110 protein-coding genes, 2 tRNA genes, 1 other RNA gene and 1 pseudogene (1 of these 114 cut by a window edge) are annotated in these 111,425 nt (G+C 58.3%); 75 read left to right on the top strand and 39 right to left on the bottom strand.

Annotated elements, in window-relative coordinates; all coding sequences use genetic code 11:
- A protein-coding gene (hisP, locus tag C9411_RS18170; protein WP_107227604.1) for a histidine ABC transporter ATP-binding protein HisP crosses the window boundary here: on the top strand, positions 1-61 show its 3' portion. Its footprint begins 713 nt before the window's first position; only the last 61 of its 774 coding nucleotides appear in the window; its start codon lies beyond the left edge, outside the window; the stop codon is at positions 59-61.
- Positions 62-68: 7 nt separating this feature from the next.
- Here hisP and C9411_RS18175 read toward each other — a convergent pair whose 3' ends face one another.
- From C9411_RS18175 to yfcG, 3 genes are all read right to left on the bottom strand, one after another.
- Positions 69-983, bottom strand: coding sequence for a TIGR01777 family oxidoreductase (locus tag C9411_RS18175; RefSeq protein ID WP_107227605.1), 915 nt, complete (start codon positions 981-983; stop codon positions 69-71).
- Between the two features lie 16 nt (positions 984-999).
- Complete coding sequence (folX, locus tag C9411_RS18180) at positions 1,000-1,371, bottom strand: dihydroneopterin triphosphate 2'-epimerase (RefSeq protein ID WP_063988979.1); 372 nt, start codon at positions 1,369-1,371, stop codon at positions 1,000-1,002.
- A 110-nt stretch (positions 1,372-1,481) separates the two neighbouring features.
- On the bottom strand, positions 1,482-2,111 hold the full coding sequence (yfcG, locus tag C9411_RS18185) for a GSH-dependent disulfide bond oxidoreductase (RefSeq protein ID WP_063988980.1): 630 nt from the start codon (positions 2,109-2,111) through the stop codon (positions 1,482-1,484).
- Positions 2,112-2,344: 233 nt separating this feature from the next.
- Here yfcG and yfcE point away from each other — a divergent pair, with 233 nt between their 5' ends.
- Both yfcE and yfcD read left to right on the top strand, forming a co-directional pair.
- Positions 2,345-2,896 (top strand): phosphodiesterase, encoded by a 552-nt coding sequence (yfcE, locus tag C9411_RS18190; RefSeq protein WP_038876428.1) that lies wholly within the window; start codon positions 2,345-2,347, stop codon positions 2,894-2,896.
- A 99-nt stretch (positions 2,897-2,995) separates the two neighbouring features.
- Positions 2,996-3,541 carry an NUDIX hydrolase YfcD gene (gene yfcD, locus C9411_RS18195; protein ID WP_004936086.1) on the top strand — a complete coding sequence of 182 codons (546 nt, stop codon included), beginning with the start codon at positions 2,996-2,998 and terminating at the stop codon, positions 3,539-3,541.
- Between the two features lie 54 nt (positions 3,542-3,595).
- Here the strand turns inward: yfcD and C9411_RS18200 are convergent, their stop codons facing one another.
- Positions 3,596-4,615: a LacI family DNA-binding transcriptional regulator gene (locus tag C9411_RS18200; protein WP_038876425.1), complete on the bottom strand. Its 1,020-nt coding sequence runs from the start codon at positions 4,613-4,615 to the stop codon at positions 3,596-3,598.
- Positions 4,616-4,925: 310 nt separating this feature from the next.
- Here C9411_RS18200 and C9411_RS18205 point away from each other — a divergent pair, with 310 nt between their 5' ends.
- The 8 genes from C9411_RS18205 (at position 4,926) to C9411_RS18240 (ending at position 10,612) form a co-directional block, all read left to right on the top strand.
- On the top strand, positions 4,926-5,369 hold the full coding sequence (locus tag C9411_RS18205; RefSeq protein WP_038876423.1) for a PTS sugar transporter subunit IIA: 444 nt from the start codon (positions 4,926-4,928) through the stop codon (positions 5,367-5,369).
- A gap of 92 nt (positions 5,370-5,461) precedes the next feature.
- Entirely contained in the window at positions 5,462-5,743 is a 282-nt protein-coding gene (locus C9411_RS18210; protein WP_025303676.1) for a PTS sugar transporter subunit IIB, read from the top strand.
- 23 nt (positions 5,744-5,766) lie between these two features.
- Positions 5,767-7,146 carry a PTS ascorbate transporter subunit IIC gene (locus C9411_RS18215; protein WP_043140091.1) on the top strand — a complete coding sequence of 460 codons (1,380 nt, stop codon included), beginning with the start codon at positions 5,767-5,769 and terminating at the stop codon, positions 7,144-7,146.
- Between the two features lie 13 nt (positions 7,147-7,159).
- Positions 7,160-8,011 (top strand): transketolase, encoded by an 852-nt coding sequence (locus C9411_RS18220; RefSeq protein WP_063988982.1) that lies wholly within the window; start codon positions 7,160-7,162, stop codon positions 8,009-8,011.
- A complete protein-coding gene (locus tag C9411_RS18225; protein ID WP_063988983.1) occupies positions 8,004-8,963 on the top strand; it encodes a transketolase family protein in 960 nt (319 codons plus the stop codon). Before C9411_RS18220 ends, C9411_RS18225 begins: the two co-directional genes overlap by 8 nt.
- Before the next feature lie 223 nt (positions 8,964-9,186).
- Positions 9,187-9,663, top strand: coding sequence for a putative T6SS immunity periplasmic lipoprotein (locus C9411_RS18230; protein ID WP_233221924.1), 477 nt, complete (start codon positions 9,187-9,189; stop codon positions 9,661-9,663).
- Between the two features lie 132 nt (positions 9,664-9,795).
- Positions 9,796-10,188, top strand: coding sequence for a polymorphic toxin type 44 domain-containing protein (locus C9411_RS18235; protein WP_107227606.1), 393 nt, complete (start codon positions 9,796-9,798; stop codon positions 10,186-10,188).
- Positions 10,166-10,612 carry a hypothetical protein gene (locus tag C9411_RS18240; RefSeq protein WP_199200139.1) on the top strand — a complete coding sequence of 149 codons (447 nt, stop codon included), beginning with the start codon at positions 10,166-10,168 and terminating at the stop codon, positions 10,610-10,612. Before C9411_RS18235 ends, C9411_RS18240 begins: the two co-directional genes overlap by 23 nt.
- 111 nt (positions 10,613-10,723) lie before the next feature.
- Here the strand turns inward: C9411_RS18240 and pta are convergent, their stop codons facing one another.
- Both pta and ackA read right to left on the bottom strand, forming a co-directional pair.
- Complete coding sequence (pta, locus tag C9411_RS18245) at positions 10,724-12,880, bottom strand: phosphate acetyltransferase (RefSeq protein ID WP_033648050.1); 2,157 nt, start codon at positions 12,878-12,880, stop codon at positions 10,724-10,726.
- Between the two features lie 74 nt (positions 12,881-12,954).
- Entirely contained in the window at positions 12,955-14,157 is a 1,203-nt protein-coding gene (ackA, locus tag C9411_RS18250) for an acetate kinase (RefSeq protein ID WP_055312511.1), read from the bottom strand.
- A 358-nt stretch (positions 14,158-14,515) separates the two neighbouring features.
- Here ackA and yfbV point away from each other — a divergent pair, with 358 nt between their 5' ends.
- The 4 genes from yfbV to C9411_RS18270 all read left to right on the top strand — a co-directional run bounded on the left by yfbV (position 14,516) and on the right by C9411_RS18270 (position 18,212).
- Positions 14,516-14,971 carry a terminus macrodomain insulation protein YfbV gene (gene yfbV, locus C9411_RS18255; RefSeq protein ID WP_004936061.1) on the top strand — a complete coding sequence of 152 codons (456 nt, stop codon included), beginning with the start codon at positions 14,516-14,518 and terminating at the stop codon, positions 14,969-14,971.
- Between the two features lie 142 nt (positions 14,972-15,113).
- Complete coding sequence (locus C9411_RS18260) at positions 15,114-15,608, top strand: YfbU family protein (protein WP_016926898.1); 495 nt, start codon at positions 15,114-15,116, stop codon at positions 15,606-15,608.
- Positions 15,609-15,625: 17 nt separating this feature from the next.
- Positions 15,626-16,282, top strand: coding sequence for a sugar phosphatase (locus C9411_RS18265; protein WP_107227607.1), 657 nt, complete (start codon positions 15,626-15,628; stop codon positions 16,280-16,282).
- A gap of 97 nt (positions 16,283-16,379) precedes the next feature.
- Complete coding sequence (locus C9411_RS18270) at positions 16,380-18,212, top strand: SLC13 family permease (protein ID WP_063988985.1); 1,833 nt, start codon at positions 16,380-16,382, stop codon at positions 18,210-18,212.
- 27 nt (positions 18,213-18,239) lie between these two features.
- Here the strand turns inward: C9411_RS18270 and yfbR are convergent, their stop codons facing one another.
- Both yfbR and C9411_RS18280 read right to left on the bottom strand, forming a co-directional pair.
- Entirely contained in the window at positions 18,240-18,839 is a 600-nt protein-coding gene (gene yfbR, locus C9411_RS18275) for a 5'-deoxynucleotidase (RefSeq protein WP_025303666.1), read from the bottom strand.
- A 107-nt stretch (positions 18,840-18,946) separates the two neighbouring features.
- A complete protein-coding gene (locus tag C9411_RS18280) occupies positions 18,947-20,161 on the bottom strand; it encodes a pyridoxal phosphate-dependent aminotransferase (RefSeq protein WP_004936047.1) in 1,215 nt (404 codons plus the stop codon).
- An 855-nt stretch (positions 20,162-21,016) separates the two neighbouring features.
- Here C9411_RS18280 and lrhA point away from each other — a divergent pair.
- The 14 genes from lrhA (at position 21,017) to nuoN (ending at position 37,738) form a co-directional block, all read left to right on the top strand.
- Positions 21,017-21,961, top strand: coding sequence for a transcriptional regulator LrhA (gene lrhA / locus C9411_RS18285; protein ID WP_004936045.1), 945 nt, complete (start codon positions 21,017-21,019; stop codon positions 21,959-21,961).
- Between the two features lie 709 nt (positions 21,962-22,670).
- On the top strand, positions 22,671-23,108 hold the full coding sequence (nuoA, locus tag C9411_RS18290) for an NADH-quinone oxidoreductase subunit NuoA (RefSeq protein ID WP_025303663.1): 438 nt from the start codon (positions 22,671-22,673) through the stop codon (positions 23,106-23,108).
- A 15-nt stretch (positions 23,109-23,123) separates the two neighbouring features.
- Entirely contained in the window at positions 23,124-23,798 is a 675-nt protein-coding gene (locus C9411_RS18295) for an NADH-quinone oxidoreductase subunit B family protein (RefSeq protein WP_004936039.1), read from the top strand.
- 96 nt (positions 23,799-23,894) lie between these two features.
- Positions 23,895-25,691 (top strand): NADH-quinone oxidoreductase subunit C/D, encoded by a 1,797-nt coding sequence (gene nuoC / locus C9411_RS18300; protein ID WP_025303662.1) that lies wholly within the window; start codon positions 23,895-23,897, stop codon positions 25,689-25,691.
- Positions 25,692-25,693: 2 nt separating this feature from the next.
- Entirely contained in the window at positions 25,694-26,245 is a 552-nt protein-coding gene (gene nuoE, locus C9411_RS18305) for an NADH-quinone oxidoreductase subunit NuoE (RefSeq protein WP_033635327.1), read from the top strand.
- A complete protein-coding gene (nuoF, locus tag C9411_RS18310; RefSeq protein WP_015378579.1) occupies positions 26,242-27,588 on the top strand; it encodes an NADH-quinone oxidoreductase subunit NuoF in 1,347 nt (448 codons plus the stop codon). Before nuoE ends, nuoF begins: the two co-directional genes overlap by 4 nt.
- A 77-nt stretch (positions 27,589-27,665) precedes the next feature.
- The gene (gene nuoG, locus C9411_RS18315; RefSeq protein WP_107227656.1) at positions 27,666-30,404 is read left to right on the top strand and encodes an NADH-quinone oxidoreductase subunit NuoG; all 2,739 of its coding nucleotides are present in this window, start codon (positions 27,666-27,668) and stop codon (positions 30,402-30,404) included.
- Positions 30,401-31,378 (top strand): NADH-quinone oxidoreductase subunit NuoH, encoded by a 978-nt coding sequence (nuoH, locus tag C9411_RS18320; protein ID WP_004936022.1) that lies wholly within the window; start codon positions 30,401-30,403, stop codon positions 31,376-31,378. Before nuoG ends, nuoH begins: the two co-directional genes overlap by 4 nt.
- Positions 31,379-31,392: 14 nt before the next feature.
- Positions 31,393-31,935 (top strand): NADH-quinone oxidoreductase subunit NuoI, encoded by a 543-nt coding sequence (gene nuoI, locus C9411_RS18325; RefSeq protein ID WP_063988986.1) that lies wholly within the window; start codon positions 31,393-31,395, stop codon positions 31,933-31,935.
- Between the two features lie 13 nt (positions 31,936-31,948).
- Positions 31,949-32,506 (top strand): NADH-quinone oxidoreductase subunit J, encoded by a 558-nt coding sequence (gene nuoJ, locus C9411_RS18330; RefSeq protein ID WP_019453717.1) that lies wholly within the window; start codon positions 31,949-31,951, stop codon positions 32,504-32,506.
- Positions 32,503-32,805, top strand: a complete 303-nt coding sequence (nuoK, locus tag C9411_RS18335) for an NADH-quinone oxidoreductase subunit NuoK (protein ID WP_004936014.1) — start codon at positions 32,503-32,505, stop codon at positions 32,803-32,805. Before nuoJ ends, nuoK begins: the two co-directional genes overlap by 4 nt.
- Positions 32,802-34,649 (top strand): NADH-quinone oxidoreductase subunit L, encoded by a 1,848-nt coding sequence (nuoL, locus tag C9411_RS18340; protein WP_107227608.1) that lies wholly within the window; start codon positions 32,802-32,804, stop codon positions 34,647-34,649. Before nuoK ends, nuoL begins: the two co-directional genes overlap by 4 nt.
- Positions 34,650-34,744: 95 nt before the next feature.
- Positions 34,745-36,274 (top strand): NADH-quinone oxidoreductase subunit M, encoded by a 1,530-nt coding sequence (gene nuoM, locus C9411_RS18345; protein WP_025303660.1) that lies wholly within the window; start codon positions 34,745-34,747, stop codon positions 36,272-36,274.
- 6 nt (positions 36,275-36,280) lie between these two features.
- The gene (gene nuoN / locus C9411_RS18350) at positions 36,281-37,738 is read left to right on the top strand and encodes an NADH-quinone oxidoreductase subunit NuoN (RefSeq protein WP_033635324.1); all 1,458 of its coding nucleotides are present in this window, start codon (positions 36,281-36,283) and stop codon (positions 37,736-37,738) included.
- Between the two features lie 59 nt (positions 37,739-37,797).
- Here the strand turns inward: nuoN and C9411_RS18355 are convergent, their stop codons facing one another.
- On the bottom strand, positions 37,798-38,670 hold the full coding sequence (locus tag C9411_RS18355) for a LysR family transcriptional regulator (protein WP_063988988.1): 873 nt from the start codon (positions 38,668-38,670) through the stop codon (positions 37,798-37,800).
- A 347-nt stretch (positions 38,671-39,017) separates the two neighbouring features.
- On the opposite strand from C9411_RS18355, the gene C9411_RS18360 reads away from it, so the two are divergent.
- The 6 genes from C9411_RS18360 (at position 39,018) to C9411_RS18385 (ending at position 44,941) form a co-directional block, all read left to right on the top strand.
- On the top strand, positions 39,018-40,847 hold the full coding sequence (locus tag C9411_RS18360; protein WP_063988989.1) for a thiamine pyrophosphate-binding protein: 1,830 nt from the start codon (positions 39,018-39,020) through the stop codon (positions 40,845-40,847).
- An 82-nt stretch (positions 40,848-40,929) separates the two neighbouring features.
- Complete coding sequence (locus C9411_RS18365) at positions 40,930-41,355, top strand: cupin domain-containing protein (RefSeq protein WP_063988990.1); 426 nt, start codon at positions 40,930-40,932, stop codon at positions 41,353-41,355.
- Between the two features lie 43 nt (positions 41,356-41,398).
- Positions 41,399-42,259 carry a DMT family transporter gene (locus tag C9411_RS18370; protein ID WP_063988991.1) on the top strand — a complete coding sequence of 287 codons (861 nt, stop codon included), beginning with the start codon at positions 41,399-41,401 and terminating at the stop codon, positions 42,257-42,259.
- Between the two features lie 19 nt (positions 42,260-42,278).
- Complete coding sequence (locus C9411_RS18375) at positions 42,279-42,815, top strand: DUF2938 family protein (protein WP_107227609.1); 537 nt, start codon at positions 42,279-42,281, stop codon at positions 42,813-42,815.
- 137 nt (positions 42,816-42,952) lie between these two features.
- Complete coding sequence (locus C9411_RS18380; protein ID WP_107227610.1) at positions 42,953-44,197, top strand: MFS transporter; 1,245 nt, start codon at positions 42,953-42,955, stop codon at positions 44,195-44,197.
- A gap of 234 nt (positions 44,198-44,431) precedes the next feature.
- Positions 44,432-44,941 (top strand): DUF1097 domain-containing protein, encoded by a 510-nt coding sequence (locus C9411_RS18385; RefSeq protein ID WP_063988994.1) that lies wholly within the window; start codon positions 44,432-44,434, stop codon positions 44,939-44,941.
- On the opposite strand, the gene C9411_RS18390 is transcribed toward C9411_RS18385, so the two are convergent.
- Positions 44,921-45,904 carry a LacI family DNA-binding transcriptional regulator gene (locus C9411_RS18390; protein ID WP_107227611.1) on the bottom strand — a complete coding sequence of 328 codons (984 nt, stop codon included), beginning with the start codon at positions 45,902-45,904 and terminating at the stop codon, positions 44,921-44,923. The genes C9411_RS18385 and C9411_RS18390 overlap by 21 nt on opposite strands.
- Positions 45,905-46,172: 268 nt before the next feature.
- On the opposite strand from C9411_RS18390, the gene idnO reads away from it, so the two are divergent.
- The 8 genes from idnO (at position 46,173) to menE (ending at position 54,439) form a co-directional block, all read left to right on the top strand.
- Positions 46,173-46,937: a gluconate 5-dehydrogenase gene (gene idnO, locus C9411_RS18395; protein WP_107227612.1), complete on the top strand. Its 765-nt coding sequence runs from the start codon at positions 46,173-46,175 to the stop codon at positions 46,935-46,937.
- A 22-nt stretch (positions 46,938-46,959) separates the two neighbouring features.
- Complete coding sequence (gene idnD / locus C9411_RS18400) at positions 46,960-47,991, top strand: L-idonate 5-dehydrogenase (RefSeq protein WP_107227613.1); 1,032 nt, start codon at positions 46,960-46,962, stop codon at positions 47,989-47,991.
- A gap of 81 nt (positions 47,992-48,072) precedes the next feature.
- Entirely contained in the window at positions 48,073-48,384 is a 312-nt protein-coding gene (gene elaB / locus C9411_RS18405) for a stress response protein ElaB (protein ID WP_025160172.1), read from the top strand.
- A gap of 380 nt (positions 48,385-48,764) precedes the next feature.
- A complete protein-coding gene (menD, locus tag C9411_RS18410) occupies positions 48,765-50,447 on the top strand; it encodes a 2-succinyl-5-enolpyruvyl-6-hydroxy-3-cyclohexene-1-carboxylic-acid synthase (protein WP_107227614.1) in 1,683 nt (560 codons plus the stop codon).
- Positions 50,444-51,214: a 2-succinyl-6-hydroxy-2,4-cyclohexadiene-1-carboxylate synthase gene (menH, locus tag C9411_RS18415; RefSeq protein ID WP_107227615.1), complete on the top strand. Its 771-nt coding sequence runs from the start codon at positions 50,444-50,446 to the stop codon at positions 51,212-51,214. Before menD ends, menH begins: the two co-directional genes overlap by 4 nt.
- An 11-nt stretch (positions 51,215-51,225) precedes the next feature.
- Positions 51,226-52,083, top strand: a complete 858-nt coding sequence (gene menB, locus C9411_RS18420) for a 1,4-dihydroxy-2-naphthoyl-CoA synthase (protein WP_063989000.1) — start codon at positions 51,226-51,228, stop codon at positions 52,081-52,083.
- A complete protein-coding gene (gene menC / locus C9411_RS18425; protein WP_063989001.1) occupies positions 52,083-53,066 on the top strand; it encodes an o-succinylbenzoate synthase in 984 nt (327 codons plus the stop codon). Before menB ends, menC begins: the two co-directional genes overlap by 1 nt.
- Positions 53,054-54,439: an o-succinylbenzoate--CoA ligase gene (gene menE / locus C9411_RS18430; RefSeq protein WP_063989002.1), complete on the top strand. Its 1,386-nt coding sequence runs from the start codon at positions 53,054-53,056 to the stop codon at positions 54,437-54,439. Before menC ends, menE begins: the two co-directional genes overlap by 13 nt.
- A 42-nt stretch (positions 54,440-54,481) precedes the next feature.
- On the opposite strand, the gene katA is transcribed toward menE, so the two are convergent.
- Positions 54,482-55,918 (bottom strand): catalase KatA, encoded by a 1,437-nt coding sequence (gene katA, locus C9411_RS18435; RefSeq protein WP_063989003.1) that lies wholly within the window; start codon positions 55,916-55,918, stop codon positions 54,482-54,484.
- Positions 55,919-56,256: 338 nt separating this feature from the next.
- Here katA and C9411_RS18440 point away from each other — a divergent pair, with 338 nt between their 5' ends.
- Positions 56,257-56,796: a YfaZ family outer membrane protein gene (locus C9411_RS18440; protein WP_025303646.1), complete on the top strand. Its 540-nt coding sequence runs from the start codon at positions 56,257-56,259 to the stop codon at positions 56,794-56,796.
- Between the two features lie 48 nt (positions 56,797-56,844).
- Here C9411_RS18440 and tyrP read toward each other — a convergent pair whose 3' ends face one another.
- Complete coding sequence (tyrP, locus tag C9411_RS18445) at positions 56,845-58,053, bottom strand: tyrosine transporter TyrP (protein WP_063989004.1); 1,209 nt, start codon at positions 58,051-58,053, stop codon at positions 56,845-56,847.
- 245 nt (positions 58,054-58,298) lie between these two features.
- On the opposite strand from tyrP, the gene C9411_RS18450 reads away from it, so the two are divergent.
- A complete protein-coding gene (locus C9411_RS18450; RefSeq protein ID WP_063989005.1) occupies positions 58,299-59,495 on the top strand; it encodes a nicotinamide mononucleotide deamidase-related protein YfaY in 1,197 nt (398 codons plus the stop codon).
- A 3-nt stretch (positions 59,496-59,498) separates the two neighbouring features.
- Here C9411_RS18450 and C9411_RS18455 read toward each other — a convergent pair whose 3' ends face one another.
- Positions 59,499-60,707, bottom strand: coding sequence for an NAD(P)/FAD-dependent oxidoreductase (locus tag C9411_RS18455; RefSeq protein WP_233221925.1), 1,209 nt, complete (start codon positions 60,705-60,707; stop codon positions 59,499-59,501).
- Between the two features lie 116 nt (positions 60,708-60,823).
- Between C9411_RS18455 and C9411_RS18460 the strand changes: the two genes are divergently transcribed.
- Together C9411_RS18460 and C9411_RS26140 are read left to right on the top strand one after the other, a co-directional pair.
- Positions 60,824-61,645, top strand: a complete 822-nt coding sequence (locus C9411_RS18460; RefSeq protein ID WP_063989007.1) for a helix-turn-helix domain-containing protein — start codon at positions 60,824-60,826, stop codon at positions 61,643-61,645.
- 230 nt (positions 61,646-61,875) lie between these two features.
- Complete coding sequence (locus tag C9411_RS26140; protein ID WP_033635303.1) at positions 61,876-62,028, top strand: Hok/Gef family protein; 153 nt, start codon at positions 61,876-61,878, stop codon at positions 62,026-62,028.
- A 58-nt stretch (positions 62,029-62,086) separates the two neighbouring features.
- Here the strand turns inward: C9411_RS26140 and yfaE are convergent, their stop codons facing one another.
- The 4 genes from yfaE to ubiG form a co-directional block, all read right to left on the bottom strand.
- Complete coding sequence (gene yfaE / locus C9411_RS18470; RefSeq protein WP_033653779.1) at positions 62,087-62,347, bottom strand: class I ribonucleotide reductase maintenance protein YfaE; 261 nt, start codon at positions 62,345-62,347, stop codon at positions 62,087-62,089.
- A gap of 3 nt (positions 62,348-62,350) precedes the next feature.
- Positions 62,351-63,481, bottom strand: coding sequence for a class Ia ribonucleoside-diphosphate reductase subunit beta (gene nrdB, locus C9411_RS18475; protein ID WP_019453694.1), 1,131 nt, complete (start codon positions 63,479-63,481; stop codon positions 62,351-62,353).
- Between the two features lie 67 nt (positions 63,482-63,548).
- On the bottom strand, positions 63,549-65,837 hold the full coding sequence (gene nrdA / locus C9411_RS18480; RefSeq protein ID WP_063989008.1) for a class 1a ribonucleoside-diphosphate reductase subunit alpha: 2,289 nt from the start codon (positions 65,835-65,837) through the stop codon (positions 63,549-63,551).
- 438 nt (positions 65,838-66,275) lie between these two features.
- The gene (ubiG, locus tag C9411_RS18485; RefSeq protein ID WP_025303640.1) at positions 66,276-67,001 is read right to left on the bottom strand and encodes a bifunctional 2-polyprenyl-6-hydroxyphenol methylase/3-demethylubiquinol 3-O-methyltransferase UbiG; all 726 of its coding nucleotides are present in this window, start codon (positions 66,999-67,001) and stop codon (positions 66,276-66,278) included.
- Positions 67,002-67,213: 212 nt separating this feature from the next.
- On the opposite strand from ubiG, the gene gyrA reads away from it, so the two are divergent.
- Positions 67,214-69,856, top strand: a complete 2,643-nt coding sequence (gene gyrA, locus C9411_RS18490; protein ID WP_107227617.1) for a DNA topoisomerase (ATP-hydrolyzing) subunit A — start codon at positions 67,214-67,216, stop codon at positions 69,854-69,856.
- 167 nt (positions 69,857-70,023) lie between these two features.
- Entirely contained in the window at positions 70,024-72,885 is a 2,862-nt protein-coding gene (gene rcsC / locus C9411_RS18495) for a two-component system sensor histidine kinase RcsC (RefSeq protein WP_107227618.1), read from the top strand.
- 61 nt (positions 72,886-72,946) lie between these two features.
- On the opposite strand, the gene rcsB is transcribed toward rcsC, so the two are convergent.
- Genes rcsB through C9411_RS18515 form a run of 4 tightly spaced genes read right to left on the bottom strand, consistent with a single transcriptional unit; the run spans position 72,947 to position 77,926 of the window.
- Positions 72,947-73,597: a response regulator transcription factor RcsB gene (gene rcsB, locus C9411_RS18500; protein WP_004935900.1), complete on the bottom strand. Its 651-nt coding sequence runs from the start codon at positions 73,595-73,597 to the stop codon at positions 72,947-72,949.
- Positions 73,590-76,292 carry a phosphotransferase RcsD gene (rcsD, locus tag C9411_RS18505; RefSeq protein WP_107227619.1) on the bottom strand — a complete coding sequence of 901 codons (2,703 nt, stop codon included), beginning with the start codon at positions 76,290-76,292 and terminating at the stop codon, positions 73,590-73,592. Before rcsD ends, rcsB begins: the two co-directional genes overlap by 8 nt.
- Before the next feature lie 20 nt (positions 76,293-76,312).
- The gene (locus C9411_RS18510) at positions 76,313-77,467 is read right to left on the bottom strand and encodes an MFS transporter (RefSeq protein WP_063989011.1); all 1,155 of its coding nucleotides are present in this window, start codon (positions 77,465-77,467) and stop codon (positions 76,313-76,315) included.
- Positions 77,468-77,521: 54 nt separating this feature from the next.
- Complete coding sequence (locus C9411_RS18515; protein ID WP_074181157.1) at positions 77,522-77,926, bottom strand: DUF4186 domain-containing protein; 405 nt, start codon at positions 77,924-77,926, stop codon at positions 77,522-77,524.
- A 705-nt stretch (positions 77,927-78,631) separates the two neighbouring features.
- On the opposite strand from C9411_RS18515, the gene ompC reads away from it, so the two are divergent.
- Both ompC and C9411_RS18525 read left to right on the top strand, forming a co-directional pair.
- Positions 78,632-79,762: a porin OmpC gene (ompC, locus tag C9411_RS18520; RefSeq protein ID WP_025303634.1), complete on the top strand. Its 1,131-nt coding sequence runs from the start codon at positions 78,632-78,634 to the stop codon at positions 79,760-79,762.
- A 151-nt stretch (positions 79,763-79,913) separates the two neighbouring features.
- Complete coding sequence (locus C9411_RS18525; RefSeq protein ID WP_063989013.1) at positions 79,914-80,330, top strand: VOC family protein; 417 nt, start codon at positions 79,914-79,916, stop codon at positions 80,328-80,330.
- On the opposite strand, the gene C9411_RS18530 is transcribed toward C9411_RS18525, so the two are convergent.
- Positions 80,324-80,902 (bottom strand): TetR/AcrR family transcriptional regulator, encoded by a 579-nt coding sequence (locus C9411_RS18530; protein ID WP_107227620.1) that lies wholly within the window; start codon positions 80,900-80,902, stop codon positions 80,324-80,326. The genes C9411_RS18525 and C9411_RS18530 overlap by 7 nt on opposite strands.
- A 107-nt stretch (positions 80,903-81,009) precedes the next feature.
- On the opposite strand from C9411_RS18530, the gene C9411_RS18535 reads away from it, so the two are divergent.
- The 4 genes from C9411_RS18535 (at position 81,010) to C9411_RS18550 (ending at position 82,261) form a co-directional block, all read left to right on the top strand.
- Positions 81,010-81,477 (top strand): nuclear transport factor 2 family protein, encoded by a 468-nt coding sequence (locus tag C9411_RS18535; protein ID WP_063989015.1) that lies wholly within the window; start codon positions 81,010-81,012, stop codon positions 81,475-81,477.
- A gap of 127 nt (positions 81,478-81,604) precedes the next feature.
- The gene (gene osmE / locus C9411_RS18540; protein WP_025303630.1) at positions 81,605-81,934 is read left to right on the top strand and encodes an osmotically-inducible lipoprotein OsmE; all 330 of its coding nucleotides are present in this window, start codon (positions 81,605-81,607) and stop codon (positions 81,932-81,934) included.
- Positions 81,935-82,091: 157 nt separating this feature from the next.
- Positions 82,092-82,179, top strand: a tRNA-Ser gene (locus tag C9411_RS18545).
- Between the two features lie 6 nt (positions 82,180-82,185).
- Positions 82,186-82,261: transfer RNA gene (locus C9411_RS18550), tRNA-Thr, on the top strand.
- 193 nt (positions 82,262-82,454) lie between these two features.
- On the opposite strand, the gene C9411_RS18555 is transcribed toward C9411_RS18550, so the two are convergent.
- From C9411_RS18555 to ttrS, 3 genes are all read right to left on the bottom strand, one after another.
- Complete coding sequence (locus C9411_RS18555; protein ID WP_063989016.1) at positions 82,455-82,697, bottom strand: DinI family protein; 243 nt, start codon at positions 82,695-82,697, stop codon at positions 82,455-82,457.
- A 91-nt stretch (positions 82,698-82,788) separates the two neighbouring features.
- Positions 82,789-83,388 (bottom strand): tetrathionate respiration response regulator TtrR, encoded by a 600-nt coding sequence (gene ttrR, locus C9411_RS18560; protein ID WP_107227621.1) that lies wholly within the window; start codon positions 83,386-83,388, stop codon positions 82,789-82,791.
- Positions 83,363-85,081 (bottom strand): tetrathionate respiration histidine kinase TtrS, encoded by a 1,719-nt coding sequence (gene ttrS / locus C9411_RS18565; protein WP_107227658.1) that lies wholly within the window; start codon positions 85,079-85,081, stop codon positions 83,363-83,365. Before ttrS ends, ttrR begins: the two co-directional genes overlap by 26 nt.
- Before the next feature lie 226 nt (positions 85,082-85,307).
- Between ttrS and ttrB the strand changes: the two genes are divergently transcribed.
- From ttrB to ttrA, 3 genes are read left to right on the top strand one after another with little or no spacing between them, the layout of a single operon-like run.
- Complete coding sequence (gene ttrB / locus C9411_RS18570; RefSeq protein ID WP_107227622.1) at positions 85,308-86,057, top strand: tetrathionate reductase subunit TtrB; 750 nt, start codon at positions 85,308-85,310, stop codon at positions 86,055-86,057.
- Complete coding sequence (gene ttrC, locus C9411_RS18575) at positions 86,054-87,079, top strand: tetrathionate reductase subunit TtrC (protein ID WP_107227623.1); 1,026 nt, start codon at positions 86,054-86,056, stop codon at positions 87,077-87,079. The genes ttrB and ttrC overlap by 4 nt, the downstream gene beginning before the upstream one ends.
- Positions 87,072-90,143 (top strand): tetrathionate reductase subunit TtrA, encoded by a 3,072-nt coding sequence (ttrA, locus tag C9411_RS18580; RefSeq protein WP_107227624.1) that lies wholly within the window; start codon positions 87,072-87,074, stop codon positions 90,141-90,143. The genes ttrC and ttrA overlap by 8 nt, the downstream gene beginning before the upstream one ends.
- A 47-nt stretch (positions 90,144-90,190) precedes the next feature.
- On the opposite strand, the gene C9411_RS18585 is transcribed toward ttrA, so the two are convergent.
- The 14 genes from C9411_RS18585 to C9411_RS18665 form a co-directional block, all read right to left on the bottom strand.
- Positions 90,191-90,320: non-coding RNA, RtT sRNA (locus C9411_RS18585), on the bottom strand.
- A gap of 503 nt (positions 90,321-90,823) precedes the next feature.
- Complete coding sequence (locus C9411_RS18595; protein WP_107227626.1) at positions 90,824-92,002, bottom strand: phage integrase Arm DNA-binding domain-containing protein; 1,179 nt, start codon at positions 92,000-92,002, stop codon at positions 90,824-90,826.
- Positions 92,002-92,214, bottom strand: coding sequence for a hypothetical protein (locus C9411_RS18600; protein WP_072271236.1), 213 nt, complete (start codon positions 92,212-92,214; stop codon positions 92,002-92,004). The genes C9411_RS18595 and C9411_RS18600 overlap by 1 nt, the downstream gene beginning before the upstream one ends.
- Positions 92,215-92,259: 45 nt before the next feature.
- Positions 92,260-92,715, bottom strand: a complete 456-nt coding sequence (locus C9411_RS18605) for a hypothetical protein (protein WP_107227627.1) — start codon at positions 92,713-92,715, stop codon at positions 92,260-92,262.
- A complete protein-coding gene (locus C9411_RS18610; protein WP_107227628.1) occupies positions 92,709-93,050 on the bottom strand; it encodes a hypothetical protein in 342 nt (113 codons plus the stop codon). Before C9411_RS18610 ends, C9411_RS18605 begins: the two co-directional genes overlap by 7 nt.
- Positions 93,051-93,058: 8 nt before the next feature.
- On the bottom strand, positions 93,059-93,310 hold the full coding sequence (locus C9411_RS18615; protein WP_107227629.1) for a hypothetical protein: 252 nt from the start codon (positions 93,308-93,310) through the stop codon (positions 93,059-93,061).
- A complete protein-coding gene (locus tag C9411_RS18620; protein ID WP_107227630.1) occupies positions 93,310-93,828 on the bottom strand; it encodes a hypothetical protein in 519 nt (172 codons plus the stop codon). The genes C9411_RS18615 and C9411_RS18620 overlap by 1 nt, the downstream gene beginning before the upstream one ends.
- A 165-nt stretch (positions 93,829-93,993) precedes the next feature.
- Positions 93,994-94,506, bottom strand: coding sequence for a class I SAM-dependent methyltransferase (locus C9411_RS18625; protein WP_233221926.1), 513 nt, complete (start codon positions 94,504-94,506; stop codon positions 93,994-93,996).
- The gene (locus C9411_RS18630) at positions 94,503-95,132 is read right to left on the bottom strand and encodes an Eac protein (RefSeq protein WP_107227631.1); all 630 of its coding nucleotides are present in this window, start codon (positions 95,130-95,132) and stop codon (positions 94,503-94,505) included. Before C9411_RS18630 ends, C9411_RS18625 begins: the two co-directional genes overlap by 4 nt.
- A gap of 183 nt (positions 95,133-95,315) precedes the next feature.
- Complete coding sequence (locus C9411_RS18640; RefSeq protein ID WP_107227633.1) at positions 95,316-95,849, bottom strand: hypothetical protein; 534 nt, start codon at positions 95,847-95,849, stop codon at positions 95,316-95,318.
- A gap of 81 nt (positions 95,850-95,930) precedes the next feature.
- A complete protein-coding gene (locus C9411_RS18645; protein ID WP_107227634.1) occupies positions 95,931-96,752 on the bottom strand; it encodes a YfdQ family protein in 822 nt (273 codons plus the stop codon).
- A gap of 42 nt (positions 96,753-96,794) precedes the next feature.
- The gene (locus C9411_RS18650; protein ID WP_107227635.1) at positions 96,795-97,166 is read right to left on the bottom strand and encodes a hypothetical protein; all 372 of its coding nucleotides are present in this window, start codon (positions 97,164-97,166) and stop codon (positions 96,795-96,797) included.
- A gap of 955 nt (positions 97,167-98,121) precedes the next feature.
- Positions 98,122-98,571: a hypothetical protein gene (locus C9411_RS18660; protein ID WP_107227637.1), complete on the bottom strand. Its 450-nt coding sequence runs from the start codon at positions 98,569-98,571 to the stop codon at positions 98,122-98,124.
- 177 nt (positions 98,572-98,748) lie between these two features.
- Positions 98,749-99,468 carry a helix-turn-helix transcriptional regulator gene (locus C9411_RS18665; RefSeq protein WP_107227638.1) on the bottom strand — a complete coding sequence of 240 codons (720 nt, stop codon included), beginning with the start codon at positions 99,466-99,468 and terminating at the stop codon, positions 98,749-98,751.
- Between the two features lie 72 nt (positions 99,469-99,540).
- Between C9411_RS18665 and C9411_RS18670 the strand changes: the two genes are divergently transcribed.
- The 17 genes and pseudogenes from C9411_RS18670 to C9411_RS26070 form a co-directional block, all read left to right on the top strand.
- Positions 99,541-99,804 (top strand): YdaS family helix-turn-helix protein, encoded by a 264-nt coding sequence (locus tag C9411_RS18670; RefSeq protein WP_107227639.1) that lies wholly within the window; start codon positions 99,541-99,543, stop codon positions 99,802-99,804.
- Between the two features lie 19 nt (positions 99,805-99,823).
- The gene (locus tag C9411_RS18675) at positions 99,824-100,297 is read left to right on the top strand and encodes a YmfL family putative regulatory protein (protein WP_107227640.1); all 474 of its coding nucleotides are present in this window, start codon (positions 99,824-99,826) and stop codon (positions 100,295-100,297) included.
- Between the two features lie 62 nt (positions 100,298-100,359).
- Positions 100,360-100,650, top strand: coding sequence for a hypothetical protein (locus C9411_RS18680; RefSeq protein ID WP_107227641.1), 291 nt, complete (start codon positions 100,360-100,362; stop codon positions 100,648-100,650).
- On the top strand, positions 100,647-101,540 hold the full coding sequence (locus C9411_RS18685; protein ID WP_075335067.1) for a conserved phage C-terminal domain-containing protein: 894 nt from the start codon (positions 100,647-100,649) through the stop codon (positions 101,538-101,540). Before C9411_RS18680 ends, C9411_RS18685 begins: the two co-directional genes overlap by 4 nt.
- Positions 101,521-102,258 (top strand): ATP-binding protein, encoded by a 738-nt coding sequence (locus C9411_RS18690; protein ID WP_158263884.1) that lies wholly within the window; start codon positions 101,521-101,523, stop codon positions 102,256-102,258. The genes C9411_RS18685 and C9411_RS18690 overlap by 20 nt, the downstream gene beginning before the upstream one ends.
- The gene (locus C9411_RS18695; protein WP_070914817.1) at positions 102,255-102,608 is read left to right on the top strand and encodes a hypothetical protein; all 354 of its coding nucleotides are present in this window, start codon (positions 102,255-102,257) and stop codon (positions 102,606-102,608) included. Before C9411_RS18690 ends, C9411_RS18695 begins: the two co-directional genes overlap by 4 nt.
- Positions 102,605-103,459, top strand: coding sequence for a phage N-6-adenine-methyltransferase (locus C9411_RS18700; RefSeq protein WP_107227642.1), 855 nt, complete (start codon positions 102,605-102,607; stop codon positions 103,457-103,459). Before C9411_RS18695 ends, C9411_RS18700 begins: the two co-directional genes overlap by 4 nt.
- Positions 103,459-105,423 carry a DNA cytosine methyltransferase gene (locus C9411_RS18705; protein WP_107227660.1) on the top strand — a complete coding sequence of 655 codons (1,965 nt, stop codon included), beginning with the start codon at positions 103,459-103,461 and terminating at the stop codon, positions 105,421-105,423. The genes C9411_RS18700 and C9411_RS18705 overlap by 1 nt, the downstream gene beginning before the upstream one ends.
- On the top strand, positions 105,420-106,457 hold the full coding sequence (locus C9411_RS18710; RefSeq protein WP_107227643.1) for a DUF968 domain-containing protein: 1,038 nt from the start codon (positions 105,420-105,422) through the stop codon (positions 106,455-106,457). Before C9411_RS18705 ends, C9411_RS18710 begins: the two co-directional genes overlap by 4 nt.
- On the top strand, positions 106,454-107,128 hold the full coding sequence (locus C9411_RS18715) for a bacteriophage antitermination protein Q (protein ID WP_107227644.1): 675 nt from the start codon (positions 106,454-106,456) through the stop codon (positions 107,126-107,128). Before C9411_RS18710 ends, C9411_RS18715 begins: the two co-directional genes overlap by 4 nt.
- A 235-nt stretch (positions 107,129-107,363) precedes the next feature.
- Complete coding sequence (locus C9411_RS18720) at positions 107,364-108,386, top strand: site-specific DNA-methyltransferase (RefSeq protein ID WP_107227645.1); 1,023 nt, start codon at positions 107,364-107,366, stop codon at positions 108,384-108,386.
- Positions 108,387-108,542: 156 nt separating this feature from the next.
- Positions 108,543-108,788 carry a phage holin gene (locus C9411_RS18725; protein ID WP_033646506.1) on the top strand — a complete coding sequence of 82 codons (246 nt, stop codon included), beginning with the start codon at positions 108,543-108,545 and terminating at the stop codon, positions 108,786-108,788.
- A gap of 8 nt (positions 108,789-108,796) precedes the next feature.
- Positions 108,797-109,273, top strand: coding sequence for a lysozyme (locus tag C9411_RS18730; protein ID WP_107227661.1), 477 nt, complete (start codon positions 108,797-108,799; stop codon positions 109,271-109,273).
- Entirely contained in the window at positions 109,273-109,797 is a 525-nt protein-coding gene (locus C9411_RS18735; RefSeq protein WP_107227646.1) for a hypothetical protein, read from the top strand. The genes C9411_RS18730 and C9411_RS18735 overlap by 1 nt, the downstream gene beginning before the upstream one ends.
- A 95-nt stretch (positions 109,798-109,892) precedes the next feature.
- Positions 109,893-110,423 (top strand): hypothetical protein, encoded by a 531-nt coding sequence (locus C9411_RS18740; RefSeq protein ID WP_107227647.1) that lies wholly within the window; start codon positions 109,893-109,895, stop codon positions 110,421-110,423.
- 33 nt (positions 110,424-110,456) lie between these two features.
- Positions 110,457-111,101 carry a hypothetical protein gene (locus tag C9411_RS18745; RefSeq protein WP_107227648.1) on the top strand — a complete coding sequence of 215 codons (645 nt, stop codon included), beginning with the start codon at positions 110,457-110,459 and terminating at the stop codon, positions 111,099-111,101.
- Positions 111,102-111,243: 142 nt separating this feature from the next.
- Positions 111,244-111,425, top strand: a pseudogene (locus C9411_RS26070) (RNA polymerase subunit sigma-70); the annotation flags it as partial.

A 111,425-nucleotide genomic window follows, 5' to 3' on the forward strand; every position in this document is an offset into this window, starting at 1 on the left:
GCTGTTCGGCAACCCCAAAAGCCCGCGCCTGCAGCAGTTCCTGTCCGGCGCGTTGAAGTAACTTCAGGTCAGCGGGCTTCGGCCCGCTGATTAATCACGTCATCCAGTGCCTGTTCCAACTCCAGATAGCGGAAGTGGAAGCCTGCCTCCTCCAGCCGCTTCGGCACCGCCCGCTGGCCGCCGAGCACCAGTACCGCCGCTTCCCCCATCAACAAACGCATGACGAACGCCGGCACCCGCAGAAACGCCGGGCGATCGAGCACGTTGGCCAATTGGGCGGCGAACTGCTCGTTATGCACCGGGTAGGGAGCGACCATGTTGAACGGGCCGGTCAGAGTGGCGTGATCCAGCAGATAAAGAATGCCGTTGATCATGTCTTCGAGATGGATCCACGGCAGGTATTGGCGGCCGTCGCCGATCGGGCCGCCCAGCCCGAAGCGGAACGGCGGCAGCATTTTAGCCAGCGCGCCGCCCTGTGGCGCCAGCACTACGCCGGTGCGCAGCAGGCAGACGCGGGTGGCGTCGCTCTGCGCTTGCAGCGCCAGCGCTTCCCAGCGTTGGCACAGTTGGTGGGTGAATTCGTCGTGCGGCGGCTCCTCTTCGGTGACCACCGCCTGCCCCTGGTCGCCATAGTAGCCGACGGCGGAACCGGAAATCAGCACGCCGGGCGGCGTGCTGCCGGCCTTGATAAGCTGCGCCAACCGTTCGGTCAGATCCCAGCGGCTGCGGCACAGCCGCTCTTTCTGCTGCGCGCTCCAGCGCTTGTCGGCGATAGGTTCGCCGGCCAAATTGATCACCGCATCGAAGTCATCCAGCGACTGCCGGTCGTCCAGCGTTTGCCAATAGCTCGGCTGGTCGCCCAGCCGGGCCCGGGCTCGCCGTTCGTCTCGTGTCAGCACCGTAATGTGGTGAGAAAGCGCCAGCAGCCTGGCCGTCAGGCTGCTGCCTATCAATCCCGTTGCGCCGGTGATCAGGATCCGCATGGTCGACCTCCCTGAGTTAGTCCCGGCGGTAGCTCATGGTCATGGAGACCGAATCGGCGTAGCGCAGGGCCAGAAGTTTATCTATCTCCACTTCAGCATAGGTCACCCAGGCGTGTTCTTTTACGATATCGAGCACATCCTGCGTTAATTTTTCCAGCAGCGCGAAGCGGTTATCTTCCACATGACGGATGATCGCTTTGGTGATGGTGCGGTAGTTGAGCGCGTCGGCGATGTCTTCGCTGTTGCGCGCCTTGTCCGCCGGGTAGTGGATCGCCACGTTGATCAGGACGTCCTGTCGGTTGTTGATTTCCTCTTCCTTGATACCGATGAACGTGCGCAACCGCAGATTTTTAATGCGAATAACGGCGTCGGGTTGACTGAAAGACATCAGAGATTCTCCATAGATCTGATTATTGGCGTTCAGAATACACGGAAAGTAGGGAAATGATAACGCAGGGGCGATGTGACTCCCCGGCGGCGGGGAGTCGGGGAGCGGGGTTAGCCCTGTTCGGCCAGCTTATAGGCGCGCTCGGTCGCCGGGCGGTTGTTGATGCGTTCGAACCAGTTGCGCACCGCCGGGTAATCCGCCAGATCGATGCGCTGGCGCGGATGCGACACCACCCACGGGTAGGTGGCGATATCGGCGATGCTGTAGTTGTCGCCGCCCAGGTACGGATGCTTTTGCAGCTCGGCTTCCAGCACGCCATACAGCCGTTTGGTTTCCAGCTGGTAGCGCTCGATGGCGTAAGGCACCGGCTGCGGCGCGTAGTGGTTGAAGTGGTGATTCTGCCCGAGCATCGGCCCGAACCCGGCCACCTGCCAGAACAGCCACTGCAGGGTGGCGGCACGCTCGCGCAGGCCCTTGCTCAACAGCTTGCCGGTTTTCTCCGCCAGATACAGCAGGATTTCCCCGGACTCGAACAGGCTGATTGGCGCGCCGCCGTCCACCGGTTGCTGATCGACGATCGCCGGGATTTTGTTGTTGGGAGAAATGCTCAGAAAGTCCGGTTTGTACTGCTCGCCGGCGCTGATGTTTACGCGATGGATACGGTAGGGTAAGCCGACCTCTTCCAAAAACAAGGTGATCTTGTGACCATTGGGAGTAGGCGCGTAATACAGGTCAATCATGTTGCCTCCTGCGGTAAGGTGATCTGTAATTCATTACACGTTGCTGCGGTCTTCGCCGCGCACAAAGGTATATCAGAGATCCAACAATAGCAGCTAAGGATAGCAGGCTATGTGGGATTCGTCCGATGCTATCTGCGCGGTTGGATCACAATTCTCCACCGGGGCGGGCGGCGGTTTGCCGCACGGCGCCGTCGCGGTAAAATGGCGCTTATTTCCCTCTATAGGACAAGGTTATGAAGCTGATGTTCGCCTCGGATATCCACGGATCGCTGCCGGCCACCGAACGCGTGCTGGAATTGTTTGAACAAAACGGCGCCGACTGGCTGATTCTTCTGGGTGATTTGCTGAATCACGGCCCGCGCAACGCGCTGCCGGCCGGGTATCAGCCCGCTCAGGTTGCCGAACGATTGAATCGCTATAGCGACAAGATCATCGCCGTTCGCGGCAATTGCGACAGCGAGGTCGATCAGATGCTGCTGACGTTTCCCATCGAGGCGCCCTGGCAACAGGTTTTACTGCAAAAAAGACGATTGTTTTTGACCCACGGTCACCTTTATCATCCCTCGGCACTGCCGCCGTTATCCCGCGGTGACGTCCTGGCCTACGGCCATACGCATCTGCCGCAGGCGGAGCGGCAGGGTGAGATCTATTGCTTCAATCCGGGCTCGGTCAGCATTCCCAAAGGGGGCTTTCCGGCCAGCTACGGCATGTTGGATCGGGGCACTTTGCGCGTGCTGACGCTCGACGACGGCAAGGTCGTCGCGGAGGTGGCGTTAACACGCTAAACGCACTAATTTATACACACACAATAAAAATCTTTGAAAAACACTCATTGATTAACCAGCGCGCGGGATGCATCGCGCCAAAATAGAAGGTTTTAGAGGATGGCGGAACAGGGTCAGGCTGCAGATACCGAATGGGTTGATATCGTCGACGAGCAAAACGAGGTGATCGCGCAATCCAGTCGTCAACAGATGCGGGCGGAGCGGCTGCGTCATCGTGCTACCTATATTGTGGTGCATGATGGGATGGGAAAAATTCTGGTGCAGCGTCGCACCGAGATCAAGGACTTCTACCCGGGCTGGTTGGACGCGACGGCGGGTGGCGTAGTGCAAAGCGGTGAAAACGTGCTGGACTCGGCGCGCCGCGAGGCGGAAGAAGAGCTGGGTATCGCCGGCGTGCCTTTCGCCGAACACGGTCTGTTCTACTTCGAAGAAGAGCAGTGCCGGGTGTGGGGCGCGCTGTTCAGCTGCGTTTCGCACGGCCCGTTCGCGCTGCAGGAAGAAGAAGTGGCCGAGGTGTGCTGGCTGACGCCGGAAGAGATCACCGCGCGCTGCGACGAGTTTACCCCGGATTCGCTGAAGGCGCTGTCGCTGTGGCTGACGCGCAACAACGAGCAGGATTACGGTAAGCCGCTCGACAACCACTGAGACGCCAACGCGTGAGAAAGCCGGTCATCGACCGGCTTTTTTTATGGCGCGGATTCAGCAGCTGTCGCGGCGGCACAGCGTGGCGGGCAGGGAGCCTGCCGGCAGCCAGGGCTGCTCGTTCAGCCGCGCCAGCAGCGCCTGGCCGGCCTGAATGCCGATGTCGCGATGTGGAATGGTCATGGTGGTCAGCGGTGGCTGGCAGACCCGGCTGAACTCGCTGTTGCCGAACCCCACCACCGCCAGATTGTCCGGCACCTTGATGCGCCGCCGCTGGCATTCATACAGCGCGCCGCCGGCCAGTTCGTCCGAGGCGCACACCAGCGCGTCCAGCTCCGGCCAGGCCAGCAAGAATTCCGGCAGCTGCTGCGCGCCGGTGCTGAAGCTGGCGGGCTGCGCGGCGTTGATCACCCGATGCGGCGACATATGGTTGCGCAGCAGCGCCTTGTGCCAGCCCTGCAGGTGCTGCTGGAAAATCCACTGTTCCTGGTTGGCGCACAGCAGCCCGATGTTCTGATAGCCGCTGGCGATCACCGTTTGCGTCAGCTGATACATGGCCGCCACGTAGTCGATGCCGATGCTCATATCGATCGGATCGGCGCGCACGGCGCCGATCTCCACCACCGGAATGTTGGCGGCGATCAGCGCGTTGCGGGCGTTTTGCGAATGCTCGACGCTGAGCAGCACCGCCGCAGCCAGGTTGTAAGAGAGCAGGGTCTCCAGCAGCTTCTCTTCGCGCTCCAGATGGTGCTGCGATTCCGCCAGCATGATGTGATAACCGGCCGGCTGCAGCACTTTCTGCAGGCCGGCGAACATCTCGGCGCAGCCGGATTCGGACAGGCTGGGCACCACCATGGCGATGGTGTAGGACGAGGCCGACGCCAGCGAACTGGCGGCCAGGTTGGGCAGATACCCCAGTTCGCTTACCGCGGCTTCAATCTTCTCGCGCAGTTTGTCTGAAACCTGCTCCGGCGTGCGCAGCGCGCGCGACACCGTCATGGTGCCGACGCCTGCCAGCTGCGCTACGTCAGCCAACGTCACCCTGCCCGTGCTGCGTCGTTTTTTACCGATCGACATGCCTAATCCCGACTGAAATGCGCGCGCGGCGCATAAAAATGGTGAGGGCGGGAAGCCGACGGCGCGGCTTCGACGATCCCCGTATGCGGCACATTCTACCCCGTTACCCGAAAGAGCGAGAAAAAATTGTGGTTAACGCCATGCCGCGGCGCGGCGTTTTGATAGCGCTATCACAGATCTGCATGATAGCGCTTTGGTAGCGCTATCTTTGTGATATCCATCACTGTGTGGCCGGGAGGGGTTGATTAAAGTTTTAGCGTCGTCGGTGAATTAATCACCGGCCGAAACCATCAACCTTTAGGAGGGTAACGTGCTGAAAGAGTGGCTGACCGCCGATCATATACAGCTGTGCGAACGGGTGGAGGACTGGCGCCAGGCGGTAACGCTGAGCGCGCAGCCGCTGCTGCAAGACGGCGTGATTACGCCGAATTACCTGACGGCCATCTTTCATCAGCAGGAGAAGCTCGGCCCTTACTTTGTTCTGGCGCCGGGCATCGCCATGCCGCACGCCCGGCCCGAAGAGGGCGCCAACGCGCTGGGATTATCGCTGTTGAAGATCCATCAGGGGGTGAACTTTCATTCCGCAGATAACGATCCGGTTCAGGTGGTGGTGATGCTTTCGGCGCCCGACGGCGACAGCCACATCGAGTTGATTTCGCAACTGGCGGAATTATTTTCAGACAATCAGGCCATGGAGGCGTTATTTCACGCCAAAGATAAACGGCAAATCGAGGATATTATCGCCCGCTATTAACGCTTAATCACCAGGAACACTATTAATGCTAACAACGCCGGGAATATGACCGGCGGCGCTACCCTACACGCTAAATTCAACAGGTGGATATTATGAAAATCATGGCGATTTGCGGTTCCGGTCTCGGCAGCAGTTTTATGGTGGAAATGAACATTAAAAAGGTGCTGAAAAAGATGGGCGTGGAGGCCGAGGTCGAACATTCCGATCTGTCGTCCGCCACCCCCGGCGCCGCCGACGTGTTCGTGATGGCGAAAGACATCGCCGACAGCGCCAGCGTACCGGCCGAGCAGCTGGTGGTGATCAGCAACATCATCGACATTAATGAGCTGGAAGCCAAGCTGCGCGCTTACTTCGAAGCCCACTCAATCATCTGAATAAAACGATTGGCGAGGTGGATATGTTTATCCAGGAAACGCTTAAGTTTGTGGTGGATATATTAAAGGTGCCTTCGGTGCTGGTCGGGCTTATTGCGCTGATCGGTTTGCTGGCGCAAAAGAAATCGTTTTCCGATGTGGTGAAAGGCACGGTAAAAACCATTCTCGGCTTTATCGTTTTGGGCGGCGGCGCCACGGTATTGGTCGGGTCGCTCAATCCGCTGGGCGGCATGTTCGAACATGCGTTCAATATTCAGGGCATCATTCCGAATAACGAAGCGATCGTCTCCATCGCGCTGGAGAAATACGGCGCCTCCACCGCGCTGATCATGGCGTTCGGCATGGTGGCGAATATCGTGGTGGCGCGCTTCACCCGGCTGAAATACATCTTCCTGACCGGCCACCACACCTTCTACATGGCCTGCATGATCGGCATCATCCTGACGGTGGCGGGCTTCGAGGGCGTGCAGTTGGTGTTTACCGGCGCGCTGACCCTGGGGCTGGTGATGGCGTTCTTCCCGGCGATCGCCCAGCGCTATATGCGCCGCATCACCGGCAATGACGATATCGCCTTCGGCCACTTCGGCACCCTGGGCTACGTGCTGTCCGGCTGGATCGGCTCGAAGGTGGGTAAAAACTCGCGCTCGACCGAAGAGATGAACCTGCCGAAAAACCTCAGCTTCCTGCGCGACAGCTCCATTTCGATCTCGATGACCATGATCGTCATCTACCTGATCCTGGCGATCTGCGCCGGCCGGGCCTATGTGGAAAGCGAGCTCAGCGGCGGCCAGAACTACCTGGTGTATTCGATCATTCAGGCCATCACCTTCGCCGCCGGGGTGTTCATCATCCTGCAAGGCGTGCGCTTGATTCTGGCGGAGATCGTGCCGGCGTTCACCGGCTTCTCGGAAAAGCTGGTGCCTAACGCGCGGCCGGCGCTGGATTGCCCGGTGGTCTATCCCTATGCCCCTAACGCGGTGCTGATCGGCTTCCTGTTCAGCTTCCTTGGCGGATTGGCCGGGCTGTTCCTGCTGGGGCAGCTGAAGATGGTGCTGATCCTGCCCGGCGTGGTGCCGCACTTTTTCACCGGCGCTACCGCCGGGGTGTTCGGCAACGCGACCGGCGGGCGGCGCGGCGCGATGCTGGGCGCCTTCGCCAACGGGCTGCTGATCACCTTCCTGCCGGTATTGCTGCTGCCGGTGCTGGGGGCGTTGGGCTTTGCCAACACCACCTTCTCCGACGCCGACTTCGGCGTGATCGGCATCCTGCTGGGCAACATGGCGCGCTTTATGTCGAAGGAGATGATCATGCTGGCGATCGTCGCCGTGTTCGCGCTGTTGGTGGCGCATAACTTCCTGGGAAAACGCAAAGGCGCGCCGGCCGCTGACCGCGTCGAGAAATAACGAGGGCAGACTGATGAACTACACAACGAGCGAAACGGAAATTGAAGAGCTGCATACCCTGGCGCGGACGATCCGCCTGGAAACGCTGAAAGCGCTGACCGGGCTGGGCTTCGGCCACTACGGCGGCTGCATGTCGGTGGTGGAGACGCTGGCGGTGCTGTACGGCAGCGTGATGCGCATCGATCCGGCGGATCCGGACTGGCCGGAGCGCGATGATTTCGTGCTGTCGAAAGGGCACGCCGGCCCGGCGCTGTACAGCACGCTGGCGATCAAGGGCTACTTCCCGCTGGCGGAGCTGAAGACCCTCAACCAGAACGGCACGCGTCTGCCAAGCCACCCGGACCGACTGCGAACGCGCGGCGTGGACGCCACCACCGGTTCGCTGGGACAGGGCGTGTCGATCGCCGCCGGCATGGCGTTATCCCATCGGCTGGCGGGGCGCCGCAATCGGGTGTTCAGCATCCTCGGCGATGGGGAACTGAATGAAGGGCAGTGCTGGGAGGCGTTCCAGTTTATCGCCCACCACAATCTGAACAACCTGACGCTGTTCATCGATTACAACAAGCAACAGCTGGACGGCGCGCTGGACGAGGTGATCCAACCGTTCGATCTGGCCGCCAAGTTCCGCGCCTTCGGCTTTGAGGTGCAGACCATCAAGGGCGATGACATCGCGGCGCTGCTGGCGGCGGTAGCGCCGGCGCGCGGCGGCGAACAGCGGCCGCTGGCGATCGTGCTCGACAGCATCAAAGGGCAGGGCGTGACCTATCTGGAAAACTTGTCGAACTCTCACCACCTGCGCCTGACGCCGGACGTGCAGCAGGAAATCGAAAAAGCCATCGCCGAACTGGAGGCCGCCCATGTTTAACGTAGTGACGCAGTTGGAAAACGACGCCGTCGAAATGCGCAAAGTCTACGCCGGCGCGGTGCGTCGGCAGATTGAGGCGGGCGCGCCGATCATCGCGCTGGAAGCCGATTTGATGAGCTCGATGGCGATGGACGGCGTGCACAAGGATCACCCGCAGCACGTGATCAACTGCGGCATCATGGAGGCCAACGTGATCGGCGTCGCCGCCGGGCTGTCGCTCACCGGCCGGGTGCCGTTTGTGCATACCTTTACCGCCTTCGCCAGCCGCCGCTGTTTCGATCAGCTGTTCATGTCGCTGGATTATCAGCGCAACAACGTCAAGGTGATCGCCTCCGACGCAGGGGTGAGCGCCTGCCACAACGGTGGCACCCACATGTCGTTCGAGGATATGGGCATCGTGCGCGGGCTGGCGCATTCGGTGGTGCTGGAGGTGACCGACGCCACCATGTTCGCCGACATTCTGCGCCAGCTGATGGATCTGCGCGGCTTCTACTGGGTGCGCACCATTCGCAAGCAGGCGACGCGCATCTACCAGGAGGGCTCGCGCTTTACCATCGGCAAGGGCAACCTGCTGCGCGACGGCGACGACATTACGCTGATTGCCAATGGCATCATGGTGGCGGAGGCGCTGAAGGCGGCGCAGATGCTGGCGCAGCAGGGCGTCAGCGCGGCGGTGATCGATATGTTCACCCTCAAGCCTATCGACCGTGAACTGATCAAAACCTATGCGGCCAAAACCGGGCGCATCGTCACCTGTGAAAACCACAGCATTCATAACGGGCTGGGGTCGGCGGTGGCGGAGGTGCTGGCGGAAGAGTGCCCGACACCGATGCGGCGCGTGGGGGTGAAGGAGCGTTACGGCCAGGTGGGCACCCAGGCATTTCTACAGCAGGAGTACGGTCTGACCGCCGAGCATATTCTGGAGGCTGTTGGGCAGTTGCTGCAAAAATAGTTCTCGAGTCAATAACAACTGCTGTAACGAATGAGGTCTGGTGCTCTGGATAAAACACATACCTTCCTGCCCAGTATCTGAGTTATGACTCACACGTTATCAACTGAGAAGCCCCTTAGGGGGCTTTTTGTTTTTAATGGATAATAGATGGCCAATGCTTGGGTAAAAAGAGATAATAAAAACAATCTAATAAATACAATAAGTTATATTCATGGAGTGAATAATGATAACAACAAGAGGCTCGTTCAGAAGGCTGACGCTAGGCGAGATCACGTTATCCCGCTCTTTCTATACCCTCATCATGATGATGTTGCTCAGTGGCTGTATGCTTGAAAAGCAACGTTTTTACGCTGCGGACATTACGCTGCGGGGAAATGATCTCTGTTTCTCTTTACCGCAAGCCTACTCAACACAGAGTGGCAGGGCCAGTCTGGTCAGCATTGCTATTGAACAACGGTTGGATAGTCAAACGCATGAGCTCTGGCGCAGGACCACTCTACCACCGAAGCCCGTTGAGACGATAACGCCCGGCCAATGTATCCCATACTCGTTCAAGGCATTTGAGAGCGATGTGCCCTACACCGTGGCAATCAGCACCATAGATCCTCAGGATGCAGATTCCAAACGTTTCTGGCAGCGCAGTTTCTCGCTGAAAATCAGCGACGGCAAGATTTTGCAGGTTATTGCCAGCGCGGAGTAATAAAGCCAAAGAGGGATGAATGAAATGACAAGAACGGCAATGTGTGTGAAGCGAAGTGATAGGCATAACGCTTGAGAGAGTGCCGTTGGGTTTCTGCACCATAAATTACATTCGGCTCTCAAGGAGGAGATTATGGCCGTGATTCCATTACTGCCGCCAGGCGGTTTTACTATTCTTGCCAGAAAATTGCGTGAGGCGCGCAGGCAGGGGCAACCACGCAACATGGCGTTGCCTGGTACTTACTATTGGTTCTACCATCAGGTAAAAAATCGGGGCCCTTGGGATTACAAGCAGCAAAATCGCGCATTGGCTAACTTTGGTAATTTCAATTATGGTGCAACCGGTACCGCGGCTGGAATTCCCGCAGATATTTTGTTGATGGGCGCTGGATTTGCTCAGTCACGGGCAGGAACATCGCGGCCAGAATGGAGTCAGTGGTATCAACGCCCGCCGTATGGTGATGACCCTCAGGATCAATATTGGATCAAACAAGGAATTGATTATGCAACTCGGCATGGTTACTAAATGGGCTCATCGGCTATTGACGACGGTTTTGTTGGTTATTGTCGTTGGCTTTGCGGGGTATTGGTATGCCACCCGCGATACTTATGACGATAAGCTCTACAGCAAAAAGCAGTTGACCGACGAAATTTGGCTCTATGTCACCGAGTACCAGAATGCGGGGGCCACCGACACGGATGTGTATCGTTACTATTTGAACGGAAGCCTGGATGGGGACCCTATCAACGTACTGAGTCAAAGCACGCCAGTTTTGACGGCGGATCGGGCTGATGCAAGTATCCGTGGCGAGGGCAACCGCGTCACCATCAATTTTTCCGGCAAGGTGTATTCCTTTACGAATTCGGCATTTTTCTATGCCACGAAAAGCCAAACACCCATCATGCCTACCATTGATTTTTCTGCAAGAGGCATCAGTGCCTGGCGATGATGGTGGGTGCAGCGGACTTGGCGGGTATTGTCTAAGACAACCTCATCACCAAAAGTATCAGGCACAAAAAAGCCAGTCAGGATCACCTGACTGGCTTTTTTTAACGGTTTATTACGCCTTGGCGGCGGCGTCAGCCTGGGAAGACTGGATCGCCGTCAGCGCAACGGTGTAGACGATATCGTCAACCAGCGCGCCGCGCGACAGGTCGTTCACCGGCTTGCGCATGCCTTGCAGCATCGGCCCGATGGAGACCAGGTCAGCGGAACGCTGTACCGCTTTGTAGGTGGTGTTGCCGGTGTTCAGATCCGGGAAGATGAACACGGTCGCCTGGCCGGCTACCGGTGAGTTCGGCGCCTTGGACTTGGCAACGTCGGCCATGATGGCGGCGTCGTACTGCAGCGGGCCGTCGATGATCAGGTCCGGGCGTTTTTCCTGCGCCAGACGGGTCGCTTCGCGCACTTTCTCGACGTCGCTGCCCGCACCGGAGTTGCCGGTGGAGTAGGAGATCATCGCTACGCGCGGCTCGATGCCGAAGGCCGCGGCGGAATCCGCAGACTGGATGGCGATTTCAGACAGCTGCTCGGCGGTTGGATCCGGGTTGATCGCGCAGTCGCCGTAGACCAGTACCTGGTCAGGCAGCAGCATGAAGAACACGGAGGACACCAGCGAGCTGCCCGGCGCGGTTTTGATCAGCTGTAACGGCGGACGGATGGTGTTGGCGGTGGTGTGAACCGCGCCGGAGACCAGACCGTCGACTTCGCCTTGTTCCAGCATCAGGGTGCCGAGCACCACGTTGTCTTCCAGCTGCTCGCGCGCGACCACTTCGGTCATGCCCTTGCTCTTGCGCAGCTCAACCAGACGCGGCACGTAGTTTTCACGCACGGCGACCGGATCGACGATTTCGATGCCTTTGCCCAGCTCAACGCCTTGCGCTGCCGCGACGCGCTGGATCTCGTCCGGGTTGCCGAGCAGCACGCATTCCGCGATGCCGCGTTCGGCGCAGATGGCCGCCGCTTTCACGGTGCGCGGCTCGTCGCCTTCCGGCAGCACGATGCGTTTGCCGGCTTTACGCGCCAGCTCGGTCAGCTCGTAACGGAACGCCGGTGGAGACAGGCGGCGTGAACGCTCGGAGGTGGCGGTCAGCGAGTCGATCCACTCGGTGTTGATGTGGCTGGCCACGTAGTTCTGCACTTTCTCGATGCGCTGGTGGTCGTCCGCCGGCACTTCGAGGTTGAAGCTCTGCAGGCTCAGCGAGGTCTGCCAGGTGTTGGTGTCGACCATGAACACCGGCAGGCCGGTCTGGAAGGCGCGTTCGCACAGCTTCTTGATCGGCTCGTCGATGGCGTAGCCGCCGGTCAGCAGGATGGCGCCGATTTCTACGCCGTTCATCGCCGCCAGGCAGGCGGAGACCAGCACGTCAGGACGGTCCGCGGAGGTCACCAGCAGAGAGCCCGGGCGGAAGTGTTCCAGCATGTGCGGGATGCTGCGCGCACAGAAGGTCACGGACTTCACGCGGCGAGTCATGATGTCGCCTTCGTTGACCACGCGGGCCTTCAGGTGGCGAGCCATGTCGATGGCGCGGGTGGCGATCAGATCGAAGCTCCACGGCACGCAGCCCAGAACCGGCAGCGGGCTGTTGGCGAACAGCTGCGCAGGATCGACGTGGGCGATGCTGGCTTTGGTGGAGTCGTCGAAGATTTCGGACAGGTCAGGACGGGTGCGGCCCTGATCGTCGACCGGTGCGTTCAGCTTGTTGATGATCACGCCGGTGATGTTTTTGTTCTTGCTGCCGCCGAAGCTGGTGCGCGCCAGTTCGATGCGCTCTTTCAGCTGCGCCGGGGAGTCGTTGCCCAGCGCCAGCACGAAGACGATCTCGGCGTTCAGGGTTTTGGCGATCTCGTAGTTCAGCGCGTTGGCGAACTGATGCTTACGGGTTGGCACCAGGCCTTCGATCAGCACCACTTCCGCGTCTTTGGTGTTCTCGTGGTAACGCGCCACGATCTCTTCCATCAGCACGTCTTGCTGGTTGGAGCTCAGCAGGCCCTCAACGTAGTCCATGCGCAGCGGTTCGGCCGCCGGAATGGTGGAGTTGCTGCGGATGATGGTGGTGGTCTGGTCGAGTGCGTTGTCGCCGGTGCGCGGTTGAGCGATAGGCTTGAACACGCTCAGACGAACGCCTTTTTGCTCCATGGAGCGGATGACACCCAGGCTGACGCTGGTCAGGCCGACGCTGGTGCCGGTGGGGATCAACATAATAGTACGTGACACAGAATAGTCCTCTTCACGATTAACATGAGGCTAAAACAACACCGTCAGCCTGGGCTGACGGTGTTTTGAGAGCATTACGCGGTCAGGCGGGATGCGTCCTGCGCGATGACCAACTCTTCGTTGGTCGGGATCACCAGCGCCAGGCGGCTGCCGTCTTTGGTGATGGCGCCGGATTTGCCGAAGCGAGCGGCCATGTTGCGGTCGTGGTCGATTTCGAAGCCCAGCAGGCCCAGTTTGTTCAGGGTCAGCTCACGCACCATGCCGGCGTTCTCGCCGATGCCGCCGGTGAAGATCACCGCGTCCAGACGGCCTTCCATCAGCGCGCTGTATGCGCCGATGTATTTGGCCAGGCGGTGGCAGAACACGTCCATGGCGCGTTTGGCGTCGGCTTTGCTGTCGTAGTTGTCTTCAACATAACGGCAGTCGCTGGTGACTTCGGTCAGGCCCAGCAGGCCGGATTCTTTGGTCAGCATCTTGTTGATCTGGTCAACGCTCATGCCCAGAGAATCGTGCAGGTGGAAGATGATAGCCGGATCGATGTCACCGCTACGGGTGCCCATCACCAGGCCTTCCAGCGGGGTCAGGCCCATGGAGGTATCAACGCACTGGCCGTTGCGCACGGCGGTGACGGAGCCGCCGTTGCCCAGGTGGCAAGTGATCACGTTCACTTCTTCCACCGGCTTGTTCAGCATCTTCGCGGCTTCTTGAGTCACGTAGAAGTGGCTGGTGCCGTGCGCGCCGTAGCGGCGAACGCCGTGGTCGCGGTACAGGCTGTACGGCAGGGCGTACAGGTAAGATTCTTCCGGCATGGTCTGGTGGAACGCGGTATCGAACACGGCAACGTTCTTGTCGGCCAGGTTAGGGAAGGATTTCAGCGCTTCCGCGATGCCGATCAGGTGAGCCGGGTTGTGCAGTGGTGCAAACGGCACGGAATCTTTGATACCCTGCAGAACTTCGTCGTTGATCACGGCGGAAGCGGTGAACTTCTCGCCGCCGTGCACGATGCGGTGGCCGATGGCGGTCAGCTGCGCGGAAAGCTCTGGTTTTTGTGCCAGAATAGTATTAACAATGAAGTTCAGCGCTTCGCTGTGTGCAGCGCCGGCCCCCAGGGCAGCTTCGTGTTTGGCGCCGTCCATTTTCCACTTGATGCGAGCTTCAGGCAGGTGGAAACACTCGGCCAAACCGGAGAGGAATTCGTCGCCGTTAACGGCATCGATGATGGCGAATTTCAGAGAAGAACTGCCGCAGTTAAGAACCAGTACTAGCTTACTCGACATGGAAGTACCTACTTAAATAGTCGTGTTGTTAAAAGTAAATCGAAAACACGTGGTGAATTAATCGTCAATCAGACAACAAGCGTAGCGCATAGTGCCGATGACATTTATGATTAACATCATGTGAAGTGCACAAATCACAGGATGATGGAAAAACCGATGATTTCTCTGCGGTTTAAATAATCTTGATTTTTATAGGGCTAAAAGTTGACAAAAATTACGTCATCTTCTACCGGCCACAAGGCCGGCTTAGGATACCGATAGCCCGGTGTAAACACAAAATAAATTTAAAGCTTCAAATTTTTTAGTATGGTCTCTGGCAGCACGCTTTTAGTTTCTTTACGTGACGTTGAGGTACGCAATGACGAGCAAACCGTCCGGTTCCGTAAGCTGGTTTCAGGTCTTCCAGCGCGGGCAGCATTATATGAAAACCTGGCCGTCGGACAAACGTCTGGCACCGGTCTTTCCGGAGAACCGCGTTGCGCGTGCCACCCGTTTCGCTATCCGTTTCATGCCGCCGTTGGCGATTTTCACGCTGACCTGGCAGATCGCGCTCGGCGGTCAGCTCGGCCCGGCGATCGCCACCGCGCTGTTCGCCTGCAGCCTGCCGATGCAGGGGCTGTGGTGGCTGGGGCGCCGTTCGGTCACACCGCTGCCGCCGACGCTGCTGCAATGGTTCCATGAGGTGCGTAACAAGCTGACGGAAGCCGGGCAGGCGGTGGCCCCGCTGGAGGGCACGCCGACCTATCAGACGTTGGCCGATTTGCTCAAGCGCGCTTTCAAGCAGCTGGACAAAACCTTCCTCGACGATCTGTAAATGAAGACAGGCCGCGTTGTGCGGCCTTTCTCGTCAAAGCGCCAATAACCCCGGTTTAAATCAAAGAACGGTCGAGTTGTGATTTCCTGCGTTCTTGCGCTGTGCGATGCTCCCGCCATCACACAGAAATGAGGAAATCCTGATGGAAATGACCAATGCCCAGCGGCTGATTCTGTCGAACCAGTACAAGATGATGACCCTGCTCGATCCGGACAACGGCGACCGTTATCGCCGGTTGCAAACCATCGTCGAACGCGGCTTCGGTTTGCAAATGCGCGAACTGGATCGCGACTTCGGTGAACTGAGCGAAGAGGTGTGCCGCACCATCATCAACGTGATGGAGATGCACCATGCGCTGCAGGTTTCCTGGGGCAACCTGAAAGAGAAGCAGGATCTGGACGAGCGCCGCCTGGCGTTTCTCGGCTTCGACGCCGCCACCGAAGCGCGCTACCTGAGCTACGTGCGTTTCCTGGTCAGCACCGAGGGGCGTTATACTCACTTCGATTCCGGCAGCCACGGTTTCAACGCCCAGACCAAAATGTGGGAAAAATACCAGCGCATGCTGGCGATCTGGCTGGCCTGTCCGCGCCAGTATCACTTGAGCGCCGTTGAGATAGCGCAAATCATCAATGCTTGATTAAGAAGAGGTTTTCTGTGGAGTGTAAGGGTTTTCTGTTCGATCTTGATGGCACCCTGGTGGATTCATTGCCGGCGGTAGAGCGCGCCTGGACGCACTGGGCCGAGCGCCGCGGCGTTAACCCGCAAGCGGTGCTGGACTTCATTCACGGTAAACAGGCCATTACTTCTCTGCGCCACTTTATGCCGGGCGAAAGCGAAGCGGAAATTCAGCGCGAGTTCGAGTTGCTGGAGCAGGCCGAAGCGCAGGATACCGACGGCGTTCGCGCGCTGCCGGGTGCGATTGCGCTGCTGGAGCGCCTGAACGCGCTCGGCATCCCTTGGGCGATCGTCACCTCCGGTTCGGTGCCGGTGGCCGGCGCTCGCCGCCAGGCCGGCGATTTGCCGCAGCCGGAGGTGTTCATCACCGCCGAGCAGGTTAAACACGGTAAGCCACAGCCCGACGCCTACCTGCTGGGCGCCGAGCGCCTGGGGCTGGCACCGCACGAGTGCGTGGTGGTTGAAGACGCGCCGGCCGGTATTCTCTCCGGCCTGGCGGCGGGCTGTCAGGTGATCGCGGTCAACGCGCCGGCCGATGCGCCGAAGTTGGAGCAGGTCGACCTGCGGCTGGATTCGCTGGCGCAGATCGCCGTCGATAAAACGGCGCAGGGCGCGATCGTTCGCCGGCTGGCCTGAGCGGCATTATCTTCACCCTAATTGATTAGACCCCGCTTCGGCGGGGTTTTTTTATGCTATTTTTTAGACCCTTGGACATTTGTCGGATGAGGCCGTTTTGAACAGCGAATTACTGTGGGTGCTGAGTTTACTGCTGATTGCCATCGTGCTGTTTACCACCAATAAGCTGCGCATGGACGTGGTGGCGCTGTTGGTGATCATCGCCTTTGTGCTGAGCGGCACGCTCAGCCTGCAGGAGGCGACGGTCGGTTTCAGCGATCCCAACGTGATTTTGATTGCGGCGCTGTTCGTGATCGGTGAAGGGCTGGTACGCACCGGCGTGGCTTACCAGGTGGGTGACTGGCTGGTGAAAGTGGCCGGCAGCAGCGAAACCAAAATGTTGATGCTGCTGATGGTGACAGTCGCCGGGCTGGGCGCGTTCATGAGCTCGACCGGCGTGGTGGCGATCTTTATCCCGGTGGTGCTCAGCGTGACGGCCAGAATGAAGATCGCGCCGGGGCGGCTGATGATGCCGCTCAGCTTTGCCGGGCTGATCAGCGGCATGATGACGCTGGTGGCCACGCCGCCCAACATGGTGGTCAACAGCGAACTGGTGCGTGAAGGCATCCATGGTTTCGGTTTCTTCAGCGTGACGCCCATTGGCCTGGTGGTGCTGGCGCTGGGTGTCGGCTACATGCTGATCGCCCGGCGTTGGCTGGGCAGCGGTGAAACGGGCAAAGCCGGTGACGACTGGCAGCGCCGCACCTTCCGCGATTTGATCCGCGACTACAAGCTGACTGGCCGCGCGCGGCGGCTGGCTGTCCGCAACGCTTCGCCGCTGATCGGGCGTTCGCTGGATGAACTGCATCTGCGTGCGCGCTATGGCGCCAACGTGGTGGGCATCGAGCGCTGGAAACGCTTCCGGCGGGTGATGGTCAGCGCCTCCGGCAGCACCGAGCTGCGCGAGGGCGATGTCCTCTTGATCGACATGTCGGACAGTCAGGTCGATCTGCGCGAATTCTGCGGCGAGCAGCGGCTGGAGCCGATGGTGCTGCGCGGCGATTACTTCTCGGAACAGTCGCGCAACGTCGGCATGGCCGAAGTGTCGCTGATCCCGGACTCGGCGCTGCTGGGCAAAAGCCTGCGCGAAGCGGCGTTCCGCAGCCGCTACGATCTGAACGTGGTGGGCATCCGCCGCCACGGCGAGACGCTGGGCGGCAAGCTGGTGGACGAGCCGCTGGAGCTGGGCGACATTTTGCTGGTGATCGGCGACTGGAAGGCGATCCGTCAGCTGCAGGCCAAAACCCACGACTTTATCGTGCTCAACCTGCCGGCCGAAGTGGACGAAGTGGCGCCGGCCATCACGCAGGCACCGCACGCGCTGTTTTGCCTGGCGTTGATGGTGGCGATGATGTTGACCGACGAAATCCCCAACCCGATCGCGGCGCTGATCGCCTGCCTGCTGATGGGCAAGTTCCGCTGTATCGACATGGAGAGCGCCTATAAATCGATCCATTGGCCGAGCATCATTTTGATCGTCGGGATGATGCCGTTCGCGCAGGCGCTGCAAAAGACCGGCGGGGTGGATCTGATCGTCAGCGGGCTGATGGACGTCGCCGGCGGCGCGGGGCCGCGTGTGATGCTGCTGTGTCTGTTCGTCTTGTGCGCCACCATCGGCCTGTTTATTTCCAACACCGCGACGGCGGTGCTGATGGCGCCGATTGCCATTGCCGCCGCGCGCGAAATGGGCGTCTCGCCATACCCGTTCGCGATGATTATCGCCATCGCCGCGTCCGCCGCCTTTATGACGCCGGTCTCTTCACCGGTCAACACGCTGGTGCTGGGGCCGGGCAATTACAAATTCGGCGATTTCGTACGTCTCGGCGTGCCGTTTACCCTGCTGGTGATGGTGGTCAGCGTGATTGTGGTGCCGTGGCTTTACGGTTTTTAACGGCGCAGCGGGGCTGCGCCGGCGGGGTTACAGCGAACTGTCGAGGCTGATTTCGTCCAATGACAGGCTGAAGCTGGGAATGAATACGTCCATGAAGTAGTCCATTTCCGGGCTGCGGCGCTGTTCCAGGGTTTTATCCAGCCGCGCCTTGGCCAGGGTGAATTCGTTGTTGCCGGCAGAGAGTTCTTCCAGGCATTTCAGGTAGGCGCACAGCGCGTCTGCCTGCTTTACCACCTGCTTTTCATCTTCGCTGTAGTAGTGCTCATCGAGAATGGTGCGGAAATCGTTGCGCAGCTCAGCGGGGATCATGTCCAGCAGCTTTTGCTGGGCGATCTTTTCGATCTTCTTGTATTCATGGGCGATCTGCGGATTGTAGTACTTGATCGGCGTCGGCATGTCGCCGGTGATCACTTCGCTGGCGTCGTGATACATCGCCAGTAGCGCAACGCGGTCGGCGTTGAGGTTGCCGTTGAATTTGCGGTTCTTGATCACCGCCAACGCATGGGCGACGAAAGCCACCTGCAGACTGTGTTCGGAGACGTTTTCGGTACGCACGTTGCGCATCAGCGGCCAGCGGTTGATCAGTTTCAGGCGGGACAGATGGGCGAAGAAATGGCTCTGGCTCATGGTGCTCTCTTTAACGGCAAGTGAGGGCACCATTGTGAAGCAGTGACGGCGAATTTTGCAACCGGGCAATGAGAGAAGGGCGCAGCAAGGCGCTGCGCCCCAGGCGATTACTGGTGGTAACCTTCCAGGAAGCGGCCCAGCTTGCCGACCGCCATTTCCAGTTCGTCCACGCGCGGCAGGGTGACGATGCGCACGTGATCCGGGTAAGGCCAGTTGAACGCGGTGCCCTGCACCAGCAGCACTTTTTCCTGCAGTAGCAGATCCAGCACCAGTTTCTGGTCGTCGTGGATGTTGAAGCGCTTGGCGTCGATGCGCGGGAACATGTACAGCGCGCCCTGCGGCTTCACGCAAGAGACGCCCGGAATGTCGTTGAGCAGTTCCCAGGTGCGGTTGCGCTGTTCGTACAGGCGGCCACCGGGCTGAATGAATTCGCTGATGCTCTGATAACCGCCCAGCGCGGTCTGAATGGCGTGTTGCATCGGCACGTTGGCGCACAGGCGCATCGAAGCCAGCATCTCCAGCCCTTCGATATAGCCTTTGGCGTGCTTCTTCGGCCCGTTCAGTACCATCCAGCCCTGGCGGAAGCCCGCCACGCGGTAGGTTTTCGACAGGCCGTTGAAGGTCACGGTCAGCAGATCCGGCGCCAGCGCGGCGATCGAATGATGCTCGGCTTCGTCATACAGGATCTTGTCGTAGATCTCGTCGGCGAAGATGATCAGATTGTGTTGACGGGCGATCTCGACGATCTGTTCCAGCAGCGCTTTGCTGTAAACCGCGCCGGTCGGGTTGTTCGGGTTGATGATCACAATGCCGCGGGTGCGCGGGGTGATCTTGCTGATGATGTCGTCCAGATCCGGGAACCAGCCGGCCTGCTCATCACACAGGTAGTGCACGGCCTTGCCGCCGGACAGCGATACCGCGGCGGTCCACAGCGGGTAGTCCGGCGCCGGCACCAGCATTTCGTCGCCGCTGTTGAGCAGCGCTTGCATGGATTGGACGATCAGCTCAGAGACGCCATTGCCAATGTAGATATCCTCAACGGTCACGTCACGCATGTTGCGCGCCTGATAGTGCTGCATGATCGCTTTACGCGCCGAGAAGAGGCCCTTGGAGTCGGAGTAGCCTTGCGCCGTGGGCAGATTGCGGATCACGTCGACCAGGATTTCGTCCGGGGCGTCGAAACCGAACGGGGCAGGGTTGCCGATGTTCAGTTTCAGGACTTTGTTGCCTTCTTCTTCAAGACGTTTAGCTTCTTTAAGCACCGGGCCGCGAATGTCATAGCAGACGTTGTCCAGTTTGCTGGATTTCTCAATGGGGGACATAAAAAGTTGAGCCTTTTGCTGGGATAGGGGCGCTCCTACCGTGGGACGCCGCAACCCGCCCAATGTACTCCTGGCGTAGTTGCTTTTGAAGGGTTTTGCACGCCTTTGGTGCAAATGCATGTCGTAACGGGGGATTTTAGTTATGATAAGCAAAGGTAAAGTTATTTTGTGGTTCATAATTTCATGAACTATAATTTTACTAGGGTTTTGTTCTGTAAAATCACGCGTCGATAAACGGGACGTGCCGGCGATCGCGGTCGGCAGCAGTGAACTGATAAGCCGAAAGTGAGAATGGGCTTCAATAAACTGTAAAGGAACGATAATACCGGAGTTGTCTGATAGCGGGGTGTCAGTAAGCGCACCACACTAAGAAAATGGCATATTTACATTAGCTTTACTTTATATTTTAGCTTAAGCATTGTTTATGTGGTTGTAGGATTATTATTTAAAGTAAAAATCTTACTGATTGAATTTATTAAATTCATTGAGTATTAACACGAAGTTGGTGTCATTAATTATTTATCTTTTTTGCTCTGTAATGCAGTCTGAACACCGGTTGATAAGGGTTCTCAGTAGCACGAATGGAGTGGAAATTAGGCAGTATGAATGAGTAAAATCTCAGGTTCGGTGGGGGTTTTCCCTTTCCACCGGTATTCAGCCCCCCGCGTTCTATAAGCATCATCGATAGATCGCATTTTAAAAAGCGATAGAGGTAACGAATCATAAGTAATTTTTTTGCCCTCCACTTATGAGTGGGGTACTGTCATAAAAGGCTCCGTCCTTTTCAACGGCGTCTGAGAAACACACCAGGGTAGTAGTTCGTAAATTAGAATTTAAAAAAGTGAAGAATACACTATGACAACTGCAAATCGTCCGATACTTAATCTCGACCTCGATCTGCTAAGAACCTTTGTTGCGGTTGCTGATTTGAATACCTTCGCAGCGGCGGCTGTTGCCGTTTGCCGTACTCAATCAGCCGTCAGTCAACAAATGCAGCGATTAGAGCAACTGGTCGGCAAAGAACTGTTTGCCCGCCATGGGCGCAACAAACTCCTGACTGAGCATGGTATTCAGCTTCTCGGTTATGCCAGGAAAATCCTGCGCTTTAACGACGAAGCCTGTACCTCGCTGATGTACAACAATATTAAAGGTGTTCTGACCATCGGCGCTTCCGACGACACCGCCGATACCATTTTGCCTTTCCTGTTGAACCGCGTGACCGCCATCTATCCCAAGCTGGCCATTGACGTGCGCGTAAAGCGCAGCACGACGATGGTCGATCTGCTGGAAGAGGGCGAGATCGATCTGGCGGTGACCACGGCCGATCCGGCCGGGCACCCGCATATCGTACTGCGCACGTCGCCGACGCTGTGGTACTGCGCCGCCGATTACCACTATCAGGCCGGCGAACCGATCCCGTTGGTGGTGATGGATGAGCCAAGCCCGTTCCGCGCACTGGCGATCAAACAGTTGGATGAAGCCGGTATCCCGTGGCGTATCGCCTACGTCGCCTCCACGCTGTCCGCGGTGCGGGCGGCCTGTAAGGCCGGCCTGGGCGTGACCGCGCGGCCGATCGAGATGATGAGCCCCGATCTGCGGGTGCTGGGCGCGGTGGAAGGTTTGCCGCCGCTGCCGGATACCCAGTATGCGCTGTGCAAAAACGCGCAGTGCAGCAACGAGCTGGCAATGGCTATCTTCAGCGCGATGCAGGGCGGCAATGACGGCTATGGCTTCAACGGCGCGGAAGCCGGTCTCCAGGGCGATCAGGATGACGCCAGCCTGGTGGACGAAGAAGAATAACGCCGCGGTGTGATATCTGATGAAAAACCTCTGCTTGGGCGGAGGTTTTTTTTGGCCGTTTTTTTGGTGATATTTACTGTTATATAGGTTTAAGTGCAATTTTGTTATGAGTTGGCTGTTTTAATAACTTTTAAGCGTTACTGAAAAGAGAGTTTGGCCGGGTTTAAGATGCGGAGTTTGTTTTTTGAGCAATAAGATTGAATGGGTTAAAGGCATGGTAATAGCATGGTTATTTTGTTAGCTTATAGCGGCCGTTTTTGCGGCTTAATTTGAGGAAAATTGTTAAAGGGCCACACTTTTTTTGAGGATTTATGCTGAAAACGTGTCCTGGATCAAAAAAATACCCCTAGGTAGTGAGTGGAAGAACAGGGAATTCCTGAGACAATGGTATAGTAAAACTGAAATGTGCATGTTGGTTTATATCTATCTGTTTCTACACAAAAATTAACTGACACGATTTAGCCTGTCCCTGGCGCATCAAATGTTAATCAAATGATACGTATGTAAACTAGTGTGTAGATACTTTTGTCAAAGTTGACAAAAGGTTATAGAAAGGAGTAAAAAGCCCACAGAAAAACGCTGCCTAACTCGCTGTAAAAGCAGTTTGTTTGTGTGGTTATTTATCCTTCCCTTAAATCGATGTGGCGCACTAACTGCCGGTGACAAGAGCAGTGCGATCGACGCCACTTTTGATGAGTAAGCATAGAGTATGTCAACAACCACTGAAGTTATCGCTCATCACTGGGCGCTCGCCGTATTTCTCGTCGTGGCTATCGGGCTTTGCGGCTTAATGCTGCTGGGTGCGTTCTTCTTGGGCGGGAGAGCCCGGGCGCGCGCCAAACACACCCCGTTTGAATCAGGCATCGACTCGGTCGGCACGGCGCGCATGCGCTTATCCGCCAAGTTCTACCTGGTGGCCATGTTCTTCGTTATTTTCGACGTTGAAGCCTTATACCTGTATGCCTGGTCGGTCTCGGTTCGCGAGAGCGGTTGGGTAGGCTTTATCGAAGCCGCCATTTTCATTTTGGTGCTATTGGCCGGTCTGGTTTATCTGGTGCGCATTGGCGCATTGGATTGGACTCCGGCGCGTTCCCAACGCCGCAGCAAACCGAGCACGATCACTAACACCAACAGTCATCCGCAGTAACAGCGAGGCATTAAGATGGACTATACGCTCACCCGCATAGACCCGAACGGTGAGAACGACCGTTATCCCCTGCAAAAACAGGAGATCGTCGCCGATCCCCTGGAACAACAGGTCCACCGCACGGTTTACATGGGTAAACTCGAACATGCGCTGCATGACATGGTGAACTGGGGGCGTAAAAACTCTATTTGGCCGTATAACTTCGGCCTTTCGTGCTGTTACGTGGAGATGGTGACGTCGTTTACCGCCGTTCACGACGTGGCGCGTTTCGGTGCGGAAGTACTGCGCGCCTCCCCGCGTCAGGCTGACCTGATGGTGGTGGCCGGTACCTGCTTCACCAAAATGGCCCCGGTCATTCAACGCTTGTACGAGCAGATGCTGGAACCTAAGTGGGTGATCTCGATGGGCGCCTGCGCCAACTCCGGCGGCATGTACGACATCTATTCCGTGGTGCAGGGCGTGGACAAGTTCCTGCCGGTCGATGTGTACATTCCCGGCTGCCCGCCGCGTCCAGAAGCCTACATGCAAGCGCTGATGCTGCTGCAGGAATCCATCGGCAAAGAACGTCGCCCGCTGTCGTGGGTTGTCGGCGATCAGGGCGTTTACCGCGCCAATATGCAGTCTGAAAGAGAGCGTAAACACGGCGAGCGCATCGCGGTGACCAACCTCCGGACGCCTGACGAGATTTAAGACGTTCATTTAACGTCCATCTTAGTGCGCTATTGGTTAACACAGCGAAAAGTGAAACTTGCGGCGAATAACCCTTTAGTGTGGTGAAAAAAAATTATGACAGATTTGACGACGCACGACGCCTTGCCTGCCTGGCAGACCCGAGATCACCTTGACGACCCGGTGATCGGCGAACTGCGCAACCGTTTTGGGCCGGAAGCCTTTACTGTTCAGGCCACCCGTACCGGCATGCCCGTGGTATGGGTTAAACCTGACCAGTTGCTGGAAGTAATGACGTTCCTGAGAAAACAGCCGAAGCCGTATGTCATGCTGTTCGATCTGCATGGCGTGGACGAACGTCTTCGCACCCACCGCGACGGCCTGCCCGCTGCGGATTTCTCCGTTTTCTACCATCTGATTTCCATCGAACGCAACCGCGACATCATGCTGAAGGTGGCGCTGTCTGAAAAAGACCTGCACGTGCCGACGGCGACCAAGGTGTTCCCGAACGCCAACTGGTACGAGCGCGAAACCTGGGAAATGTTCGGCATCACCTTCGACGGCCACCCGCACCTGTCGCGCATCATGATGCCGCAGACCTGGGAAGGGCACCCGCTGCGTAAGGACTACCCGGCGCGCGCCACCGAATTCGATCCTTTCGTGCTGACCAAGCAGAAAGAAGATCTGGAGATGGAAGCGCTGACCTTCAAGCCGGAAGACTGGGGCATGAAGCGCGGCACCGAGAACGAAGACTTCATGTTCCTCAACCTCGGCCCGAACCACCCGTCCGCGCACGGTGCGTTCCGCATCATTCTGCAGCTGGACGGCGAAGAGATCGTCGACTGCGTGCCGGACATCGGCTATCACCACCGCGGCGCCGAGAAGATGGGCGAGCGTCAATCCTGGCACAGCTACATTCCGTACACCGACCGCATCGAGTACCTCGGCGGCTGCGTGAACGAAATGCCTTACGTGCTGGCGGTTGAAAAGCTGGCCGGCATCAAGGTGCCGGAGCGCGTCGACACCATCCGTGTGATGCTGTCCGAACTGTTCCGCATCAACAGCCACCTGCTGTACATCTCCACCTTCATTCAGGACGTCGGCGCGATGACCCCGGTGTTCTTCGCCTTTACCGACCGTCAGAAAATCTATGATCTGGTGGAGGCGATCACCGGTTTCCGTATGCACCCGGCCTGGTTCCGCATCGGCGGCGTCGCGCACGATTTGCCGCGCGGCTGGGATCGCCTGCTGCGTGAATTCCTCGACTGGATGCCGAAGCGTTTGGATTCCTACGTGAAAGCGGCGCTGAAGAACAGCATCCTGAAAGGCCGTTCCATCGGCGTAGCGTCTTACAACGCCAAAGAAGCGCTGGAGTGGGGCGTGACCGGCGCAGGCCTGCGCGCCACCGGCGTGGAGTTCGACGTGCGCAAATGGCGTCCGTACTCCGGCTACGAGAACTTCGACTTTGAAGTGCCGGTGGGCGACGGCAACAGCGACTGCTACACCCGCGTGATGCTGAAGGTGGAAGAGCTGCGTCAGAGCCTGCGCATCCTCGAACAGTGCCTGAACAACATGCCGGAAGGCCCGTTCAAGGCCGATCACCCGCTGACCACGCCGCCGCCGAAAGAGCGCACGCTGCAGCACATTGAAACGCTGATCACCCACTTCCTGCAGGTTTCCTGGGGCCCGGTGATGCCAGCCAACGAATCATTCCAGATGATTGAAGCCACCAAAGGGATCAACAGCTACTACCTGACCAGCGACGGCAGCACCATGAGCTACCGCACCCGGGTCCGTACGCCGAGCTTTGCGCACCTGCAGCAGATCCCATCGGTCATCCGAGGCAGCCTGGTTTCCGACCTGATCGTCTATCTGGGTAGTATCGATTTTGTAATGTCAGATGTGGACCGCTAACTATGCACTCTCAAAAAGACAATCACGCAGTCAACGATGCGCTCGAGCCCATCAATGCAGCCGCTCCTCAGAGCGGCGTTGATGCATTTGTACTGAGCGCAGAAGAACGTGATGCGATCGAGCACGAAAAACACCATTACGAGGATCCGCGCGCCGCTTCCATCGAAGCACTGAAAATTGTGCAGAAGCAGCGCGGCTGGGTTCCGGACGGTGCGATTTACGCCATCGCGGAAGTGCTGGGCATCCCCGCCAGCGATGTAGAAGGCGTGGCCACGTTCTACAGCCAGATTTTCCGTCAGCCAGTAGGACGTCACGTGATCCGTTATTGTGACAGCGTTGTTTGTCACATCACCGGTTACCAGGGCATTCAGGCCGCTATCGAGAAGAAGCTGAACATCAAGCCGGGTCAAACCACCTTTGATGGCCGCTTCACGCTGTTGCCGACCTGCTGTCTGGGCAACTGCGATAAAGGGCCGACCATGATGATTGATGACGACACTCACAGTCAGCTGAAGCCCGAAGATATCGAGACGCTACTGGAGCAGTATCAATGACCAAGCACATTGTACGCACTCCCGAAACGCATCCGCTGACCTGGCGTCTGCGCGATGACAAGCAGCCGCTGTGGCTGGACGAGTACCGCAGCAAAAACGGCTATGCCGGCGCGGAAAAGGCCCTCAAAGGCCTGGCACCGGATGAGATCGTCGGCCTGGTGAAAGACTCCGGGCTGAAGGGCCGCGGCGGCGCGGGCTTCTCCACCGGTTTGAAGTGGAGCCTGATGCCGAAGGACGAATCCATGAACATCCGTTACCTGCTGTGTAACGCCGATGAGATGGAGCCGGGCACCTACAAAGACCGCCTGCTGATGGAGCAGCTGCCGCACCTGCTGGTGGAAGGCATGCTGATCTCCGCGTTCGCGCTGAAAGCCTACCGTGGGTACATCTTCCTGCGCGGTGAGTACATCGAAGCGGCGGCGCATCTGCGTCGCGCCATCGCGGAAGCCACCGAAGCCGGCTATCTGGGCAAGAACATTCTCGGCACCGGGTTCGATTTCGAGCTGATCGTGCACACCGGCGCCGGCCGTTATATCTGCGGCGAAGAAACCGCGCTGATCAACTCGCTGGAAGGCCGCCGCGCCAATCCGCGTTCCAAGCCGCCATTCCCGGCCAGCGCCGGCGTGTGGGGCAAGCCGACCTGCGTCAACAACGTCGAAACGTTGTGCAACGTGCCGGCCATTTTGGCGAACGGCGTGGAGTGGTACACCGGCATCTCCGGCAGTGAAGACAAAGGCACCAAGCTGATGGGCTTCTCCGGCCGGGTGAAAAATCCGGGCGTCTGGGAGCTGCCGTTCGGCACTACCGCGCGCGAGATCTTGGAAGACTACGCCGGCGGCATGCGTGACGGTCTGCGCTTCAAAGCCTGGCAGCCGGGCGGCGCGGGGACCGACTTCCTGACCGCCGATCATCTCGATCTGCCGATGGAATACGGCGCGATCGGCAAAGCCGGCAGCCGTCTCGGCACCGCGCTGGCGATGGCGGTAGACCACGAGATCGGCATGGTGCCGCTGGTGCGTAACCTGGAAGAGTTCTTCGCCCGCGAGTCCTGCGGCTGGTGTACGCCATGCCGCGACGGCCTGCCGTGGAGCGTGAAGATCCTGCGTGCGTTGGAAAACGGCGAAGGGCAGCCGGGGGATATCGAAACCCTCGAACAGCTGTGCCGTTCCCTCGGCCCGGGCAAAACCTTCTGCGCCCACGCGCCAGGTGCCGTAGAGCCACTGCAAAGCGCGATTAAATATTTCCGTGAAGAGTTCGAGGCGGGTATCGCCGTGCAACACTTCGGCAACGCCCATGCGATTGGCGGCATTCAGCCGAACAATCTGCTGAAGCAGCGCTGGTAAGCCGAACTTGCCCGAACACGGCCAGAATTTTTGATTAACGCCTGCCGCAAGGCAGGCCACTTGGAAGCATGCTGACTATGGCTACGATTCATGTAGACGGCAAAGAGTATGAGGTAGACGGGGCGGACAACCTGCTGCAGGCTTGTCTCTCCCTCGGCCTTGATATTCCTTACTTTTGCTGGCATCCGGCGCTGGGAAGCGTCGGCGCTTGCCGCCAATGTGCGGTAAAGCAATACCAAAACGCGGAAGATACGCGCGGCCGTTTGGTGATGTCCTGTATGACCCCGGCATCCGATGGTACCTTCATCTCCATCGATGACGGCGAAGCGAAGCAGTTCCGTGAAAGCGTGGTCGAGTGGTTGATGACCAACCACCCGCACGATTGCCCGGTCTGTGAAGAAGGCGGTAACTGTCACCTGCAGGATATGACGGTAATGACCGGCCACAGCTTCCGCCGCTACCGCTTCACCAAGCGCACCCACAATAACCAGGAGCTGGGGCCGTTTATCTCGCACGAGATGAACCGCTGCATCGCCTGCTACCGCTGCGTGCGTTACTACAAAGACTATGCGGACGGCACCGACTTCGGCGTGTACGGCGCGCACGACAACGTCTACTTCGGTCGTCCGGAAAGCGGCACGCTGGAAAGCGAGTTCTCCGGCAACCTGGTGGAAGTGTGCCCGACCGGCGTATTCACCGACAAAACGCACTCCGAACGCTACAACCGTAAATGGGACATGCAGTTTGCGCCGAGCATTTGCCAGCAGTGCAGCATCGGCTGTAATACCAGCCCGGGCGAGCGCTATGGCGAATTGCGCCGTATCGAAAACCGTTACAACGGCAGCGTGAACCACTACTTCCTGTGCGACCGCGGCCGTTTCGGTTACGGCTACGTCAACCAGAAAGATCGTCCGCGTCAACCGCAGCAGCTGCGCGGTGGTGACTGGATCACCCTGAACGCAGAGCAGGCGATGCAGGGCGCGGCGGACATCCTGCGTCAGGCGAAGAAAACCATCGGCATCGGCTCCCCGCGCGCCAGCCTGGAAAGCAACTTCGCGCTGCGCGAACTGGTCGGCGCCGAGAACTACTACACCGGTATCGCTCAGGCGGAGCAATCACGCCTGGCGCTGATGCTGAACGTGCTGAAAAACGGCGGCGTCCATACGCCGGCGCTGCGTGAGATCGAAGATTACGACGCGGTGCTGGTGCTGGGCGAAGACCTGACGCAAACCGGCGCGCGCATCGCGCTGTCCGTGCGCCAGGCCGTCAAGGGGAAAGCCCGCGCGATGGCGGCGGCGCAACGCGTGGCCGACTGGCAGATCGCGGCGGTGCAGAACATCGGTCAGCACGCCAAGTACCCGCTGTTCACCACCAACGTCGACAACACCCGTCTGGACGACATCGCCGCCTGGAACTACCGCGCGCCGGTAGACGAGCAGGCGCGCTTCGGCTTCGCCATCGCTCACGCGCTGGACAGCGCGGCGCCGGCGGTGAACGATCTGGCTGACGGCCTGAACAAGAAAGTCGATATCATCGTGCAGGCGCTGACCGGCGCACGCAAACCGCTGATCGTGACCGGCAGCAACGCCGGCAGCGAAGCCATCATCGAAGCGGCGGCCAACATCGCCAAAGCGTTGAAGGGCCGCGGTTCCGATGTCGGCATCACCTTCGTGGCGGGCGCAGCCAACAGCATGGGCCTGGCGATGATCGGCGGCGGCTCGCTCGATCAGGCGCTCGAACAGCTGGCGAGCGGCGCAGCAGACACCGCCATCGTGATGGAAAACGATCTCTATCGTCATGCGCCGGCGGCGCAGGTGGACGCAGCGTTGACCAAGGTCAACAACCTGATCGTCGCCGACCACCAGCGCACCGCGATCATGGACAAAGCCAACCTGATCCTCTCATCAGCCAGCTTTGCCGAGAGCGACGGTACGCTGATCAACCAGGAAGGCCGCGCGCAGCGCTTCTTCCAGGTATACGATCCGGCTTACTACGACGACGCCAAGAAGAATCAGTTCACCGTGATGCTGGAAAGCTGGCGCTGGATGCACTCGCTGCACTCCACCTACACCAGCCGCCACGTGGATTGGACCCAGCTTGATGACGTGATCGCCGCTTGCGTCGCCGCGTTGCCGCAGCTGCAGGGCATCGTCGACGCCGCGCCAGACGCGACTTTCCGCATTCGCGGTCAGAAGCTGGCGCGTTCGCCGCACCGCTCCAGCGGCCGTACCGCCATGCGCGCCAACATCAGCGTGCACGAGCCGCGTCAGCCGCAGGATAAAGACACCATGTTCGCCTTCTCGATGGAAGGGAACAACAGCCCGCTGGCCGATCGTCAGCAGATCCCGTTCGCCTGGGCGCCAGGCTGGAACTCACCGCAGGCATGGAACAAGTTCCAGGCCGAAGTGGGCGGCAAACTGCGCCACGGCGATCCGGGTGTACGCCTGATCGAAGCGGGGGAGGGCAGCCTCGGTTACTTCGACCGCGTGCCTGCCGCGTTCAATCCGGTCGATGGCTGGCGTGTCGCGCCTTACTACCACCTGTTCGGCAGCGATGAAATGTCGCAGCGCTCTCACGTGATCCAGCAGCGCATGCCGGAAGCCTACGTGATGGTCAACCCGGCCGACGCGGCGACGCTTGGCGTCAACGCGGGCAGCCTGGTGGAGTTCAGCTGTGCGGGCCAGACCCTGCGTCTGCCGGTGCGTCTGAGTGAAACCCTGACCCAGGGCCAGGTTGGTTTGCCGCTCGGCTTGCCAGGGATCCCGCCGATCTTGGTGGGTGCTAAGGTAGACAATCTGCGGGAGGCGGCACGATGAGCTGGTTTACCCCTGAGGTGATCGACATTCTGATCGCCATTCTTAAAGCGGTCGTGATCCTGTTGGTGGTCGTGGCGTGCGGGGCATTCATGAGCTTCGGCGAACGCCGCCTGCTCGGCCTGTTCCAGAACCGCTACGGACCGAACCGCGTAGGCTGGGGCGGCTCGCTGCAGCTCGTCGCCGACATGATCAAAATGTTCTTCAAGGAAGACTGGGTTCCGAGATTCTCCGACCGGGTGATCTTCACCCTGGCGCCGATGATCGCCTTTACTTCCCTGTTGCTGGCATTTGCCATCGTTCCGGTCAGCCCGACCTGGGCGGTGTCCGATCTCAACATCGGTATTCTGTTCTTCCTGATGATGGCCGGCCTGGCGGTGTACGCCGTGCTGTTCGCCGGATGGTCGAGCAACAACAAATACTCGCTGTTGGGCGCGATGCGCGCCTCCGCGCAAACCCTGAGCTACGAAGTGTTCATCGGCCTGTCGCTGATGGGCGTGGTGATGCAGGCGGATTCGTTCAACATGCAGGCCATCGTTGAATCCCAGGCGCACGTCTGGAACGTCATCCCGCAGTTCTTTGGCTTCGTGACCTTCGCGATCGCCGGCGTGGCGGTGTGTCACCGTCACCCGTTTGACCAGCCGGAAGCCGAGCAGGAACTGGCCGACGGTTACCACATCGAATATTCCGGCATGAAGTTCGGTCTGTTCTTCGTGGGGGAATACATCGGTATCGTCACCGTGTCCGCCCTGATTGTGACGTTGTTCTTCGGCGGCTGGCAGGGTCCGTTCCTGCCGCCATTCATCTGGTTCGCGTTGAAAACGGCCTTCTTCATGATGATGTTCATCCTGATCCGTGCCGCGCTGCCGCGTCCGCGTTATGACCAGGTGATGTCCTTCGGCTGGAAAGTGTGCCTGCCGCTGACGCTGCTGAACCTGCTGGCAACCGCCGCGGTCATTTTGTACAACGCTCAATAAGGGGTGAATAAACCATGACATTGAAAGAGTTAGTGGTTGGTTTCGGCACCCAGGTGCGCAGCATTTGGATGATTGGCCTGCATGCCTTCGCCAAGCGCGAAACCCAGATGTATCCGGAAGAACCGGTTTACCTGCCGCCGCGCTACCGCGGCCGCATCGTGCTGACGCGCGATCCGGACGGCGAAGAGCGCTGCGTCGCCTGTAACCTGTGTGCGGTTGCCTGCCCTGTCGGCTGTATCTCGCTGCAAAAAGCGGAGCAGAAAGACGGCCGTTGGTATCCGGAGTTCTTCCGCATCAACTTCTCGCGCTGCATTTTCTGTGGCCTGTGCGAAGAGGCTTGCCCGACTACCGCTATCCAGCTGACGCCGGATTTCGAACTGGGTGAGTACAAGCGTCAGGATCTGGTGTACGAAAAAGAAGATCTGTTGATCTCGGGGCCGGGTAAATATCCGGAATATAACTTCTACCGGATGGCCGGTATGGCGATTGACGGCAAAGCCAAAGGCGAAGCCGAAAACGAAGCCAAACCGATCGACGTCAAAGGTCTGTTGCCCTAAGGAGCCAGCAAGCATGGAAATTGCATTTTACCTGGCAGGTTTGATTGCGGTGGCCGCGACGATTCGCGTGATCACCCATACCAACCCTGTACATGCGCTGCTGTATCTGATCGTCTCGTTATTGGCGATCTCGGCAGTCTTCTTCTCGCTCGGCGCCTACTTTGCCGCCGCGTTGGAAATCATCGTCTATGCGGGCGCCATCATGGTGCTGTTCGTGTTCGTGGTGATGATGCTGAACCTCGGCAACGTGCAGCAGCAAGAGCGCGACTGGATGAAGCCGACGGTGTGGATCGGACCTGGCCTGTTGTCGCTGGCGCTGCTGGTGGTATTGATCGTCGCGATCCGCAGCGTATCCGACCAGGGTATCAGCGGCGAGATGGTCGACGCGAAGGCGGTGGGCATCAGCCTGTTCGGGCCTTACGTACTGGCGGTTGAGCTGGCTTCAATGCTGCTGTTGGCGGGTCTGGTTGTCGCCTTCCATATCGGCCGCGAGCACAAGCCCGGCGAGGTGCTGAGCAACGCGCCGGCGAGTGGCGAAATGGCGAGAAGAAAATCGGAGGAGCAAGCATGATCCCTCTTCAACACGGCCTGATCCTGGCGGCTATCCTGTTTGTGCTCGGGCTGACCGGGCTGCTGGTGCGCCGCAACCTGCTGTTTATGCTGATCAGCCTGGAAGTGATGATCAACGCTGCGGCGTTGGCGTTTATCGTGGCGGGAAGCTACTGGGGCCAGGCGGACGGGCAGGTGATGTACATCCTGGCGATCAGCCTGGCGGCAGCCGAGGCCAGTATCGGCCTGGCGCTGTTGCTGCAGCTCTACCGTCGTCGTCATACCCTGAATATTGATACTGTCAGTGAGATGCGCGGATGAACCTATTATATTTAACAATTCTGCTACCGCTGATCGGGTTCCTGCTGTTGGCATTTTCCCGCGGTCGTTGGTCTGAGAACACGGCGGCCACCGTCGGCGTGGGCTCTATCGGCCTGGCTGCGCTGGTCACGGTGTATGTGGCGATGGATTTCCTCGCCCAGAAAGCCGCCGGCGTGCAGTTGTTCGAACAAAGCCTGTGGACCTGGATGGCCGTCGGCAACTTCAATATCGGCGTGACCCTGGTGCTGGACGGCCTGTCGCTGACCATGCTGTCGGTGGTCACCGGCGTCGGCTTCTTCATCCACATGTTCGCTTCTTGGTACATGCGCGGTGAAGAGGGCTATTCGCGCTTCTTCGCTTACACCAACCTGTTTATCGCCAGCATGGTGGTCTTGGTGCTGGCAGACAACCTGCTGCTGATGTATCTGGGTTGGGAAGGCGTGGGCCTGTGCAGCTACCTGTTGATCGGTTTCTACTACAAAGACCCGGCCAACGGCGCGGCGGCGATGAAAGCCTTCATCGTGACCCGCGTGGGCGACGTGTTCCTGGCGTTCGCGCTGTTCATCCTCTACAACGAGCTGGGCACGCTGAACATCCGCGAGCTGATGATCCTGGCGCCGCAGAAACTGGCGGTGGGTGACACGGCCATCACCTGGGCGACCCTGATGCTGCTGGGCGGTGCGGTCGGTAAATCGGCGCAGCTGCCGTTGCAAACCTGGTTGGCGGACGCGATGGCGGGCCCAACCCCGGTTTCCGCACTGATCCACGCGGCGACCATGGTGACCGCGGGCGTCTATCTGATCGCCCGTACGCACGGCCTGTTCCTGATGGCGCCGGAAGTGCTGCACCTGGTGGGCATCGTCGGTGCGGTCACTCTGCTGCTGGCCGGCTTCGCCGCGCTGGTGCAGACCGACATCAAGCGCGTGCTCGCTTACTCCACCATGAGCCAGATCGGTTACATGTTCCTGGCGCTGGGCGTGCAGGCATGGGACGCGGCGATCTTCCACCTGATGACCCACGCGTTCTTCAAGGCGCTGCTGTTCCTGTCGTCCGGTTCGGTGATCCTGGCTTGCCACCACGAGCAAAACATCTTCAAGATGGGCGGCCTGCGCAAGAGCATCCCGCTGGTGTATGTCTGCTTCCTGGTGGGTGGCGCGGCGTTGTCTGCGTTGCCGCTGGTCACGGCCGGCTTCTTCAGTAAGGACGAGATCCTGGCGGGCGCGATGGCCAACGGCCACATCAATCTGATGGTGGCCGGCCTGGTCGGCGCGTTCATGACCTCGCTGTACACCTTCCGTATGATTTTCATCGTGTTCCATGGCGAAGAGAAAATCAAAGCGCATGCCGGTAAAGGCATCACTCACCACCTGCCGCTGTTGGTTCTGCTGGTGCTGTCCACCTTCGTCGGCGCGATGATCGTGCCGCCGTTGCAGGGCGTGCTGCCGGAGACGACCGAGCTGGCGCACGGCAGCGTGCTGACGCTTGAAATCACCTCCGGCGTGGTGGCTATCGTCGGCATTCTGCTGGCGGCCGCGCTGTGGCTGGGCAAACGCAGCCTGGTCAACAGCATCGCCAACAGCGCGCCGGGGCGTTTCTTCTCGACCTGGTGGTTCCATGCCTGGGGCTTCGACTGGCTGTATGACAAAGTGTTCGTCAAGCCGTACCTTGGCATTGCGAAGCTGCTGCAGCGCGATCCGCTGAACTCGCTGATGAACCTGCCGGCCGTCTTCTCCCGCTGGGGGAACCGCGGTCTGACGGTGAGCGAGAACGGTCAGGTGCGTTGGTATATAGCGTCTATGGGTGTGGGTGCAGTGGTCGTATTGGCTCTGTTGATTTTGGTTTAATTGAATAATTTAAACAGACGCATTTTTCGGGCGTAGCGCCGGGCAGGCGCTACGTACAAAGTTTGAAATTATTCGTATAAGGGACACAAAACGCCATGCTATTACCTTGGCTAATTCTTATCCCCTTTATCGGCGGTCTGCTGTGCTGGCAGCTTGAGCGCTTCGGTACTAAGGTGCCGCGCTGGATAGCGCTGATCGCAATGGGGCTGACGTTGGCGCTCTCTCTGCAGCTGTGGATGCAGGGCGGCTATACCTTGACTACGCCGAAAGGCATTCCGCAGTGGCAGAGCGAATTCCTGCTGCCGTGGATCCCGCGCTTCGGCATCTCCATCCACCTGGCGCTGGACGGCCTGTCGCTGCTGATGGTGGTGTTGACCGGTCTGCTGGGCGTGCTGGCGATCCTCTGTTCCTGGCGTGAAATCCAGAAGTATCAGGGCTTCTTCCACCTCAACCTGCTGTGGATCCTGGGCGGCGTTATCGGCGTGTTCCTCGCCATCGACATGTTCCTGTTCTTCTTCTTCTGGGAAATGATGTTGGTGCCGATGTACTTCCTGATCGCGCTGTGGGGCCACAAGGCGTCGGACGGTAAAACCCGTATCACCGCGGCGACCAAGTTCTTCATCTACACCCAGGCCAGCGGTCTGGTGATGCTGATTGCGATCCTGGGCCTGGTGTTCGTGCACTACAACGCGACCGGCGTGTGGACCTTCGATTACGAAGACCTGCTGCAAACGCCGATGTCCCACAACGTGCAATATCTGTTGATGCTGGGCTTCTTCATCGCCTTCGCGGTGAAAATGCCGGTGGTGCCGCTGCACGGCTGGTTGCCGGACGCGCACAGCCAGGCACCGACCGCAGGTTCCGTCGACCTGGCGGGCATCTTGCTGAAAACCGCGGCCTACGGCCTGCTGCGTTTCAGCCTGCCGCTGTTCCCTGAGGCTTCGCACGAGTTTGCGCCAATCGCCATGTGGCTGGGCGTGATCGGCATCTTCTACGGCGCCTGGATGGCGTTCGCGCAAACCGACATCAAGCGTCTTATCGCCTACACCTCGGTATCGCACATGGGCTTCGTGCTGATCGCCATCTACACCGGCAGCCAGCTGGCTTACCAGGGCGCGGTGATCCAGATGATCGCGCACGGCCTGTCCGCCGCCGGTATGTTTATCATCTGCGGCCAGCTGTATGAGCGTCTGCATACCCGCGACATGCGTCAGATGGGCGGCCTGTGGGGGCGGATCAAATTCATCCCTGCACTGTCGCTGTTCTTCGCCGTGGCTACGCTGGGGATGCCGGGTACCGGTAACTTCGTCGGCGAATTCATGATTCTGTTCGGCAGCTACCAGGTGGTGCCGGTGATCACCGTGATTTCTACCTTCGGTCTGGTGTTCGCTTCGGTTTACTCGCTGATCATGATGCAGCGCGCTTATTACGGTGCGCCTAAATCCGACCAGCCGCTGCAGGGCATGACCGCGCGCGAGCTGTTCATCATTCTGCTGCTGGTGGTGTTGCTGGTTCTGCTGGGGGTTTACCCGCAGCCGATTCTGGATACTTCCAACGCGGCGATGAGCAACGTGCAACATTGGTTTGGTTCGTCAGTTTCAGCAATTTCAACAACAAGGCCGTAATTCGCCATGACAATAACTCCTCAACAACTGATCGCACTGCTGCCGCTGTTGATCGTCGGATTGACGGTGGTGGTTGTGATGCTAGGCATTGCGTGGCGACGCGACCACTTTATCAACGCCACCCTGACCGTGATCGGTCTCAACCTGGCGCTGCTTTCGCTGTACTTTGTCGGCCAGGCAGGCCCAATGGACGTCACCCCGCTGCTGCGGGTTGACGGTTACTCGATGTTCTACACCGGGCTGGTGCTGCTGGCGAGTCTGGCAACCTGCACCTTCGCGTATCCGTGGCTGGTCGGCTATCCGGATAACCGCGAAGAGTTCTACCTGCTGGTGCTGATCGCCGCCATGGGTGGCATCCTGCTGGCGAGCGCCAACCATCTGGCTTCGCTGTTCATCGGTATCGAGCTGATCTCGCTGCCGCTGTTCGGCCTGGTGGGCTATGCCTACCGCCAGAAGCGCCCGCTGGAAGCCGCCATCAAGTACATGCTGCTGTCCGCCGCCGCCTCGTCGTTCCTGCTGTTCGGCATGGCGCTGCTGTATGCCGAGTCCGGCGATCTGTCGCTGGCCGGCCTCGGTAAGAGCCTGCAGGAAAACATGATGCACCAGCCGCTGATCCTGGCCGGTATGGGCATGATGATCGTCGGTCTGGGCTTCAAGCTGTCGCTGGTGCCGTTCCAACTGTGGACGCCGGACGTGTATCAGGGCGCGCCTGCGCCGGTCTCGACCTTCCTGGCGACCGCCAGCAAGATCGCGATCTTCGCGGTCGTGATGCGTCTGTTCCTGTATGCCCCGGCCGCCGACAACGAAGCGCTGCGCATGGTGCTGTCGATCATCGCGTTCTGCTCTATCTTGTTCGGCAACCTGATGGCCATCAGCCAGACCAACATCAAGCGTCTGCTGGGTTACTCGTCGATCGCCCACCTGGGCTACCTGCTGGTGGCGCTGATTGCGGTGCAAACCCATCAGCTGTCGCTGGAAACCGCCGGCGTTTACCTGGCCGGTTACCTGTTCAGCAGCCTGGGCGCCTTCGGCGTGGTCAGCCTGATGTCCAGCCCGTACCGCGGCCCGGATGCGGATTCGCTGTTCTCTTACCGTGGTCTGTTCTGGCATAAGCCAATCTTGTCCGCGGTGATGACGGTGATGATGCTGTCGCTGGCTGGTATCCCGATGACGCTGGGCTTTATCGGTAAGTTCTTCGTGATCGCGATGGGCGTCAGCGCACACCTGTGGTGGCTGACCGGCGCAGTCGTGGTAGGCAGCGCCATCGGCCTGTACTACTACCTGCGCGTGACTGTCAGCCTGTTCCTCAGCGCGCCGGAATCGCTGCAGCGCGATACCCCGAACAACTGGGCGTTGACCGCCGGTGGCGTCGTGGTGCTGATCTCAGCCGCTCTGGTACTGCTGTTGGGTGTCTATCCGCAGCCGCTGATTTCGCTGGTGCAGATGGCGCAGCCGACGTTCTGATAACGCTTCAGACGGTAAAAAGGTCGCTTCGGCGACCTTTTTTTATGGGGAAACGGCACTCAGCCGTAATGGGCGCTAAACGAGGTTTCCAGCGCCTGCACCACCGCGCGCACGCGGGCGGCGCGTTGCAAATCGGGATGCAGCACCAGCCAGATATCCACCCAGTCTTTATTCTCCGGGAACAGGCGCACCAGCTCCGGGTCTTTGTCCGCCAAAAAAGCGGAGAGCAGGCCGATGCCCAGCCCGCTGCGGGTGGCGGAGCGCAGCAGCAGCTGCGAATTGCATTGCAGCACGACGTTGGGCTCGTGCAGGGCCTCGCCGCAGAAATTGTTCCAGTGGCGCGGCACCAGCTCGCGCGGGAACATCAGCAGATCGTGGCCGCGCAGCTGCTCACCCCTGACCGGCATGCCGCGCCGCGCCAAATAGTGCTGGGTGGCATACAGGCCCATTTCGATGGTGGCTAACCGTTTGATGATCAGCTCATCGTCATCGGGACGGGCGCCGCGGATCGCCAGATCTGCGCCGTGGTAAGAAATATCGGCGATGTTGACCGCCGTCAGCAGCGTGACGGTGATGGCCGGATAGCGTTCCCGCAGATCTTGCAGCGCCGGCATCACGAAGGCTTCGGCCAGGGTATCGGTGGTGGCGATGCGCACGTTGCCGCACAGGCTTTCGTCACCGCTGGCGGCTTTACGGTTGATCGCCTGCACCGCATTTTCCATCTTCATCACGTCCGCCAGCATTTCCTCCCCCAGCGGGCTGAGGGCGAAGGATTTCGGCGTGCGGATAAACAGCTTGGAGCCGAGCGCATCTTCGAAAGCGGACAGCCGTCGACCGACGGTCGCTTGATCGACATGCAGCTGGCTGGCGGCTTTGCGTAGCGTGCCGCAGCGTGCGACGGCGAGAAAAAATCGGGCGTCGTCCCAGTTCATTGCGCACCTCCTCTGTACAGACTGGCGAGAGGAGGAAGGACACGGTGTGATGCGGTGTTTATTCTGGTGTGGAGACCGAAAAAAAGGCTTCGTATCATCATTATTTATAATGTTTCAGGATATGTATAAATGCATCACCGTGAAGCGGTTTTGCACCTTTATTTTTGTCTGGCAATGCTTATTCTTATCGGCGCTTATGCTGCGACCCGACGCACATTTTACACCAAGGCTACCCTAATGCATAAGCAATACGAATAAGAGCCGGTTCCCATTATTTCTGGGCGACCGCCGAGTGGGATCGACTCTGAATCAAGTTAGCTCACGATGATATGACTGGATATAAAAAAATGGAGTCTCACGCAGAGATGCTGTGCCCCCCCGTTGCGCTGGCGACGGAGGACGGAGTCAGAGTTACCGTGGCGCCAGGCGCCGAGAAGATGGAACGCAACAACGCCGATGTTATTATTCAAGGCCTTGCAGCGCGCGGCATTCAACATATCTTTTTGGTCCCTGGCAAACTGGTTTACCCGTTAATCACTTCTATTGACCGTTCCGAGATTGTCGGCATCGTCGGTGCCCATGAAACCGCATGCGGATTTATGGCCGATGGCTATGCCCGCGCCAGCCGAAAGTTTGGCGTTTGTCTGGGCATTTCCGGTCCCGGCACCATGAATTTCCTGCCGGCGATGGCCGCTGCGCAAGCCGATAAGATCCCCGTGCTGTACCTGGCCGGCAGCATCGCCACCTATCATGAGGCGCAGGGCGCTTTTCAAGACGGCAGCAACAGCGGTATCGATGAGCTGACCATCGTCAAACCGCTGCTTTGCGCCGCGATAGAAACGAAAAACAACCTGACCTTGCAGCATGAGCTGCGCCGCAGCCTCTCCAGCCTGAACCCACAGCGGAAAGGGCGCGCCTACCTGAGCGTGCCGGTCGACATGCAGAAGAAAACCGCGCTCGGCGATCGTCGCGATCGGCCTGAACGCGTGTCGCAGCACCGTGAAGCGGCCGTGGACGTGCAGGCAGTGGAACAACTGCTGCATGATTACCTGCTGCGTGGCCTCAACGTCGCCTGCCTGGTGGGTAACCGGATGAACAATCCGCAGGATGCCGCGCTGTTGTTGCGGCTGGCGGAAAAATACCGCTTGCCTGTCGCCACGACGTTGTCGGGCAAGGGCGCGTTTCCCGAAGGGCACGCTCTGGCATTAGGGGTCTACGGTTTTGCCGGGCATGCCCGCGCGGTAGAAACCCTCAACGGTGAAGGCGTCGACGTGTTGCTGGTGCTGGGCTGCGATCTCAGCCAGCGCGACAGCCTGAACTGGAACCCGAGACTGCACGGCAATAAAACGCTGGTGGCGATCGACGAAGACTTCGACAAGGTGAGCTCGCATTTCCAGCCGGATCTGCAGATATTTTCCAGCCTGAGCGGTACGTTGCACTGTTTGTTGGCCGCGGTTGGCGATGAGGACGCGCGGCTTGGCGACGCGGCACGCTTACGCGACGCCTGGTTGGACGCGGTTCGCGCACTGCCGCTGGAACAGCCGCAGCCGACGTTGCAGGCGCGCATCGCCCAGGGCGAAAGCCGGCTGTACCCCGGCGAGGCGATTAAACTCATTCGCAGCCGCATGAACCCGGATACCAACGTCGTGGTCGATTCGGGCGCACACCGCATTTTCATGGCGCATCACTGGCTGGCGGCCGGGCGGGGGGATTACCACACCTCCAGCTCCCTGGCGCCGATGGGGTGGGCCATTTGCGCGGGCATCGGTATCAAGCTGGCGGCACCGCAGCGGGATTGCGTCGTGGTGACCGGCGACGGTTGCATGTTGATGCACGGCATCGAAATTCAGACCGCCGCGCGTTATGGCGTGAAGGTGGTGTTCGTGGTGATGAACAACAGCGCGCACGGCGCCATGCATATCGACACGCTGCAAAACCGCGGTATTTCAGCTGACTATACCGCCTTGCCCAACCATGACTGGAAAGCGTTTGCCAACAGCCTGGGGGTCGCCTCCGCGAAGGCGGAGACGCTGGAGGATCTGGACGAGGCCCTCGGCGCCGCGGCGAAACATCCGGGGCCGTACCTCATCGAAGTGATGGTAGGCAACTTTGCGGCGCCTAACCGCTACTACGCCGAGAGCATCGCGGAATACGAGCAGCGCATCAACGAACTGTAGGGCAACGCTGTTTTTTCAACCCGCCAGGTTCACCGCGCGTGGCGCCTGGCATTTTTACTTGCGGTAGTCATGGAGCGATCAGATGGTTAAATGGGGCATTTTGGCATTGTTGGCCGTATTTCAGGGGCCGGTTCACGCTGCCGAGGGGCATGGCGAAGGCATCGTCAAAACGACGTTGCTCAAGACCGAAAGTGCGTGGGAGGGCTCGGCATATCGTCAGTATCCCGCCGGCGCACCGCAGATCACCATGCTGAAGGTGACGGTAGAGCCGAACAAGGTGTTGGCCTGGCATACCCATCCTTGCATCAGCGCTGTGTATATGAGCGGCGGCAGCGTTTCGCTCACGGTCCGGAAAACCGGTGAACGCCGCACGTTCCGGCAGGGGGATTCGTTTACCGATACCGTGGATATCGTGCATCAGGGCGTTTCCGGCGATCAGGGCGCCGAAATGCTGGTGTTCTTCGCTTGTGCGGACGATAAACCGTTGACGGTGAAAGCCGCCGGGTAGTGTTGATACGGCCCTGACCAAAGGCCGTTAATAAGAGAAGATCATGGTAGCTTTGTGGATGGTCGTCGCCAGCGGGTTCTTTGCGCTGATGGGTGCTTGCATCAAGTTGGCGTCGACGACAGTCGGATTTTTCGACATCATTTTTTATCGTTCTCTCATCAATGTGCTGATCGTCGCAGCGCTGATCAAGATCCAGCGCCTCGGTTTTCGCACCCGTCATCTCGGATTGCATATGAAGCGGGCGGCGATAGGCAATGCTGCGATGTACTGCGGTTTTTATTCGCTGATACATCTGCCGATCGCCACCGCCACCACGCTGGGTTACACCAATCCCCTCTTTCAGTCGGCGATCGCGTTCATCACGACCCGAGGGCAGCTGACCGGTCGGCTGTTGTTTTCCGTGCTGTTGGGCTTTGCCGGCATTTTGATATTGCTGCGCCCCGACTCCCCCAACGGAGAGTACGTAGCCACGCTGGTCGGGCTGGCGGCCGGTCTGTTGACTGCGCTGGCTTACTTTAACGTCGGTAAGCTGGTGCGGCGCGGCGAGCCGGAACTGCGCGTGGTGTTCTATTTCTCGCTGGTGGGAACGTTGGTTGGCGGCCTGATGACCGCGTTGCTGGGTTTTTCCTTGCTGGACGGTGCAATGCTGCTGTGCGTCTGCGCCATCGGCGTCTTCGGCAGTCTGGGGCAGATCGCCATGACGCGCGCCTACGGGGGCGGCAATGCGGTGATTGTCAGCACCCTCTCTTACAGCACCATCATTTTCTCTACGCTGCTTGGTTATCTGATATTTGGCGAGCAGCTGTCTTATATCGCCGCCGCCGGTATGGCGCTGATCGTACTGTCCGGCGCGTTGGCGGTGCGCAAGCGTGCCTCGGCCAAGCCTGAGCAGGCGGTGGCATAACGTGATAAGGAACGAAACAATGAACATGCGTCCGGTTGGCGTCATGGCGATGGCGGTCTTGTTTGGCATGGTGGCGACGCTGGCGATGGATGGGGTGAACAGTGTCGCCTCCAGCGCCGGTCTCATCGGCAAGCTCAACCTGGCCTTCATCGGCAAACTGATGAATCAATGGCTGCAGGGGCAATTTTGGTTTTTGCGGCCAGGCGACATCCCCGATGCGCCTGCGGCTCTGGTGATGGGCTACGGCGCGCACTATTTTGCCGGCATTAGCCTGGCGATCTCGTTCTATTGCCTGGTCTGCCCGCGCCTTAAGCCGGGGGGCGTCCTGTTGGTCGGGGCGCTGACGTATGGCCTGGCCTGTTCGCTGATCTCGCTGTGCTTCATTTACCCCTCGGTGGGTTTGGGTCTTTGGGGAATGGCCAGTAAAAATCCGGCTTTGCTGATCGCCAGCCTGGCCAACCATGCGGTGTATGGCGTGGCATTGGGCGGTTGCGCCATCGTTTGGCGCCGTCGCATGCTGCAGAAATGCATGCCCGACGCTGCGATGCTGCATTAATGAATCACGATGATGCATTCTTGGCTATTTTGGGCGTAATAGCCCAACGCTATGATAAGCGCGCTTCCTGAAGCCGCGTGGCAAGCGGGAAGGCGCATTTATTTAGGGCGAATGCCTGATCGATTCGGGAGTTGAACATGTCAGAAAGTATCGCCGTTGAAGAAACGGCTAAAGCGAAGTCGGGAACATCGCATTTCGCTATTTTGCTGTTTCTGGCGTTGGCATTGATGTCAGCGCTGTTGAACAGCAGTGCGCCGACGCCGCTTTATCCGCTTTATCAACATGAGCTGGCGTTGAGTTCGGTCAGCCTGACGATTATCTACGGCGCTTATGCCGCCGGCGTGCTGATTTCGCTGTTCGGCGTAGGCAATATGGCGGGGAAAGTAAAAGACCTGCGCAGCATGATCGTGCCGGCGCTATTGGTGGTGTTGCTTGGTGCGCTGCTGTTTTCGGTGGCGTCGTCATTCTTCATGATGTTTATGGCACGGCTGCTGGCCGGTGTCGGCACCGGCGCCCTGACCGGTGCGGCGAATATCGCGTTGGTGCGATTCGGGCCGCAGGACGGCGGAAAAAATGCGGCGTTGATCGCGACGCTGTCCTTTACCACCGGATTGGCCCTGGGCCCTATCTTTAGCGGCGTCGCACTGCAGACCGGTTTTCATACCACGTCGTTGCCGTTCATCATCATCATGGCCATTGCCGCCGTCGCCGCATTGGGCGTGATGCTGCGCTGGCCGCGAGAAGCGGTGGCGGCGCAGGCCGGTAGCGCAGCGGCGGAAAACGCGCCGATGGCGAAGCGTTCTCTGGCAGATGGCCTGCGCGCGACCGGCGGTAAATTCTTCTTGTGTGCCGGGGCGCTGTTTATTTGCTGGGCGGTCGCCGCCAGCATTCTGGCGATAGGGCCGAGCGTCGCCGAAAAACTGTTGAATATGCAGAACCGTGGCGTCTTTGGCTATGTGGTCGCCGTCTATCTGGTGATTGCCGGCATCAGCCAGATTTTGAGTCGTCGCATCAACGCCCGCCATTCGCTGTTGTTCGGCTGCCTGGCCCAGGCTTTGTCGGTCGGCGTGTTCGCCGTGGCGATTCAGATCCATTCGCTGGCGCTGGCCGCCGCAGGCATGGTGATCGCCGGTTACGCCTATGGCGCGATCTTCGTCGGCAGCGCCACGCTGGTGAATCTGATTTCACCGAAAGCCAGTCATGCGCGTTTGATCTCCCTGTTCTACGTGATCGCTTATATCGCTAACTGGGTGCCGATTCTGTTGGGCGTTGTGATCGACCATGCCGATTTGCATTTGGCGACCCACTTGTTATTCCTGAGCAGCGCCGTGATTTGTTTGATGTTGAGCGTCATGGTAACGCGTGCGGGCTTCCCACGCTGAAACCTGCGTTCGGGAGGGGGCGACTGGCGTCGCATGTTGGCATTTCATTTGAGATCGTGATTTCCCTGGTGTTGTGTTATTCCAGCGTGCTCGTCACGCTGGCTTTTTTTTGTGATAAATCTCACTTTTGCGGTATTTTCATTTCCATATTTGCATTTTTATCGTGATTTTAATCACGAAAAAATAACGCGCTTCGGGTAAACTGCGCGCTTTATTTTTGCCGCGGGTCACTTTATGAACGTTCTTTTCGCCATTGCCGTTACGACCGGGATCCTGTCCGGCGTGTGGGGATGGGTTGCCGTCAGCCTGGGGCTGATCGGTTGGGCCGGTTTTCTCGGCTGCACGGCGTATTTCGCCTGCCCGCAGGGCGGGCTGAAAGGGCTGTTGATCGGCGCGTTGACCTGCTGCAGCGGTGTCTTCTGGGCAATGGCGATCATCCACGGCAGCGAACTGGCGCCGCAGTGGAATCTCTTGGGGTATCTGCTGACCGGCGTCGTGGCGTTCCTGATGTGCATTCAGGCCAAACAGCAGTGGCTGGGGTTCGTGCCCGGCACCTTTATCGGCGCCTGTGCGACCTTCGCCGGCGGCGGCGATTGGCCGCTGGTGACGCTGTCCCTGCTGGTCGGCCTGCTGTTCGGCTATGCGATGAAAAACAGCGGGTTGTGGTGGGCGGCGCGCAGCGAAAAAGCCCGTGCCGCACAGCCGGTCAGCCCGAATGCCGGCTCAAACGGTGCCGCCGAGTGAGAGGTGGTAGTGCAGATCGTGGCGCTCGGCGCAGGGTTCGCCCGCGATCCGCAGCAGCAGCATTTCGGCGGCGGTTTTCCCCATCTCAAAGCGCGGCGTGATCACGCTGGCGATGCCCGGCGTGGTCGCCTGGCCAATATCCAGGCCGTGAAAACCCGATAACGCAACCTCTTGCGGCACGCGCACGCCGAGGCGCAGGCAGGCCTGCAACACGCCCACCGCCAGATCGTCGTTGGTGCACAGGATACCGTCGAGCTGCGGGTAGCGTTCGAACGCCATCGCCAGCATGTCGGCGCCGATCGAAACCGAAGAGACCCGATGCGGCGTGATCTGACACGGCGTTTGCCCCTGAGACGCCATGGCGCGGCAGTAACCCCGATAGCGTTTATTGTCGCGGGCGTCCGACATGGCGCCAAAGTAAACGATATGCCGTTTGCCGCTGGCGAGCAGCGCTTCGGTCATGTCATATCCCGCCTGTTCATTATCGAACCCCACCGCAATCCGCCCTGGCGGCGCGTCGAGATCCATCACCTGCGCGAGGGGGATTTTGGCGGCGCCGAGGTAGGTCTCTGCGCGCAAGGTATGCGCAGAGTCGGTGAGGATAAGCCCGGCGATCGGGTAGCTCAGCAGCTGTGCGATCTGCTCTTCTTCCTGCTGCGGGCTGTAATCGTAGTTCACCACCAGCGTTTGGTAACCCCGCGCTTGGGTAACGGATTCGATGCCGGCCAGCAGGTCGGCGAAGATCTGGTTGTTGAAGGAGGGGATCAGTACGCCGATGCGCGGTTTTCTGCCGGCCTGTGCGGTATCGGCATCTGTGACGTTCAGCTCCCGCATGACCTGCGCAATGCGTTCGGCGGTGTCGGCCGCCACTTTTTCCGGCGTGCGCAGAAAACGGCTGACGGTCATTTTGGTCACGCCGGCCAATTGTGCGATGTCCTGTAGCGTAACGCGAGGGTGTTTCATTCGGTGGCCTTCACGGGCGGTGCGGCAAGGGCGGATAGCGGTATGTTAACAAATCGATTTGGCGATAACAACGAATGCGCTTCTATTGAAAATAGCTATTTTTCAATTGGATAGATGATTTTTACCCGCGAACTGCCTGCGTGAGATCACGTTAAGGGTAACAGGGTTTCGTAACATGATTTTCAGTGATTCCTATCACGTTTTTACCGGTAACAATCGGCTGAGATAGAGGCCTGTCCGATTGGAGGCCTGATGGCCGGGAATCACCATGAACAATCTATTTTCTCTGGATAACAAAACCGTCTTGATCACCGGCGCCTCGCGCGGCATCGGTTTTCTGCTGGCGCGCGGCCTGGCGCAGCAAGGCGCACATATTCTGGTCAACGCCACCACCGAAGAACATGCCCGGCATGCCGCCGATCGCCTGCGCGAAGAGGGGCTGCGTGCGGATGCGGCGGCGTTCGACGTCACCGATTCCCAGGCGGTGCATGCCGCCATCGACCGTATCGAAGCGGACATCGGCGCGATAGACGTCTTGATCAACAACGCCGGCATCCAGCGCCGTCATCCCTTCACCGAGTTCCCGGAGCAAGACTGGGACGACATCATCGCCGTCAACCAGAAAGCGGTCTTCATCGTGTCACAGACCGTGGCCCGTTACATGGTGCCGCGCCGGCGCGGCAAGATAGTCAATATCGGTTCGATGCAAAGCGAGCTGGGCCGCGACACCATCACCCCTTATGCGGCGTCCAAGGGCGCGGTGAAAATGTTGACGCGCGGCATGTGCGTGGAGCTGGCGCGCTACAACATTCAGGTTAACGGCATTGCCCCCGGCTACTTCAAAACCGAGATGACGCAGGCGCTGGCCGACGATCCGGCCTTCACCGCCTGGCTGACCCAGCGTACGCCCGCCGCGCGCTGGGGGGATCCGCAGGAGCTGATCGGCGCGGCGGTGTTCCTGGCCGCCGACGCCTCCGCCTTCGTCAACGGGCAGCTGCTGTTTGTCGATGGCGGCATGTCGGCGGCGGTGTAATCTTTTTTCGTGGAGTCTTGAGATGAAAATTCAAACCCAGTCCTGCGTGGTCAATGGCAAACGAGATGTGGCGGTGATCGCGCAAGAAGTGGATTACCGGGGGCAGGGAACGCTGGTGAAAATCAGCCGCGGCGGCATCTGCGGCTCGGATCTGCATTACTTCCAGGAAGGCAAGGTCGGCAATTTTCAGGTGCGTCAGCCGATGGTGCTGGGCCATGAGGTGATCGGCGAGGTGGTCGCCAGCGATTCACCGCGGCTGCCGGTCGGGCAGAAGGTGGCGCTCAATCCCAGCAAACCCTGCGGGCAGTGCAAATACTGTCTGGCGCAGCAAAGCAATCAATGCGTCGAGATGCGTTTTTTCGGCAGCGCGATGTATTTTCCGCACGTTGACGGGGCTTTTACCCAATACAAAGTGGTGGATAGCGCGCAGTGTGTCCCTTACGGTGCCGATCGCGACGACAGGGTGATGGTGTTTGCCGAGCCGCTGGCGGTGGCTGTCCACGCGGCGAAGCAGCCCGGCGACGTGGCGGGGAAAAAGATCTTCGTGTCCGGCGTCGGCCCGATCGGCTGCTTGCTGGTGGCGGCGCTGAAAGCGCTGGGCGCCGCCGAGATTGTCTGTGCCGATCTCAGCCCGCGCTGCCTGGCGATCGCCAGGCAAATGGGGGCCGATCGGTGTCTGCATGCCGCGGACGACGATGTGAGCGATTATCAGCAGGACAAGGGGTATTTCGACGTCGCCTTCGAAGTGGCGGGGCACCCGCAGTCGCTGCAGCGCTGCCTGGAGATCACCCGCGCCAAAGGCACCGTGGTGCAGGTGGGCATGGGCGGCAGCTTCCCCGATTTCCCGCTGATGTTGTTGATCGCCAAGGAGTTGAACCTGCTCGGATCCTTCCGCTTCGTGGCGGAGTTTGCGTTGGCGGTGGCGTGGCTGGCCGACGGCGTGGTCGATCCGCTGCCGTTGCTGTCGGCGGAGTTTGCCAGCGGGCAGCTGGCGCAGGCGCTGGAGTTTGCCGGCGATAAGCGCCAGGCCGCCAAGGTGCAATTGGTGTTTTAGGGTAAAAGTCCGATGGCCGCAGGCGGCGATCCTTGTCTATAGTGTAGGAACGCTTAATTTTTCAACCACGGAGATCTCACGATGGCAAGACATACGGATGCTGAGCAAACTACGCTGGATGACGATCTGAGAATGCTGACCGAGACGCTGGAAGAAGTGCTGCAATACACCGGCGATCGCGCGGATCAGGCTTACGTCGACATCAAGTCGCACGCCGAGCAGGCGCTGAGTGAGGTCAAGGCGCGCTGGGCGAACACCGGTGAATCCTACTACGCGCGCGCCAAAGAAGCGGTGCACCGCACCGACGACTACGTGCGGGATAAACCCTGGCACAGCGTAGGTATCGGCGCCACCGTCGGGCTGGTGCTGGGGCTGCTGCTGGCCCGTAAATAAATCACGGCATCGGGGCGGCGCAGGCCGCCTCGTGCTTTTCTGCAGGCAGTGTTGTTCATCTCGCCGTTTCCCCGCTAGCTTTCCCTGATCCCGCCTATACTTCCCGCAAGCCGCCGTCGGAGCGTCTCTATTTCCCTTGTTTTTGTATGGACGGATTGAGCTGGCGCCGCCGCAAGTGTAAAGTGTTTGTGTGTTTATTGTTTATTTTTTGTTCTAAATCAAATAATTATCTGGTGTAAACACCCAGGGATATACGGCGTTCTTGCGCTGGCGCAAAAGCCGTGAAAATAACACCTCATATAATACAGAGCGTAACTACAGGCGCGGCGTCCGTCGACTGCGCCGGAGACGATCTCTGCTAACTGACTTGTGAGCGAACTATGTCGACAAGTGTTTTTAATCGCCGGTGGGCGGCTGTGCTGCTCGAGGCGCTGGCCCGCCATGGGGTGCGGCATGTTTGTATCGCTCCGGGATCGCGCTCCACGCCGCTGACGTTGGCCGCCGCAGCCAACCGATCGTTTATCTGTCATACCCATTTTGATGAGCGCGGGCTCGGCCATCTGGCGCTTGGGCTGGCGAAGGCGGCGCGTGAGCCGGTGGCGGTGATCGTCACGTCCGGCACCGCGGCGGCGAACCTTTATCCCGCGTTGATCGAAGCCGGCCTGACCGGTGAGCGGCTGGTGTTTCTCACCGCCGATCGGCCACCGGAGTTGATCGACTGCGGCGCCAATCAGGCGATCCGTCAAAACGGCCTCTACAGCAGCCACCCGACGCTGGCGATCGAGCTGCCGCGCCCAACGCCGGATATTCCGGCCGCGTGGCTGGCCTCCAGCGTCGACAGCGCGATGGCGCGCTTGCAGCACGGCGCTTTGCATATCAACTGCCCGTTCGCTGAACCGCTGTACGGCGGCGACGAACGTCACTATGCCGATTGGTCCGCCGCGCTGGGCGACTGGTGGCAGAGCGATCGTCCGTGGCTGCAGGAAAGCGAGACACATGCGGCGCCATTGCCGCAGCCGCAGCCGGACTGGTTCTTCTGGCGGCAAAAGCGCGGCGTGGTGCTCGCCGGCCGCATGAGCGCGCAAGAGGGCGCACAGGTGGCCGAATGGGCCGCAACGCTGGGCTGGCCGCTGATCGGCGACGTGCTGTCGCAGACCGGGCAACCGCTGCCCTGCGCCGATTTGTGGCTCGCTGATCCGCAGGCGCAACGCGTACTGCAAGATGCGCAGCTGGTGGTGCAGTTCGGCGGCAGCCTGACCGGCAAACGCCTGCTGCGGTGGCAGGCGCAGTGCCGGCCGGAAGAGTATTGGATCATTGACGAGCTGCCGGGGCGGCTCGATCCGGCCCAGCACCGGGGACGGCGCCTGCGCGCCGGCGTGGTGCAGTGGTTGACGCAGCATCCGGCGCAACCGCGCGCGCCGTGGGCTGCCGGGTTGGCCGCGCTGGCGGATAAGGCGCTGACGGCGGCGTCCACGCATCTGCACGATAACTTTGGCGAAGCGCAGCTGGCGCACCGCCTGCCGGAACTGCTGCCGGAGAACGGCCAGCTGTTTCTCGGCAACAGCCTGGTGGTGCGGCTGATCGACGCGTTAACGACGCTGCCTGCCGCTTACCCGGTATTCAGCAACCGCGGCGCCAGCGGTATCGACGGTCTGATTTCCACCGCCGCCGGCGTGCAGCGCGCCACTGCCAGGCCGACGTTGGCGATGGTGGGCGACCTTTCCGCACTGTATGACCTCAATGCGCTGGCGCTGCTACGCCACTGTTCGGCGCCGACGGTGCTGATCGTCGTCAATAATAACGGCGGCCAAATTTTCTCGCTGCTGCCGACGCCGGAAGAGGATCGTCAGCGCTTTTACTGCATGCCGCAGAACGTCGAGTTCAGCCACGCGGCGGCGATGTTCCAGCTTGACTACGCGCGGCCGGAGAACTGGAGCCAGCTGCAACAGGCAGTTGAGCAAGGCTGGCGGCGCGGCGGCGCCACGCTGATAGAGCTGCAGGTGCCGCCGAGCACGGGGGCCGAAAGCCTGCAATACCTGGTGCAACAGATGGCGGTGCAATGATGCTGGCGACGCGAATTTTGCAACAGGGCGAAGCGGGCCGCCCGTGGCTGGTGTGGCTGCACGGCCTGCTCGGCAACAACAATGAATGGCGCGTGATCGCCGCGCGCTGCCCGGAATGGCCGTCGTTGGCCATCGATCTGCCTGGCCACGGCGATTCCGTGGCGGTGACCTGCCGCGGTTTCGACGACATCAGTGCGCAAATCGCCGCTACGCTGCAACTGCGCAATATCGAACGTTATTGGCTGGTGGGCTATTCGCTCGGCGGGCGCATCGCCATGTATCACGCTTGCCACGGCCGCCATGCCGGCCTGCAAGGGGTGATCGTCGAGGGTGGCAACCCAGGGCTGGAGGGCGAAGAACAGCGCCGCCGGCGCTGCGAGCAGGATGCGCTGTGGGCGGCGCGTTTTCGCAGTGAGCCGATCGCCGAGGTCCTGGCGGACTGGTACCAGCAGCCGGTGTTCAAAGAGCTCAGCCACGTGCACCGCCAGGCGCTGATCGCCGCGCGCTCGGTCAATAACGGCCCGGCGATCGCCGACATGCTCGAAGCCACCTCGCTCGGGCGGCAGCCCTATCTGGCGCCGCAGCTGCGCCAACTGAGCGTGCCGCTGCAGGTGCTGTGCGGTGAGAACGACCCCAAATTTCAACGGCTGGCGCGCGACGCCGGGTTGCCGTTGCGCATCGTGCCGCAGGCTGGGCACAACGCGCATCTGGCCAATCCGCAGGATTTCGTCGCCGAGCTGCAGACCTTTCTCGTTAACCCTGGTTAAAGGAACCGAACATGCTTTATCCGAATGAAGAACAGCTGTATGCCGCCATCGCCTGGCAGGATTGCACCGGCGATTTCGACGATATTCTGTATCACAAGTCCGCCGACGGCATCGCCAAAATCACCATTAACCGGCCGCAGGTGCGCAATGCGTTTCGCCCGCAAACGGTTAAAGAGATGATCGACGCGCTGGCCAACGCCCGTTACGACGACGGTATCGGCGTCATTATTCTGACCGGCGCCGGCGATAAGGCCTTCTGCTCCGGCGGCGATCAGAAAGTACGCGGCGACTACGGCGGCTATCGCGACGACAGCGGCGTGCATCACCTCAACGTGCTGGACTTCCAGCGCCAGATCCGCACCTGCCCGAAACCGGTAGTGGCGATGGTGGCCGGTTATTCGATCGGCGGCGGCCACGTGCTGCACATGATGTGCGATCTGACCATCGCGGCGGATAACGCCATCTTCGGCCAGACTGGCCCGAAAGTGGGCTCGTTCGACGGCGGCTGGGGCGCGTCTTACATGGCGCGCATCGTCGGCCAGAAGAAGGCGCGTGAAATCTGGTTCCTGTGCCGCCAGTACGATGCCGCTGCCGCGTTGGACATGGGCCTGGTCAATACCGTGGTGCCGTTGGCCGATCTGGAAAAAGAGACGGTGCGCTGGTGCCGAGAAATGTTGCAGAACAGCCCGATGGCGCTGCGCTGCCTGAAGGCGGCGCTGAACGCCGACTGCGACGGCCAGGCTGGTTTGCAGGAGCTGGCGGGCAACGCCACCATGCTGTTCTACATGACCGACGAAGGGCAGGAAGGGCGCAACGCGTTCAACGAGAAGCGTCAGCCGGACTTCAGCAAATTCAAGCGTAACCCGTAATGAGCGGGGTAAACCGCAGCGCGGCGCTTTACCGTTACAGCCTGCCGATGGAGGCGGGCGTGGTGCTGCGCAATCAGCGGTTGAAAACGCGTGACGGATGGGTGGTGCAGCTGCGTCAGGGCGAGCGTGAAGGCTGGGGCGAGATCGCGCCGCTGCCGGAATTCAGCCGAGAAACGTTGGCGCAGGCCGAACAGGCCGCGTTGGACTGGCTGCAGGCCTGGTTGGCGGGCAACGAACCGGATGACAGCACGCTGCCCTCGGTGGCCTTTGGGATTAGCTGCGCGCAGGCCGAGCTGGAGCAGCGCTTGCCGACGCAGGCGGATTTCCGCAAGGCGCCGCTGTGCACCGGCGATCCGGACGAGCTGTTCGAGATATTGAGCGCCTTGCCGGGCGAGAAAGTCGCGAAAGTGAAGGTGGGGCTGTATGAAGCGGTGCGCGACGGCATGATCGTCAACGTGCTGCTGGAGGCGCTGCCGGATCTGCGGCTGCGGCTGGATGCCAACCGCAGCTGGACCCGCGCCAAAGCCGACGGCTTCGCCAAATACGTCAACCCGGCGTGGCGCGATCGCATCGCCTTTTTGGAAGAGCCCTGCAAGACCCGTGATGAATCGCGCGATTTCGCCCAGGCGACCGGCATTGCCATTGCCTGGGATGAGAGCGTGCGTGAGGCGGATTTTGTGGTGCAGGCCGAGCCGGGTGTGGCGGCCATCGTGATCAAGCCGACGCTGGTCGGTAGCCTGACGTGCTGCCAGGCGCTGGTGGCGCAGGCGCATGCGGCGGGGCTGACGGCGGTGATCAGCTCCAGCATCGAGTCCAGCCTGGGGTTGACCCAGCTGGCGCGCATCGCCCGCTGGCTGACGCCGGACACCGTGCCGGGGCTGGACACGCTGGGGCTGATGCAGGCACAGGTGCTGCGGCCGTGGCCCGGCAGCGCATTGCCGCTGTTGGATATTTCGGCGCTGGAGTGCCTATGGCGCCGTTAAGCGATTGGCCGTGGCGGTACTGGGCACGCCTTCAACCGCAGGCGACGGCGCTGCTGCTCGGCGAACGGCCGCTGAGCTGGCTGGCGTTGCAAAGCCAGGTGGATGAGCTGGCGGCGGATTTTCAGCACCAGGGCGTGGAGCCGGGTTGCGGCGTGGCGCTGTGCGGTAAAAACAGCTATCCGCTGCTGTTGGCCTACCTGGCGCTGCTGCAATGCGGTGCGCGCCTGTTGCCGCTCAATCCCGCCTTGCCGACGCCGCTGCTGACGCAGCTGTTGCCCGAATTGGACATCACCTTTGCCTTCGGCCCGGATCCGTTGCCGGCGCTGCCGGAAGAGGTGATTCGATTGACGCCGCCCTCGACCGAGCCGCGTTGGTCGAACCTGCCGACGTGGGATGTGCGGCGTCTGGCGACGCTGACGCTGACCTCGGGCTCCAGCGGTATGCCGAAAGCGGCGGCACACAGCTACGCCAACCATTTGGCCAGCGCCGCCGGGGTGTTGCGGCTGATGGATTTTCAGCGCGAGGATTGCTGGCTGCTGTCACTGCCGCTGTTTCACGTCTCCGGCCAGGGCATTGTCTGGCGCTGGCTGGCGGCGGGCGCACGGCTGGCGGTGCGCGAGATGCATCCGTTGGCCGAGGCATTGGCGGGCTGCACGCACGCCTCGCTGGTGCCGACACAGCTCTGGCGGCTGCTGGCGCAACCGCTGACGGGCATGACGCTGAAAGAGGTGCTGCTCGGCGGCGCAATGATCCCGGTGGCGCTGACCGAACGGGCGGAGGCGGCGGGGATCCGCTGCTGGTGCGGCTACGGGCTGACCGAACTGGCTTCCACGGTGTGCGCCAAGCGCGCCGATGCGCGGCCAGGCGTCGGCCTGCCGCTCGGCGGCCGTGAGGTAAAACTGGTGGACGAAGAAGTCTGGATCCGCGCCGACAGCCTGGCGCTCGGCTACTGGCGTCATGGCCATCTGCAGCCGCTGGCCGATGAACAGGGCTGGTTTGCGACCCGCGATCGCGGCGCGATGGCCGAGGGAGAACTGCGTATTCTCGGCCGGTTGGACAACCTGTTTTTCAGCGGCGGTGAAGGGGTGCAGCCGGAGGATATCGAACGCGTGCTGGCGGCGCATCCGCAGATCACGCAGGTGTTTGTGGTGCCGGTGGCGGACGCCGAGTTCGGCCAGCGGCCGGTGGCGGTGATCGACGGCGAACCGTCACTGTCGCTGGCGGCGTTGCTCGCCTGGTCGCAGGATAAGCTGGCCAATTTCCAACGCCCGGCGGCGTTGCTCCCGCTGCCTGACGAGCTGAAAAACGGCGGCATCAAAATTTCGCGCCGCCAGTTGCAGCAGTGGGTGGCGCAGCGTCTCTCTCAGGCATAAAAAAGCCGCCCGAAGGGCGGCTGAGTGGATGGCAGCAGGGGGTTATTTCAACCCCAACGCCCTGGCGACGCCAGCGCCGTAGTCCGGGTGCACCTTGGTGAACAGCTCGACCTGACGGCGCTGGATGTGTTCCGGCACCTGCGACAGTTCGCCGGCGATGCGGGTGAACATGCGCTGGTGCTCTTCGGCGCTCAGCAGGTTGAACAGCGCGCGCGGCTGGCTGTAGTAATCGTCGTCTTCACGATGATTCCAGTGGTCGGCCGCGCCCTCAATGCTCAGCGGCGGTTCGCTGAAGTCCGGCTGCTCCTGGAACAGGCCGAAGCTGTTCGGTTCGTAGGTGGCACCGTTGCCGCTGTTGCCGTCCACGCGCATCGCGCCGTCGCGATGATAGTTGTGGAACGGGCATTTGGCGCCGTTCACCGGGATCTGGTGGTGGTTGACGCCCAAGCGGTAGCGGTGCGCATCGCCATAGGAGAACAGACGGCCCTGCAGCATTTTATCCGGCGAGAAACTGATGCCCGGCACCACGTTGGCGGGGTTCATCGCCACCTGTTCAACCTCTGAGAAGTAGTTGTCGGGGTTGCGGTTCAGCTCGAAATAGCCGACGTCGATCAGCGGATAGTCGCCGTGCGGCCACACCTTGGTCAGATCGAACGGGTTATACGGCGTCTGCGAGGCTTCGTGTTCCGGCATGATCTGAATTTGCAGCTTCCAGCGCGGGAAGTCACCGCGTTTGATCGCGTCGAACAGATCGCGCTGTGAGCTTTCGCGATCCTTGGCGATGATCGCTTCCGCTTCGTCATCCATCAGGTTTTCAATGCCTTGCTCGCAGCGGAAGTGGAATTTCACCCAGAAACGTTCGTTGGCGGCATTGATAAAGCTGAAGGTGTGGCTGCCGAAACCGTGCATATGACGGTAAGATTTCGGAATGCCGCGATCGCTGAAGTCGATGGTCAACTGGTGCAGCGATTCTGGCAGGTGGGAGAAGAAGTCCCACTTGTAGACGGGGTTGCGCAGGTTGGTATGCGGATCGCGTTTCACCACGTGGTTGAGATCGGGGAATTTCAGCGGATCGCGCAGATAGAACACCGGCGTATCGTTACCCACCAAATCCCAGTTGCCTTCTTCGGTATAGAACTTCATGGCGAAGCCGCGAATGTCGCGTTCGGCATCGGCGGCGCCGCGCTCACCGGCGACGGTGGAGAAGCGGATAAACATGTCGGTCTGTTTGCCGACTTCGGAGAAGATCTTGGCGCGCGTGTAGCGGGTGATGTCGTGGGTGACGGTAAAGGTGCCATAGGCGCCGGATCCTTTGGCGTGCATGCGGCGCTCGGGGATAACTTCACGGTCGAAGTGGGCCAGTTTTTCCAGGAACCACACGTCCTGCAACAGCATCGGGCCGCGTTTGCCTGCGGTGATCACGTTATTGTTATCGACAACCGGGGCGCCGGCTGCGGTGGTCAGTCCTTTCTTGCTCATCACTTGCTCCTTATCGTAGTGCAGTTAAGTAAAGACTCGGGCGGTTTAAGCGTTCATCAGCATAGTCCTTTGTCGGGGCTTCTTCCCCTGACCTTGGTCAAAGCCACTACTAGTTGTAGCTCTATTGCCGAGCGGCGGCAAATAGGTCTCGGTTATCGTTGGCATTGCCTTGACGAATATGGATTGTTGTTTGCAAATATTTACATTTATTTGATTATTGACGAATTTTTTCGCTTTTATCCCTTAAATACTCATTGCGCTTTGGTATAGACTCGTGACGTTATTATTATGCGTTGATTCGATCATTCGGTACGGATGACAAACCAGAGGGAAAGATGATGAAAAAGACTTGGGTCGCGTGCGCGGCAGGATTGCTGTTGGTGACCGGCGCGGCGAACGCCATCAGCGTGTCGGGCGAAGCCGGGCAACACTACACCAACCTGGGCGTTGGCATGAGCACCGGCTCTTCTGGTCTGGGCCTGACCGGCAACTGGGCGCGCAGCGACCACGACGGCAACGTCGGCAGCGTGGGGCTGAACTTCGGGGTGCCGCTGGGGCCGTTGACGGCGACCGTGGGCGCCAAAGCGCTGTACCTCAGCCCGAAAGACGGGAAGAGCGGCGGGGCGGTGGCGCTGGGCGGCGGCCTGGAGTGGGAGATCAACCGCTACTTCAGCCTGCACGGCGAAGGTTACTTTGCCCCTGACTCTTTCACCAGCGGCGTGAAGGCCTATAACGAAGCCAGCGGCGGTCTGCGCTGGAAGTTCCGCCCGCTGAGCGTGGACGTGGGCTACCGTTACATGCAGATGGAAGGCAAAGACGGGCGTCGCGACAATACGCTGGCCGATGGCCCTTACGTTGGCGTAGGTCTGAGCTTCTGACGCTACGAAAAAGGGGCCATTCAGGCCCCTTTGTTCTTTCTGTTCCGCTTACCCTACCGCAGGCAGCATGCCGCTGGCGATGCCCAGTTGAATGGCGATTACCGTTACCCCGCAGACAAACACCAATGCCAACGCAGGCGTACCGCCCCAGACGCGATACTGCGCCTGATGTGTTTGGCGCGTTTTCCACACCAGCAGTGAAGGCAACAGCAGGGCCAGCACCGACAGAGCGATGGCGGCGAATCCCAACGCCAGCACGAAGCCGCGCGGGTAGAACAGCGCGAAGGCCAGCGGCGGCAGGAAGGTGATGGCGCCGGTTTGCAGGCGGCCACGCACGTTGTCTTGCCGCTTGAACAGGTCGGCCAGGAAATCGAACAGCCCGAGCGCCACGCCGAGGAACGAGGTTGCCAGCGCCAGATCGGCGAACAGGTGCACCGCCAGTTCAACGTGCGGCGAAGCGACCGCGTCGCGCACCGCCTGCAACAGGCCGTTCAGCCCGGCCTGCTGCGCCAGGATGCCGACGAAGGTGTCGGAGCTGATGCTGCCCAGTGTCGCCAACTGCCAGAAAATATAGGCGATCAGCGGGATCGCGCTGCCGATGATAAACACCCACCGCAGTTTGCGAATGTTGCCGCCCATGTAGTTGACGATGCTCGGCACGCTGCCGTGGAAGCCGAAGGAGGTGAAAATCACCGGAATGGCCGACAGCGCCAGGCCTTGCTCCAGCGGCAACGTCATCAGGTTGGTCTGGTGGATATTCGGCAACATCAGGCCGAGCATCACCACCAGGAACACCACTTTGGCGCTGAACAGGATGCGGTTGAACAAATCGACCGAGTGGGTGCCGATGCACACCACGCCGCCGGCCACCAGAGTAAACAACAGAACGCCGAGCGACACCGGGAAGTCCTGGGATGTCCATTGGCTGATGCTGGTGGCGAGCAATTCGCCGGCGCCGCTGATATAGGCGGCGGTGAGGGCGTACATCAGAAACATCATGCTGAAGCTGGTCAGCCACTGGCCGCCGCCGCCGAGATAACGTTTGGCGAGGGTGCCCAGACCGGTATCCGCCTGCTCATGCTGGTAGACCTCTACCAGCAGCAGCGCGGTGTAACACATCAACAGCCACAGCCCGACCAGTAAGGCCAGCGTGACGCCGAAGCCGACGCCGGCCGCTGCCAGCGGCATCGCCAGCATCCCGGCGCCAATGGTGGTGCCCGCCACGATAAAAACACTGCCAAGAGTGCGATTCTTCACGTTTTTTCTCTACCAGCCGAAAGATTTTGAAAATTATAGGTAACGATTTATGAGGATGGCAGGATAGTGGAAGCCCTAATTTGTGTCAAACCGGCGTTACGCATAATGTACATTAATGTTTACATTGCGGCGGGCTGCATGGCGCATGAGGAACGGGCCCATGGCTGAAATTATCCGCAGGCGGCTAGTGAAAAGTTATTTACGGGCTTCTATAGTGGAATGACCAAAAAATGTGGGAGAGATCAATGTTAAGGGTGGAGATGCTCAGCACCGGCGATGAAGTGCTGCACGGGCAAATTATTGATACCAACGCCGCCTGGCTGGCGGACTACCTGTTCCAGCAGGGCGTGCCGATGAGCGGGCGGGAAACGGTCGGGGACAGCCTCTCTGCGTTGATCGAGATCCTGCAGGAACGAAGCCATATCGCCGATGTGCTGATCGTCAACGGCGGCCTGGGGCCGACCAGCGACGATCTCAGCGCGCTGGCCGCCGCGAAAGCCTGTGGCGTCGAACTGGTTGAACGGGCCGACTGGCTGGCGCGCATGGAAGCCTATTTCGCCGGACGCGGGCGGCCGATGGCCCCTTCCAACCGCAAGCAGGCGCAGATCCCGGCCAACGCGGAAATACTGGATAACCCGGTGGGCACCGCCTGTGGGTTCGCGCTGCAGCTGAACAAGTGTCAGATGTTCTTCACCCCCGGCGTGCCGTCGGAATTCAAAGTGATGGTCGAACAGCAGATCGTGCCGCGCCTGCGGCAGCGCTTCACCTTGCCGGCGCCGCCGCTGTGTTTGCGCCTGACGACGTTCGGCACCTCCGAGAGCGATCTGGCCGCCGAGCTGGACAGTATGCCGCTGCCGCCGGAAGTGGTGCTGGGTTACCGTTCCTCCAGCCCGATCATCGAGCTGAAACTGACCGGGCCGGAAAGCCGGCGTGCGGAAATGGAGCAGGCCTGGCGACGCGTGCGCGAGGTGGCGGGGGACAACTGCATCTTTGAAGGCACCGCCGGGTTGCCGGCGACGCTGACGCAGCGCCTGAATCAGCAAGGGCTTAAGCTGGCGTTGAGCGAGCAGTTCAGCGCTGGGTTGATCAATCTGCAGATGCAAAGCGAAGGGGCGCCGCTGGCGGGGGGCGAGCTGCTGCCGGCGCATTGCATCGAAACGCTGGAAACGACGCTGGCGCGCGCCCGCTCGCTGGCGGAATTGACCGGTGCGCCGTTGGCGTTGGCGGTCAGCGCCATGCGTGACGAGCAGGTGAGCATTGCGCTGCACACGCCGCGCGGCGGGATTGGCCAGACCGTGCGTTATCGTGCGTCGCGCCACGGCCTGCGACTGCGGCAGGAGTCGGTGGCAATGCTGGCGCTGGATATGCTGCGCCGTTGGCTGAATGGGGGCCAGGCATGCGGTAAAAACGCCTGGCTGGAGGTGGTGGAAATTATCGAGTGACGGTCATGGCGCTGAGTCGCCGGCGTCACTGTTTTGCTGCAGCCGTTCGGACGCCAGATGTGAAAGGCGTATCGCCGCCGCGCCCCGCGTTTGCAGATCTGCACCATAGTCCTTGAGCGCCTGCGCGGCGCTGCCGGCCTGCGCCAGATGCATCGCCAGGCTGGCGGCGTCCGCCAATGCAGTGTTGGCGCCGAGCCCTCCCGCCGGGCTCATGGCGTGCACGGCGTCGCCGAGAAAGGCGATGCGTTCGCTGTGCCACACCGGCATCGCCTTCGTGACCTGCACCGCCCGCACGCTGAGCGACAGGGGATCCGCCAGAGTTAGCGCCGTTTGCAAGGCGGGCGCCCATCCCTGCGAGATATGCCGTACGCGCGCCTGCAGCGCCGCGCTTCCCTCCGTCCGCACCGGCCCGCCGAGCCGTGCAGCCGATCCGATACAGGCCCAATAGAGATAGTCGCCGACCGGCGTGAGGTGGCAATCCGGCGCATAGTCGGCTGCCAGCTGCGCCATGGGCGCCTGAAAGCGCATCGGTTCAATCACCAGCGATAAGCCATCGGCGAAGACGACCGACACGCCGTGCAGCAGTTCGGGGGCCAATCGGGCACGGGTCGCCGCATCGAGCGGCGTTTTGCCGTAAAGGGTGACCGCACCGCTGTCTTCGGGCGTAGCCTCCGGCAGGCAGCGCCGCCGCACCAGCGAGTTGACGCCGTCGGCGGCGATCAGCACATCGACCCGCACTTGCTCGCCGTTGGCGAACTGAAGTTCCACGCCCTGCGGCGTTTGTGCAAATTCACGCAGGGTATAACCGAAACGCACCTGCTCTTGCAGACCGGCGAGCAGGATTTCGCGCAGCGTTTGCCGATGAACGCCGAGGTCGCCGCTCGGTTCCTGCGCCTGCGGCGGGCTGGAGGGCAGCCAGTGCTCGGGGCGTCGGGCGTTGAGCGGGGCAAACTGTGGATCCCACAGATTGCTCTCGCCGCTGTTTTGCGCGCTGCCGGCGCAGAGCAACCGGTAGTGCGCCGGCGGCAGGCAGGCGGCCAGTGCCTGCTGGCCCGTCGGATCGATGCGCAGCCGGTAGCCCTGATCGCGCGCCTGCGGCGTGGTGTCGCGTTCAAACACCGTGGCGTGGATGCCGAAGCGGCGCAGCCCCTGGGCCAGACACAGACCGCCTGGCCCGGCGCCGATAATGCCAATGCTGAGTGTTGTCATCATGTTCCCTCGTGAGTCAGTGGCCACAGACGGGAGCGGCCGGAAGCATTTCATTATGTCGGCGCAGGGAAAGGTTGGTATAACGGCATTTGGACTAAAAATAGTGATAAGTGGCCAATATGAACGATAACCCTCACTTCGCCGACGCTGACTGCAGCGAATGGTCGGCGGGCCCCTGGCTGATCGCCCTTGGTGGCCGCGACGCGGTAGGCCAGGAGTATCGGTTGGGCACGCGCGAATACGACTGGCATCAGCATGTGCGCGGGCAGTTGCTGTGCGTCGAAAGCGGTTTGCTGCATGTACGCACGGCGCGCGGCGATTGGGTGCTGCCGCCGCAGCGAGCGGGGTGGATCCCGCCGGCGACGGAGCACCGGGTGCAGGTCTGCGGCGCGCTGAGCGGCTGGAGTTTGCTGCTGGCGCCGGAGGCCTGCAACGATCTGTCGAATAAACCCTGCGTCGTCGGCATTAGCGCCGTGCTGCAGGCGCTGGCTCTGCGAGCAGAAGGCTGGGATAAGCACAGTGCGCTCACCCTGGAGCAGGATCGCATGGCGCAAGTGATGCGGGATGAGATACGTCTGGCGCCGACGGAACCGCTGCATTTGCCGATGTCGTCCCATCCGCGCCTGGCCGGCGTTCTGCAAGCCTTGCTGGCGCAGCCGGGGAGCGAGCGTTCGCTGGAAGCCTGGGCCGAGTGGGGAGCGATGTCGCCACGCACTCTGCGGCGGCTGATGATCGGCGAGACGGGGTTGAGTTTTGCCCAGTGGCGTCAGCAGGCCCGGTTGTCATATGCATTGGCGAAGCTGGCCGAAGGCGAAACGGTGCTGCAGATTGCGGAAACGCTGGGATATGCCTCGCCGAGCAATTTTATCGCCATGTTTCGTAAAGCCTTTGGCGATTCTCCGGCGCGTTATTTTTCCGCCTCGGCAGGAAAGGGGCGCTAAGCGAAATACTTTGAAGATAGTTATATATCCCTGGTTAATCATAATCTTACAGGGGATATTCGCGGCGAGCGAATGCTGTTACTCTTTTGGCGGGTGCTTGAGACTGTTCGTCTTGGGCATTGTGTGACAAGGCGGATAGATGAAAGCCCCAGACTGACTCTCAATCAGAATGGGGCTGCCCTAACGCCTAGACACCGTTATGGTAGCCCCTTCACAGCAAGGAGGCAAGCATGCGCTTAAAGCATGTGTTTCACTCGCTAACCGTTGTATGTATTACGGTTTTGTTATTTATCTGGATGATAAGAGACTCGCTGTGCGAGCTGAAAATCTACCAGGAAAATATCACTATCCTGATCAGGTTGGCGTGTGAGGTGAAGCGGTAATCATAGGGCGGGGCAACCCCGCCTTCTGGTCTCCAGGCGCGGTTTCCGGCACCCGACTTTACATTTCCAGTTCGATATCCGTCAGCGGCATGCAGCAGCAGGGCAGGATCTCACCGGCGTTGATAAACGCCAGCGGCTGTTGGCGATAGGCCACTTCGCCTTTCACCAGTTTCAGACGGCAGGCGCCGCAATAGCCGGATCGGCACTGGTACTCCACCTGCACGTCGTGCAGTTCCAGCACGTCGAGCAGGCAGTTTTCACTATTGGGGCAGGAGAGCTGCGTGCCGGCGGCGCGCAGCGTTACGATTGGCGTCGCCATCGCTTACAGTTCGAAGTCGCTCAGGTCGTCGGCGTTGATCTCCGAGTCGATCTGGCCAACCAGGTAGGAGCTCACTTCCACTTCCTGCGGCGCCACCTGTACGTTGTCGGACACCAACCAGGCGTTGATCCACGGGATCGGGTTGGAGCGGGTTTCGAACGGCAGACCGAGGCCGACCGCCTGCATGCGGATATTGGTGATGTACTCCACATACTGGCACAGGATGTCTTTGTTCAGGCCGATCATCGAACCGTCGCGGAACAGGTATTCCGCCCACTCTTTTTCCTGTTGGGCGGCCAGCACGAACAGATCGTAGCACTGTTGCTGGCATTCTTCGGCGATCTCTGCCATTTCCGGATCGTCGGCGCCGGAACGCATCAGGTTCAGCATGTGCTGGGTGCCGGTCAGGTGCAACGCTTCGTCGCGGGCGATCAGCTTGATGATTTTGGCGTTGCCTTCCATCAGTTCGCGCTCGGCGAACGCGAAGGAGCAGGCAAAGCTGACGTAGAAGCGGATCGCTTCCAGCGCGTTCACGCTCATCAGGCACAGGTACAGCTGCTTTTTCAGCGCACGCAGATTGACGGTGACGGTTTTACCGTTCACCTGGTGGGTGCCTTCACCCAGCAGGTGATAGTAGCTGGTCATCTCGATCAGGTCGTCGTAGTAACCGGAAATGTCTTTCGCGCGCTTTTTGATCTCTTCGTTGGTGACGATATCGTCGAACACCAGCGCCGGATCGTTGACGATATTGCGGATGATATGGGTGTAGGAACGGGAGTGGATGGTCTCGGAGAACGACCAGGTTTCCACCCAGGTTTCCAGCTCAGGGATCGAGATCAGCGGCAGCAGCGCGACGTTCGGGCTGCGGCCCTGGATGGAATCCAGCAGCGTCTGATACTTCAGGTTGCTGATGAAGATGTGCTTCTCGTGCTCCGGCAGCGCCTGGTAATCGATGCGATCGCGGGAGACGTCAACTTCTTCCGGGCGCCAGAAGAAGGAGAGCTGTTTTTCGATCAGTTTTTCGAAGATTTCATGCTTTTGCTGGTCGAAACGCGCAACGTTTACCGACTGGCCGAAGAACATCGGCTCTTGCAGCTGGTCGTTTTTGGTCTGAGAAAAAGTGGTGTAAGCCATAAGCCTGAATCCATCGTAACGTGGCTAAATGAAGGGGCCGGAAAATTCCGGCCCGCTAGGTCAAACTTTAGATCTTGCAGGCGCCGCTTTCGCAGTCGTCATCGCCGGCCTTGGCAGGCTGCAAATCTTCCTGGGCGTCTTCCGCGCCGTCGCGGGTGTTTTGGTAGTACAGCGTTTTCACGCCGAACTTGTAGGTGGTGAGCAGGTCTTTCAACAGCTGCTTCATCGGCACCTTGCCGCCCGGGAAGCGGGTCGGATCGTAGTTGGTGTTGGCCGAAATCGACTGGTCGATGAATTTCTGCATCAGCCCCACCAGCTGCAGATAGCCGTCGTTGCTCGGCATTTCCCACAGCAGCTCGTAGTTGTCTTTCAGACGCTCATACTCCGGCACCACCTGGCGCAGGATGCCGTCTTTCGACGCCTTGATGCTGATGTGGCCGCGCGGCGGCTCGATGCCGTTGGTGGCGTTGGAAATCTGCGAAGAGGTTTCCGATGGCATCAGCGCAGACAGGGTCGAGTTGCGCAGGCCGGTTTCCTGGATCTCTTTACGCAGGGTTTCCCAGTCGTAGTGCAGCGGCTCGTTGCAGACCGCATCCAAATCTTTCTTGTAGGTGTCGATCGGCAGGATGCCCTGCGAATAGGTGGTTTCTTTGAACCACGGGCAAGCGCCTTGCTCCTGAGCCAGACGGTTGGAGGCTTTCAGCAGGTAGTACTGAATGGCTTCGAACGTTTTGTGCGTCAGGTTGTTGGCGCTGCCGTCGGAGTAGCGCACGCCGTTCTTCGCCAGGTAATAAGCGAAGTTGATGACGCCGATGCCCAGGGTGCGGCGGCCCATCGCGCCACGGTGCGCAGCCTTGATCGGATAATCCTGATAATCCAGCAGGGCGTCGAGTGAACGCACCGCCAGGGTCGCCAATTCTTCCAGATCGTCCAGGCTGTCGATCGCGCCCAGGTTGAAAGCGGACAGGGTGCACAGCGCAATCTCGCCGTTTTCGTCGTTGACGTCTTCCAGCGGCTTGGTCGGCAGCGCGATTTCCAGGCACAGGTTGGACTGACGCACCGGCGCGATCTGCGGATCGAACGGGCTGTGGGTGTTGCAGTGGTCGACGTTCTGGATGTAGATGCGGCCGGTAGAGGCGCGCTCTTGCATCATCAGCGAGAACAGCTCAACCGCTTTCACACGCTTCTGGCGAATGCTGTCGTCTTTCTCGTACTGAGTGTACAGGCGCTCGAATTCGTCCTGATCGGCGAAGAATGCGTCGTACAGCCCCGGCACATCGGACGGGCTGAACAGGGTGATGTCTTCGCCCTTGATCAGACGCTGGTACATCAGGCGGTTCAACTGCACGCCGTAGTCCATGTGACGCACGCGGTTACCTTCAACGCCGCGGTTGTTTTTCAACACCAGCAGGCTTTCCACTTCCAGGTGCCACATCGGGTAGAACAGCGTTGCCGCGCCACCGCGCACGCCGCCCTGAGAGCAGGATTTGACGGCGGTCTGGAAATGTTTGTAGAACGGGATACAGCCGGTATGGAAGGCTTCACCGCCACGGATCGGGCTGCCCAGTGCGCGGATGCGGCCGGCGTTGATGCCGATGCCGGCGCGCTGAGAAACGTATTTCACAATGGCGCTGGAGGTGGCGTTGATGGAGTCCAGGCTGTCGCCGCACTCGATCAGCACGCAGGAGCTGAACTGGCGGGTTGGCGTGCGCACGCCGGACATGATCGGCGTAGGCAGCGAAATCTTGAAGGTGGAAATCGCGTCGTAGAAACGCTTTACGTAGTCCAGACGGGTTTCACGCGGGTAGTTGGAGAACAGGCACGCGGACACCAGTAAGTACAGGAACTGGGCGCTTTCGTAGATCTCGCCGCTGACGCGGTTCTGCACCAGGTACTTGCCTTCCAGCTGCTTGACGGCGGCATAGGAGAAGTTCATGTCGCGCCAATGATCGATAAAGGAATCCATCTGCTCGAACTCTTCAGCGCTGTAGTCTTCCAGCAGATGCTTATCGTATTTGCCCATCTCGACCATGCGAGTGACGTGGGCGTGCAGCTTCGGCGGCTCGAACTGGCCATAAGCCTTTTTGCGCAGGTGGAAGATCGCCAGGCGAGCGGCCAGGTACTGATAGTCCGGCGCATCGCGGGAGATCAGGTCGGCTGCGGCTTTGATGATGGTTTCATGAATGTCGGCGGTTTTGATGCCGTCATAAAACTGAATGTGTGAACGCAACTCTACTTGAGAAACCGAGACGTTGTGTAATCCCTCTGCGGCCCAATCAATGACCCGGTGGATTTTGTCGAGATTGATGCGCTCTTTACGGCCATCGCGTTTAGTTACAAGCAGACTTTGGTTCATGTGGTGTTTTACCTGTCCGTATGGTGCCCCTAAGCAGAAGTGTAGTCGCTCTGCTCAGTATGTAAACACTATATATAGGGGTTGTATGTCGGTGAGGTAACAAGATAGTGAGAAAAAACGGCGTTTGCAAGTGAACAAAACTGGCCTAATTTGTGGATAACTTGGGGGTGAAATGTAACTTGCCGTTCGCAGTGCGCGCCGTGACTGGCGCGACAAGCTTGTCAATAAGCGCGATCAGATTTTACTGAAAAACTGAAAAAACCGATCGTTTGGCGCTTTATTAAACGTTAGAAAAAAACGGCATATTGATCTGATTTAATATTCTAAAAAACTGTTTACAACGGCTATTTTGATCGAAGTCGTGGAAATTAGGTATTTTTCCGAATGTGCCAATGGCGCCGCCCCCCGGTAATGCAGGGCCGGCGCGGTTTACAACGCTTAGCCTTCGTGCTGGGTGTGCACCATGTAGTTCACGTCAACGTTGCGCCCAAGCTTGAAATGATCGGTGATTGGGTTGTAATGCAGGCCGATCATGTGCTTTTCGCGCAGCGGCGTGCCGTCGACCCAGCCGATCAGTTCGGAAGGGCGAATGAACTTCTTATGATCGTGGGTGCCCTGCGGCACCATCTTCAGCACGTACTCTGCGCCGATCACCGCCATCAGCCAGGCTTTGGTGTTGCGGTTGATGGTGGAGAAGAATACGTGGCCGCCCGGTTTCACCAGATGGGCGCAGGCGCGCACCACCGAGGCCGGATCCGGCACGTGCTCCAGCATCTCCATGCAGGTGACCACGTCGTAGCGTTGCGGGTTGGCCTGGGCGTGGCTTTCCACCGTCTCCTGCACATAGGTGACGTCCATGCCGCTTTCCAGCGCGTGCAGCCGGGCGACCTGCAGCGGCTCCGCGCCCATGTCCAACCCGGTCACCTTGGCGCCTTCGCGCGCCATGCTTTCTGCCAGAATGCCGCCGCCGCAGCCCACATCGAGCACCTGCTTGTCAAAAATGCCGCCGGCGCGCTGCATGATGTAGTTCAGGCGCAGCGGGTTGATGCGGTGCAGCGGTTTGAACTCGCCTTCCAGATCCCACCAGCGAGAGGCGACGGCCTCGAACTTGGCGATTTCCTGGTGGTCAACGTTTTGCACTCGGCTGGATGATTCTGCGTTCATGGGCTGGTCTGGCTCCTTGTTCTCGTTGCGCGGATTATACATGTTCCGGCGCGGCATCGTCTGCGCCGATGCGTTTTTAGCGCACTTATCTGCACAATTTCCGTGAAACAGCGGCGGTTATTTTCCCGTAAAGCGTGCTTTGTGATATAGTTTTACACCTTTGCCACTATGGCAGCGGGCAGATGAATCATTAGTAGAGGGATAGCAGCTCCATGAGCGACCTTGCCAGAGAAATCACACCGGTAAACATCGAAGACGAGTTGAAAAACTCGTATCTGGACTATGCGATGTCCGTTATTGTCGGACGTGCGCTGCCAGATGTTCGTGATGGACTGAAACCGGTTCACCGCCGCGTTCTGTACGCGATGAGCGTATTGGGTAACGACTGGAATAAACCATACAAGAAATCGGCCCGTGTCGTCGGGGACGTGATCGGTAAATATCACCCGCACGGTGACAGCGCGGTTTACGACACTATCGTGCGTATGGCTCAGCCGTTTTCACTGCGCTACATGCTGGTGGACGGCCAGGGTAACTTCGGTTCCGTCGACGGCGACTCCGCCGCGGCGATGCGTTATACCGAAGTGCGCATGTCCAAGATTGCTCACGAACTGTTGGCGGACCTGGAAAAAGAAACCGTCGACTTCGTGCCTAACTATGATGGCACAGAGCAGATCCCGGCCGTCATGCCGACCAAGATCCCGAACCTGCTGGTCAACGGCTCGTCGGGCATCGCCGTGGGCATGGCCACCAATATTCCACCGCACAACCTCGCTGAAGTCGTCAACGGTTGCCTGGCCTATATCGATGATGAAAACATCAGCATCGAAGGGCTGATGGAGCACATTCCGGGGCCAGACTTCCCGACGGCGGCGATCATCAACGGCCGTCGCGGCATTGAAGAGGCCTATCGCACCGGGCGCGGCAAAATCTACCTGCGCGCGCGCGCGGAAGTGGAAGCCGATGCTAAAACCGGCCGCGAAACCATCATCGTTCACGAGATCCCGTATCAGGTGAACAAGGCGCGTCTGATCGAGAAGATCGCCGAGCTGGTGAAAGAAAAGCGCGTGGAAGGCATCAGCGCGCTGCGCGACGAGTCTGATAAAGACGGCATGCGCATCGTGATCGAAGTCAAACGCGACGCGGTCGGCGAAGTGGTGCTGAACAACCTGTATGCGCTGACGCAACTGCAGGTCACCTTCGGCATCAACATGGTCGCGCTGCATCAGGGCCAGCCTAAGCTGCTGAACCTGAAAGACATCCTCGAAGCCTTCGTGCGTCACCGCCGCGAAGTGGTCACCCGCCGCACCATCTTCGAACTGCGCAAGGCCCGCGACCGCGCCCATATCCTGGAAGCGCTGGCCATCGCGCTGGCCAACATCGATCCGATCATCGAGCTGATTCGCCGTGCGCCGACGCCGGCGGAAGCGAAAGTCGCGCTGGTGGCGCAGCCGTGGGATCTGGGCAACGTCAGCGCCATGCTGGAACGCGCCGGTGACGACGCCGCCCGCCCTGAGTGGCTGGAGCCGGAGTTCGGCATCCGTGACGGCAAGTACTACCTGACCGAGCAGCAGGCTCAGGCGATTCTGGATCTGCGTCTGCAGAAACTGACCGGCCTGGAGCACGAAAAGCTGCTGGAAGAATATAAAGAGCTGCTCAACTTTATCGCCGAGCTGATCTTTATTCTGGAAAGCCCAGAGCGCCTGATGGAAGTGATCCGCGAAGAGTTGGTGGCAGTCAAAGAGCTGTACAACGACGGCCGCCGTACCGAGATCACCGCCAATACTTCCGACATCAACATCGAAGACCTGATCAACCAGGAAGACGTGGTGGTGACTCTGTCTCATCAGGGCTACGTGAAGTATCAGCCGCTGTCCGACTATGAAGCTCAGCGCCGCGGCGGCAAAGGCAAGTCCGCCGCGCGTATTAAAGAAGAAGACTTTATCGATCGCCTGCTGGTGGCCAACACCCACGATACGATCCTGTGCTTCTCCAGCCGTGGCCGCCTGTACTGGATGAAGGTGTACCAACTGCCTGAAGCCAGCCGTGGCGCACGCGGTCGCCCAATCGTCAACCTGTTGCCGCTGGAAGCCGATGAGCGTATCACCGCCATCCTGCCGGTGCGCGAGTATGAAGAAGGGCGCCACGTGTTCATGGCCACCGCCAGCGGTACCGTGAAGAAAACCGCGCTGACCGAGTTCAGCCGTCCGCGCAGCGCCGGCATCATCGCCGTTAACCTCAACGAGGGCGACGAGCTGATCGGTGTCGATCTGACCGACGGCAGCAACGAAGTGATGCTGTTCTCCGCCAACGGTAAAGTGGTGCGCTTCCCGGAAACGCAAGTGCGTTCGATGGGCCGTACCGCAACCGGCGTGCGCGGCATCAACCTCGGTGAAGGCGACAGCGTGATCTCCCTGATCGTGCCGCGCGGCGAAGGCGACATCCTGACCGTCACGCAGAACGGCTTCGGTAAACGTACCGCCGTGACCGAGTACCCGACCAAGTCACGCGCCACTCAGGGGGTTATCTCCATCAAGGTGAGCGAGCGTAATGGCCAGGTGGTCGGTGCCGTGCAGGTGGAAACCAGCGACCAGATCATGATGATCACCGATGCCGGCACGCTGGTGCGTACCCGCGTTTCGGAAGTCAGCGTGGTGGGCCGTAACACCCAGGGCGTGACGTTGATCCGCACGGCAGAGGACGAAAACGTCGTCGGTCTGCAGCGCGTGGCCGAACCGGTGGAAGACGAAGAGCTGGACAGCCTGGAACCGGGCGCGGAAGCGGTGGAAGAAGACACCACGCCGCTGGACGATGGCGACGACGCGGCTGAGCCGATGGACGACGACAACGTTTAAAGCAAGGTGAGGGCGTCGGCATGCCGACACCGTAATGCACTGAGACAAAAGGGCCTGGCAGCGATGCTAGGCCCTTTTTCAGTTATATGGTTTAATTGGCGCACCGAGCCGCCGGCCGCCGCGCCGGCGACAACGCGCGCCGCCACTGACTTTCGTATGGTATCCGATTGAAATACTTAGCCTCTTTTCGAACTACGCTGAAGATATCCCGCTATCTGTTCCGGGTGCTGGCGATTTTGCTGTGGTCGTTGGGAGCGCTGCTCACCACCTTTTATATTCTGAATATCCTGCATCAGAAAGAATCGGATATCCGGCAGGACTACAACCTCAACTTCGATCAGGCGCAGGGCTACATCCGTCATTCGGCCGACATCATCCGCGACATCAAGTATATGGCGGAGAACCGTCTCAACGGATCGGTCAGTAGCCTGGACATGTTCAGCGGCGTGTTTCCCGGCAAGGGCAGCCCGCCGCAATTCTTTCCGCTGTACCCGGAGTCCAACTGCGCGCTGAGCACCACCTACCGCAGTTCGCTCGATTCGCTGAGCGGCCTGATCCAGTATTGGAAAGAGAACTTCGTGGCGGCCTACGACCTCAACCGGGTGTTCTTCATCGGCGGTGACAGCCTGTGTATGGCGGAGTTCGGCGGCGGCAACGCGAGCGCCAATCGGGAAAACGTGCTGAAGTCGCTGCACGAGCGCATTCTGAAATACCGCAATGCCAAGAATCTGGACAAAGACAACAACCTGTATTGGGTTAGCCCCAGCGCGCAGCGGCCGGACGTCGGCTATCTGTATGTGCTGACGCCGATCTATATCGGTAATAAGCTGGAGGCGTTGCTGGGCATCGAACAAACCGTTCGGCTGGAAGATTTCGTCACCGCCGGCAACCTGCCGATTGGCGTCACGCTGCTGGATGAGAACAACGAGCCGGTGCTGCGCCTGGCGGACGGCGATCGCTATGCCGCTTCGCTCAACAGCTATCCCGCAGAGCATGCCTACTTCGGCTATGTCGACAATTATCGCGACCTGATCCTGAAGAAAGCGCTGCCGCCTTCTTCGCTGAGCATCGTCTATGCGCTGCCGGTGAAAAGCGTGGTGGAACGCTTCAAAATGTTGATCCTCAACGCGCTGTTGCTGAACCTGTTGTCGGCCATCGTGCTGTTCACGCTGGCGTGGCTGTTTGAGCGCAAGATGTTCCTGCCCGCGGAGGACAATGCGTTTCGCCTGGAAGAGCACGAGCAGTTCAACCGCAAGATCGTCGCTTCGGCGCCGGTGGGCATCTGTATCCTGCGCATCAGCGACGGCACCAATATCCTGAGTAACGAACTGGCGCACAACTACATCAACCTGTTGACCCACGAAGATCGCGATCGCATTACGCGCATCATTTGCGAACAGCAGGCGAATTTCGTCGATGTGATGACAAGCAACAACAACAACCTGCAGATCAGCTTTGTCCACTCGCGCTACCGTAACGAAGAGGTGGCGATTTGCGTGCTGGTGGACGTCAGCGCCCGCGTGAAGATGGAAGAGTCGTTGCAGGAGATGGCGGCGGCGGCGGAGCAAGCCAGCCAGTCCAAATCGATGTTCCTGGCCACCGTCAGCCATGAGCTGCGCACGCCGCTGTACGGCATTATCGGCAACCTCGATCTGCTGCAGACCAAGGCGCTGCCGCAAGGGGTCGATCGGCTGGTCAATGCGATGAACAACTCCTCCGGTCTGCTGTTGAAAATCATCAGCGATATTCTCGACTTCTCCAAAATTGAGTCCGAGCAGCTGAAGATAGAACCGCGCGAGTTTTCCTGCCTGGAGGTGATCACCCATATCGCCGGCAACTATTTGCCGCTGGTGGTCAAGAAACGTCTGGGGCTGTACTGCTTTATCGAACAGAACGTGCCGGAGCGCATTTTCGGCGATCCGGTGCGGCTGCAGCAGGTGCTTTCCAATCTGGTGAACAACGCCATCAAGTTCACCGATACCGGCTGTATCGTGCTGCAGGTCTGCACCCGCGGCAGCTACCTGGAGTTCAGCGTGCGCGATACCGGTGTCGGCATCCCGGAGAAGGAGATCTCGCGCCTGTTCGATCCGTTCTTCCAGGTGGGCACCGGCGTGCAGCGCCATTTCCAGGGAACCGGCCTGGGGTTGGCGATCTGTGAGAAACTGATCAACCTGATGGACGGCGATATCGCCGTGGAATCCGAACCGGGCCTGGGCAGCTTGTTCAGCATCCGCATTCCGCTGTTCAACGCTCAGTTCCCCATCCCGCAGGCCAGCGATACCTGGCAGGGCCGCCGACTGTGGCTGGATATCCGCAATCAGCGGCTGGAAAGCTACCTGATGGCGATTCTGGGGGGCTACGGCGCCGATATCCAGCGCTATGATGGCCAAGAGACCGCCGCCGGAGAGGTGATGCTCAGCGATCATCCGCTGATGCTGGACACGCCGCTGCTGGCTCAGATCCAATTCTCCACCGAGCATATCGGCCCATCGCAGGAAACACGGCCGGGTTATTGGATGCACAGCACCTCCACGCCGCGTGAAACGCTGAGCTTGCTCAACCGGTTGTTCGGCGTCGGCAGCGGCGCGGCAGAGGCGCTGGTGCAGCTGCCGGTGCCTGCCAAGGCCAGCGCGGCGGACAACGGCGATATTCATCTGCTGGTGGTTGACGATCATCCGATCAACCGTCGTCTGCTGTCCGATCAGCTGGGATCGCTGGGGTATCAGGTGGTGACCGCCAACGATGGCGTCGACGCGCTCGGCGTGCTGAAACAGCACCACGTCGATATTGTGCTGACCGACGTCAATATGCCGAATATGGACGGCTATCGTCTGACGCAGGAGCTGCGGCAGATGCAGTTCAGCGCGCCGGTGATCGGCGTGACGGCGAACGCGTTGGCGGAAGAGAAGCAGCGCTGCCTCGAGGCGGGTATGGATAATTGCCTGTCGAAACCGGTCACGCTGGAGACGTTGGAGCAGACGCTGGCTTACTACAGCCAACAGGTGCGCTACAGCCGCAGCGAGGCTTGAAAAGCAAACAGGCACGGCGGATGCCGTGCCTGTTTGGCGTTAACCTGCCGTGAGGCGGGCTTTAGTCTTTGTCCAACGGCGTCATGCTGACGGACGAGAGATAGTTGAGCAGGGCGATGTCGTTTTCGACGCCCAGCTTCATCATGGCCGATTTCTTCTGGCTGCTGATGGTTTTGATGCTGCGGTTGAGCTTCTTGGCGATTTCGGTTACCAGGAAACCTTCGGCGAACAGACGCAGCACTTCGCTCTCTTTCGGCGACAGGCGTTTGTCGCCATAGCCGCTGGCGCTGATCTTCTCCAGCAGTTTAGAGACGCTTTCCGGCGTGAACTTCTTGCCTTTCTGCAGGGCGGCCAGCGCCTTCGGCAGATCGGTCGGCGCGCCTTGTTTCAGCACGATGCCTTCGATATCCAGATCCAATACCGCGCTCAGGATCGCCGGGTTGTTGTTCATGGTCAGCACGATGATCGACAACTGCGGATAGTGGCGCTTGATGTATTTAATCAGCGTGATGCCGTCGCCATACTTGTCACCCGGCATCGATAGATCGGTGATCAGCACGTTGGCGTCCAGCTTGGACAGATTGTTGATCAGTGCGGTTGAGTCTTCGAACTCCCCAACGACATTCACCCATTCAATTTGCTCAAGTGACTTCCGGATGCCAAACAGTACGATAGGATGGTCATCAGCAATAATTACGTTCAGGTTATTCATGTTGTTGGCTACCTTGCTTCAGCAGTCTGCTGACGAAAAAATCAATCTGACTGATGTTATTCTCGATCTCGGGCGCATCACCTTCTGCGATGCGCTGTTCTAACGATTCGCACAGCTGCTTGCCGGGAAGCAGATTTAACATGGCAAACACGCCTTTTAGGCGGTGTGCGGTTTGTGACAGCGCATTGAAATCACTGCTGCCCGCCTCAGTATACAGTTTTTTGACATCGTCGGGTACTGTATCGACAAACAGTCCATAGTAATCACTTGATTTCAATTGTTTTTCATAGAGTTGGATATCTTCTGAGCTCAATGAAAGCGGGCTTTCTTCCTGTTCCAGCGCGGCCATTTGCTGTTCGATCAGCATCAGCACGGCGTCGATTAATGCGCCGTTCAGATTATAGTTCACCCGAATGTAGCGTTTATCCAGTGCTTGCCAGCCCGGCTCATCGCTCGCCAACAACAGGGTGTAATCATCGGCGCGCTGTGGGTTATCGGTCAGCAGCACGTCATAATCGCGGTTGACCGCGCGATCTTCGGCGACGAGACAGTCGGCGCCGTAGGCCTGCAGCAGACGGGTCACGATGCCGCGCACTTCATCCGACGTGACGTCCAGCAGGGCGGTGACGCCGTCGAGCAGCTTTTCCTGCTCCTGCGGCTCTTTTTTCTCCATCTCCATGGCGACGCGAATGGTGTAGCGAGTGCCGATATCCACCTTGCTGCGAATGTCCAACTGGCCATTAAGCTTTTTGCACAGTTGGTTGCACAGGAAGAAGGTGAGCCCGGAACCGTGGTTGAAGCGGTCCACCAGCGTCTGGCTGAGGAACGGATAGTTGAGGTTGCTGATCTCTTCGTTGGAGATGCCGGAGCCGGTGTCGTTGATTTGGAAAATCAGGCGATCCGGGTGCTCGGGCTCATGGTCGACAACCAGAGATATCTTGCCGCAGGCGGTGGTGATAATGGCGTAATGCACCAGCAGCGAGATCACCTTACGCAGCGCGTTGGCGTCGCCGATATAGTTCTGCTCGACGTCCAGCTGGAAATGCTTGAACAGCGCCAGCCCCTTCTGGTTAAGGGCGGGCAGGGCCTCCTGCAGCAACTCGTCGATCATCGCCGTCGGGTTGAACGGCTCGCGCGTGGGTTGCCAATCCTGGGTTTCCAGCCGGGTCAGCAGGGTGATGTTATCGATCAACTCCAGCACCGAAGCCGACGCCGCCGTCAGTTGGCCCAGCAACGCCTGCTGTTGTTCCTCATCCGGCCGGCTGTGCAGACGGTCGACCAGATCGTGCATCTGGCGTACCGGCTGATTCAGCTCGATGCCCAGATTGTGCAGCATCAGCTTGCGCGCCTGAACGTTTTTGTCGTATTCGCGCCGCGCCTGCTGCAGCCGCTTGTTCACCATCACCTCTTTATCCTGATCGTGCATCAGGAACAGGTAGGTGTCCGGCGACAGCTGGCTGCGGAAGATGCGGATTTCATACACCTCGTTGTTGACCGTCGCCTGGATCACCCCGTGATGCTGTTCGGCCATATGGGCGATCTTCTGCAGACTGAGGTGTGGTAACAGGTGCTCGGCGATTTTGTTGCTGGCGATCACCGTATTGTTGGCGAAGCTGTAGACCAGCAGGCCGGAGGGCAGGCTGGAGACGATCTCCTGATTCAGCGCGCGCTCGGCTTCCAGTTCCACCGCCATGTTTTCGCTCGGGCGAATATACTGGCGACGGATAAAGTAGATGCTCAGCATCGACAGCGCCAGCAGCAGCAGGTTGACCGCGATCAGCCAGATGTTGTTACGCAGCAGATCGATGGCCAGATTGATGGCCGAAACGCGATACACCACCTTCAGCGGCGCATTGGGCAGGGCGGCGCTGAACTCCACCCAACCGCCGCTCATCGTCGCATGGGTGCCGAGGACGGTTTCCGCCGGGATGACGCTGTCGTCGAGATCGACATCGTCCGGCAGCAGCAGGAAACTGGCGCGGGCCAGATTGGCCGGAATGATGTCGTTGATTGGCAAATCGAAGGCGATCACCGTCGCCAGATGCCCTGGCTGATTGAAAGTGGTGCGAATTGAGAACGAATAGGCGTTCTGGAAGCGCTGCTTGCGCAGATCGGAAAAGCTCTCGCGCTCGTCGAGCATGTTGGCCTGCTGTAGCATCTCGGCGCGGCGTTCGTCCGCCGAGGTGGTCAGGTAGCTTTCCCGAAAGCGCGAAGCCAGCTCTTTGAGCGGCTGGGTGGTGATCAGGCTGAGGCTGTTGTCCTGACCATTGAGGTAATACATGGCGTAGTTCTCGGTTTTGGCGCCCCAGCGGGTGTCCAGGTAGTCCGAGATGTTGGCGATCATCGCCAGCGTGTTTTCGTCATGGCTGCCGAAGATCACCGCGTCCGTTTTCTTGTGCGGCTTCTCGACATAATAGACGTCGGGCCGCAGGCGAGTTTCCTGCAAACCGGGATCGACATTCTGCGCCGGCGCATTGCCGAATTTGTCATAGACCTGATAGGTCATATAGCGGTAGGTATCGATACGCTTTTGCAGCGAACCGGCGATGCCGTTCAGCGCGTACTTCTTTTCCGCCAGCCAGGCATTGGTGTAATTGTAACCATACAGGCCGATGCCGATCGTCAGCAGCACGATAAATAGCAGGAAGCAGCGGGTAATGTTGCTGGAGCTTATGGTCAGTTGTTTATTTTGCATAGTGGCTGCGCATTCCTGAATCAGCGAGTGACGGCCCTGGCGCTGGCGGTCACCGCCAACAGCAGAGCGGCTACGCAGGCGAAGGCCACCGTCAGGCTGGAAAACTGAGCGATGAAGCCGATCAGCGCCGGGCCGGCCAGAATACCGGCATAGCCGACGGTGGTCACGGAGGCGATCGCCAAATTGGCCGGCATGTCACGCTGGTTGCCTGCGGCGCTGAACAGGATCGGCACGACGTTCGAGGCACCGAGGCCGACCAGCATGAAGCCGACCAGCGACACGGTGGCGTGGTTGAAGGCGATGGCCAGGCTCAGACCGAAAGCGGCACACAGGCTGCCCAGCAGCAGCACTCGGTAGCGGCCCAGCGAGTTCACCACCCGATCGCCATTGAGGCGGCCGAGCGTCATGGTGATGGAAAACAGCGCGTAGCCCAGGCCGGCCTGGCTATGCTCGACGCCCCGCAAGGTGGTGAGGAACAGTGCGCTCCAGTCGAGCATCGATCCTTCCGCCAAAAACATGATAAAGCACAGAATGCCGATGAACATCACCCAGCCGCGCGGCAAGACGAACATCGGCCCGCCGTCGTCGGCGCCGCTCTCACGCAGCAGATGGCGGCTGGCAAGCGCCAGCAGGCCTATCACCGCCAGCACGGTGAGCAGGGTGGATTGCAGCGGCGTCAACCCCAGCCACAGCAACGCGCTGACGCCGCCGGCGCCGGCAATGCCGCCGATGCTGAAGAAACCGTGAAAGCCGGACATCATCGCCTTGCCGCTGGCGCGTTCGACGATCACCGCCTGAACGTTCATCGCCACGTCGATCATGCCGATCGCCGCACCGAACAGCAGCAGTGCCACGGCCATGCCGCCGAGGGAGTCCATCAGCGCCAGCAGCGGCAGATCGATGCATAACCCGAGTCCCGCCATCAGGATCACCGCGCGACAGCCCAGTTTGCCGGTCAGGAAACCGGTCAGCGGCATCGCCAGCATGGAGCCGGCGCCGATACAGAGCAGCAATAGGCCGAGCGAGCCGTCATCGATACCGATGCGCGCTTTGGCGAAGGGGACCAGCGGCGCCCAGGCGGCCATGCCGAGACCGGCGACGAAAAAGGCCAGACGGGTGGCGATCTGTTGAGGAACGCCGGGCGTTTGCTGTTCATTGCACAAGGTGGCTGTCATGTAAGCGTCAGGATCTTGGGTCAAAAGAATGGTGAAAGTTACTGACAGTTTTTATCACAATCCGCGATCCGGGTCGAAAATATTCGCGCCAGACAGGTTCCTGGCACCGCCTCTGCGCACCAGCCAGAGCGCGATAGCCTGGACAATATAGTCCTTTTGCTGCTCGTCCAGTGCGACGCCCTGTGGTATGCCGTGCCACTTTTCCAGACAACCTCGGCAACAGGTGGCGGTAGCGTGCTGGGCGACGAACACCGGGTGGCCACGCATCGGCGTTTGCTTGCCGTCGTTTTTAGGATGGGCGGCGGCCAGGCGGCGGTCGATAAAGTCGCGGGCATGGCTGAGTATCAGCGGCAATCCCTTGCCGTCGAGATACGTTTGGTCTTTGGCATTTAAACGGAAGCGAGCGCGGAAGGGAGAGGTTTGTAGCCGCCGCCATAGCGCGTCGGGTTGAAAGGGCATCATGAATTTTACTCGCTGAGGGTGCATTTTTTTCAGATTACCAGAACGGAAACTCTGCGGCTAATTATGCCTGCGGCGGGAAATAATCGGCGAGATAAAGCATGAAATGAAAAGCAATTACAATTTGTAGACTAAAATAAGGGAAGAGATTAGCAATTAGTGCGAAAGTAAATTAATGAAACTATATCATAAGGTTATTTATTTGCGTGCTATTTGTACGAGTCGAAATGGTGAGGGACGTGTGGAGGGAAATAAAAAACCGGCCAGAAGCCGGTTAAAGGAATGCAGAAATTATCCTCGGATCTCGGATAATGAAGGTAATAATGAAAATAATGATGATAGCGAGGTGATTATAGCGGCTGCGTGCGGGCAACGTTTTGGCACAATGTGCTTATTGGTTGGCTCGATTGTATGGTTGGCTTTTTTTTCTTAAAGATATGTATAACTACATGATTTTTTATCAATTAATCTATTCTTTGTCTTTAAGTGCTTTATTTTGTTTGTCTGTAAGGTTTTGTGAAAGTTCGCGCGTATTTACATTTTGAAACCTTTATTAATTACAATGAAACACTATCGGATACTTGGTATCATTTTCTTTCTGGATTAATATAACCCTTGTTACCAGAATGGTAATGCACAGTCGTGCTAATAATGCTCGAAAAGGGCAGTGGCCGTAGCTCGACATAATTAACGAGGATAATAACGATGAAACTTCGAGTACTCTCTCTGATGGTACCCGCACTGCTGGTTGCAGGCACAGCAGGCGCGGCGGAAATCTACAACAAAGACGGTAATAAACTGGATTTGTACGGTAAAGTCGACGGTCTTCACTATTTCTCCAGCAACAACGGCGTGGACGGCGATCAGTCTTATATGCGTTTTGGCCTGCGCGGCGAAACGCAAATCAGCGATCAACTGACCGGTTACGGCCAGTGGGAATATCAGGCGAACCTGAACCACGCTGAAAGCCAGGACAACAAAAACTTCACCCGTTACGGCTTCGCCGGTCTGAAATTCGGCGACTACGGCTCCTTCGACTACGGCCGTAACACCGGCGTGCTGTACGACGTCGCGGCGTATACCGACTTGCAGCCTGAGTTCGACGGTATGACCTATGGCGCCGACCAGTTCATGTTCCAGCGCTCCAGTGGCCTGGCGACCTACCGTAACAACGACTTCTTCGGTCTGGTTGACGGCCTGAACTTCGCCCTGCAGTACCAGGGTAAAAACGGCAACGGCGAAGAGACCAACAACGGTCGTGACGTTCTGGGTCAAAACGGCGAAGGCTACGGTATGTCCATGAGCTATGACATGGGCTACGGCATCAGCGCCGCGGGCGCCTTCTTCAACTCTCGCCGCACCAGCGAGCAGAATGGCGGTAACGGTCACCAGAACATCATGGGCCGCGGCGACAAGGCTGAAGGGTACTCCGGCGGTCTGAAATATGACGCCAACGATGTTTACCTGGCGGTGATGTTCACCCAGTCCTACAACGCGGCGCGTTTCGGTAGTTCCGATAGCAGCGTTTATGGCTACGCTAACAAGGCGCAGAGCTTCGAAGCCTACGCGCACTACCAGTTCGACTTCGGTCTGCGTCCGTTCGTGGGTTATAACCAGACCAAAGGTAAAGACCTGGGCCGTGCCGGCAACGGCAAGGACTACGGCGATCAAGATCTGGTCAAATTCGTCGACCTGGGTGCGACCTACTTCTTCAACAAAAACATGTCTACTTATGTTGATTACAAAATCAACCTGGTGGACAACAACGATTTCACCGACGCTGCCGGCATCAACACCGACAACGTAGTTGCCGTGGGCCTGGTTTACCAGTTCTAAGCACCAGCGTGTGAATGACACAGCGCGGCCTTCGGGCCGCGTTTTTTTTGCCGGTAAAAAGCACGAATTGAGCCGTTGCCGGCACGGGAAGCGCTTCCGATCGCCTCCATCCGGCCTACGCTGTCAGTACAGCAAACAGAGCGGAGGTGATATGGAACTCAAGATCGATAAGGTGATCGAAACGGTGTTGTACGTCAGCGATATTGAATGCGCGGACGTTTTTTACCGGGAGGTGCTGAAGCTGCCGACGATGGTCGCCAACGAACGGTTTCGCGCCTATAACGTCGGCGATCGGAGCGTACTGTTGCTGTTTATCGAGGGCGATTCGCTAAGCGGGGCGCACTATCCGACCGGGTTTATTCCCGCGCACGATGGCGTGGGGCCGGCGCATATCGGGCTGGCGGTGGCGAAAGAGCAATTGCCGCACTGGGAGCGGCATCTGATGGCCAACGGCGTGGAGATTGAGGGGCGGATGCGCTGGGAACACGGCGGGGAGAGCATTTATTTTCGCGATCCCGACGCCCACCTGTTGGAACTGGTGACGCCGGGCATTTGGGCCAATTACTGATCGAACCCGCCTTGCGCTAACATGTCCAACGCGGCATTCAGCACCTGCAGCGCGGCCTGCGGTTGCCGCTCTATCTGCACTCTGACGATGGCACCGTCGATCAGCATCGCCAACATCGCTGCGTGCTGTTCCCGCTGTGGGCCGGCGGGCAGGTGACGTGCCAGCTCGTCCGCCATCCGCCGCTTATGCTGGCCGGCGATGTGCAGGCTTTCCGGCAGCAGGTCGGCAAGCTCCACCGCCGTATTGATAAACGCGCAGCCGCGAAAGCGCGGATCGTCGAACCATTCCGCCAGGCAGGGCGCCAGGGCCGGCAGCAATCCGCCGCTCTGCGCCACATGCCTGGTCAACGCTGTGCTGAACCAGGCTAACCACTGCTGATGGCGATAGGTCAAAAACGCCGTAATCAAGTCGTTCTTGCTGGGAAAGTGGCGGTAAAACGTCACCTTGGTCACGCCCGATTCCTTGATGATCCGATCGATACCGGTGGCTCGGATCCCTTCTTGATAAAACAGATCGTGCGCCGTCAGCAGGATGCGCTGGCGGGCGGGCAAGGCGTCGAGATCGGCGGTCATCATTTTCTCCCAGGCTATTTTTGAGTGATTGTAGACAACTCTGTCTACTTGCGCTAGCGTAATGTAGTAGACAGAGTTGTCTACTTGCTTTCACCCAGGAGATGAACATGAGCATTAAACCCCCATTGCCGCCTTTTACCCGCCAATCCGCCATCGAGAAGGTGCGGTTGGCGGAGGATGCCTGGAACAGCCGCGATCCTGAACGCGTATCGCAGGTGTATTCCCTCGATACCCACTGGCGTAACCGCGCGGAGTTTGTCGATGGCCGCGCAGCGGTGGTCGGCTTTTTGCAACGCAAATGGGCGAAAGAACTGGAGTATCGGCTGATTAAGGAGCTGTGGGCGTTTGATGGCGCCCGCATCGCGGTGCGTTTCGCCTATGAATGGCGCGACGATTCCGGCAACTGGTATCGCAGTTTCGGCAATGAGAATTGGGAGTTCAATCAGGAGGGGCTGATGATCAACCGCCATGCCTGCATCAATGACATGCCGATCCGCGAACAGGATCGGCGTTTTTATTGGCCGCTCGGTCGGCGCCCGGACGCTGTTCCGGCGCTGAGCGATTTCGGTTTTTGAATCTGATGGCGTGTTGGCGATGGCCTCCTGAGGGCAAAAGCGCACCGATCGACAAAGGGGAATTTGTAGAAAAGCCTTCCTGCTTCTAGACTTAGGGGACAACAAATGCACTCCAAGAGGACAAGCTATGACGAAGAAGTTGGTTTTGGCCGTCGGCACTGCGGCGGTATTTTCCATTCTTGCCGGTTGCACCACCTATGATCGTGCAGCCAGTTATGTCAATGAGCCGGTGGTCAGCGATGTCAAAGTAGGGATGACCAAGCAGCAGGTGCGGGCTATCGCCGGTCCGCCGTCGACCACTGCCACGCTGGTTCATGCGCAGGGCACCTGCGACACCTATGCGGTGGCGCCGCGCGACGGCAAGGTGCAGACGTACTTTGTCAGCTACAACGACACGGGCCATGTCATGAACAAGGGCTATCAAACCTGTTCAGACTACGATTCGCAGCCGAAGTAATCGCGTTTCGGCCGGCCCAAAAAGCCTCGCTTGCGCGGGGCTTTTCATTTTTTAAGCGTTTAAGGCCTGAAGTTTAGGCAACTGCGCCGCCAATCCCATTTTTTTGCATGAAAACGATAGACATTTCATAACGGTATCGCTAATATCAGCGCCCATTGGAAGGATGGCCGAGTGGTTTAAGGCAACGGTCTTGAAAACCGTCGAGTGTAACAGCTCCCAGAGTTCGAATCTCTGTCCTTCCGCCAAATTCAGCCGGCTTAGCTCAGTAGGTAGAGCAACTGACTTGTAATCAGTAGGTCACCAGTTCGATTCCGGTAGCCGGCACCATGACAGAGGCCCCAGCAGAGATGCTGGGGCTTTTTGTTATGCGCTGCATGCTGACACCGGAGGATCAAATTAACCTATTAGGCGGGTTTTCATCTGCCGCATGGAGCTTGGACATTCATCACGGAGGGGAAGGAGCCGATGGCTTATTCTGGCAGAAATATAGCCGGAGGATGAGCCGGCTATCAGGTAGGGTTCAAATCTCAGTGACCAGCCACTGATCCGCTTCTTCGAACATCTCTTCCAACATTCGGTTCAACTTCTCACGATCGCTTTTGCTGGCGTCGGAGTTCAGGCCGTTGGCCTGCATCGGCTTCACGCGTACGTCCGCCCCCGGGAACAGCGCATGCACGCGTTTTTCCAGCTCGTTGCGAATAATCTCGGCGGCGTTGGGTAACCCAGCGACGTTGCGTTTGTCGTACACCAATTCTACAAACATGACTCACCTGTAAATACTGATTTAATGTACAGTATTCTGGCCTGAGGAAGGTCGGTTGGCAAGAGGGGGAGCGGAATTTTGCACGATGCGTTCATTCGTGCGCGGCGTGCGGTAAAGCCTGCAGCTGAATCACCAATTCCGCCAGGCTGGCGGCCTGCATTTTCTCCATCACTTTCGCCCGGTGAACCTCCACGGTGCGCAGGGCGATATTCAGCCGTTCCGCCATTTCCCTGTTCATCATGCCTCGCACCACCAGATGCGCGATGTCGCGTTCTTTCGGCGTGAGCGTGCGGTAGCGGCCGCAAGTTTCATGGCATTGCCAGGCCTCGGCGGAGGCCTGCTGCGCCCGTTCGAGGGCGGCGATCAGCGGTTCAGCGGCGATCGGTTTTTGCAGGAAATCCACCGCGCCGTGCTTCATCTGTTCCACCGCCATCGGCACGTCGCCATGGCCGGACAGGAACACCACCGCCAGTGTGCTGCCCTGGCGGCGCAGTTCCCCGTAAACCTGGTGGCCATCGAACTTCGGCATCCGCATGTCCAGCAAGACGATCCCGGTCTGAAACAGGTCGGCCTGCGCCAAAAAGCCGGCGCTGTCATTCCAGCAGTGCACGTTGTGGCCGAGGCTGCTCAGCAAAAAATGGCAGGCGTCGGTGACGGCGACGTCATCATCCACCAGATGAATTAGCGACATGGTTTTCCTCATCGTTCAATATGAAATGCAGCGTTACGCACAGCCCATTGCGGCTGTCGGGGGCCGGGCGATTAGCCAGGCGGATTTCGCCGCCGCCATAGCGGGCCAGGCGCCGGCAAATGGCTAACCCCAACCCCATGCCGCCGGCTTTGGTGGTGTTGAAGGGGCGAAAAGCCTGTTCCAGCCCGGCCGTTGTCATGCCGCCCGCGTTGTCCTGCAGATGCAACTCGATCGCCCGTTCGCCCGCGGCGGCGGAAAGCCAGACGGCATTGGCCCCGGCCTGCGCCGCATTCAGCAGCAGGTTCACCAGCAGCTGTTCCAGCAGCGCCGGCGGCAGGGTTAGCGTCAGCGAAGGTGCCACATTGTTGAACAACGTCAGGTCGGGATAGCGCTGCGTCAGGCGCAGCAGTGTCCACACCCGCTCGGCGGTTTCGCTTACCGCAGTGGGCCGCCAGCTCGTTTGATCTATCGCCTCATCGGTGGGCCGCACCCACTGGCGCAGGTTATGAATCGTCTCGCCGCCGCGCTGCGCCTGCCGGTCGATATTTTCCAGCGGCCCCAGCAGCGGATGCCCGGTGTCCGTTTTACGCAGTTGGATCAGGCATCCCTGCGCATAGTGGCGAATAGCCGCCAGCGGTTGATTGAGCTCGTGTGCGAAGCCGGAGGCCATTTCCCCCAGCACGTTCAGCTGCCTGGCATTCTCCAGCGCCTGCTCCTGTCGCCGCAGTTGCTCTCCGGCATGGAGCAGTTGCCGCCCGCGCCGGCGTACCAGCAGCGCGATCCAGATATGGTTGACGATCAACAGCGACAGCACCGCCAGCGACAGTCCGACGGCCGTCTGATGCTGGATCAGCCAGCTCTTGATATCCAGCCATAGCCGCCGCTGTTCCGGGTGTCGATTGACGGCGCGCAGCAGCGCTTCCACCTCGCTGGTCGAGGCCGGTGCGCCCCACTGAAAGGGAGACTGCGGCGGTGCGGTCAGCAAGGCTCTTGCCACCGCATCCACCAGTGAGTTATCCAGACCGGGCAGGGCGGCGAACGACCAGTTGGGGTAAAGCGGCGTGCTGGTGACGCAGGGAACCGACGTGGCCTGTTGCAACAGCGGGCGAAAATCCGCCGGATTGATCAGGCCTTCCTTATCCATTTTCTCCAGCAGGCAGACCGGGACGATGGCGGCCTGAATGGCGCGTTCGCGCAACAGATAGATCAGGGCGTCGGCAGGGAAGCCGGTAAAGCGCAGGTGAAAATCGCGCTCGGGCCGTATGCCGGCGTCGCTGAGCGCCTTATAACCGGTCAGATAGCCGCCGAAGGCCTGCGGATCGATGGCGCCCACCGTTTTGCCCATCAGCGCCTGCGGCGTCGTAATGCCGCTGTCGCGCCGCACCAAAATCACGCTGCCGATGATGTTGCCCGTTGCCCGATCGCCGTTGGCGGCGCGCAACGACGCCAGCCAGCGCAGATGATAGTGGCTGTTCAACTGCACGAACTGCGCCGGATTAGTGACCACGAACTGCACGCTGCCCCGATTGACCGCTTCGCGCATCTGCGCCAGATCGAGCGGCTGCAGGCGGAAGCGTTCACTGCCGACGCTGCCGTTGAGACTGTCGATCAGCGGCTGCCAGTCACGCGCGGTCGCCGCATCGCCGCGCATCGCCAGCACGCCGACCGACCACTCGTCCGCCTGTGCCGCCATCCCCCAGCCGAGACTGAACAGTAATAACACGACCTTCACGGCCCCTCCTGATGGGCAATCTGCCTGCCGTCACTTGTTTTAGATCAACGTTAGGTTCGGTATGTGGTTAACCACAATAGAGCTGAGCCCAATGTCATTTTTACACTGTAAATCATCGACATTGTTTATTCATCTAACGGGCATCAATAGCGTGATCGGGGTGATGCCCAGGACGTGGGAGAGGCGCATGGATTTCGGTAAACGGCAGTTTTTGCAGCGGCTGGGCGTGTTGACGGCGGGGGCTTCGCTGATCCCCGTGGCGGAGGCCGGGCTGACGTTAGCACCGACGCGGCGCGAGGGAGATGCGAGCCGCCGTTACGCGATGCTGATCGATCTGCGGCGCTGCGTCGGGTGCCAGGCCTGTACCGTGAGCTGCGCCATTGAAAACCAGACGCCGCACGGCGAGTTCCGCACGACGGTAAACCAGTACCAGGTCAGCCTCGAAGGCGAAGAGGTGGCGACCAACGTGCTGCTGCCCAGGCTGTGCAACCACTGCGACAACCCGCCCTGCGTGCCGGTATGCCCGGTACAGGCCACCTTCCAACGCGAGGACGGGATCGTGGTGATCGACAACAAACGCTGCGTGGGGTGCGCCTATTGCGTGCAGGCCTGTCCGTACGATGCCCGTTTTATCAATCACGCTACCCAAACGGCGGACAAATGTACCTTCTGCGTGCACCGGCTGGAGGCGGGACTGTTGCCGGCGTGCGTGGAGTCGTGCGTGGAGTCGTGCGTGGGCGGGGCGCGGATCATCGGCGATATGCGCGATCCGCACAGTACGTTGAGCAAGCTGCTGCGGCGCCACGAGGCCGAGATCAAAGTCCTCAAGCCGGAGAACCAAACTGCGCCCCATGTGTTTTATCTGGGGCTGGATGACGCCTTCGTCACGCCGCTGCCGGGGCGGGCGCAGGTCGCTTTATGGGGGGAGGGACGATGAGCCGCCAACTGATGATCGCAGAAGTTCTGAGCCAGCCGCAGGCGGTGAGCTGGCTGCCGTGGGCCGTACAATATTTCTTCTTTATCGGCATTGCCGCCTGCGCCGCGCTGCTGGCCTGCGTGTGGCGCTGGCGCGGTGGAGACAACGCCGCACATTTGGAGCGCACGGCGCTGTTTATCGGGCTGACGTGCGCCATCACCGCGCCGCTGGCGCTGACCGCCGACCTGCATCAAACCGCTCGCTTTTGGCATTTCTACGCCTACCCGACGCCCTGGTCGTGGATGCCGTGGGGTGCGCTGTTCTTGCCGCTGTTTACCCTGCTGATCGGCCTGTGGTTTCTCGCGATCGAATTTACACGGCTGACGGGCAGGCGAGTGGCGCTGCTGCGTGGGATCGCGCCTGCTTGCGCGCTGGTGGCTATCGGCCTGCTGTTGTACACCGGGCGTGAGGTTTCCGTCGTGCGCGCCCGCCCAATCTGGTTCAGCTACGCATTTCCGATCGTGATGTTCCTCAGCGCGCTGCAGGCGCTCTTGGCCTTGCTGCTGCTGACATTGCGCGAACGGCCCGGCCTGCAAGCGCCACTGGCGCGCGGGATGCTGTTGACGTTGCTGCTGCTCGGCGGGGCGATCCTGCTGTGGGTGTGCGGCGATACGTTATCCGGCTCGGCGGTACGCCACTGGCTGCAGACGCAGGCGATGGCGCGCTGGTATGCCGCCGGGTGGATTGCGTTGTGGGGGCTGGCGCTGGCGTGCGCCGTCTGGGCGGGCTATCGGCGCTTGCCGCGCGGCGGTGCGCCGCTGCTGGTGACCTGTGCGCTGGGACTGAACTGGTTGATGCGCTGGACGCTGTTGATCGAAGTGCAAACCGTCCCGAAATACAACGCGTCTTACCACTTCTATAGCCTGCCGTTCGGCAGCGACGGCTTGCTGGCGATCGTCGGCACCTTCGGGCTGTGGCTGGCGTTAATGATCATGGTGCGTGAAGCACAGGCGTTTTTACTGCGGAGAAAACAACATGGCTAAACTCACCCGGCGTCAGTGGTTGAAAGTGGGCCTGGCCTTCGGCGGATTGTCCGCTTTCGGCCTGAGTTACTGGGAAGTCGCCAAACGGGCGATCGACGGTTTGATTCACGGCACCTCAGGGCGGGTGACGTTGGATCGCATCAACGGCAACTCTCTGCCGCCCGAAGGGCGGGCGGTGCCGGAATGGCAAGGCAATTCGCAGCAGGCCATCTCGATGACCCAATGTTTCGGTTGCTGGACGCAATGTGGCGTGCGGGTACGGGTGGATAGGCAGACCGACCGGGTACTGCGTATCGCCGGCAACCCTTATCATCCGCTGTCTCAGGAACGGCACGTCGACTCTGCCTTGCCGCTGCAGGACGCGTTGGCGCAGCTGGGCGGCGAAAGCGGCCTCGATGCCCGTTCGACCGCCTGCGCGCGCGGCGCCACGCTGCTGGAGGGGCTTTACAGCCCGATGCGCGTACTGGAGCCGATGAAGCGCGTCGGCAAGCGCGGCGAGGGCAAGTGGCAACGCATCAGCTTCGAACAGTTGATCGCTGAAGTGGTAGAGGGCGGCGATCTGTTCGGCGAGGGGCATGTGGACGGCCTGCGGGCGATCCGCGATCTGGAAACGCCGATCGACGCTCGGCTGCCGGGGCTGGGGCCGAAAGCCAACCAGCTGCTGGTGACCAACGCCGGTGACGACGGGCGCGACAGCTTCCTGCGGCGCTTCGCTCAGAACAGTTTCGGCAGCAAAAACTTCGGCGCGCACGGCGCATACTGCGGGCTGGCCTACCGTGCCGGTTCCGGCGCGTTGATGAACGATCTGGACAAGAACCCGCACGTGAAACCGGATTGGGAACAGGTCGAATTCGCGCTGTTTATGGGCACCTCGCCGGCGCAGTCCGGCAACCCGTTCAAGCGCCAGGCCCGGCAGTTGGCCAGCGCCAGATTGCGCAGCGAGTTCCGCTATGCGGTAGTGGCGCCGGCGCTGCCGCTGACCACCACGCTGGCGGACGATCATGGCCATTGGATCCCGGTGCTGCCGGGCACCGACTCGGCGCTGGCGATGGCGATGATCCGTTGGATCCTCGACAACCGGCGTTATCAGGCCGGCTATCTCGCCATCCCGTCGGAGGCCGCCATGCAACGCGCCGGCGAGAAGAGCTGGACCAACGCCACGCATCTGGTGATCGCCGAGAGCGAGCACCCGCTGGCGGGGCAGCATCTGACGCTCGCTCATCTGAACGGTACCGAGTCGGCGTCGCCGCTGGTAGTCAACGGCGCGGGGGAACTGGTGCCGGCCGAGGCGTGCGACCGCGCCGAACTGTGGGTAACCCGCACGGTGACGCTGCACGACGGCGCGCAGGTGGCGGTGAAAAGCGGTTTCCAGTGTCTGAAAGAGGCCGCCGACAAACTGTCGCCGGAGGCGTACAGCCGGGAATGCGGCGTGCCGGTGGCGCGTATCGCGGCGCTGGCCGAAGCCTTTACCGCCCACGGGCGCAAGGCGGCGGTGATCGCCCATGGCGGGATGATGGCGGCAAACGGGTTTTACAATACCTGGTCGGTGATGATGCTCAACGTGTTGATCGGTAACCTGAGCCTGGCGGGCGGGGTGTTTGTCGGAGGCGGCAAATTCAACGGCTTCGCCGAGGGGCCGCGCTATAACCTGGTCGAGTTTCCCGGCCTGGTAAAACCGAAGGGGTTGAATATCGCGCGCAGCAAGGCCGCTTATGAAACCTCCGACGAATACCGGGAAAAAGTGGCGGCGGGCGTTTCACCCTGGCCTGCCAGGGCGCCCTGGTATCCGTTCGTCGCCGGGCAGTTGACCGAGCTGCTGACGTCGGCGCTGGCGGGGTATCCGTACGGGCTGAAGGCCTGGATCTCGAACATGACTAACCCCTTGTACGGTATCGCCGGGTTGCGCGGCGTGGCGGAAGAGCGGCTGAAAGATCCGGCGCGTTTGCCGCTGTTTATCGCCATCGATGCGTTTATCAACGAAACGACGGCGCTGGCCGACTATATCGTCCCGGATACCCATAACTTTGAGAGCTGGGGGTTCAGCGCCCCCTGGGGGGGAGTCGCCAGCAAGGCCACCACTGCACGCTGGCCGATAGTGACGCCGGCGACCGCGAAAACGGCGCAAGGGCAGCCGATCTCCATGGAGGCGTTTTGCATCGCGGTAGCCAAACGCCTGGCGCTGCCGGGGTTTGGCTACCGCGCAATCGGCGACGGCCAGGGCGGGCTGCTGCCGCTCAACCGCGCCGAGGATTATTATCTGCGCGCCGCCGCCAACGTGGCGTTTGCCGGCAAAGCGCCGGTGCCGGCCGTGCAAGCGGAAGAGCTGGCGCTGACCGGCGTCGATCGCTTGTTGCCGCAGCTTGCGCAGACGCTGCGCGCCGATGAAGTCGACCGCGTGGCGTTTATCTACAGCCGCGGCGGCCGGTTCGCCGAGCATGACAGCGGCCGTCGCGACGGCAGCGTGGGCAACCGCTGGGAGAAGCCTCTGCAGATCTGGAATGCGGAAGTGGCGAAGCACCGGCATGCGATTACCGGCGAGCGTTTCAGCGGCTGCCCCACCTGCTACCCGGCGCGTTTGTCGGACGGCCGCGCGGTGGAAGAGCTCTACCCTGAGCGGCAGTGGCCGCTGCGGCTGATGTCCTTCAAATCCAATGTGATGAGCAGCTCCAACGCAGTGATCCGGCGCCTGCACGACGTGAAGCCGGTGAACCTGGTGGCCCTGAACCCGGCGGACGGGGTGCGTTTCGGCATTCAACACGGTGATTGGGTGAGCATCAGTACGCCGGGCGGTAGCCGGGAGGCGCAGATCAGTTTGCTGGCGGGGGTGATGCCCGGCGTGATCGCGGTGGAACACGGCTACGGCCACCGGGAGATGGGGGCCAGCCAGCACTACTTGGACGGCGAGCCACTGGCGATGGATGAGCGCATCGCTGCCGGCATCAACCTCAACGATTTGGGCTTTGCCGATCCGACGCGCGAAGTACCGAACACTTGGCTGGATTGGGTGACCGGTGCGGCGGTGCGTCAGGGCATTCCGGCGGCGATCGTCAAACTCTCCGCGTAAACGACAGACGAAAAAAAACCTGCTGTTACAGCAGGTTTTCTTGAATTTGGTCGGCATGAGAGGATTATGCGCATCTTCGATGCTTGCCCTGCGGGCCGTTGCTAAAGCAACGTGGTCTCACTACGTTCGGCTCAAACCTCCTTCGGAGATTCTCATCCTCTCAGTGTGCAGACGAAAAAAAACCTGCTGTTACAGCAGGTTTTCTTAAATTTGGTCGGCATGAGAGGATTCGAACCTCCGACCCCCGACACCCCATGATGCCGTTCGAAATACGCTAAAAGCCGCGCCAGTTCTGGGTTTAAAGCCATTTCACTGTTTAAACAAACAGTGCATTTTGTGCATAACTTGGCTTATAAACATCAACGAGTTAGGGTGGGTTTTGCCATCTTAGCTTATCCGTTATAATTCAAAAAATAATGTTAATTGAGGAAGGCAGAATGCCACGGAAAAGCCCTAACCAACTGTACTGGGAATCTCTGGATCGCGAGAGACTTGTTGATGAGTACAATAGCTTCTTAAGGGACAATGGATACGAGAACACCCCACATCATGCAGATCTGTTTGTTACTCGAAAAGGGATGGTTGGGATGAAAGCTAGGGATGCTATCGAGGCACTTTCTGGCGGGTTACCACCATTTTACGACTGATAGTTAACTGGGGGGAAGAGCCCCCCAATTTCACTAACCTACTGAGATTTCTCCATGCGGTACAACCACCCAATCGATGTGATTCTGGGTGTAGATTTTGGTAGATTTTGCGTCGCTATGTGCCATTCGACCTTGTGGATCTATCCCCTGGTTGTCAAAAAGGTGAGCGGCTAAAGCACGTATCTCATGGAATGTTGGCCGCTCTTCCATTTCCAGGTGATCGGATAACCCAAGCTGATCGCGTAATTTGGAAAAGGAACGGCTAAGGTAATCAGGTGCAACCTGAGTCGGGTGAGCAACTTCTTTGCTGCGTTTCACGTTCCGGTCAGGTATGCGATGCACAACGTATGGGCTAGCTACATTGTCTCTACTTTCCTCGATGATCTTCTTCAAAACCTCCCCGATCGGAATGGCAACGTGTGAAGCCTCTTTCTTTTGTACTTTTTGCCGGTGAATATATAGCGTGCCATAAATGCCATTCACGGGCTGTTCCAACCATACGCACCCACAAATCCCATTCTTTGGTTCACGTATAGAATAGCGGATCCGGGATACCTCAAGGCGTGCATGTGTTGTCTGTAATGCGAGATCCATGGCTGTTCGTAACCATGGCAATGCTGCATTACGAATAGCCAAGAAATGCTCCAGGGATAAGCGCTGTCTCTTTTTCTCATCTGTTCGTCGCATTTTCTTGCGCGTGGCCGGGTTATCCAGCATTAACGATTCATCTACAGCGTAACTGAATAGTTTCTTTAAGAAGCTGACCTTTCTGTTTTGAACGTTGGCTGACGCTTCCGCATGGTATTCTTTTATATAAGCGTTGACATGCTCCAGTTCGATATCACATGCCGGTATATTTACAAAAAATTCTTTCACCCGCTTGGCATCATTATTCCAATCATCTTTCGTATTGTCGGATGGACGTTCATCTTCAATAGCTCTCGCCATTATTCTATCTACATGTTCAGCGAAGGGGAGAGCTTCTCCTTGTATACCTCCAGACTCCCTGATAAGTGAGTCTATTGATATTGCATTTTCTGGACGCATTCTGTTGTTGTATTCGCGTGCAATATCGATTGCCAGTGCCCGATCTTTACCCAGCGACTTGCGTTTCCCCGTGACCAGAGTGAAGCGGTAAACACCAGTGGTTTTATCGAAATAAAGTTGATCTGGTAAATGCCGGTTTTCCCGCCGGCGCGGACGGGCAGCCATTAGGACTCCCTAATTAGTTGGTCAACAGCATGGGAAACTTTAGATTGAACTCCCCAACGCTCAGATGAATAAACATATGACATACCGTCTACTACCTTCCCTCTAACTTTACCGTTTTCAATCCAACGCTTGACAGTGCGTTTATCTGGGATTGAGCCTTCTTCAAATTCACGAGCGAGCCATTTGCTTGCGCGCATTAATTTATCGGCCATGGTTTTTCCTCCACACAATAGGCCCGCTGCAACGGGCCGGTATTTTTATCGCTGGTGGCCAGCTGAGAGATCACCGCAAACCTGCGCGACAAACACGTCAATCGGATCCGGCTCATGCGGTGCAGGTAAAATTGCGCCGCGGCAGGCAGTGATAGCTACCTTTACTCTGTTCCAGGCATCATGGTCGCGATCGGAAATGCGGATAACTTCTTCCATAGCCTCAAGCAATTCTCCCACCATTGCTGGCGCTGGCGGGGCGGTGAAAAGTTCGGTGCCATGCGGCAGGTCTTTGCCGCCGTTTTGCCAACAGATGCTTCCGCTTGCTGCTGGGCGAAGGTCAACCAGCGCCACCGGCTGCGCCTCCCGGTTAGCCGCCAACTCATCAAAAGCGTCGGCGTTCTGCAGCATGTCCTGCGCAATGCTCACCGATTCCCATTTCGCTTCTACCGCTTTTTCGCGCCAGAACTTAGCGCGCGCTCTCAACTGCTCGATCGTTAACATTGCTCATCCCCCATGACTTTGAACCCGGCGGCACGAACGTCTTTGGCATGCTGAGTACGGCAACGAGGATGCGTTTCACAGGACAGCCGCACCGGCGTAGCCAGCTTGCGTTCAGCTATTGCAGCTCTGGCGCCTAATCTTCCGCATTGCCTCGCTAACTCTTGACTTTGCTTTCTTGTGGCCTCCAGCTCTGCCAGCAAGGCAAAATATTGCTCTTTCTTGACGTGTGAGCCGTTTACCGCTGGCGCCCATACAGCGAAAGGTTCGCCGCCGTGAATTTCTACCTCTGCATCAAATTGCTCGGGCTTGCTCAGTTCGCTCAGCTTATTGTCCATCTGCTGCCTCATGATTGATGACGTAGTTTTTCGTGAATGGCTTCACCGGAAACTTCATTCTCTTCACAGCACGCCGTGAAATCTGCCTGGTGCTCACCAATGAACTCTTTCAAGGCGTAAGCCTCTTCCTCTTCAAGCTGGTATTTTCGAATGTCTTCGAACGCCACCATGCATAACTTCCCACCGAGGATCTTTGTGCCAAATCCGACGCCAGGCTCTTTGCCTTCCTCGAACTCAACAACGAACGTGTACTTGCTCATCAGTAACCCCCGCGGCGAGTAGCCAGCCGAATGCGCTGGTAAATTTCACCAGCGTTGATGCGTTCTTCACCCAGCTCGCAAGCACAGAAGTAGGCATAGGCTGCTTCTGTGCTTACTCGGTGAGCGTCGATAAATTCCTGTTTCAAAGCTTCGGTGTGGTGCTTTTCAATGAGATTACGTAAGGCATCAGGATCATTTTCAACGGGCTGTAACCAGTAGCAGACTGGGCCGTCCTCTGTATCGTGGATCGAAGCAATAAACCATCCATCGCCCGCCGGCGGTGTGGGCTCCCAGCCGCTAATATCGCCGTCCCCGGATTCATACGCATCGATCTGTTCGGCAGTGGCATGATTTTCCATCCACTGCAGCGCGCCAGTGACGCGGTTTGCTTCTTTCCACGCCTCAAATTCACCAGGCGTGCCATATTCCGCGCCATTGGCAGGCACAAAGTAATCCGGGTGCGTCCAGTAGCCGTACTGGTCACGCTTTGGTTCAACTGCGGTGATCAATTTGCTCATGATGTTGTCTCCTACAGCCGGCGGATCCGGCCGTAATATTCGCCTGAGTTCCAGAACACGACTTTCATTCCGGGCTCTACCTGGTTTTCGAATCGCCGCGGCACGTACCACATGACGACGGCTTTCTTTACAAAGACGCTGCTGACGATTTGGGTGCTGACTCGCTTAGCCATTGCCAGCCCCCTTCACGAAGATGATCCAGTGCGTCTTATCGTTCTTGCCGGTGCGCTGCCAGATAGCCGGTTTCTCGTCTGTGAGGGCGATGATCTGGCTAACCGGTATCTGGGTTTCGTTCCATTTGAAGATCAGCACGCCTTGTGGCCGCAGAACGCGGAAAGCCTCAGCGAACCCGGCACGCAGTTCATTGCGCCATGTTTCGCGATCGAGCTTCCCGTACTTTTTGCCCTGCCAGCCGTTGGGGCCGACGCGCTCCAGGTGCGGCGGATCGAACACGACGACAGGAAAACTACCGTCTGCAAACGGTAGCGCTGTGAAGTCGGCGATCAGGTCAGGGGAGATAACCAGTTTCCGACCATCGCACAGGGTGTGGCTCTCGCTGCGCTTGTCACTGAATACAGCGCGCTCGTCTTCTTTGTCGAACCAGAACATGCGCGGGCCGCAGCACATATCCAAAATGCTTTTGCCGTCGAGTGCTGGCATCACCGGGCGCTCTTTCATACTTCCTCCCGCTCTGGTTGGACGAGATCGTAGTACTGGCCATACGTCAGCTTCTGGAATTCTGGAGGGATGATCACGTCGCCGTGCCCAACCTCGCCGTCGCGCGATTTCGTGTTCGGGATGGCAAACAGCAGGCAGTTATCGCGCCCAGGGCAGAGGCCGCCGTAGGTGCTCAGCATGGGAATGCCTCTGGACGTACCGGTACCGAAGCCGGTACGCATGATGCCGTAGTGGTTGATGATGTAGGTCTGCCACGGCGGCAGGTCTGCCAGCGCGCTGTTTGCCTTGGCGATCGCCGCATCCAGCTGCTTGTTGAATTCCCGTCCTTCCTTGGTGTTACCCTTTCCTCGGGCGATGACAACCGGAGCATCTTTGAAATAAGTACGATGCTTGATGGTGGTCTGGCACGGGAATTCATGATCAGCAGGCCACACCAAGTTACATACGCGGCTCCCTTTGTCGCCGAACCCGTATGAATTGGTGTGCGCTACCGCATCGAACTCGGCTTGCAGCCCGGCGATGATGGCTTGGCGCTTGGCGTCGATTGCTTTAAAGCCCTCGACCAGCGTCTTAACGGCCGGCCCCTCGACTTTGAAATGGTCGTAGTGCTTGGCATTATCCGACATGCTATTTGTCCTCCTGGCGCTGCGCCGGGATCACTCCATCCACTTGCAGGCATTCATATTGCGGTGGGAGCTGTTGCTGGTGGATATCCGCCAGACAGTTGCTTTTGTCTGGGTACACCCAGCCCTGCGGCACGAATTCGCATGGCTGGTACGTGTAGCAGACGAGCAGGAATAGGCCGAACATTACACGGCCCTCTCAGCTGTCAGCTGGTGGAATCGCTGCAGGAACATCGTGCGTGCTTGCACTGGATTTACCGGCGATACGAGAAAATCTTCGGATGGGCTGATCCCTTCGAGCATCGGCCACGGCGTGCCGTCGTCAATATCGAGGTCGCGGCGCTCGGTGGCTAACATCACCAGATCGGCATTTTTAACGATCGGGCTGATTGTGGCAGGAAGGCCAAATTTATAGCGGATAACAAAATCAATGTTATTTTCGATGCCGCGATAGTCAGGTATTAATTTTTTGATCGGTGATGGAATATCTTTGCAATAAGCTTCATGAGCATCATGCAATAAAGCTTCGAGAGCAAAGCTTGGTGGCACGATCTGGCTTGCAATAAAGCAATGCTGTGCCACGCTGTAGAATTCAGGAAGATGGCCATTGAAACGGCATTCATGTGATAACGCTTGAGCGATATCTTCAATGCAAATATCGTCTACGTTTGGCGCTGCGTAATCAAAACGCTTGCCAGTAAAGGTTAAAATCCAAGACATAATTATTCTCCACACAGTTTTTGGCAACACTTCACCAAATACCCCATTGCTGGGGTATTTGAGGCTGCATTACATATTGAATTAAGCTTTAAATTTACCGATGAAGGTTTCTACTTCTACGCCGTCAAACTTGCTGGTCAGCAGGTCGCGGAATTCGACCGCGATTTCTTCTTCTGCTTTTTCCAATTGCACGATGCGTAATACCAGGATCGGTTTGTCATTGGTTATTATGCTGTAGCGCAGTTTGAATGGACGCTCGCTCAAACCTTCATACGGCACGCATTTGAACTCAAAGGCGGCTGGCATAACGTCTTTGCTTTTGGCTTCCACGCTTTCCATGAGTGAACGTTTACCGCTGAAATCGTTCTCTTCATGGTCAGAGGTGGAGACGGACTCAATAGTGATGCGTCGGACAGCACCAACGGCTTGCTTAATATCGAGTACAACGCCATCAGCATCGAACGCGGTAAGGAAGTCACGGTTGTCTTCCAGCCACTCTGCCAGTTCTTTTTGGCCTTGCTTGCGGCCATTGATATCGAGCACCCCGGAGAACGGGGCCGTTTTTTTCAGGGTGATCGAGGCTTTATTATCAGCATGGCCGGGTTCGTCCAGCGTGCCGATGTTGAAGATCGTTTCGGCCTGCATACGATCTGCATCGATGAAGCAGCAAACGCCTTCGCCTGCATATTGAGTAGAGTATTTAACAAAATCGGGAATGCTGGTTGTGTCCATGTTCCCGCGGAAGCGGAAGCGCAGATCGTGATAACGCTCGAGACTTTCAACGTTTACATCTTTTGGTAAAACAGCGATCGGGCAATCAACATGATTAAGATCTTGGATGAATGCAGCGCCGATAGCCAGATGCTTAATTTGCTCGATGGCTGTGCCGTCTAATTGTGACATATTATTTAGTCCTATTGATTAATAGTTGACGAGGTCGCGAAATTACTGAGCGACTTTTAATTTACCGTCTGGCTGACCGCCAACAGTAAATAATTGCCCTTGATCTTCCTGCAAAATAGTCAGCTTGCCGCCCTTACCAACATACATTGGCGTTTCGGTGGTATCTTCCTCTGACACTTTGCCGCGCGGGGTAGGGGTTACAAATTTCAGTTGGTGCTTAATACCCACCCGCTTTTCTTCAACTGAATTACTCAAGCGGTCAATATCAAAGGTGATAACGATCTTCCCTTTGCCGCCATTGTTGAGAACACCCAGGGCAGTAGCGTTTAAAGCCGCTGAGATTTTATTTTGAAACACGCCAGCATCCAGTTCGCCCAGAAAGTCCGGCACGTTGGTCTTGCGGTCATCACTCATTGAATACTCCTCACACGAAGCGGCGATAGCCGCGGTTTTCTCCACACATCAGGTGGCGCACCGCGCTGGTGTTCATACTGTGCAGAAATGAATTGGAACCGGCACAGTGCGCCACCTGATGTGTAAAAAGGGCGGCCAGCCTATGAACATTATCTTCACCCCTTGTTGGTTGAAGTTCGGCGTGGCCGCCAAAGACTACACACAGCAATTACTCGGTTGTGGCGGCTGGTAAACAACGCCCCCGAAGTTTCCAGCCTTGAACCACTATCAAAAAGAGCGATCCTCTCCCGCTATTGGCGAACCCTCTCCGGGATTCGGTACTGACGTTCGCCGGGTGAGATACAGTTTTGCACGCCCGCGCTCTTTGATAGTGGTGCTGACCTTCCAGCCAGCTCGGTGGGGATAGCAAGCGAACCGCTGAACGTACCCACTCGGCGGACTCGCCATTCGGATGCCGCCGCATAACCCCGAATGGCACTCTTCATTTTTAGGCTGACTGATGCGTTAACCGGGCGCCAACCGGAACTGCGTGATGCTTTTCGCCACCTTTCCCTCACTCCGTCGCCGGGGGAACTTTGCCATTACCGCTGATGCGACTGGCCGGTATCTACGGTCGGCCCGTTTACTTGTCACATGATGCTTCCCTCCATTCGCGTGCCTGTTCTCGTCATGGGGCAGGCTCCCGGTTCTCATGTTCCCTCTGAAGCCGTCATAGCCGAAGCTGATAGCAGCAGGGGAGAAAAGACGCTTCACATTGGGCTGCTCACTCATGGGTCAAGATCCTTCACCGCTCCCAGAATTTAGGGAATCGGCTGAGTGAGCATTCCGATGTGCGCCGGTCACCCGGCGACAGCCACCAAAATTAAAAAACCAACCGCCAACCAAAAATCCAGACACAAAACAGCCATTAACAACCACCATGCGCCTCGTTCACTCATGATTGCCTCGGTGCGCCTTATTGCGCGTTACGGTCTGCCCCTGCCATTGCCAGAATCTTTTTGGCGTAAGCGATCGCTGCATCGCGCTCTAAATAGATGCTGCCTTCCTCGCTGAAAAAGGTGAGCAGGAACGTTTCGCTGTCTTTGCCAAATTCGATCTCGCAATCGCACTGATCCCGGCACTGGAAGTCGGCAATGATTCTGCCGTTTGGCATACCGTTAACTTCTTGCGACCGCATGTTGAACATCGCCGAACCGTCCACGAAGTTCTCAGCTGTGGCGGGTTCAATTTCGACGCGGATCAGTTGCGCACAGAGTTCAGCGGTAGGCGCTTCGAAGCTGTGCTCGCGGTAGAGGTGCATTTCTTCGCCGTCGGCGCTGTCGATGGCATGGATGGCTTCTTTGTCGAATGCCCAGCGTTGGCCTGTGGTGTCCATGAACGAACCGAGAATTTTCAGATGTTCCACTTGTTTTCCCCTTCTTGGTTACTGGCGTGCTCTGTTGAATTCAATGATGCTACTTAAAGTAGAATAAATCAACTACCAAAAGTAGAAAAAGAGGACGGATTTTGGCCGTATTTATGTATGTCAGTGATTTTAGGGATAAAAAAAACCGGCTATTACCGGTTTTGGTGATGGTGCTTTTTAAGCGAAATCGTTGAATTTAAGCGGTAAGTGTTTGATTAACTTACCGAATATATATAGCTCATTCATTTCATGAGGTTCTATATAAAAAGGTGGGTACTTATCGTTATCAGACAGGACAGCCAGCTTACGGCCCTTAACTTTTTGCAGACGCTTGACGAAAGTCGAATCCTCAAAGTTGAAAACGTAAACCCCGTCGCCGTTGAAGTGATCGATTTTTGTGTCAATGAAGAGAAGATCTTTAGGGCATAGAGTAGGCATCATACTATCCCCATCAACGTTAATCAGCTGCACACCCTCGAGAGACTTCCTTCCAAACAACTCGTAAACCCTGGACTCTGGGAACTCAATAGAACTAACGATTGCCGGAAACTCATTATTGATATAGCCATTTCCCGCTGATGCAAAAACCTCTAATTGGGTCAGTCTCACCTGGCTCCCCGATGATTGTTCTGGTAGCTGTGCCACAGCGCCGTACTCCAAATACGAGGCTGTCGTATCCAGAGACTTGGCCAATTTTTCCATAGTTGCAGAGCGCGGCTTAGCTGTGCCGAGTGTATACCGGCGCGCCATCTCGTAAGTAACGCCTGCTTTTTTGGCAAGCTCAGTCACGCCAATGTCTTTCCCATTCATCAAGGAAGCCAAGCGCTCTGAGAAGCCTTTGTATTTATGATTTTCTACCATAGGTAGAAGATTACAGCCCAACCAAACAGTAGTCATTTCTATTTTGAGTAGTTGATTTATTCTACTTTAAGTAGCATTATTCCTGTGAACAATTCACAGGAGTCATCAATGGCCATTCCAAATATCACCGAGCAAGCCGTTAAGGCAGCAGGGCCGTCTCTTTCTGAGGTCGCTCGAAAATTCGGCTTCAAGTCACCACAGTCCGTGGCGAACTGGATCATCAATCAGCAAGTCCCTTCGGAGCGTGTTATTCACCTGTGCTCTTTGGGGCATTGGCTTATCACTCCGCATCAGCTGAGGCCGGATATCTATCCAAACCCGAATGATGGCTTGCCATCTCAAGATGGTAGTGAAACTACCGCCCGTAAGTAACTACCAAGGGAAAAACAACATGGTAGAGGCAAATCTGAAAGAAGTAGTGAAGGGCATGTGTAAGGCGTTTGCTGGTGGCCGTTCGGCGATGGCTGGCGCCCTAGGCATGACCGAAACGGCGTTCAACAACAACCTCTACGAGAAGAACGGGTGCCGCTTCTTCGAGATAGGGGAACTGGAAGCGATGGAGGACATATCCGGTACCAATCTGCTGACCGAGTATTTTGCCCGGCGGCGCGGGTTGCTGGTGGTGGAGCTGCCTGCACTGGAAGAACTGGATCAGGTGGAGTTGTTCAGCAAGAGCATCCGCACGGCGGCGCATCGCGGCCATGTGGATCAGATCATTCAGGAATCGTTGGCAGATGGAGTCATTGACGACAAAGAAGCCGCCGAGATCATGCGTCATCACCGCAAGCATTTGCAAGCGCGAGACGCAGAAGTTAGGGCGGTGCTGGCGCTATTTGGCAAGAAGGCCAAGTGCCAGAAAGGTTGACGCCCAAAGTTGCAGCTCTGGGCGTCGGGGTGCGAATAAATCGTGTGTGGAGAAATAATCGCATGGGCAATTTAACCAGAAAACCTATGGTGCCGCAAATACGCTGCCGGGCAATGCCGGGCGGTAAATCAGCTGCGCCGTTCCGGTATGAGGTAAATGTACTGGGCCAATGGGAACCCAGCAACTACCAGTTCGCGCGCTGGGTGGTAGATGGCGGGGCTCAATCCTGTGGGCATGGCCAGCCAGCCTCAGAAATCACAATGGCCAGCCCCGAGCTGGTGGACTACATCAACGCCGACCGTGCGGAAATTTCCAAGACGGCCGCGGCAAAGTTTCCCAGGGTAAACGCATGAGTACGAAACTGACCGCATACGTGTGGGATGGCTGCGCGGCGGCAGGCATGAAACTGTCCATGGTAGCCATAATGGCGCGTTTGGCTGACTTTTCTTCGGATGAAGGCTTGTGCTGGCCATCAGTGAAGACGATCGCCCGTCAGATTGGCGCAAGTGAAAGCACAGTGAGCGCATCGCTGGCCAAACTTGAAAAAGACGGATGGATCACTCGACAGCAGCGCAGGAAAGGCAACCGCAATACCTCAAGCATGACCCAGCTCAACGTTGAAATGCTTCAGGCTGCTGCAAGTTCTCACCCTCCAAAATCTGATGTCTCAAAATCCGAGGTATCAAAATTTGATGCCTCAAAATTTGACCCATCAGAATCCAGCCAAAACGGGCGTTTTGACCCTCCAGAATCTGGAGACGATCCGTCAGTAAATTCAAAACCAGATCCATCAGGTAAAAAACCTTCTTGTCAGCCTGCTACGCAGACCGACCCAGAAGTGCTGATCACTGATCAAGCCAAGGAGGTTTTAAAACATCTGAACCTTGTGACTGGTTCCCGCTACCAGACCTCGAAAAGTTCGCTGGATAACATCCGGGCGCGCCTTCGCGATGGCTTCACTGTCGAGCAGCTGGTGCAAACAGTCGATTACTTGACGGCGAAATGGAGTGGCGATCTGGCCATGTCGGATTACCTGCGCCCTACAACGCTGTTTGCCCCCACGAAATTTCCCGGCTATCAGCAATCAAGCACTGCATGGGACAAGAAAGGGCGCCCAGCCTGTATCAACGGTAAATGGCAAACCAGCACGAATCACCGCGTAACACCAGCTACAGGCGCAATCCCGCCGGGCTTCAGCAATGGCTTACCAACAGGGGGTGAACATGATGGCATCGTCAACTGATGTGATGGCGCGCCTGTTGGCGCTAAAGCCTGCACATGTCGAACCACGTTTCACGACCGTCGAAGGCTGGAAGAAATTTCAGGCGGAAGAGGCTTTGAAATCGAACCAGCAGATCACGGATCGGAATCGCCAAGCGCGCATGGAGAAAATCATCGGCCGCTCAGGTATTCAGCCGATGCACCGGGAATGCTCATTCAGTAATTACCGCGTGGAATGCCCTGAACAGCAGGCTGCCCTGGATGCCGCGAAGGGTTTTGTGACCGCGTTCGGCAAGAGTCACGGGGGTTTTGTGTTCTCCGGCAACTGCGGCACAGGTAAAAACCATCTGGCCAGCGCCATAGCAAGAAACCTGATCAAACGCGGTTACTCGGCGATGGTCATGACTGTTTCAGAGCTATTCGAAAACCACCGCGCCACGTTCAGCAAAGACAGCCCAGTCAAGGAGGCCGATCTGCTGCGCGACCTCTGCCGGCTTGATCTTCTGGTGCTGGATGAAGTGGGCCTGCAGAAAGGCTCCGACTACGAAACAAATCTGCTGACCAACATCGTTGATCGTCGCCAGTTGCAGTTGAAGCCAACGGGGATGCTGACCAACAAAACCTACGAGGAAATGGTTGGCATGGTTGGCGAACGAGTGATGGATCGCCAGACCGATGGCGGAATTTGGGTGCCGTTCACATGGGCCAGCATGCGCGGCCGCAAGGGGAAGAATTCATGAAAAAATTATCGATCCCGGTAGACGTTTTTGAGAGCGAGCGCATTAACAGCGGCATTCGCAAGTTGGTGCTGGCTGGCGTGTTGAAAGACACACCTGAAAACCAGATCGGGCGTGTTATTCAGGCCGCAGCCGGAGCTCAATGGATGACGCTGCGCGAACTGGAGAGAACGGTTTACATGATGTTTTTTGTTGCCGACACGCAGGCGGCGATCAGCGCCAGATTGCGTGAGGTGGATCCAAAAATTCACGGTCTAGTCAAAGAAAAACGGACTTTGAAGGATCCCGAAACGGGCAAGCTTATCTATTTCTACCGGCTGGTGGCGGCCTCTGAAGAGGAGGTTAAAGCATGAGCCAATATTGCGAAAAGCTAGCAGCGCTGCGGGCTCGGCCTGCACATGAGTTGAAAGAGATTGGCGATCAGTGGCGCACCACCGACGCGCTGTTTTGGGGCATCAATGCCATGTTCGGCCCGCTGGTGCTGGATCTTTTTACCGATGGCGAAAACAGCAAATGCGCTGAGTTCTATACGGCAGAGGATAACGCTTTAACCCAGGACTGGTCGGCAAAGTTGCAAGAGCTGAACGGCGCTGCATTCGCAAATCCGCCATATTCCCGCGCGCAACAGCATGACGGGCAGTACATCACCGGCATGGTTCACATCATGGCCAAGGCGATGGAAATGCGTGAGAAGGGCGGGCGCTACGTCTTCTTGATCAAGGCTGCTACATCTGAAACCTGGTGGCCGGAACAGGCCGACCACATAGCATTTATTCGCGGCCGTCTGGGCTTCGATCTGCCCCTTTGGTTTGTCCCGGCGGACGAAAAGCAGGTACCGACAGGGGCATTCTTTGCGGGGGCGGTTGCCGTCTTCGACAAAAACTGGCGCGGCCCGGCATCTGCTTACATCAGCCGCAACCAGCTGGAGGCTCAAGGCGCGGCATTTCTGGCGCAAATTCGCCGTGAGGCATCGCGCCTGGCACCGGCGGATATTGCTGTGCAGCAGGTTGAAACCGCAAACACGGTATGGCCGAAAGAGGTGCTGTTCCTGCTGCAGCAGGTTGATGGGGTGGATCAGCTGCACGATAGCCTGCGCCAGAAGCTTTGCCAGCATATCAACCGCTTGAAACTCGAGGGCATGCAGGAGCCCGAGATCGTCAACACCATTAAAAATTTGTCCATCGCTATGGGAGCAGCAGCATGATCAATGAACTGATTGTCGATAATTTCGCTGGTGGCGGTGGCGCTAGCACTGGTATTGAGATGGCCACCGGCCGCAGCGTGAACATTGCGATCAATCACGATGAAAACGCCATCGCGATGCACGAAACCAATCACCCCGAAACGCTGCACTACTGTGAATCCGTCTTTGATATCGATCCTGTAGCGGCAACCTGTGGGCATCCTGTTGCGCTGGCGTGGTTCAGCCCGGATTGCCGCCATTTCAGCAAGGCCAAGGGCGCCGCTCCGGTTAAAAAAGAGATTCGCGGCTTGGCGTGGATCGTCGTTCGCTGGGCATTGAAGAAGCAGCCGCGCCTTATCCCACTGGAGAACGTTGAGGAGTTCAAAACGTGGGGGCCGCTGGTCACCGATGCTAATGGCAATGACTACCCATGCCCTGACCGTGCAGGCGAAACGTTCGCGGCGTTCGTGGGCATTATGTCCACTGGCGTCAGTGCTGATCACCCAGCCCTGGCTGAATGCTGTGAAGTCCTCGGCATCGATATTGGTAGCGAAGACCACCGGAAGCTGATTACCGGCTTGGGTTACGACGTGGAATATCGCGAATTGCGGGCATGCGACTACGGCGCGCCAACGATCCGCAAACGCTTCTTCATGCTGATGCGCTGTGACGGTAAGCCGATCGTCTGGCCAGAGCCAACCCACGGCGATCCGAAATCACTCGAGGTGCAAAGCGGTAAGTTGAAGCCCTGGCGCACGGCGGCAGAGTGCATCGACTGGTCTATCCCGTGCCCGAGTATCTTTGAACGTAAGCGCCCGCTGGCCGAAAACACCCTGCGTCGCATCGCGCGTGGCATCCAACGGTTTGTGATCGACAGCCCCAATCCATTCATCGTGAAATGCAACCATACCAGCGCAAAGAGCAGCTACGACTGCTTCCGTGGTCAAGCGCTGGACGAACCACTGCAGACCATCACAAAAACCCATGGCTATGCGTTGGTCACGCCGATGATCGCGGGCGCTGGTGGATCTGAATATCAGGCAAAACCGCGTGGCGTCGATCAGCCGATGCATACCGTTCTGAAAGAGTCGAGAGCCGCGTTGGTAGCTCCGGTTATCGCAAGAATCGGTCAGACGGGCTTTGGCAAGGATCGCATGGCGTATGAAGCGGGCAAACCGCTAACGACCGTCACCACCAAAGCAGAACACCTGCTGGTGGCGCCAATAATTGCGCGTCAATTTGGGAAAAGCGTTGGTCATGGCGCTGACGAACCGAACGGCACGATCACTGCTGGCGGTGGTGGGAAAAGCCAACTGGTATCAGCGTTTCTGGCGAAACACTACGGCGGCAATTATTCCGGCCCCGGCGTGGGTATGGATGAACCAGTGCATTCGGTAACAACTGTCGATCATCATGCTGTTATCGCAGCAAACCTCCTCACAATAGGCTATGGCGAGCGCCCAGATCAGCCGCCGCGGGTACAGGATATTGAGAAGCCCTTGGGGACTGTAGTAGCAGCAAAAAAACATGCGATGGTTACGTCCCATCTTGTGAAGCTGCGCGGAACATGCAAAGACGGCCAAGCTGTGGCGGAACCGATGCCGACAATTACGGCCGGTGGCCTGCATATCGGCGAAGTGCGTGCGTTCCTGCTGAAGTATTACGGCAACGAGAAAGAAGGGGTAAGCCTTGAAGATCCCCTGCACACAGTAACGACGAACGACCGGTTTGGTCTGGTCACAGTAGAGGACATCGACTACCAGATCGTTGATATTGGCATGCGAATGCTACAGCCGCATGAGCTCTACGCCGCGCAGGGTTTCCCGGAGTGGTACATCATCGATCAGGACTACAAGGGCAAGAAATACGCAAAAGATAAGCAGGTCGCGCGCTGCGGAAACGCTGTTCCTCCGCCATTTGCTGAAGCTTTGGTGCGCGCCAATTTGCCTGAGCTCTGTGTCGATCGCAAGGAGGTTGCTGCGTGAGAATGCTGCTTACTCCTTACCTGCAGCGTGATCTGGGCGTGGTGATACTACGCCCCGGTCGTGATCTGCTGCATCATTTCAGCGTTCTTGGGCGAATTCTGGTTGCCAATGAGCCAGACGAGTTGAAGAAGCTGCCATCCGGTTTATTGCCGGCGGCAGAGCAGGGTTTAGCCAATGATCCGCGGCTGACCTCCTTCTTCCAACATGAAAGAGTGATTGGCGCCGCTGGTGGTGTTGCTGCGCTACGCGAGTGGCTGAGCCGTGGTACCGAGTGCCAGTGGCCACATGGCGATGGTTATCACCATCACAACATGGATATTCTGGATTATGACGGCTTGCCGGTACGTCTGTGCTGGCATCACGAAAACATCTTACGGGAGCAAACACACGCCACGCTGGATCTGCTCGCGGCACAAAACGTTGCGGATTGGCTGGTGTACCGGGCTCGGGTTCACTTTCATTTTCGGGAAGACCACCAGCTGAGCCTGCCGGAATTATGCTGGTGGGCCGTGCTGAAAGGGGTTTCCGATCTGCTGCCTGATTCAGTGGCGCGCTCAGCACTGCGCCTTCCACCAGCGCCAGTCGAAACAGGTACGCGTAAAGAGGCGGATATCGTCTGGGATAAGGAACCGAAGGAGATCATCAACGAGAGCGTGGAGAAAGTTAAGCCGGCGTTGCTCGTTGATGTTGACGAGGCTCCACCAGAGGGATTCATGCTGCGGCCAAAGCTGACCCGCTGGGTATGCGAAAAATATACTCAATGGGTGAAATCGCAGCCGTGCTGCTGCGGTTGCGGACTACCGGCAGACGACCCGCATCACATCATCGATCATGGCCTGGGCGGTACTGGCACCAAGCCTCACGACATTTTCACCATTCCTCTTACCCGTAAATGCCATGAAGAGCTGCATAAGGATGTAGCGGCATGGGAGGCCAAGCATGGCAGCCAGCTGTTCCACCTGGTGCGCACGCTGAATAAGGCATTTGGGATTGGAGCTATCAGCACGGCAAACAAACGCGGAGCAAAACGATGAATCAGCAATATATTGAGTATGTCCGCGGCGAACTGTCTGTGGCACTGGCGGATATTCAGCGGTCTGGTAAAGGGCAGCTGGCGGCATTCGAAGAGAATTCATTGGGAGACACGACCCGCCACAAGCGCAAGCGCCTACGCAGCGTTGAAGTGGATGGCCGTAAAGTCTGCCGAGCTGTGGATCCTATGCACTGCACGGAAACTCGAGTGAACAAAAAGCCAATGCCGCCGCTGGATGAACTGACCTACATCACCGCGTCATGGCGCCGCGCCGTTGGAATGCTGGAAAATCACGAGCGGGCATGGATCCGATATTGCTACGCCAATGATCTCGATTTTAACGGCCAGGTGGTGATATGCCGCCATATTTGGGAGCTGATGCAGGAGTCGCTTGCTGGAAAAAGAATCACGAAGAAGGTTTGCAAACGTCTGGAAAGCCTGGTGTGGTTGGCGGTTCAGCAGGCAGCACATAACCGCGGCGCCGTAATCGGGCGTGAATACAGTCACACGCAGCTGGCTGAATTGTCGGGTGTAAGCAAAGCCACATGGTCAGAAACCTACAGCGGCCACTGGCAGACGCTGATATCGCTGGTGGAAACCCTTGATGCAGGATCCTTACAATGCACCGCCAAGAAAAGGATCGCGACACGTTCAAAACTTTTAGCATCATGATACTTGCAAAACCGAACAAAATGAGCCATATTTAAGGCTAATTTGATATTTTGCCAGAATTGCAAATGGCGCAAAACCTCGCTTCGGCGGGGTTTTTTATTTCTGGTTTGTGAAGTGGGCGGCGATCAGGGTGTTACTGCACGCTGACCGCCAGGCGCTCATGCCGAAGAGTCACAAGCAACCTTTGCCCGTGCTGCTATGAACAGCAGAACGAGCCTACCAAACAAGGGCGCTTATGATCTCCAGTACCTGTCTTGTCAACGCTGACACACTCGAATACATCAAAACCCTGCCTGATGACTGCATCGATCTGATAGCAACGGATCCTCCCTATTTTCGGGTGAAGTCCTGCGATTGGGATAATCAGTGGAAAAGCGAGGCCGATTATCTGGCCTGGCTGGATTCGCTGCTGGTGGAGTTTTGGCGCGTGCTGAAGCCGAATGGCAGTCTTTACATGTTTTGCGGTAGTCGGCTGGCATCGGATACCGAGCTGCTGGTGCGCCAGCGGTTCGACGTATTGAGCCATATTGTGTGGGCGAAACCATCCGGCGCGTGGAAACGGCAGCACAAAGAAGGGCTGCGCGCGTTTTTCCCGTCAACGGAGCGGATCATTTTCGCTGGCCACTATGCAGGCCCACTGCAGCCAAAGGTCGATGGCTACGCAATAAAATGCGTAGAGCTGAAACAGAATGTCTTCAAGCCCCTGATCGACTATTTCAAGTCGGCTCGGCAATCACTGGGTGTATCGGCGAAAGAGATAAACGAGGCGACGGGCCGGCAGATGGCAAGCCACTGGTTTAGCGAAAGCCAATGGCAGTTACCGAGCGAAGCGCAGTACCACAAACTTCAGAAGCTTTTCGATCGTATCGCTCAAGAGAAGCAACAAGCCGGCGGATTGCAACGACCGCATCACGATCTCGTTCGTGAATACCGGACGCTTAACCGCGAATACCTGGAATTGTGCCATGAGTACAAATCGCTGCGGCGCACTTTCACGGTAACGGCAGCGGTTCCCTATACCGATGTTTGGCATTATCCGCCGGTGGCGTTCTATCCCGGCAAACACCCATGTGAAAAACCGGCAGAGATGATGGAACACATCATCAACGCCAGCAGCCGGCGAGGCGATGTGGTGGCCGACTTCTTTATGGGCTCCGGCTCAACGATAAAGGCCGCTATCAAACTTGGCCGGATCGGTTTGGGGGTAGAGCTTGAGAAGGAGCGGTTTGAGCAAACACAAAGAGAGATCTTCCCGTAATTGAACCCTGGCCTAAGTGCTGGGGTTTTTCGCATTTAGCCTCCTTGCCAAAACAGTCAACCACTGCGAACACATCCTGTCATCGAGTGACTACGGCGGGAGGCTAAACCCCATCCACTACCCGATGATCGGGCCAAGCCCCGACAAGGGGGAGGTATGAAAATCATGCCGGAGAAAATCACCACGTTCATTTCTTACTGCACCTCTGCGACGTTGGTGTGTGGAGGTAGCATTTTGCAATGGCTTCATGACCTCGACTGGAATCAGGTTGCGGTAGTTGGCGGCTTCGTGATCGGTGCAATCACCGCCGTGATGAACTTCTACTTCAAACACCGCCAGACAAAAGCCTATGAGAAAGCCCTCAAGGCTGGTTATGTCACCCCACCGCCGGCTGAGGACTAAGCATGGCAATAACAGCCTCTTTAAAGAAAAAGCTTAGTGCCGCTGTTGCTGGTGGCGCTATGGCGATCGCCGCGGTACTGATCCCCTCACTTGAGGGAGTCGAATACAAGCCGTACCGCGATGTTGTTGGCGTGCTGACTGTCTGTTATGGCCACACCGGGCCAGACATTATTCCCGATAAGACGTACACCGAAACGGAATGCAAAGCGCTGCTGGATAAAGACCTGCAGCCTTTCGCCCGTTCGGTAGAGCGCTCGGTGAAGGTGCCAGCTAGCGAATACCAGAAAGCGGCGCTGATCAGCTTTAGCTACAACGTTGGCGTTAAGGCTTTCGAGTCATCAACGCTGCTGAAAAAGCTTAATGCTGGCGACAGCCGTGGCGCCTGTGACGAAATGAGGCGTTGGAATAAAGCTGGTGGCAAGGTCTGGAAGGGGTTGATTAACCGGCGTGAGGTTGAGCGCGAGATCTGCAACTGGGGCAAATAATGAACCGATTAACGACGGCATTGGGTGCCGCTCTACTGATCATTGTCATTGTGCTGGCATGGCTGGCATTTCATTTCCACAGCAGCGCAGTAAAGGCCGGTGACAAAGTTAAGCAGCTTCAGAGCGATAACAGCCTGCAGGCGAATACAATCGCCACACAGGCGTTTCAGTTCCAGCGCGCCAACGAAATCAGCAGCGCGGCGACTCAGTACGGCATCAACACCGACGCGGCCACCCAGGGGAAAGAAATTGAATACCGGACGATCCTCAAGAAACAGCCGACGTGTGATCTGGCTGTGCCTGCCGCTATTGCTGGTGGGCTGCTCGACTACACGCACCGTCTACGTTCCCGCGCAATGTCAGCCGATACCATCGTCGCTGACGCAACCGGTGCTGGCGCCACTGCCTCCGGCACCCTGACATACTGCCAAGCAGTGCTGTGGATTGATCCGCTGCTGGCGGCGCTCGACAAGGCTAACAACCAACTTCTGGAGATACGGCGGCTTATTGATGAACGGTATTAATCGGGAGAAAAGATCTAACCTATCTTACTATTGTTGTGTGTGTATTATTTAATAATAAGATATTATCACCTCGTTACTTTTCTAAGGGGTGTTCAATGAACGCGGATATAATTTCGTTTGAGTCAATGTTAGCCACTAAGCAGGCCGCCGATTGGGCTTTTTGGACTATGATTGCTTCAGGTGTCTCTGCACTGGCTGCTGCACTTGGTGTTATATTTGCTTGGAGGACTGTCGCTTCATGGAAGCAGCAAGAAAAAGCCAAAGTGAAAATGGATTTCAAGCGTTCAATTTTTAATATTATAAATATAATGCTCAGCATGCCTGATAGATTTAATCTTGAACTGGCCGGAAGGGGTAAAAAGGCCTTAAAACTCAGCGATAATAGTAGCATTGATGACAGATGTAATGTGGAACTTTCTCATCAGTTCGATGAACTAGTTAAGGTTTTGTCTAATGCGCAAGGGTGTTGGATTTATTGTGAGAGATTCTTTGACGGAACTGATATTGAAGCTAAATGGGTTTATAGCCGCGACTTGGTGTTAGACTATATTAATGGAGATGTTGAAAAAAACGTGGTTATTAATTCTTTAAATAACCTTGCTGAGGAACCATTCGTATATGGATAATTTGCGATTGTAGCTATTTATATTGGGGGGAGGATGGCAGGTTTAAAAGAGCTGTCAGCTCAACTCCAGAGCGTACGAAAGCAAATCCCGTTTGCTACAGCGCAGGCACTGACAAGCGTCGCCAGAAAGATAGAGGCAGCGGAAAAAAACGCATTTAAACGGCATCTGGAGAACCCGACGCCGTTTACGGTCAACTCGGTTAAATCGTTCGGCGCCCGGAAAAGCAATTTGAAGGCCAAGGTGTTCGTGATGGACACCGCTGCGAGCTATCTGGAGCCGTTCGAATTCGGCGGTCAGCATAAGCTGAACAGCCAGGCGCTGCTGAACCCCAAGAACATCAAACTGAACAAATACGGCAACCTGACGCGCAACAAGATGGCGCAGTTGAAGGCTAAGGATGACGTGTTCATTGGTGAAATCGACGGCACCAACGGCGTCTGGCAGCGGCGTAAAGCCAAGAAAGGGAAGAAGGGCAAAAAACGGCGCAAACGCTCTGCAAACGGCACACGTCAGCCTCGCATGAAGATGCCGGCGCCGAAGTTGCTGATCCAGTTCGGTGATGCCCTGCCAGTGAAACCTACGCTGGGCTATTTCGACCGTGCGCAGGCTATGGCCAATGCCTTGATGCCGACAGAGCTGAGCAGGGCTATGGCAGAGGCGATGCGAACAGCAAAATGATCGGCGATCACCCTCGGGGGAGGCTCCAAAAAAAAATGGGTCCTTCCTGGCACTTTTTAATCTCACGGGCATTGCGCGCCGCGTTCTGCGTCTAGCTATCAACTTTTGAAATTTGGGTAACAGGTAACACCTGAGGTAACAGATGAACCAGTCAGATTTTGCCAAACTTCACGGAGTCAGCCGAAAGACGGTAACGACCTGGAAGGCCCGCGGCTGGCTGGTTCTGGCCGGAGACGACATTGACGTTGAAGCGTCGAATGCGAACATCGAGCGCTTCCGAAAAACTGTTACCCGACCAGAGAAAAAACCGGCAGGTAACAAGCA

It is taken from the genome of Serratia sp. Nf2, from assembly GCF_003028435.1.
In the GTDB taxonomy this organism is placed as follows: Bacteria; Pseudomonadota; Gammaproteobacteria; order Enterobacterales; family Enterobacteriaceae; genus Serratia; species Serratia marcescens_L.

Coding starts and splice junctions, on each gene's coding strand:
- C9411_RS18175 (WP_107227605.1), bottom strand. CDS start 983: ATGCGGATCCTGATCACCGGCGCAACGGGATTGATAGGCAGCAGCCTG.
- folX (WP_063988979.1), bottom strand. CDS start 1,371: ATGTCTTTCAGTCAACCCGACGCCGTTATTCGCATTAAAAATCTGCGG.
- yfcG (WP_063988980.1), bottom strand. CDS start 2,111: ATGATTGACCTGTATTACGCGCCTACTCCCAATGGTCACAAGATCACC.
- yfcE (WP_038876428.1), top strand. CDS start 2,345: ATGAAGCTGATGTTCGCCTCGGATATCCACGGATCGCTGCCGGCCACC.
- yfcD (WP_004936086.1), top strand. CDS start 2,996: ATGGCGGAACAGGGTCAGGCTGCAGATACCGAATGGGTTGATATCGTC.
- C9411_RS18200 (WP_038876425.1), bottom strand. CDS start 4,615: ATGTCGATCGGTAAAAAACGACGCAGCACGGGCAGGGTGACGTTGGCT.
- C9411_RS18210 (WP_025303676.1), top strand. CDS start 5,462: ATGAAAATCATGGCGATTTGCGGTTCCGGTCTCGGCAGCAGTTTTATG.
- C9411_RS18215 (WP_043140091.1), top strand. CDS start 5,767: ATGTTTATCCAGGAAACGCTTAAGTTTGTGGTGGATATATTAAAGGTG.
- C9411_RS18220 (WP_063988982.1), top strand. CDS start 7,160: ATGAACTACACAACGAGCGAAACGGAAATTGAAGAGCTGCATACCCTG.
- C9411_RS18225 (WP_063988983.1), top strand. CDS start 8,004: ATGTTTAACGTAGTGACGCAGTTGGAAAACGACGCCGTCGAAATGCGC.
- C9411_RS18230 (WP_233221924.1), top strand. CDS start 9,187: ATGATAACAACAAGAGGCTCGTTCAGAAGGCTGACGCTAGGCGAGATC.
- C9411_RS18235 (WP_107227606.1), top strand. CDS start 9,796: ATGGCCGTGATTCCATTACTGCCGCCAGGCGGTTTTACTATTCTTGCC.
- C9411_RS18240 (WP_199200139.1), top strand. CDS start 10,166: ATGCAACTCGGCATGGTTACTAAATGGGCTCATCGGCTATTGACGACG.
- ackA (WP_055312511.1), bottom strand. CDS start 14,157: ATGTCGAGTAAGCTAGTACTGGTTCTTAACTGCGGCAGTTCTTCTCTG.
- yfbV (WP_004936061.1), top strand. CDS start 14,516: ATGACGAGCAAACCGTCCGGTTCCGTAAGCTGGTTTCAGGTCTTCCAG.
- C9411_RS18260 (WP_016926898.1), top strand. CDS start 15,114: ATGGAAATGACCAATGCCCAGCGGCTGATTCTGTCGAACCAGTACAAG.
- yfbR (WP_025303666.1), bottom strand. CDS start 18,839: ATGAGCCAGAGCCATTTCTTCGCCCATCTGTCCCGCCTGAAACTGATC.
- C9411_RS18280 (WP_004936047.1), bottom strand. CDS start 20,161: ATGTCCCCCATTGAGAAATCCAGCAAACTGGACAACGTCTGCTATGAC.
- lrhA (WP_004936045.1), top strand. CDS start 21,017: ATGACAACTGCAAATCGTCCGATACTTAATCTCGACCTCGATCTGCTA.
- nuoA (WP_025303663.1), top strand. CDS start 22,671: ATGTCAACAACCACTGAAGTTATCGCTCATCACTGGGCGCTCGCCGTA.
- C9411_RS18295 (WP_004936039.1), top strand. CDS start 23,124: ATGGACTATACGCTCACCCGCATAGACCCGAACGGTGAGAACGACCGT.
- nuoC (WP_025303662.1), top strand. CDS start 23,895: ATGACAGATTTGACGACGCACGACGCCTTGCCTGCCTGGCAGACCCGA.
- nuoE (WP_033635327.1), top strand. CDS start 25,694: ATGCACTCTCAAAAAGACAATCACGCAGTCAACGATGCGCTCGAGCCC.
- nuoF (WP_015378579.1), top strand. CDS start 26,242: ATGACCAAGCACATTGTACGCACTCCCGAAACGCATCCGCTGACCTGG.
- nuoG (WP_107227656.1), top strand. CDS start 27,666: ATGGCTACGATTCATGTAGACGGCAAAGAGTATGAGGTAGACGGGGCG.
- nuoH (WP_004936022.1), top strand. CDS start 30,401: ATGAGCTGGTTTACCCCTGAGGTGATCGACATTCTGATCGCCATTCTT.
- nuoI (WP_063988986.1), top strand. CDS start 31,393: ATGACATTGAAAGAGTTAGTGGTTGGTTTCGGCACCCAGGTGCGCAGC.
- nuoJ (WP_019453717.1), top strand. CDS start 31,949: ATGGAAATTGCATTTTACCTGGCAGGTTTGATTGCGGTGGCCGCGACG.
- nuoK (WP_004936014.1), top strand. CDS start 32,503: ATGATCCCTCTTCAACACGGCCTGATCCTGGCGGCTATCCTGTTTGTG.
- nuoL (WP_107227608.1), top strand. CDS start 32,802: ATGAACCTATTATATTTAACAATTCTGCTACCGCTGATCGGGTTCCTG.
- nuoM (WP_025303660.1), top strand. CDS start 34,745: ATGCTATTACCTTGGCTAATTCTTATCCCCTTTATCGGCGGTCTGCTG.
- nuoN (WP_033635324.1), top strand. CDS start 36,281: ATGACAATAACTCCTCAACAACTGATCGCACTGCTGCCGCTGTTGATC.
- C9411_RS18355 (WP_063988988.1), bottom strand. CDS start 38,670: ATGAACTGGGACGACGCCCGATTTTTTCTCGCCGTCGCACGCTGCGGC.
- C9411_RS18360 (WP_063988989.1), top strand. CDS start 39,018: ATGGAGTCTCACGCAGAGATGCTGTGCCCCCCCGTTGCGCTGGCGACG.
- C9411_RS18365 (WP_063988990.1), top strand. CDS start 40,930: ATGGTTAAATGGGGCATTTTGGCATTGTTGGCCGTATTTCAGGGGCCG.
- C9411_RS18370 (WP_063988991.1), top strand. CDS start 41,399: ATGGTAGCTTTGTGGATGGTCGTCGCCAGCGGGTTCTTTGCGCTGATG.
- C9411_RS18375 (WP_107227609.1), top strand. CDS start 42,279: ATGAACATGCGTCCGGTTGGCGTCATGGCGATGGCGGTCTTGTTTGGC.
- C9411_RS18380 (WP_107227610.1), top strand. CDS start 42,953: ATGTCAGAAAGTATCGCCGTTGAAGAAACGGCTAAAGCGAAGTCGGGA.
- C9411_RS18385 (WP_063988994.1), top strand. CDS start 44,432: ATGAACGTTCTTTTCGCCATTGCCGTTACGACCGGGATCCTGTCCGGC.
- C9411_RS18390 (WP_107227611.1), bottom strand. CDS start 45,904: ATGAAACACCCTCGCGTTACGCTACAGGACATCGCACAATTGGCCGGC.
- idnO (WP_107227612.1), top strand. CDS start 46,173: ATGAACAATCTATTTTCTCTGGATAACAAAACCGTCTTGATCACCGGC.
- idnD (WP_107227613.1), top strand. CDS start 46,960: ATGAAAATTCAAACCCAGTCCTGCGTGGTCAATGGCAAACGAGATGTG.
- elaB (WP_025160172.1), top strand. CDS start 48,073: ATGGCAAGACATACGGATGCTGAGCAAACTACGCTGGATGACGATCTG.
- menD (WP_107227614.1), top strand. CDS start 48,765: ATGTCGACAAGTGTTTTTAATCGCCGGTGGGCGGCTGTGCTGCTCGAG.
- menH (WP_107227615.1), top strand. CDS start 50,444: ATGATGCTGGCGACGCGAATTTTGCAACAGGGCGAAGCGGGCCGCCCG.
- menB (WP_063989000.1), top strand. CDS start 51,226: ATGCTTTATCCGAATGAAGAACAGCTGTATGCCGCCATCGCCTGGCAG.
- menC (WP_063989001.1), top strand. CDS start 52,083: ATGAGCGGGGTAAACCGCAGCGCGGCGCTTTACCGTTACAGCCTGCCG.
- menE (WP_063989002.1), top strand. CDS start 53,054: ATGGCGCCGTTAAGCGATTGGCCGTGGCGGTACTGGGCACGCCTTCAA.
- katA (WP_063989003.1), bottom strand. CDS start 55,918: ATGAGCAAGAAAGGACTGACCACCGCAGCCGGCGCCCCGGTTGTCGAT.
- C9411_RS18440 (WP_025303646.1), top strand. CDS start 56,257: ATGAAAAAGACTTGGGTCGCGTGCGCGGCAGGATTGCTGTTGGTGACC.
- C9411_RS18450 (WP_063989005.1), top strand. CDS start 58,299: ATGTTAAGGGTGGAGATGCTCAGCACCGGCGATGAAGTGCTGCACGGG.
- C9411_RS18455 (WP_233221925.1), bottom strand. CDS start 60,707: ATGATGACAACACTCAGCATTGGCATTATCGGCGCCGGGCCAGGCGGT.
- C9411_RS18460 (WP_063989007.1), top strand. CDS start 60,824: ATGAACGATAACCCTCACTTCGCCGACGCTGACTGCAGCGAATGGTCG.
- C9411_RS26140 (WP_033635303.1), top strand. CDS start 61,876: ATGCGCTTAAAGCATGTGTTTCACTCGCTAACCGTTGTATGTATTACG.
- yfaE (WP_033653779.1), bottom strand. CDS start 62,347: ATGGCGACGCCAATCGTAACGCTGCGCGCCGCCGGCACGCAGCTCTCC.
- nrdB (WP_019453694.1), bottom strand. CDS start 63,481: ATGGCTTACACCACTTTTTCTCAGACCAAAAACGACCAGCTGCAAGAG.
- nrdA (WP_063989008.1), bottom strand. CDS start 65,837: ATGAACCAAAGTCTGCTTGTAACTAAACGCGATGGCCGTAAAGAGCGC.
- ubiG (WP_025303640.1), bottom strand. CDS start 67,001: ATGAACGCAGAATCATCCAGCCGAGTGCAAAACGTTGACCACCAGGAA.
- gyrA (WP_107227617.1), top strand. CDS start 67,214: ATGAGCGACCTTGCCAGAGAAATCACACCGGTAAACATCGAAGACGAG.
- rcsB (WP_004935900.1), bottom strand. CDS start 73,597: ATGAATAACCTGAACGTAATTATTGCTGATGACCATCCTATCGTACTG.
- rcsD (WP_107227619.1), bottom strand. CDS start 76,292: ATGCAAAATAAACAACTGACCATAAGCTCCAGCAACATTACCCGCTGC.
- C9411_RS18510 (WP_063989011.1), bottom strand. CDS start 77,467: ATGACAGCCACCTTGTGCAATGAACAGCAAACGCCCGGCGTTCCTCAA.
- C9411_RS18515 (WP_074181157.1), bottom strand. CDS start 77,926: ATGCCCTTTCAACCCGACGCGCTATGGCGGCGGCTACAAACCTCTCCC.
- ompC (WP_025303634.1), top strand. CDS start 78,632: ATGAAACTTCGAGTACTCTCTCTGATGGTACCCGCACTGCTGGTTGCA.
- C9411_RS18525 (WP_063989013.1), top strand. CDS start 79,914: ATGGAACTCAAGATCGATAAGGTGATCGAAACGGTGTTGTACGTCAGC.
- C9411_RS18530 (WP_107227620.1), bottom strand. CDS start 80,902: ATGACCGCCGATCTCGACGCCTTGCCCGCCCGCCAGCGCATCCTGCTG.
- C9411_RS18535 (WP_063989015.1), top strand. CDS start 81,010: ATGAGCATTAAACCCCCATTGCCGCCTTTTACCCGCCAATCCGCCATC.
- osmE (WP_025303630.1), top strand. CDS start 81,605: ATGACGAAGAAGTTGGTTTTGGCCGTCGGCACTGCGGCGGTATTTTCC.
- C9411_RS18555 (WP_063989016.1), bottom strand. CDS start 82,697: ATGTTTGTAGAATTGGTGTACGACAAACGCAACGTCGCTGGGTTACCC.
- ttrR (WP_107227621.1), bottom strand. CDS start 83,388: ATGTCGCTAATTCATCTGGTGGATGATGACGTCGCCGTCACCGACGCC.
- ttrS (WP_107227658.1), bottom strand. CDS start 85,081: ATGGCGGCACAGGCGGACGAGTGGTCGGTCGGCGTGCTGGCGATGCGC.
- ttrB (WP_107227622.1), top strand. CDS start 85,308: ATGGATTTCGGTAAACGGCAGTTTTTGCAGCGGCTGGGCGTGTTGACG.
- ttrC (WP_107227623.1), top strand. CDS start 86,054: ATGAGCCGCCAACTGATGATCGCAGAAGTTCTGAGCCAGCCGCAGGCG.
- ttrA (WP_107227624.1), top strand. CDS start 87,072: ATGGCTAAACTCACCCGGCGTCAGTGGTTGAAAGTGGGCCTGGCCTTC.
- C9411_RS18595 (WP_107227626.1), bottom strand. CDS start 92,002: ATGGCTGCCCGTCCGCGCCGGCGGGAAAACCGGCATTTACCAGATCAA.
- C9411_RS18600 (WP_072271236.1), bottom strand. CDS start 92,214: ATGGCCGATAAATTAATGCGCGCAAGCAAATGGCTCGCTCGTGAATTT.
- C9411_RS18605 (WP_107227627.1), bottom strand. CDS start 92,715: ATGTTAACGATCGAGCAGTTGAGAGCGCGCGCTAAGTTCTGGCGCGAA.
- C9411_RS18610 (WP_107227628.1), bottom strand. CDS start 93,050: ATGGACAATAAGCTGAGCGAACTGAGCAAGCCCGAGCAATTTGATGCA.
- C9411_RS18615 (WP_107227629.1), bottom strand. CDS start 93,310: ATGAGCAAGTACACGTTCGTTGTTGAGTTCGAGGAAGGCAAAGAGCCT.
- C9411_RS18620 (WP_107227630.1), bottom strand. CDS start 93,828: ATGAGCAAATTGATCACCGCAGTTGAACCAAAGCGTGACCAGTACGGC.
- C9411_RS18625 (WP_233221926.1), bottom strand. CDS start 94,506: ATGAAAGAGCGCCCGGTGATGCCAGCACTCGACGGCAAAAGCATTTTG.
- C9411_RS18630 (WP_107227631.1), bottom strand. CDS start 95,132: ATGTCGGATAATGCCAAGCACTACGACCATTTCAAAGTCGAGGGGCCG.
- C9411_RS18640 (WP_107227633.1), bottom strand. CDS start 95,849: ATGTCTTGGATTTTAACCTTTACTGGCAAGCGTTTTGATTACGCAGCG.
- C9411_RS18645 (WP_107227634.1), bottom strand. CDS start 96,752: ATGTCACAATTAGACGGCACAGCCATCGAGCAAATTAAGCATCTGGCT.
- C9411_RS18650 (WP_107227635.1), bottom strand. CDS start 97,166: ATGAGTGATGACCGCAAGACCAACGTGCCGGACTTTCTGGGCGAACTG.
- C9411_RS18665 (WP_107227638.1), bottom strand. CDS start 99,468: ATGACTACTGTTTGGTTGGGCTGTAATCTTCTACCTATGGTAGAAAAT.
- C9411_RS18670 (WP_107227639.1), top strand. CDS start 99,541: ATGGCCATTCCAAATATCACCGAGCAAGCCGTTAAGGCAGCAGGGCCG.
- C9411_RS18675 (WP_107227640.1), top strand. CDS start 99,824: ATGGTAGAGGCAAATCTGAAAGAAGTAGTGAAGGGCATGTGTAAGGCG.
- C9411_RS18680 (WP_107227641.1), top strand. CDS start 100,360: ATGGGCAATTTAACCAGAAAACCTATGGTGCCGCAAATACGCTGCCGG.
- C9411_RS18685 (WP_075335067.1), top strand. CDS start 100,647: ATGAGTACGAAACTGACCGCATACGTGTGGGATGGCTGCGCGGCGGCA.
- C9411_RS18690 (WP_158263884.1), top strand. CDS start 101,521: ATGATGGCATCGTCAACTGATGTGATGGCGCGCCTGTTGGCGCTAAAG.
- C9411_RS18695 (WP_070914817.1), top strand. CDS start 102,255: ATGAAAAAATTATCGATCCCGGTAGACGTTTTTGAGAGCGAGCGCATT.
- C9411_RS18700 (WP_107227642.1), top strand. CDS start 102,605: ATGAGCCAATATTGCGAAAAGCTAGCAGCGCTGCGGGCTCGGCCTGCA.
- C9411_RS18715 (WP_107227644.1), top strand. CDS start 106,454: ATGAATCAGCAATATATTGAGTATGTCCGCGGCGAACTGTCTGTGGCA.
- C9411_RS18720 (WP_107227645.1), top strand. CDS start 107,364: ATGATCTCCAGTACCTGTCTTGTCAACGCTGACACACTCGAATACATC.
- C9411_RS18725 (WP_033646506.1), top strand. CDS start 108,543: ATGAAAATCATGCCGGAGAAAATCACCACGTTCATTTCTTACTGCACC.
- C9411_RS18735 (WP_107227646.1), top strand. CDS start 109,273: ATGAACCGATTAACGACGGCATTGGGTGCCGCTCTACTGATCATTGTC.
- C9411_RS18740 (WP_107227647.1), top strand. CDS start 109,893: ATGAACGCGGATATAATTTCGTTTGAGTCAATGTTAGCCACTAAGCAG.
- C9411_RS18745 (WP_107227648.1), top strand. CDS start 110,457: ATGGCAGGTTTAAAAGAGCTGTCAGCTCAACTCCAGAGCGTACGAAAG.